This window comes from Streptomyces sp. NPDC048370 (genome assembly GCF_043200825.1).
In the GTDB taxonomy this organism is placed as follows: Bacteria; Actinomycetota; Actinomycetes; order Streptomycetales; family Streptomycetaceae; genus Streptomyces.
In genome coordinates this window covers 1-115,343 of record NZ_JBICYI010000014.1, presented here as the reverse complement: position 1 = coordinate 115,343, position 115,343 = coordinate 1, and the positions used below count along the sequence as shown (strand labels likewise).

The window sequence follows — 115,343 nt, the reverse complement described above, 5'->3', positions numbered from 1 at the left end:
AGGAGGCCGCCCGCGTCCTCGGCGCCTCCCGGTTCACCGCCTGGCGGACGGTGACGCTCCCCGCGCTCGGCCCCGCCGTCGCCGCGGCCGCGCTGATGGTGTTCCTCTTCACCGCAGGCTCCTTCGCCATCGTCCAGATCCTCGGCGGACCGGCGTACTCCACCCTGGAGACGGAGATCTACCGGCAGACGGTCGACCGCTTCGACCTGACGACGGCCGCCGTCCTCACGATCGTCCAGTTCGTCGCCGTCGGCGTCGTCCTCGCCGTGCACGCCCGGACGGTGCGGCGGCGGGAGACGGCCCTGAAGCTCGTCCCGCCCGAGCAGACCGCGCGGCGGCCCCGAGGGATCGGCGCGTGGGCGCTCTTCGCGGGCGTCCTCGTCTCGATCGTCCTGCTGCTCGTGCTGCCGCTCGCCGTGCTCGTCGAGCGGTCCTTCGCCACCCCCGACGGGTACGGCTTCGACTACTACCGGGCGCTGCAGTCCGTCGACCCCTCCGGCACCTTTCTCGTCCCGATGGTCGACACCATCGCGAACTCACTCCGGTACGCCGTCGTCGCCACCGCCCTCGCCCTCCTCGTCGGTGGACTCGCGGCGGCCGCCCTCACCCGGCGGGCGGGACGGCTGGTGCGCGGCTTCGACGCGCTGCTGATGCTGCCGCTCGGGGTGTCGGCGGTGACGGTCGGCTTCGGCTTCCTGATCACCCTGGACGAGCCGCCGTTCGACCTGCGGGCCAGCTGGATCCTCGTCCCGCTCGCGCAGGCGCTCGTCGGCGTCCCGTTCGTCGTCCGGACCATGCTGCCCGTCCTGCGGGCCGTCGACGAACGGCTGCGGGAGGCGGCGGCCGTCCTCGGCGCCTCACCGCTGCGGGCCTGGCGTGAGGTCGACCTGCCGCTGGTGCGGCGGGCGGTGCTGATCGCCGCCGGGTTCGCCTTCGCCGTCTCCCTCGGCGAGTTCGGCGCGACCGTCTTCATCGCCCGGCCCGACAACCCGACCCTGCCCGTCGCCGTCGCACGACTGCTCGGCAGGCCGGGCGAGCTCAACTACGGCCAGGCCATGGCCCTTTCGACGATTCTGATGGTGGTGTGCGCCGTGTCCCTGCTGCTCCTCGAACGGCTCCGCGCCGACCGGACCACCTCCGGGGAGTTCTGATGCTGCACATCGAGGACGCGACCGTACGGTTCGGGGCACGGGCCGTGCTCGACTCCGTGGACCTGGAGGTCGCCGACCACGAGATCGTGTGCGTGCTCGGGCCCAGCGGCAGCGGCAAGTCGACGCTGCTGCGGGCCGTCGCCGGACTCCAGGCGCTCGACGGCGGACGGGTCCGGCTGGACGACACGGACCAGACCGGGGTGCCGGTGCACCGGCGCGGGGTCGGCCTGATGTTCCAGGACCACCAGCTCTTCCCGCAGCGGGACGTCGGCGGCAACGTCGCCTTCGGGCTCCGCATGGAGGGTGTGACCAAGGCCGAACGGGACGCGCGCGTACGGGAGTTGCTGGAGCTCGTCGGACTGCCCGGGGCCGAACGGCGGGCCGTCGCCTCGCTCTCCGGCGGCGAGCAGCAGCGGGTGGCGCTCGCCCGCGCCCTCGCGCCCCGGCCCCGGCTGCTGATGCTGGACGAGCCGCTCGGGCAGCTCGACCGCCGCCTGCGGGAACGGCTCGTGGTCGAACTGCGCGCGCTCTTCCGGCGGTTGGGCACGACCGTGCTCGCCGTCACCCACGACCAGGGCGAGGCCTTCGCGCTCGCCGACCGGGTCGTCGTGATGCGCGACGGCCGGATCGCCCAGTCCGGGGCACCGCTGGAGGTCTGGCAGCGCCCGGCCTCCGCTTTCGTGGCCCGCTTCCTCGGCTTCGACAACGTGGTCCCGGGCACGGTCAGCGGCGCCGCCGCCGAGACGGCGTGGGGCAAGATCCCGGTGCCCGACGGATCGCCCCAGGGCGCGCGGGAGATCCTCGTACGCCCGGGCGGCGTACGGCTCGTCGCCCCGGCGGACGGCCTGGCCTGCACGGTCGAGGCCCGTACGTTCCGCGGTACGCACGCCACCGTCATGCTCCACCCGGCCGAGGGCCCGCCCCTGGAGGCGGAGTGCGCCCTCGGCGACGCCCCGGAGGAGGGCGCGGAGGTCGGGGTGATCTTCGCGGCGGACGAGATCGTGGTCCTCGCGGGCGACCGGAGCTGACGCCGCGTCAACAGCGGTCGCAGGGGCGGCGGGTGGCTCGCTGGAAGGAGCGGGTCGCCCGGCCGAGCGCGAGCCCGTAGAGGCAGAAGCCGCCGTACGCGACCAGGACCACCCAGGGGGCGTGGTCGGCGACGGCCGCGTCGACCGCGCCCGCCCAGGCGAGGACGCCGACCACCGCGAGGAAGACGCCGAACGGGGTGAGCGCCCCGGCCCCCGCCCACCCCAGCGCGATCAGCGGGACGCGAGGCAGGCGGCGGCCCCAGGGGCGGGTCAGCGCGAGGGCGAGGGCCATGCCGACCAGGGCGAGGGCGGCGGTGACGTCGACGCCGTGGTCGTAGAGCCAGAGCCCCAGATCGCTGGTGTACACGGGGTCGACGCCCGGCCGCCCCTCGCCGGTGTAGCCGGGGGTCACGCCCAGCGCCCAGGCCGTCTTCAGGGTCGCGTACGGGACGAGGGCCGCGACCGCGACGAGACCCGCCCGGGTGTCCGGTGGCAGACCGGACGGAGTACCGGCGCGGTCGCCGCAGTACGGGCACGTGCCGAGCGCCCTGCGGCGGTACGCGAGCGCCGCGCAGCCCCACAGGACCGCGCCGAGCACCGCCGCACCCTGGTTCGCCCATGCCGCCCAGTCGATCGCCGGCTGGTTCCGCGACAGGAAGAACAGCAGGTGCGTCGCGCTGAGGAGGAAGGCGAAACCCGAGGTCAGACAGAGGACGACGGCCGCCCACGCGGCCGGGGGCGGCCACCGGCGGCCGGGGCGGCGCGACATCGCGTACGCGAGGAGCGCGGCGGAGCCGTAAAGGCCGGCCGCCGTCGCCTCGGCGGCCGTGCCCGTGCCCTTGCCGAGCAGCGCGTAGCCGAAGGCGGGCCCGGTGAGCGCGGCGAGGGCCGCGCCGGTGGCGTACAGCACGGACCAGACGAGGGCGGCGCGCTCCGCCCAGGACGGCCAGGTGGCGAGAAGGCTCTGCGTCTTCGCGGTCATGGGACGAGCGTCCCGGCGGGCGGGCCCGCGGGGCGTCGGCCGGGGGGAGGGACGTGGTCCGCCGGATGGGGGAGGGGCGGGGGGGACGGGATGCCTACGAGGTGCGGTCCGGGGCTCCCCCGTTCCCCCGCGGCCCTCGCCCTAGCGCAGGGCGGGCGATTCGGCGGCGCGTGGCGCGGGTGACGGATCGGGTGCCGGGTCTTCCTCGGGCGGCGTCGGTGTTCCGTGGGTCTCCGGGGCGCCGAACCAGGCGACCGCCACGGCGCCCGCGACCGCCAGGGTGAAGCCGAGGACGGCCAGCCAGGCGAAGCCGGGGCGGGAGGTGTCGCCCAGCCACCACACACCGATCATCCCGGGCAGCACGGTCTCGCCAACCACGAGCGCCGCCGTCGCCCCGTTCACCGAGCCGATCTGGAGCGCGATGGTGTGCAGGTACATGCCGCCGATCCCGGCGACGAGGATCGCGTAGAGCGCCGGGTCGGTCAGGAGCGTGCCGAGGTCGAACGGGTCGACGCCGTCGAGGATCCGTACGCCCACGCCGAGCGCGCCGAAGCCGAGTCCCGAGAGCAGGCCGGCGAGGATCGCCGCCCGGGCGCCCAGGAGCCGCACGAGAACCGTGCCGCCGACCATCAGGAGCAGGGCGATGGCGAGCAGCCACCAGTGGGTGGAGGACGCGGTGTGCCCGCTGCCCTCGGGGCCCGCCGCGCTCGCGAGCAGCACCAGCGCGGAGCAGACGACACCGATCGACGTCCATTCGGCACGGGTCAGCCGGATGCCGAGCAGCCGGACGCTCAGGACCGCCGTGATCACCAGGTTCGCGCTGATGACCGTCTGGGAGAGGAACAGGGGCAGCATCCGGGCCGCGAGCGCGCCGAGGCCGAAGCCGATGAAGTCCAGGACCGTGCCGACGACGAACTCCCAGGTCATCGCCGCCTTCGCGGTCGACGACAGGCTCGGCCCGCCCCGGCCTGTGACCTGTCCGGCCGCCTCCGCCTCGCGCCGGGCGGACTTGCGCGAACCGACGGCCTGCAGCACGGAGCCCGTGCCGTAACAGACCGAGGCGGCGACGGCGGTCAGCAGTCCTATGAGCACGGAGTGGCTCCGTTCCGGGAGGTGAGGGTCGGTACGGACTGCCAGACGTGGGATCGGGGGTCGAAGTTGCCTCCCTCGGCCGAGAGGCGCGCCGGCCTGGGGTCAGATGTCGCCCTGGACGAGCGCGTGCAGATGCTCGTCGTGCCAGCCGTCCGCGTGGAGCAGCGCGCTGCGCATGGTGCCTTCGAGGGAGTATCCGGCCTTCTCCGCCACCCGGCAGGATGCCGGGTTGGCCACCGAGTGGCACAGGCGCAGGCGGTGGAGGCCGAGGTCGTCCAGGGCCCAGTCACCGAGGCGCTTCGTCGCCTCGACCACCGCACCGTCACCGCGCTGCGTGGGGAGGATCCAGTACATGATCTCGGCGCTGCCACCGGCGAGGTCGATGTCGCCCCATCCGATCAGCCCGACCGCCTCGTCACCCGGGCGGGCGATGGCCCAGATCGCGCTCAGCTCGGCCTGCCAGCGCTCGTGCATCCGCTCGATCCGTCGGCGCGCGTCGGTGGGCGTCTCGACCAGCAGCCGGTTCCAATGGCGAATCGCGGGATCCTGACCGGCGGCCAGGAGGGCGTCGGCGTCGGAGAGACGCCAGGGGCGCAGCTCCAGACCGCCGGGCAGCCGGAACGTCGGCTGCTCCATCGCGGCCATCCGGCCTGCGGGAACGACTGCGGGTATGCGCGGGGCAGAGATCATCGGCGCATCCTGCCACGGAGAGAGGGCCTAGTAGTGGAGGGTCTGGGCTGGATCGGTGAGGCGGTGGAGGGCTTCGGGGGCCTCGTCGATGGAGTCGACCAGGGCGATCCGGGCCGCCATCGGGCGCTCGGCGGCGAGGGCTTGGAGCAGGGGCCAGGCGGGCAGCCGCTCCGTCCAGTGGGACTGGTTCACCAGGACCATGGGGGTGGGCTCGCCCCGCGACTCGTAGTAGTTCGGGGTCGTGTTGTCGAAGATCTCCTGCACCGTGCCGGCCGCGCCGGGCAGGAAGATCACGCCTGAGGTGCACCGGGCGAGCAGACCGTCCTCGCGCGTGGCGTTGGCGAAGTACTTCGCGATGTGGCCCGCGAACGGGTTCGGCGGCTCGTGTCCGTAGAACCAGGTCGGGATGCCGACCGAGTCGCCGCCCTTCGGCCAGCGGGCGCGCACCTCGAAGGCGGCCCGCGCCCAGTCGGTGACGGACGGGGCGAACGAGGGTGCCTTGGCGAGGAGTTCGAGCGCCTCGTCGAGGACGTCGTCGGGGTGCGGGGCTGTGTACGCGCCGAGGTTCGCGGCCTCCATCGCGCCGGGGCCGCCGCCGGTCGCCACGGTCAGTCCTGCGCGGGCGAGCGAGCGGCCGAGGCGGGCCGCCCCGGCGTACGCGTCGGTGCCGCGGCCCATCGCGTGGCCGCCCATGACGCCCACGACCCGGGCACCGGCGAGGAGTTCGTCGAGGGCGTCGGAGATCGCGTCGTCGTGGATGGACCGGAGCATCGAGGCGAAGATGTCGCCGTCGGCCTTCGTCCGCTGGAACCAGTCGTACGCGAGGAAGTCGGGGGTCGCCTCGTACCCCCCGTACCCCTCCTCCTCGACGTGGTCGAACAGTTCGTCGGGGGAGTAGAGCCGGGCGCGGTACGGGTCGAACGGCAGATCCGGTACGGGCGGGAAGACGAGGGCTCCGTCGGCACGGACCTTGGCGGCGGCCTCGGGCTGGAGCTCGCAGCCCAGGAACACGGCGCCGGCGGTGGGGGTGGAGAGCAGCGCGAAGGTGCGGTCGGTGAGGTCGACGGACTGGAGGCGGTGGCCTTGGAGGGAGCCTCGGGCGATGACCGCGTCGAACTCGGCGGGGGTGTGGATCTCGCGTTCGTTGCGGGTCATGGGCCCAGCGTAGGGGGCCTTGGGGTGCGGGCTCCTGTCCGGGCGCCGGGTCGTGAGCGCGCCGGCTCCTGTCCAGGCGCCGAGGTCGTGGGCGCCGAGGTCGTGAGCGCGGCGGCTCCTGTCCGGGCGCCGCGCCTGTGGTGCGGGGCCGGTCGGGGCGGACGCGCCCGCCGGGGCGCCCTCGTCCCGTGTGCCCACCCGTCCCGCCCTGCGGGACGATCGCCCACACGGGAGGGTTGGCGGGGGCGGGGAGCAACGATTGCCCACGACGGCGGTGGTGGAGGGGGTGGGGGAACCCCGGGCGGAGCGGTTGCTCGCAGCGGGGGCAGCGGGCGGGCGCGCGGCCAGTGGCTCAGGCGCTCAGTGGGACCGCCGCCAGTTCGCCCACCACCCAGGTCAGTGGCAGGAACACCGCCACCAGCACCCCCGCCCGCATCAGTGCCGCCGTTCGGAGGACCGTGGGTGGGGCGCCCAGGCGGACCAGGGCCTCCGTCGTGTGGGCGCGGCACTGCTTGGACTCCAGGGCCGCCGTCAGCAGCGTCGCCGTCGTGCAGGCCATCACCAGCGCCGCGCCCAGGCCGGTCAGCGGGCCGAAGTCGCCCGCCCCGGCGTCGTACAGCGTGGCCGCCGCGACCGCGCCCGAGGCCACCGCGCACACCACGCCGAGCGGGCGCCCGATGCGGCGGGACTCGTCCATCAGGACGCGGCCGGCCAGGAGACGGGTCGCGCCCGGGCGGACCGCCTGGAGGAGGCGGCCGCACCAGTGGGTGATGCCGGGCCCCGCCATCGCGAGCCCGATCGCGGTGAGGATCCAGCCCGCGAGGACCCCCGCCGGGCTGGCTTCGAAGCGGCCCGGCAGCGGCAGCCCGCCGTCCGCACCGCCCTGCCCGGCGTACGTCTCGACGGCGAGGCCGACCGCCAGGAGCGCCACGCCCCAGGGGAGGCCCGAGGGGGCCGTCCGCTCCGCGCCCTCGGGAGCCGTCGGGGTCTTCCGGGGGCGCAGGGCCAGCGCGGCGGCCGTGGAGGCGGCCACCGGGAGGATCGCGAGGAGGGTGAGCGCGCCCGCCAGCGGGATCGGCTGACCCGCCGCGAGCAGCTCCGCCGCCGCTCCGTCGAACGGCAGGCCCGTGATGTCCCCGCGCAGGTGCAGGTAGAACAGCAGGGCGACCATCGAGCCGAGCGTGCAGGCCACGGCCGTCGAGGCCGCGGCGATCGCCGTGAGCCGGGCCGGGCCGAGACCGATCGCCGAGAGTCCGGCCCGCGGCCGGGTGCTGGGGTCCGTACGGGCCACGGCCACCGCGAAGTGCACGGTCGCGGCCAGCGGGATCATGCACCAGAGCAGTCGCAGGGTCGCGGCGGCCGACTGCTCCGGGTGGCCCACGGCGTACCCCAGCGTGCAGAGGAGCAGAAAGCCGACCCCCGCGGCCGCCGCGGCGACCAGGAGCCGCCGCAGCAGGACGAGGGGGTGGGTCCCGCGGACTAGACGGAGAGCGAGCACGCGGCGACGCCCTCCGCCCCGGTGGTCGGCGACGCGGTGCCCACCCGGCGCCCGTCGAGCAGGGCGACCGAGCGGTCGGCGAGGGCGGCCACCTCCGGGTCGTGGGTGGCGAGGAGCACGGTGATCCGGTGCGAGCGGGCGGCGGCCGTGAGCGTACGCAGCACCTGCGCGCCGTCGGCGCGGTGCAGCGAGGCGGTCGGTTCGTCGGCGAACAGGACCGACGGTGTGGTGACCAGGGCGCGGGCGATCGCGATCCGCTGGCGCTGCGACTGGGTCAGCGCGTGCGGGCGCCTGCGGGAGCAGACTCCGATGTCGAGGCGCTCCAGCCACTCCAGGGCGGAGGCCTTCGCGGCCCGGTGGGAGACCCCGCGCAGCAGGAGCGGCAGGGCCGCGTTCTCCCAGGCGGTCAGCTCCGGTACGAGGCCGGGCTCGGGGTCGATCCAGCCGAACCGGTCCCGGCGCAGCCGTTCGCGCTGGACCGGGCTCATGGTGTGCACGGGGCTGCTGTTGAACCAGACCTCGCCCTGCTGGGCGAGCGTCTGGCCGGACAGGCAGCGCATCAGCGTGGTCTTGCCGCTGCCGCGCGGGCCGACCAGGGCGAGGATCTCGCCCTCGCGCACGCCCAGGGAGACGCCGGTCAGGACGTCCGAGCCCTCCAGGGTGCAGTGCAGGGAACGCGCCCAGAGCACGTCGTTGTCCGGTGGGGCCATCGCGTACACCTCGTGTCGGATCCGATACTTGCGTTCCCCCGTCCGAGGGAACGAAGGGACGGGCCTGTCGGTCACTGGGCACCGTAAGGATTCAGATCCGTTTGTACGGACAGCACACGGCCCGGGCAGCCGCCATCCACTCGGATGGCCGCATACCCGGGCCGGGGTCACGCCGTGAGGGCGGCGTGAGGTCCTGTGCCGCGGAGGGCGGGGACGGTCAGAGCTTGGTCCACGCCTCCGTCAGCACCGAGCGCAGGATGCCTTCGATCTCGTCGAAGGTGCCCTGGTCGGCGATGAGCGGCGGGGCCAGCTGGATGACCGGGTCGCCACGGTCGTCGGCGCGGCAGTACAGGCCGTTCTCGAAGAGCGCCTTGGAGAGGAAGCCGTAGAGCACGCGCTCGGTCTCCTCGTCCGTGAAGGACTCCTTGGTGACCTTGTCCTTCACGAGCTCGATGCCGTAGAAGAAGCCGTTGCCGCGGACGTCGCCGACGATCGGGAGGTCGTGCAGCTTCTTCAGGGTGTCGAAGAAGTTGCCCTCCTGGTCGAGGACGTGCTGGTTCAGGCCTTCCTTGTCGAAGATGTCGAGGTTGGCGATGGCGACCGCCGACGACACCGGGTGGCCACCGAAGGTGTAGCCGTGCAGGAAGGTGTTGTCACCCTTGTAGAACGGCTCGGCGATGCGGTCCGAGACGATGCAGGCGCCGATCGGGGAGTAGCCCGAGGTCATGCCCTTGGCGCAGGTGATCATGTCCGGCACGTAGCCGAACTTGTCACAGGCGAACATCGTGCCGAGGCGGCCGAAGGCGCAGATCGTCTCGTCCGAGACGAGCAGCACGTCGTACTGGTCGCAGATCTCGCGGACCCGCTGGAAGTACCCGGGCGGCGGCGGGAAACAGCCACCGGCGTTCTGCACCGGCTCCAGGAAGACGGCCGCGACGGTCTCGGGGCCCTCGAAGAGGATCTGCTGCTCGATCTGGTCGGCGGCCCAGCGGCCGAAGGCCTCGGGGTCGTCGCCGTGGATCGGGGCGCGGTAGATGTTGGTGTTCGGCACCTTGTGCGCGCCGGGGACCAGCGGCTCGAAGGGGGCCTTCAGGGCCGGCAGGCCGGTGATGGACAGGGCGCCCTGCGGGGTGCCGTGGTAGGCGACCGCACGCGAGATGACCTTGTACTTCGTGTGCTTGCCCTGCAGCTTGAAGTACTGCTTGGCGAGCTTCCACGCGGTCTCGACGGCCTCGCCGCCACCGGTGGTGAAGAAGACCTTGTTGAGGTCGCCCGGGGCGTAGTCGGCCAGGCGCTCGGCCAGCTCGACGGCCTTCGGGTGGGCGTACGACCAGACGGGGAAGAACGCGAGCTCCTGGGCCTGCTTGTACGCGACCTCGGCCAGCTCCTTGCGGCCGTGCCCGGCGTTGACCACGAAGAGACCCGCGAGACCGTCGAGGTAGCGCTTGCCCTTGTCGTCGAAGATGTAGGTGCCCTCACCACGCACGATGGTGGGGACGGGGTTGTTCTCATACGACGACATGCGGGTGAAGTGCATCCACAGGTGGTCGTACGCGGTCTTGGACAGGTCCTGGGTCACGGTTATCGAGTTCCCCACATATAGGTCTGCTTCTTGAGCTTGAGGTAGACGAAGCTCTCGGTGGAGCGCACGCCGGGGAGGGTGCGGATGCGCTTGTTGATCACATCCAGCAGGTGGTCGTCGTCCTCACAGACGACCTCCACCATGAGGTCGAACGAGCCCGCGGTCATCACCACGTACTCACATTCCGACATGGCAGTCAGTGCTTCCGCCACCGGATCGAGGTCACCCTCGACGTTGATGCCGACCATCGCCTGCCGCCGGAGGCCCACCGTGAGCGGGTCGGTGACGGCCACGATCTGCATGACGCCCTGGTCGAGCAGCTTCTGGACGCGCTGCCGTACGGCTGCCTCGGACAGGCCCACGGCCTTGCCGATGGCGGCGTACGGACGGCGGCCGTCCTCCTGGAGCTGTTCGATGATCGCCAGGGAGACGGCATCGATCGTCGGGGACGAACCGGAACCGGTTCTGGAGTTCGTGCTTTGACTGGCCACGACCTCACTGTGCACCGAGACTCGTCTGTCTCGCAACCCCAGAGCGATGAAATTCGTTGTTTTCGATGCTCCATCTCACCGAATCCGAAGTTGGCGCATGCTGGACCTGTCGAAAGCGTCAGGGAAGCGATTAGGCTGGGGTGTCTCAGCAAACGGGACGCCGCACGAAGAAGTGCGACCATGAACGTGACAGGAGGGGTGGCAAAGTGACCACCGAGCTGCGCCGGCTGCGTAACTACATCAACGGTGAATTCCGGGACGCCGCCGACGGACGGACCATCGATGTGGTCAACCCGGCCACGGGCGAGGTCTTCGCCACGTCTCCGCTCTCCGGGCAGGCGGACGTCGACGCCGCCATGGACGCGGCGGCTGCCGCGTTCCCGGCCTGGCGTGACACCACGCCCGCCGAGCGCCAGAAGGTTCTGCTGAAGATCGCGGACGCCTTCGAGGAGCGCGCCGAGGAGCTGATCGCCGCCGAGGTCGAGAACACCGGCAAGCCGATCGCCCTCACGGCGAGCGAAGAGATTCCCCCGATGGTGGACCAGATCCGCTTCTTCGCGGGTGCCGCCCGCATGCTCGAAGGCCGCTCGGCCGGCGAGTACATGGAGGGCATGACCTCGATCGTCCGCCGCGAGCCCGTAGGCGTATGTGCCCAGGTCGCGCCGTGGAACTACCCGATGATGATGGCCGTGTGGAAGTTCGCCCCGGCGCTCGCCGCGGGCAACACGGTCGTCCTCAAGCCCTCGGACACGACCCCCGCGTCGACCGTCCTGATGGCGGAGATCATCGGCGCCATCGTGCCCAAGGGCGTCTTCAACGTGATCTGCGGCGACCGCGACAGCGGCCGCGCCATGGTCGAGCACCCGACGCCGGCGATGGCCTCCATCACCGGTTCGGTCCGCGCGGGCATGCAGGTCGCCGAGTCGGCGGCCAAGGACGTCAAGCGCGTCCACCTGGAGCTGGGCGGCAAGGCACCGGTCGTGGTCTTCGAGGACACCGACATCGCCAAGGCCGTCGAGGACATCTCCGCGGCGGGCTTCTTCAACGCGGGCCAGGACTGTACGGCCGCGACCCGTGTCCTCGTGCACGAGTCCATCCACGACGAGTTCGTGACGCAGCTGGCCAAGGCCGCCGCCGACACGAAGACCGGTCAGCCGGACGACGAGGACGTCTTCTTCGGCCCGCTGAACAACGCCAACCAGCTGAAGCAGGTCTCCGGCTTCATCGAGCGCCTCCCGGCCCACGCCAAGGTCGAGTCGGGCGGCCACCAGGTCGGCGACAAGGGCTACTTCTACGCCCCCACCGTCGTCTCCGGCCTCAAGCAGGACGACGAGATCATCCAGAACGAGGTCTTCGGCCCGGTCATCACGGTCCAGTCGTTCCGTGACGAGGAGCAGGCCCTGGCGTACGCCAACGGCGTCGAGTTCGCGCTCGCGTCCTCGGTCTGGACGAAGGACCACGCCCGCGCGATGCGCATGTCGAAGTCGCTCGACTTCGGCTGCGTGTGGATCAACACCCACATCCCGCTGGTCGCGGAGATGCCGCATGGTGGCTTCAAGAAGTCCGGCTACGGCAAGGACCTCTCGGCGTACGGCTTCGACGACTACACGCGCATCAAGCACGTCATGACGTCGCTCGGCTGAGCCCACCGCTCGACCGGTTGACGTACGCGGTCCTGTCGCTTCGGCGGCGGGACCGCGTCGTCGTGTCGGGGCTCGTGGCTCAGCCGCGCGTCTCGGCCTCCACCGGCAGCCAGAGCTCCGCGTCGGCCTCGGTGCCGTCCGCCGAGAGACGGATGCGGGCGATCTCGGGGCCGGGGCGACCGCGGTACGGGTTCGAGGGGAACCACTGCGTGTAGATGTCGCGCCACAGCTCCTGGATGGCCCGCGGGGCCGGTCCGGAGGTGGTGAAGACCGCCCAGGTGCCGGCCGGGACGGCCAGGACGTCCACGCCCTCCGGCGGAGCCGCGGTCGTGATCACCCCGTGGTAGTAGTCGAGTTCCGTCCCCTCGGCGCGGCTCGGGTCCAGGTCGTCGCAGACCGCGACGATGCCCTGCGGCTCCTGGTCCGACAACTCCTCCAGGCGCTCCAGCGTCCGCCTGTCGATGCCACGGACGAAGTCCATGATCGCCTGGTTCGGTCCCAGGTGCACCAGTGGAACCCGGGCCTTGGGGCCGACGACGGTGAACGCCGGCTTCTCCTTGATGCGGTGACGCATCGTGCTGTTCCCTTCGACGACGAGTCGGAAGGCCATCCGGGGCTGGGAGTTGAGCGCCGCGCCGGTGCGCCGGGCCTCGCCGGGACCGACGCCGTGCATGGCGCGGAACGCCCGGGCGAACGCCTCGCCCGAGCCGTACCCGTGGCGCACGGCGATCTCGAGCAGGGTCTCCCGCGCCGCGAGCACCTCCGCGCCCGCCAGGGTGAGCCGCCGACGCCGTACGTACTCCGACAGCGGCATGCCCGCGAGCGCGGAGAACATCCGGCGCAGGTGGTACTCCGACGTGCCCGCGATCCGCGCGAGCTCCGTCACGTCGACGGGCTGATCGTCGTCGGCCAGGTGGAGTTCGATGTGCTCCATCGCCTGGTTGAGCTTCTCCAGCACGCCCCGGTTCCTTCCTCTTGACGACCACCACGCTAGGCAGCACCCAGGGTGCCCGACCCGACATCCTGTGCCCGATGCGGTCGGGTGGGACGCACCGCACGTCGGTGGCACGGACCGCACGTCGGTGGGACGGACCGCATGTCGCCATGTGATCGACAGGGTGTCGGGGGCGTGGTCGTTCCGTCGACGGAGCGTCCATTGCTCCGCCGGGGCGCTGCCGGGATGCTGCTCGGATGAGAGCGACAGCGAGCAAGAACATGTCCCGCCGGTCCCTGCTGCGGGGGGCGGGGGGCGCGGGGGCCGTGGCGCTGCTCGCCGGGTGCGGAGTGCCGGCCGCCTATGTCGAGCCGGGGCGGCGGGCCGGACGGGACCTCTCGGCGCGGGACCGCACACTCGACTTCGCCAACTGGCCGCTCTACATCGACACCGATGACGACGACACCTCGAAGCGGCCCACGCTGGACGCCTTCTCCGAACGCACCGGGATCTCCGTCCGGTACACCGAGGAGATCAACGACAACGACGAGTTCTTCGGCAAGGTCAGCCCGGCGCTGATGAATCACCAGGAGACCGGCCGGGACCTCATCGTCATGAGCGACTGGATGGCCGCCCGGTTCGTCCGGCTCGGCTGGGTGCAGGAGATGGACCGCGCCGCGCAGCCGAACATCAGCCGGTACCTCGACCCGCAGCTGCGCTCGCCCGCCTTCGACGAGGGCCGGCTGCACACCGTGCCCTGGCAGTCCGGGATCACCGGCATCGCGTACAACCGCAAGAAGCTCGGCCGGGAGATCCGGTCGGTCAAGGACCTGTGGGACGCCGAACTGCGCGGGAAGATCACCCTGCTCTCCGGGCTCGACGAGTCCTTCGCGCTGCTCCTGCAGGGCAACGGGGTCGACGTGACGAAGTGGACCGCCGACGACTTCCACGCGGTGTGCGAGCAGACCGAGCGGCTCGTCGCCGAGCGACACATCCGCCGCTTCACCGGCAACGACTACATCAAGGACCTGTCGACCGGTGACGTGCTCGCCTGCCAGGCGTACTCGGGCGACGTCATCCAGCTCCAGGCCGACAACCCCGACATCGAGTTCGTCGTCCCCGAGGAGGGCGCCGAGCTGTGGGCCGAGTCGCTGATGATCCCCAACCTCGCGCAGCACAAGACGAACGCCGAGAAGCTGATCGACCACTACTACGAGCCCGAGGTCGCCGCCGAGCTGGCCGCCTGGGTCAACTACGTCTGCCCGGTTCCCGCCGCGCGTGACGTCCTCGCCGACTCCGACGACGAGGAGCTGGCCGCCCTCGCCGAGGACCCGCTGATCTTCCCCGACGACGAGATGCGGGGGCGGCTCGCGATCGCCCGGGACATCACGGCGGAGGAGCGGCCGGAGTTCGCGAAGAGGTGGAACGCGATCGTCGGTCTGTGACGGACCACCCGACCCCGGTTTTTGAACACGTTCATGACGGGCGTACTCTGCTGTCATGAACGAGGCGAACGGGCCCGTGGCCCTTCTTCGGCGTATCCGTGTGTGGCTGGTCGTCTTCATCGTCTGTCTGGTCCTGAGCGGGATCACCGCCTTCCCGCTCGTCACCGAACTCCGCCTGGCCGAGGACGCGTTGGCGTCCTGGGCGGCCCCGGTCGCGGAGATCTTCCCCGGGCTCCTGGAGTGGGTCGGGCGGGTCCGGGAGGGGCTCGACGCCGCCGACTCCCAGTACCCCTTCCTGCTGTACGGCACCGACTGGCTGGCCTTCGCGCACCTCGTCATCGCCGTCGCCTTCTACGGGCCCTACCGCGACCCCGTCCGCAACATCTGGGTGATCGAGTTCGGGATGATCGCCTGCGCGGGGATCATCCCGCTCGCCCTGATCTGCGGCCCGATCCGGGGCATCCCCTTCTGGTGGTCGGTCATCGACATGTCGTTCGGTGTCTTCGGCGTGATCCCGCTGCTCGTCGTACGGCGGATGATCAAGCGCCTCGAAGCGGTGCGGGCGATGCAGGCGGTGGCCGGTGCGCCGCAGCCTCAGGCCGTCGGCGGTCCGTAGGCCGCCACCATCAGGGCCAGGGCGACGCTGTTCATGTCCTGGCCCTTCGCGTCCGTGGAGTTGACGCTGTACACCAGGGTGCGCCCGCCGCCGCGGGTCGAGGCGATCGCCGCGTTGTAGCCCCAGCGGCCGCCCGTCTTCCCCCACACCTCCCGCCCGCCGAGCTTCTTCATCGAGAGCCCCACGGAGTACGCGGCGTCGGCGCCGGTCTTGAAGTCCGGCACCTCGGGGAGCGTGAACATCTCCTCCAGGAGCGGCCCGCGCACCACCCGGCCCTGGAACAGCGCCCGCGTGAACCGCTCCAGATCGGCCGTCGTGGAGATCAGGTCGCCCGCCGCCCAGCCGTCGGTGACGCCCCACACCGTCACGTCCCGCAGCCCGGTCGTGCCGTCGGCGAGCCGCATCGACTGGTAGCCGTGGTTGTGCGGGCCCTTGATCCGCGGGTCGGCGCCCGGCAGATACGTGCCGCGCAGCCCGAGCGGGCCGAGGACGCGGGCCTGGACCTGGTGCTCGTACGAGTCGCCCGTGACCCGCTCGATGAGCAGACCCGCGATCGTGTAGCCGATGTTCAGGTAGTGCTGCCGGGTCCCGGGCACGAACTCCGGCTGCTTCGCCGTCGCCGAGCGGACGACCGCGCGCGGGTCGTGGACCTCGAAGCGGTTCGCGTACCACTCCTCGACGGTCGAACCGGGGAAGTCGGCCGCCGGTATCCCGTGCGTGTGGTTCAGCAGCTGGCGGACCGTCACCGTCCCGTACCGGGCCGGGATCAGCTCCGGCAGGTACGAACGGGCCGGGCGGTCCAGGTCGAGCCGCCCCTCGCCCGCCAGCTGGAGGGCGACCGCCGCCGTGAACACCTTGGTCACCGAGCCGGCGCGGAAGCGGGCGTCCGGATCGGCAGGGCGCATCGACTCCAGGTCGTGCACGCCGGAGCTTCCTCGCCAGGTGCCCTCCCGGCCCCCGATCCGTACCAGCGCGGCCGTCGCGTCCTTCGAGGGGAGCCCCGCGATCGCCGCTTCCAGGGAGTCGTCCGAGGCCGGTGCGACGGACGGGGCTTGCGCGATGGACGGGGCTTGCGCGACGGACGGGGCCTGCGCGGCGGTCGCGGTCGCGGGGAGGGCCCCGGGTGCGGCTGCGACGCCCAGGACGAGGGTCGCGGCGAGCAGGGCGCGGGTGCGTGCGTTCATGGTCAACTCCGTTGGTGTGAGCCGTCGTTCCGTACGACTCACACCCTGCCGACCTGCGACGATCCACGGATCGCCGGAGCGGGGGATCTTCCCCCGCCCCGCTCATCCCCCGAGCGGGGGAGAGCCTGCCGTGACCAGCCCGCTCTCGTACGCGCAGATGACCGCCTGGATCCGGTCCCGCAGCCCCAGCTTCGCCAGCACGTTCCCCACGTGCGTCTTCACCGTGTGGTCGCTGACGACCAGCTCCGCCGCGATCTCCGCGTTCGAAAGACCCCGCGCGAGGAGGAGCAGCGTCTCCCGTTCACGGGCCGTCAGCGCGTCGAGCCGGGGATCGGGCCGGGGATCGGACCGCACCGCGGCCTCGCGGCGCGCCGGGCGGGTGTACTCCTCGACGAGGCGGCGCGCCACGGACGGGGCAAGGAGCGAGTCGCCCCGCGCCACCACCCGTACCGCGTGCACCAGATCGTCCCTGCGCACGTCCTTCAGGAGGAACCCGCTCGCGCCCGCGTGCAGCGCCTCGTAGACGTACGCGTCCGAGTCGAAGGTCGTCAGCATCACGCTCCGGCAGCCGCTCTCCGCGCTGATCGCCCGGCACGCCTCGATGCCGTCCAGGCGCGGCATCCGGATGTCGAGCAGTGCCACGTCGGGGGAGTGGCGGCGCACCGCCTCCACCGCCTCCGCGCCGTCGCCGGCCTCCGCGACCACCTCGATGTCCGGCTGGACGTCGAGGATCATCGAGAAACCGCTCCGGACCAGCTCCTGGTCGTCGGCCACCACCACCCGGATCGTCACCGTGCCACCCCCGTCGACACCGGTACGGGGAGTTCCACCCGTACCTCGAACCCCCGGCCGTCCGGACCCGGGCCCGTCACCGCCGTACCGCCGTGCGCGGCGGCCCGCTCGCGGATCCCGACGAGCCCGTGCCCCTCGCCGCCCGCCGGCCGCGCGCCGCGCCGGGGTCCCCGCCCGTCGTCGCTCACCACGACCTCCAGCACACCGTCCTCGTACGCGAGGCGTACGGCGGCCGTCCGCGCCCCCGCGTGCTTCACCACGTTCGTCAGCGCCTCCTGCACGATCCGGTGGACCGTCGCCCCGACGGCCACCGGAAGGGCCCGGACCCCGCCCGTCGTCCGGTACGTGACGTCGAGGCCGCTCGCCCGCACCCGCTCCACCAGGGCGGGCAGCCCGCCGAGGTCCGGCTGCGGCTCCCGGGGCGGCTCGGCGCCCTCCGTCCCGTCCCGCAGCACGCCCAGCATCCGGCGCAGCTGCTCCATCGCGTCCCGGCCCGTCGCGGAGATCGCGTCGAACGCGGCCTCCGCCCGCTCCGGAGCCGCCCGCACCGCCACCGGGCCCGCCTCCGCCTGCACGACCATCAGGCTCACCGCGTGGGAGAGGATGTCGTGCATCTCCCGTGCGATCCGGGCCCGTTCGCGCGCCGCCGCCCGCTCCGCCTCGACGCGGTGGGCCCGCTGCCGGGCGTCCGTCAGTCGGCCGAAGACGTACGCCGCCGCGAACACGAAGAGGGAGAAGGTCAGTTCGCGCGCCGAGCCGGTGTTGAGCCACACCGACACCGGCACCGCGACCACGAGCAGCAGCACGGTCGCGCGCCGCTGCCAGGGCGGCGCGAGCGCGGCGATCGTGTGGACGATGACGAGCCCGGTGTACGGGAGGGGCTGGCCCGGCCCTTCGACCGCCAGCTCGTAGAGCGTGCTGGTCGCCAGGATCGCGAGGAGGACTGCCAACGGCGCGCGCCGCCGCCAGACCAGCGGGAGCACGGTGAGCGTCGTCAGGCCGTACGCCGACCAGGTCGCCGGCGGCAGCTCGGGGGCGCGCGGCACGACGAACGGCATCGTCATCGCGGCCTGCACCAGCAGCGCGATCCCGACGTCCACGGCGAGCGGATGCGAGCCCCCGAACCGCCGGGCCCGCTCACCCAGGCCCCGTGCCCACCCCCGTATGCCCACTACGGCTTCCGGCCCACCGCGCCGAACTGCGCCACCTCGCTCGCCGGGGCGAACCGCCAGCTCGCGCAGGACACGATTCCCGGCTCCAGCAGGTCGAGACCCTCGAAGAAGGAGGCGAACTCGGCGCGCGTACGGGCCGTGATCGGCGGCGTCGCGTTCTCGTTCCAGAACGCCATCGCCGCCACGTTCCCCTCGCCGCCGAGCTCCGGCTCCAGCGTCGGGTGGGTCAGCACGAGGTACGAACCGGAGGGAACCGCGTCCATCAGCGTCCGGACGACCTTGCGGGCCTCGTCGGTGTCGAGGACGAAGTTGAGGATGCCGAGCATCATCACGGCGACCGGCCGCGACAGGTCGAGCGTGCGGCCCGCCGCCTGAAGGATCCGCTCCGGGTCCCGCGCGTCCGCGTCGACGTACTCGGTGACGCCCTCCGGGGCGCTGGTGAGCAGCGCGCGGGCGTGGGTCAGCACGATCGGGTCGTTGTCGACGTAGACGATCCGGGACTCCGGGGCGATGCGCTGGGCGACCTCGTGGGTGTTGTCGGCGGTCGGCAGACCCGTACCGACGTCCAGGAACTGACGCACCCCGGCCTCCTGCGCCAGATGCGTCACCACCCTGCCGAGGAACGCCCGGTCCGCGCGGGCGACTTCACCGATGCTCGGGTAGAAGCCGGTGACCTGGTCACCGACCGTCCGGTCCACCGGATAGTTGTCCTTGCCGCCCAACCAGTAGTTCCACACACGGGCGTTGTGCGCGATGTCGGTACGGATCCTCTCGATGCCGGTCACCTCGGAGTACCCCTTCGCAGTTCGGCGGCGAGCGCGTCCACACGGTTGGTGGTGATCGCGTCCACCCCGCGGGACAGGAGCTTACGCATGGTGTGCCGGGTGTCCGCCGTCCAGGCCGAGAGGAGGTAGCCGTCCCGGTGCACCCGCTCCGTCAGGTCCCGACTCACCACCCCGAAGCGGTAGTTGAGCCAGCGCGGTCGTACCGCGTCGAGGAGGACGGCCCGGGGCGGGGCGAGCGAGTTCCAGGTCAGCGCGATCTCGGCGGCCGGGTCGGCGGCCCGCACCTGGAGCATGGCGACCCCGCCCGCGCAGTAGTAGACGCGCTCGGCGGCGCCGCACTCGCGGACCGTACCGACGATCCGGCGGACCGAGGCCTCGTTCCCGCCGGGCAGATCGAGCATCAGCCGGTGCGGCCCGGCTGCGATCAGCGCCTCGCGCAGGGTGGGCACGCCGTCGAACGTCAGCTCACGCACCTGCGCGAGGGTGAGCGCGGAGAGCGGCCGGTCGTGGCCCCACAGCCGCTTGAGCGTGTCGTCGTGGAGGAGGACGGGGACGCCGTCCGCGGTCAGCCGTACATCGATCTCGACGGCGTCCGCGCCCGCCTCGATCGCCGAGACGATCGAGGGGACGGTGTTCTCCCGGACGCGGTACGGATTGCCGCGGTGGCCTACGACAGTGACGTGGTCCATGGGGCCATTGTCGCGGCTGGGGGCTCTCCGGCGAATCATGGCCGGGGCCGCGACGCTGATCCGCCGGCCGGCCCCTACCGCCCCGCCAGCCACTTCTCCGTGTACGCGTCGATCTCGGCGGCGATGCGGGCCTTGCCGGCCGGGTCGAGGAAGGAGGCCTCGACCGCGTTCTTGGCGAGGGCCGCGAGACCGCGCTCGTCGAGCTCCAGGAGCCGGGCGGCGACCGCGTACTCGTTGTTGAGGTCCGTACCGAACATCGGCGGGTCGTCGCTGTTGATCGTCACCAGGACGCCGGCCGCCACCATCTCCTTGATGGGGTGCTGGTCCAGGTCGGCGACCGCGCGGGTGGCGATGTTGGACGTCGGGCATACCTCCAGGGCGATCCGGTGCTCCGCCAGGTGGGCGAGGAGCGCCGGGTCCTGGACGGCGCTGGTGCCGTGGCCGATGCGCTCGGCGCGCAGGTCCCGCAGGGAGTCCCAGATCGTCTCCGGGCCGGTCGTCTCGCCCGCGTGCGGGACGGAGTGCAGACCGGCCTCGACGGCCCGGTCGAAGTACGGCTTGAACTGCGGGCGCGGCACACCGATCTCCGGGCCGCCGAGCCCGAACGACACCAGGCCCTCGGGGCGCAGGTCGACGGCGAGCCGGGCGGTCTCCTCGGCGGCCTCGAGACCGGCCTCGCCGGGGATGTCGAAGCACCAGCGCAGCACGACCCCGAGCTCGGCCTCCGCGGCCTTGCGGGCGTCCTCGATCGCGGCCATGAAGGCGTGCTCGTCGATGCCGCGGCGGGTCGAGCTGTAGGGGGTGATGGTCAGCTCGGCGTACCGGATGTTCTGCCGGGCCATGTCACGGGCGACCTCGAAGGTCAGCAGCCGGACGTCCTCCGGGGTGCGGACGAGGTCCACGACCGAGAGGTAGACCTCGATGAAGTGGGCGAAGTCGGTGAAGGTGAAGTACTCGACGAGCGCCTCGGGGTCCGTGGGGACCTTGGAGTCCGGGTGCCGCGCGGCCAGCTCGGCGACGATGCGGGGGGAGGCGGAGCCGACGTGGTGGACGTGCAGCTCGGCCTTGGGGAGCCCTGCGATGAAGGGGAGCAGATCGGTCATCGGATCATCGTAGGCCGGGCGGGTGCCGTCAGGGGGCGAGGTCGTAGCATGGCGTGACCACGATGGGGGAGGCCCATGTCTGACAACAGCGACCAGCCGCGGGGCGGGTACGACCCGGCGGACCCGTGGGCTCCGCCGAACCGCGACGGGGTGGAACTGAGCAAGCCCGCGACGCCCGCGCCCGCGCCGCAGGACCGTCCGCCGGTCCACGACCAGCCGACGATGACCGCGATGCCGACGGGGGAGGTGCCGCCGCCTCCGGTCGCTCCCGGTGGCCCGGCGACCGGCTCGTACGGCTACCCGACGCCGCCGCCGGTCGCGGCGCCCGCGCCCTCGGGCTACGGCTACCCCGGCTACCCGGGCTACGGAGCGGGCGCCGCCGCCGGCTACGGCCAGCCCGGCTGGCAGCAGGCCGCCCCGGCGAACGGCATGGGGACGGCGGCGATGGTGCTCGGCATCATCGCGGTGGCCGGCTTCTGCATGTACGGACTCGGGATCGTCCTCGGCATCCTCGCGCTGGTCTTCGGCGTCATAGCCCGCAAGAAGGTCCAGCGCGGCGAGGCGAACAACGGCGGGATGGCGACGGCGGGCATCGTGCTCGGCGCGATCGGCATCCTGGTCAGCTCGGTGTTCCTGGGCTTCATCATCTGGGCCATCACCCAGAGCGAGGACTATCAGAACGACTCGGACGACCCGTTCTCGACGAGCCTGGTGATCGAGCGCCGCTGACGCGCGGCTCCGTCACGGAAGAGGGCCCCGCGCTTTCCGGTGCGGGGCCTTTCGCGTGACCGCGCCGGGTGGCGGGGCGTGCCGGTGCGGCTGAGTGACCGGAGGTGCGGGCCTACCCGTGCCGAGGCCGCGCCGTCGGCGTGCGCGGACCGTGACGCTCAGCCGCCGCGCAGGCGCTGCCGCGCCTCCATGAGGGCGAAGCCCAGCAGGTTCAGGCCGCGCCAGCGGGACGGGTCCGTCGCGCGCGGGTCGTCGGCGGCGAGGCCGATGCCCCACACGCGGTCCAGCGGGCTCGCCTCCACCAGGACGCGATCGCCCGTGCCGATCAGGAACGCCCGCAGCGCCTCGTCCGAGGCGAACTTGTGGACGCTGCCCTCGACGACGACGGCGAAGCGCTCCCGCTCCCATACCGTCTCGTCGAAGCCGCGCACCAGCCGGCCCGCCTTCTTCGCCTCCGCGGGCGTACGGGACGACAGGGCGGCCCGCTCGGCCTCCGGGTCGCCGAAGAGCCGGGCCTTCGCCGCCATCATCCAGTGCTCCGCCGTCGCGTACCGCACGCCCTCGACCTCGAAGGGTGATTCCCACCATTGGCTGAGACAGCTCGCCGAGAGCTGCCCGTCGGGCCTCGGGCGGTGGCCCCAGAAGGGCAGGAACTTCACCCTGTCACCCTGTCTGACCTGCTGCGTCAATGTCTCTATCTGCCCCATGCATGGCAGTCTGGCAGCCGCCACGGACACTCCGTATGGAGATTTTCCATGGTCCTCGACACATGGTCGACCGATTCCGTCGCGTAACCAAAAGGCAACAACGGAATCACTTGTTGGCCCGATATCCCTCTGTCAGGATCGGCACTCAATTCGAGCTGGAACAACGGAGAGCGTCATGGGCAACCGCTTCCAGGTGACGGACCGCTTCGCGGACGGCGCACAGTACATCGGCGGGCGGCTGCGGCCCGGAACCTCGGGGGACGAGCACAGCGTCATCGATCCGGCCACGGGCGAGAGCGTGTACACGTACACCCTCGCCTCCACCGCGGACGTCGACGACGCCGTCGCCGCCGCCACCGAGGCGTTCCCCGGCTGGGCGGGGGCGACCCCCGGCGAGCGTTCCGACGCCCTGCACCGCTTCGCGGGCGTCCTCGCCGAGCGGGCCGAGGACATCGCCCGCGTCGAGTCCCTCCAGTGCGGCAAGCCGATCAAGCTGTCCACCGAGTTCGACGTCCCCGGCACCGTCGACAACACCGCCTTCTTCGCGGGCGCCGCCCGCCACCTCCAGGGGCAGTCCGCCGGTGAGTACAGCGGTGACCACACCTCGTACGTACGGCGCGAACCCATCGGTGTCGTCGGCTCCATCGCCCCCTGGAACTACCCCCTCCAGATGGCCGCCTGGAAGATCCTCCCGGCCATCGCCGCCGGCAACACCGTCGTGCTGAAGCCGGCCGAGCTCACCCCGCTCACCTCCCTGATGTTCGCCCAGGCCGCCACCGACGCCGGTATCCCCGACGGTGTCGTCAACATCGTCAACGGCGCCGGCCGCACCGCCGGCGAGCACCTCGTCGGCCACCCCGGCGTCGCCATGACCTCCTTCACCGGCTCCACCCCGGTCGGCAAGCGGGTCGCCGAGATCGCCACCTCCACCGTGAAGCGGCTCCACCTCGAACTCGGCGGCAAGGCCCCCTTCGTCGTCTTCGACGACGCCGACCTGGAGGCCGCCGCCCACGGCGCCGTCGCCGCCTCCCTCATCAACAGCGGCCAGGACTGCACCGCCGCCACCCGCGCCTACGTCCAGCGCCCGCTCTTCGACGCCTTCGTGGCCCGCGTCGCCGAACTCATGGAGACCGTCCGCCTCGGCGACCCCTTCGACCCCTCCACCGACCTCGGCCCGCTCATCAGCCACGCCCAGCGCGACCGCGTCGCCGGCTTCGTCGAGCGCGCCCGCGGCTACGCCACCGTCGTCACCGGCGGCGAGGCACCCGGCGGGGAGCTGAAGAACGGTGCGTACTATCGGCCGACGTTGATCACCGGCGCCGCGCAGGACAGCGAGGTCGTGCAGTCGGAGATCTTCGGGCCCGTCCTCGTCGCCCTGCCCTTCGACAGCGACGACGACGGCCTCCGCCTCGCCAACGACACCCCCTTCGGCCTGGCGGCCTCCGCCTGGACCCGTGACGTGTTCCGCGCCAACCGCGCCACCCGCGAGATCAAGGCGGGATGTGTCTGGGTCAACGACCACATTCCGATCATCAGCGAGATGCCGCACGGAGGCTACAAGTCCTCCGGGTTCGGAAAGGACATGTCGGCGTATTCCTTCGAGGAGTACACGCAGGTCAAGCATGTGATGTACGAAAACACCGCGGTGGTCCGCAAGGACTGGCACCGCACGATCTTCGGAGACCGGTAGTCCTCCCCAACCCCCGAGAGGCACAGCGCATGGACCAGTACGAGCCCGACAGCCTGTCCGCCGCGCAGCTCGCGGCGATGCGACGCAGTCTGACGAGCGGCCGGGGCGCCCTCACCCGCCGTTCGATGCTGCGCGCCGGAGGTGTCGGCGCGCTCACGATCGGCGGCCTCGCGTCCCTGAGCGCGTGCGGCATCCCGCCGGCCAAGCGCGAGGGCGAGGGCCCCGCGTCCACGGACTTCTCGGCCAAGGAGAAGCAGCTCAGCTTCTCCAACTGGACCGAGTACATGGACGTCAGCGAGGACGAGAAGTCCCGCCCGACCCTGGAGGCGTTCACCAAGCGCACCGGGATCAAGGTCAAGTACACCGAGGACATCAACGACAACGTCGAGTTCTTCGGCAAGATCAAGCCGCAGCTCGCGGCCGGCCAGGACACCGGCCGCGACCTGGTCTGCGTCACCGACTGGCTCGCCGCCCGCCTCATCAGGCTCGGCTGGGCGCAGAAGCTCGACGCGGCCAACCTCCCCAACGCGTACGCGAACCTGTCCACGCAGTTCCGTCGCCCCGACTGGGACCCGGGCCGCGCCTACTCGTACCCGTGGACCGGCATCTCCACCGTCATCGCCTACAACACCAAGGCGACCGGCGGGAAGAAGATCGACTCCGTCACCCAACTCCTGGACGACCCCGCGCTCAAGGGCCGGGTCGGCTTCCTCACCGAGATGCGCGACTCCGTCGGCATGACCCTGCTCGACATGGGCAAGGACCCGGGGAAGTTCACGGACGCCGAGTACGACCAGGCGATAGGCCGGCTGCAGAAGGGCGTCGACAAGAAGCAGATCCGGCGCTTCACCGGCAACGACTACACCTCCGACCTGGACAAGGGCGACCTCGCCGCCTGCCTCGCCTGGGCCGGTGACGTCATCCAGCTCCAGGCCGACAACCCGGACATCCAGTACGCGATCCCCTCGGCCGGCTACATCACCTCGAGCGACAACCTGTTGGTCCCGGCCAAGGCCCGGCACAAGGCCAACGCCGAGAAGCTCATCGACTACTACTACGAGCTCCCGGTCGCCGCCCAGCTCGCCGCGTACATCAACTACGTCTGCCCGGTCGACGGGGTGAAGGACGAGCTGGCCAAGATCGACCCCGAGCTCGCCTCCAACACGCTGATCCTCCCCGACAAGGCCATGGCCGCGAAGTCGCACGCCTTCCGCTCGCTGAGCAGCCAGGAAGAGACGGCGTACGAGGAGAAGTTCGCCAAGCTCATCGGTGCCTGAGAACCGCCGTCCACCTCTTACGAACCCTGGGATCGCAACCCATGACTGACAAGACTGCTCACACTGGCAAGAACACGGGCGGCGACGTCCGTCTCACCGGCATCAGCAAGACGTACGGCTCCTTCAACGCCGTCCACCCGCTCGACCTGACCGTCCCGCAGGGCTCGTTCTTCGCGCTCCTCGGCGCCTCCGGCTGCGGCAAGACCACCACGCTGCGGATGATCGCCGGCCTGGAGGACCCCACCACCGGCTCGGTCTTCCTCGGCGACACGGACGTCACCGCCCTCCCGCCCTACAAGCGGCCGGTCAACACCGTCTTCCAGTCCTACGCGCTCTTCCCGCACATGGACATCACCGAGAACATCGCCTTCGGTCTGCGCCGACGCGGCATCAAGTCGGTGAAGAAGCAGGTCGACGACATGCTGGAGCTCGTCCAGCTCGGCGACAAGGCCCGCCACAAGCCGCACCAGCTCTCCGGCGGCCAGCAGCAGCGCGTCGCCGTGGCCCGCGCGCTCATCAACCACCCGCAGGTCCTCCTCCTCGACGAGCCGCTCGGCGCGCTCGACCTCAAGCTGCGCCGCCAGATGCAGCTGGAGCTCAAGCGGATCCAGACCGAGGTCGGCATCACCTTCGTCCACGTCACCCACGACCAGGAGGAGGCCATGACCATGGCCGACCAGGTCGCGGTGATGAACGGCGGCCGGGTCGAGCAGCTCGGCGCCCCCGCCGACCTGTACGAGAACCCGCGGACCACCTTCGTCGCCAACTTCCTCGGCACCTCCAACCTCATCGAGGCCGAGGTCGTCGAGACCGGCGGCAGCGACCTGGTCGTGACGGCCGGCGGAGGCAAGCTCCGGCTGCCCGGCGACCGCTGTTCGGCGACCGTACGCACCGGAGGCAAGGTCCTCGTGGGTGTCCGCCCCGAGAAGATCTCGCTCGCGCACGCCGACGACGCGGGGCGGATAGCCGACGGCCGGAACAAGGTCACCGGCCGGATCGTCGACTCCTCCTTCATCGGTGTCTCCACGCAGTACGTGGTGAACAGCCCGGCGGGCGCGGAGCTGCAGGTCTACGAGCAGAACATCGAGCGCGACACCCGCCTCGTCCCCGGCGCCGAGGTCGTCCTGCACTGGAACCCCGCGCACACCTTCGGTCTCGACGCCGCCCAGGACATCGACGCCGGCGTGGAGACGGTGGAGGACGCCTCGTGAGCGCACCCACCCTCACCAAGGAGGACGCGGCGCCGGTCGAGGAACCGGTGACCCGCAAGCCCTCCACCCGCAAGCGGCTCGTCCCGTACTGGCTGCTGCTGCCCGGCATCATCTGGCTGCTCGTCTTCTTCGCGCTGCCGATGGTCTACCAGGCCTCGACCTCCGTGCAGACCGGCTCCCTGGAGAAGGGCTTCGAGGTCACCTGGCACTTCCAGACCTACTGGGACGCCTTCCAGGAGTACTGGCCGCAGTTCGTCCGCTCCCTGCTGTACGCCGGTACCGCCACGCTCCTGTGTCTGCTCCTCGGCTACCCGCTGGCGTACATGATCGCCTTCAAGGCCGGCCGCTGGCGCAACCTGGTCCTCGTCCTCGTCATCGCGCCCTTCTTCACCAGCTTCCTCATCAGGACCCTGGCCTGGAAGACGATCCTGGCCGACGACAGCCTGGTGGTCGACGCGCTCAACGTGCTGCACGTCCTCGACGTGACCAGCTGGCTCGGCTGGACCGAGGGCGACCGCGTGCTCGCCACCCCGATGGCGGTCGTCTGCGGTCTGACGTACAACTTCCTGCCCTTCATGATCCTGCCGCTCTACACCTCCCTGGAGCGGATCGACGGCCGGCTGCACGAGGCCGCGAAGGACCTGTACGCGTCCCCCGCCACCACCTTCCGCAAGGTGACGTTCCCGCTCTCCATGCCGGGCGTCGTCTCGGGCACGCTGCTCACCTTCATCCCGGCGAGCGGCGACTACGTCAACGCCGAACTCCTCGGCTCGACCGACACCAAGATGGTCGGCAACGTCATCCAGTCGCAGTTCCTGCGCGTGCTCGACTACCCGACCGCCGCCGCCCTGTCCTTCATCCTCATGGCGATCGTGCTGCTCATGGTCACCGTCTACATCCGCCGCGCGGGAACGGAGGACCTGGTCTGATGCGTTGGATCCGTCGGAACCTTGTCGTCATCGCGGGCCTGCTGACGCTCGCGTACATGATCCTGCCGAACATCGTCGTGATGGTGTTCTCGTTCAACAAGCCGAACGGGCGCTTCAACTACGCCTGGCAGCGCTTCTCGCTCGACGCCTGGAAGGACCCGTGCGGCGTCGCCGACCTGTGCGGCTCGCTGACCCTGTCGTTGCAGATCGCGGCCTGGGCCACCCTCGGCGCCACGATCCTCGGCACGATGATCGCCTTCGCGCTTGTCCGCTACCGCTTCCGGGCGCGCGGCGCGATCAACTCGCTGATCTTCCTGCCGATGGCCATGCCCGAGGTCGTCATGGCCGCCTCCCTGCTCACGCTCTTCCTCAACATGGGCGCCGAGCTGGGCTTCTGGACGGTCCTCATCGCCCACATCATGTTCTGTCTGTCGTTCGTGGTGACGGCGGTCAAGGCGCGCGTGATGTCGATGGACCCGCGCCTCGAGGAGGCCGCGCGCGACCTCTACGCGGGCCCCGTGCAGACCTTCGTACGGGTCACGCTGCCGATCGCCGCCCCCGGCATCGCCGCCGGCGCGCTGCTCGCCTTCGCGCTCTCGTTCGACGACTTCATCATCACCAACTTCAACGCGGGCTCCACCGTCACCTTCCCCATGTTCGTCTGGGGATCGGCCCAGCGCGGTACGCCCGTCCAGATCAACGTCATCGGCACGGCGATGTTCGTCATTGCTGTACTGGTGGTGGTAGCCGGACAGATCATCACGAACCGGCGCAAGAAATCAGCCGCGAGCTGAGTACACCCAGCAACACCTGAAGGAGTTGGAAACCATGGCCCCAGTCGCCATGCGTCTCGCTGCACAATCTCTCTCCGACGCCCAGCCCGTCCCCTTCTGGCTGGAAGATCCCGGCAAGCCCGGAGCCGTGCCCGCCCTCACCGGCACCGAGAAGTGCGACCTTCTCGTCGTCGGCGGCGGCTACAGCGGACTGTGGACCGCCCTCCTCGCCAAGGAGCGCGACCCCTCCCGGGATGTCGTACTGATCGAAGGGCGCGAGGTGGGCTGGGCCGCCTCGGGCCGCAACGGAGGGTTCTGCGCCGCCTCCCTCACCCACGGCTTCGGCAACGGGCTCGCCCGCTGGCCGGGCGAGCTGCCGAAGCTGGAGGAGCTCGGCGAGCGCAACCTCGACGCCATCGAGGCGGCGGTCGCCCGCCACTCCCTCGACTGCGACTTCGAGCGCACCGGCGAGATCGACGTCGCCACCGAGCCGTACCAGCTGGAGGAACTGCACGAGGTGTACGAGGAGATCGAGCGGCTCGGTCTCGCCGACGGCCTCGACCTCCTCGACGGCGACGCGGTCCGCGCGGAGGTCGACTCCCCGACCTTCCTCGGCGGCCTGTGGGACCGGCGCGGGGTCGCCATGCTCAACCCCGCCAAGCTGGCCTGGGGCCTGAAGCGGGCCTGCCAGGACCTGGGCGTACGGATCTACGAGAACACCCCGGGCCTCGACCTGGTCTCCGTCGGCGCGGGCATGGGCGTCCGCACCCCGTACGGCAGGGTCCTCGCCCGCCGGGTCGCGCTCGGCACCAACGTCTTCCCTTCGCTGGTCAAGCGCGTCCGGCACTACACCGTCCCGGTCTACGACTACGCCCTGATGACCGAGCCGCTCTCGGCCGAGCAGCTCGCCGCCGTCGGCTGGAAGAACCGCCAGGGCCTCGGGGACAGCGCCAACCAGTTCCACTACTTCCGGATCACCGCCGACAACCGGATCCTGTGGGGCGGCTACGACGCCATCTACCGCTTCGGCGGCAAGGTCAGCGCCGAGATGGACCACCGCCCGGAGACGTATCTGAAGCTCGCCGAGCACTTCTTCCGCTGCTTCCCGCAGCTGGAGGGGCTCCGCTTCAGCCACGCCTGGGGCGGCGCGATCGACACCTGCTCGCGCTTCTCGGCCTTCTTCGGCACGGCCTACCAGGGCAAGGTCGCGTACGCGGCGGGCTACACCGGCCTCGGTGTGGGCGCCACCCGCTTCGGCGCCGACGTGATGCTCGACCTGCTCGCCGGTGAGCGCACCGAGCGGACGGAGCTCGAGATGGTCCGCTCCAAGCCGCTGCCGTTCCCGCCCGAGCCGATCGCCTGGGCCGGCATCGGCCTCACCAAGTGGTCGCTCGCGCGCGCCGACGCGAACGGCGGCCGACGCAATCTGTGGCTGAAGGCCATGGACTGCGTCGGCCTGGGCTTCGACAGCTAGGGCCTTAGCCGGGGCTTTTCAGGCGCTCTGCGCCGGGGGTGGCGGGGTCACGGCGTCTGCCGTGGCCCCGCCGTGCCGTTCCCGCCCTCCCGCGAGCCCGTCCGCGCCAGCTCGCCCTCGCCCTCGGTGTCGATGTGCGGCAGGACCTTGTCCAGCCAGCGCGGGGTCCACCAGGCCCACTTCCCGATCAGGGTCATCACGGCGGGCACGAGGAGCAGCCGTACGACCGTCGCGTCGATGAGCACGCTCGCGGCGAGGCCGAGGCCCATCATCTTCACCACGATGCTGTCGTTGAGGATGAAGGCGGCGAAGACGCTCACCATGATGAGCGCCGCGCAGGTGATGACACGGGCCGTGATCTCCAGGGCGTGGGCCACGCTCGCCTTCGCGTCGCCGGTGCGCAGCCACGCCTCGTGGACGCGGGACAGCAGGAAGATCTCGTAGTCCATGCTCAGGCCGAAGACGATGGCGAACATCATCATCGGCACGTAGCTCTCGATGGGCACGTCGCCGGAGACGCCGAGCGCTGGGCCGCCCCAGCCCCACTGGAAGACGGCGACGACGACGCCGTACGAGGCGGCGATGGACAGCAGGTTGAGCACGGCGGCCTTGGCTGCGACCAGCGGGCCGCGGAAGACGACCAGGATGACGAGGAACGCCAGGGCGACGACCACCGCGATGATGAGCAGCAGCCGACTGGAGACGATGTCGAGGAAGTCGACCTGGGCTGCGGTGGTCCCCGTGACGTACGTGGCCGCGGTGGTGCCGCTGACCGCCTGCGGCAGGACGTCGTCGGCCAGGTGGTTGGTCAGCGACGTGGTCTTCTCGTCCTGCGGGGCGGCCACCGAGTAGGCCGTGGCGAGCAGGACGTCGCCGTCCGACGTCGGTGTGAGCGGGGTGATCAGGGCCGCGTCGGGAACGTCGGTGAGCGCCTTCTGCGCCTGGCTCGCGAGCGCGGAGCGGTCGGCCGCCGGGACCGAGGTCTGGTCGATCACCAGCGTCAGCGGCCCGTTGGAGCCGGGCCCGAAGGCCGTGGACATCAGGTCGAAGGCGCGCCGGTCGGTGAAGGACTTCGGGTCCGCGCCGTCGCCGATGTGCCCGAGCTGGATGGAGAAGAGGGGGATGGCGAGCACGACGAGGACGACGACGCCCGAGGTCAGGAACCACCAGGGGCGGCGCTCCACGCGCAGGGCGTAGCGGTGCCAGGTGCCGTGCGCCTCGCCGGTCGTCTCGTCGGCCTCGGCGACGGGGGCGCGCAGGTGCAGCCGGTCGATGTGGCGCCCGATGAGCCCGAGCATCGCCGGGACGAGCGTGAGGGCTCCGACGACGGCGGTTACCACGGTGGAGGTCGCGGCCAGGCCGAGCAGTCCGATGAAGCTCAGTCCGGAGACCCACAGTCCGCAGAGGGCGATGATGACGGTGCAGCCCGAGACGAGGACGGCCCGGCCGCTGGTCGCGGTCGCGAGACCGGCCGCCGTGACCGGATCCTGACCGTTCATCAGCAGCTGTCGGTGCCGGGTGATCAGGAAGAGGGCGTAGTCGATGCCGACGCCGATGCCGATCATCGTGGCCAGGGTGGGGGAGACCGTCGCGAAGGTCCACACGGAGGCGAGGAGACCGAGCGCCGCGAGACCGCAGAGGGCGGCCACCAGGGCGGTGACCAGGGGCAGTACGGCGGCGATCAGGCTGCCGAAGCCGATGATCAGGACGACGATCGCGACGGCGAACCCGATCGCCTCGCTCACCCGGTCGTCCGCCTCGGGCCGGGCCAGCTCACCCAGTGAACCGCCGTACTCGACCTGGACCCCGGCGGCGCGCAGGGGCTCCACGGCGCTGTCCACCCCGGTCAGGTAGCCGTCGCCGAGGGTGCCGGGCTGGACGTCGAAGCGGACGGTGATGTACCCGGTCTTCCCGTCGGTGGACAGCGGGCCGACGTTCGGGGTGCCCGGGGGCGGGGCGGGCGGTGTGGCGCCCTGTGCCGGCAGCGGGCTCGTGGCGTTCAGGACGTGCGGGAGCTTCTTCAGCGAGTCCACGGCGGACGAGACCTGGTCGCCGACGTCGGTGAGGGGCTTGGCGCCGTCGTAGAGCACCACTTGGGCGCTGTAGCCGCCGGCGGCGGGCTCGTGCGCCCTCAGCACGTCGAGCCCCTCCTGGGACTGGGTGCCCGGCAGCGAGTAGTTGTCGGAGTACTCGCCGCCGTACGCGTTGTTCAGCGCGATCAGGGCGCCCAGCGCCACGATCCAGGCGACGAGCACGACGACGAAGTGACGGGCCGACCACTCGCCCATCCGCCGCAGCAGCCCCTTGCCCGGCGAGGTGGGATTCGACATGGGTGCTCCCGGGGGCGAGTGCGGCGCGCGTACGAAGGCGGTACGAAGGGCGGTACCAAGGGCGATACGAAGGGCCATACGAACACGCGGCGACGGGCGGCCACGGGAGGCTGCCGAGCCGGGCGGCCGCTGTCCACCCGATCGGGCGCGCCCGAGGGGCGCTCGCGCGCCGGGTGCACGCCCTGGCGCACCCCACTTACTCGGCGTGTGACCCAGTTCACATCCAACTGGTGGCCCGAACCCGCGTAATGATCGTCACCGACCCGGCTCTCTGCGTGTGGACATCGTGTCCGCACACGGAAGGGAGGCCGTAGGCCATGACTGGTTCGGGGGCGGCCAAGACCGCGGTGGAGTGGCTGGCGTCGGTGGCACCGGATCCCGACGCCTGCCGGTGGGAGTGGGAGCGCAATCCGCTGGGTGTCGCGCTGCTCCCGGCCGGCAGGCGGTGGGACGTGCTGATCCTGCCGGGGGAGCTCGGGTATCCCACGCTCGACGTGCTGACCCGGCTCGTGGACCGCCCTGGTCCGGTCCTCGCCGACTTCGGTGAGGCGCGGATGGGCTTCTTCGTGCCTCCGGGCACGGCTTCCCGCTGGCTCGGCACGGGCGTGCGCAGCGCGGGCCGCGGCACCTGGATCGTCGTCCCCTACCCGGGTCGGACGACCGGCGGCGGGGTGCGCTGGCTGGTGACGCCGGACGGGAGCGGCACCCTCAACGACACCGCGCTCCTGGAGCTGGCGATGCACGAGGCGGCGGGCGGACTCGCGCGCGGGGAGGGCGGGGAGAGGGCGTGACCGGAGGAAGAGCGGAGGTCGTGACGGGAGAAGGGCAGGGGTCGTGACGGGAGGCCGGGCCGAGGCATGGGCCGGACGGCGAGCAGAGGTCTTGACCACTTGATTGGTCTGGACCATGCTGTGGCGCGCTCCACCTCGATTCCCCCACCCCCGGAGGCAGTTGTGGACCGCACCACAGGAACCCGAGGCACCCGACCCACCAGACGCACCAGACCGCTCGTTCTCGCCCTGGCGGGAGCGCTCGCCGCGGGCGGGCTCGTCGCCCTCACCCCCGTGGCCCAGGCCGCCGACTCCGAACTCGCGCGCAACGGCGGCTTCGAATCCGGCCTGGACGGCTGGAGTTGTACGGCGGGCAGCGGCGCCGTCGTCTCCTCACCCGTGCACGGCGGGACGAAGGCCCTGCTCGCGACCCCGGCGGGCAGCGACCAGGCCCGGTGCTCCCAGACCGTCACCGTGAAGCCGAACTCCGCCTACACGCTCAGCGGTTGGGTGCGCGGCAGCTACGTCTACCTCGGCGCCTCCGGCACCGGCACCACCGACGTCTCCACCTGGACCCAGTCCGCCCCCGACTGGCAGAAGCTCAGCACCTCCTTCACGACCGGCGCCTCGACCACCTCCGTGACCCTCTACACGCACGGCTGGTACGGCACCGGCGCCTACCACGCCGACGACCTCTCCCTCTTCGGCCCCGGCGGCGACCCCGTCCAGATACCGGCCGTCCCCACCGGCCTCGCGGCGGGCTCCCCGACCTCCACCTCCGTACCGCTCTCCTGGCCCGCGGTTCCGGGCGCCACCTCGTACAAGGTCTACCGGGGCGGAGTTCTGGTGGCGACCGTCACCGGCACCTCGTACACCGCGACCGGCCTCGCGCCCTCGACCTCGTACTCCTTCCAGGTCGCGGCCGTGAACAGCGCGGGCGAGTCGGCGAAGTCCTCGGCGGTCTCGGCGACCACGACGTCCGGCGGCGGGAACCCGGGCGGCGGCCTGCCCGCCCACGCCCTCGTCGGCTACCTCCACGCCAGCTTCGCCAACGGCTCCGGCTACACCCGGATGGCCGACGTCCCCGACTCCTGGGACGTCATCAACCTGGCCTTCGGCGAGCCGACCTCGGTGACCTCCGGCGACATCCGCTTCTCGCTCTGCCCGGCCACCGAATGCCCGAACGTGGAGTCCGTCGCGGACTTCAAGGCGGCCATCAAGGCCAAGCAGGCCGCGGGCAAGAAGGTCCTGATCTCCATCGGCGGCCAGAACGGCCAGGTCCAGCTCTCCACCACGGCCGCCCGTGACGCCTTCGTCTCCTCCGTCTCGAAGATCATCGACGAGTACGGACTCGACGGCCTGGACATCGACTTCGAGGGCCACTCCCTCTCGCTGCAGACCGGCGACACCGACTTCCGCAGCCCGACCAGCCCGGTGATCGTCAACCTGATCTCGGCGATCAAGTCCCTGAAGGCCAAGTACGGCTCCGACTTCGTCCTGACGATGGCCCCGGAGACCTTCTTCGTCCAGCTCGGCTACCAGTTCTACGGCTCCGGCCAGTGGGGCGGCCAGGACCCGCGCGCCGGCGCGTACCTCCCGGTCATCCACGCCCTGCGCGACGACCTCACCCTGCTCCACGTCCAGGACTACAACTCGGGCCCGATCATGGGCCTCGACAACCAGTACCACTCCATGGGCGGCGCGGACTTCCACATCGCCATGACCGACATGCTCCTCACCGGCTTCCCGGTCGCCGGCAACACCGACCGCGTCTTCCCGGCCCTCCGCCCCGACCAGGTCGCCATCGGCCTCCCCGCCTCCAGCCAGGCGGGCAACGGCCACACCACCCCGTCCGAGGTCAACAAGGCCCTGGACTGCCTCACGAAGAAGCAGAACTGCGGCACGTACCAGACCCACGGCACCTGGCCCGCCCTGCGCGGCCTGATGACCTGGTCGATCAACTGGGACCGCTTCAACGGCGGGGAGTTCAGCCGGAACTTCGACGCCTACAACTGGAGCTGACCCCGTCCACGGTGAAGAACGGGCCGGTCGCGCGCGTGCTCGCGCGGCCGGCCCGACGTGTGTCCTGAGGTCAGCCGACCGTCGCCGCCCGCGCCATCAGTGCGGCCCGGTGCAGGGCGCGGGTCATGGCCGGGAGGTCCGGGGCCGATCCGTCGGCGGGGGCGGCGAGGGACTCCACGAGCTCGGGTGTCAGGCGGTATTCCTCGGCGTGCGCCATCAGGGTCTCGGCGGACGTCCCGCCGTCGCGCCGGACGTGCTCGTCCAGGAGACGGAGGGCGCTGTCACGCTCGACGAAGCGGCTCATGCCGCAGTCGAGGCCGTCGTCGTCCAGGTCGTCGGGGTACGGGGCGCGCGCCCAGGCGCCGTCCTCGTACCAGTAGACGCAGCCCAGTTCGTTTCCGTCGAGGCGGTCGCGCAGCTCGTCGTGGGGGAGCCAGTCGGGGCCGCCCGCCAGCATGTCGACGGGCGGTGTGTGCCACTTGCAGGCGCTCGACTCGTCCTCGCCGAAGAGCACCCACCGGCCCTCGCCGACGCGGGAGAACGTCCACCAGGTACAGCCGCAGTCGTCGAGGTGGAGCCCCTCGTCGTCGATCCAGCAGCCGGTCCGGTACCTCGTGCTCTCCTCGGCCTCCGTGGTCGCCTCCAGGACGGCCACCAGGGCCCAGCGCGCCCACAGCACCTCGGGGGACGGCAAGTCTCCCGGAAGTCCTGGCCGTTGAATCGTCATCGCTGCTCCGGATCGTCGGTCGCCGAACGTGAAGGGCGACCGTATCGCGCGGCGATGACGGGCCAGCGCAGGAGGGGGAGGCAGAGGGCGAGCGAGGCGAGGACGTCCAGGGGCCAGTGGTAGCCGCGGAGGATCAGGCCCGTGCCGGTCAGCGTCGTCAGGACGGCCGCGACGGGGAGGAGGCGGTTCGAGACCAGGAGGGCGGCGCCGACGTAGGCCACCATCGCCGTCGCCGTGTGGCCCGACGGGTAGTAGCCGGCGGCCCAGGGCTCCAGGGGGCCGGGGCGGGCCGTCCACTCCTTCAGGGGGATGACCAGGAGCGGTACCAGCGCCATGGAGAGGCCCGCGAAGAGGGCCTGGGCGCGGCGGCCGCGCCATGCCGCGTACGCCATCGCGCAGGCCAGGACCGGGAGAGCGGCCGTCATGTTGCCGAGGTCGGCGCCGAGTTCGGAGACGTGGCGGGGGACGAGGTCGACCAGCTCGCGCGAGACGCGCTCGTCCAGGCGGGCCAAGGGGCCCTCCACCAGGACCTGCCAGGTGAGGACGGCCAGCACGACGATCGCGAGGAAGACAGCCGGACGCCCCGGAACAGGGGGGGTGGTTCCGGGGCGTCCGAGGTGATCGGGCTGCCGCGCGCCCCGGGGGGTGTGGGGCGGGCGGCCATCCGATCGGTGAGGAGTTCCGGAGCACGAGGCTCCAGTGGTGTGCGCCAGGGCGCGACCAGGGCGGGGCTGGGGAGGCTCCGACCTGTTGTCGCCCGCAGTCTCCTGCGAGCGGGGTGTTTCTCTCATCTGCAGAAACCGTACGGCAGAGAGAAGGGGACCGACAGCCGGAACTCCATCCCGCCATCGGCCCCCCACACTCTCTTCACACTGCGTATGGAACGGATCAGATCTGCCCGAACGCGTTCTCGATGATGTCGAGACCCTCGTTCAGGAGGTCGTCCCCGATGACCAGCGGCGGCAGGAAGCGGAGCACGTTGCCGTAGGTGCCACAGGTCAGGACCAGCACACCCTCGGCGTGGCAGGCCTTCGCGAGCGCGCCCGCGGCCTCCGGGTTCGGCTCCTTGGTCGCGCGGTCCTTGACCAGCTCGATGGCGATCATGGCGCCGCGGCCGCGGATGTCACCGATGGCGTCGAACTTCTCCGCCATCGCCGACAGACGGGTCTTCATGACGGACTCGATGTGCTTCGCCTTGGCGTTGAGGTCGAGCTCCTTCATGGTCTCGATGGAGCCGAGCGCGCCGGCGCAGGCCACCGGGTTGCCGCCGTAGGTGCCACCCAGGCCGCCGCCGTGCACGGAGTCCATGATCTCGGCGCGGCCGGTGACGGCGGCGAGCGGCAGACCGCCCGCGATGCCCTTGGCGGTCGTGATCAGGTCCGGGACGATGCCCTCGTCCTCGCACGCGAACCACTGGCCGGTACGGCAGAAGCCGGACTGGATCTCGTCGGCGACGAAGACGATGCCGTTGTCGTTGGCGAACTTCACGATCGCCGGCAGGAAGCCCTTGGCCGGCTCGATGAAGCCGCCCTCGCCGAGGACCGGCTCGATGATGATCGCGGCGACGTTCTCGGCGCCGATCTGCTTGGTGATGTTGTCGATCGCCTGGGCGGCGGCCTCGGGGCCGCAGTTCTCGGCGCCGGTGGGCCAGCGGTAGCCGTAGGCGACCGGCACGCGGTAGACCTCGGGCGCGAACGGACCGAAGCCCTGCTTGTACGGCATGTTCTTCGCCGTCAGCGCCATCGTGAGGTTGGTGCGGCCGTGGTAGCCGTGGTCGAAGACGACGACGGCCTGGCGCTTGGTGTACGAGCGGGCGATCTTGACCGCGTTCTCGACGGCCTCGGCACCCGAGTTGAACAGCGCGGACTTCTTGGCGTGGTCGCCCGGGGTCAGCTCGGCGAGGGCCTCGCAGACCTCGACGTAACCCTCGTACGGCGTCACCATGAAACAGGTGTGCGTGAAGTCGGCGAGCTGCGCGGCGGCGCGGCGCACGACGGCCTCGGCGGAGGCGCCGACGGAGGTCACGGCGATGCCGGAGCCGAAGTCGATCAGGCGGTTGCCGTCGACGTCCTCGATGATGCCGCCGCCGGCCTTCGCGGTGAAGACGGGCAGCACGGAGCCCACGCCGCCGGCCACGGTGTCGAGGCGGCGGGCCTGAAGCTCCTGCGACTTCGGACCGGGAATGGCGGTGACGACGCGCCGCTCCTGCGGGACAGCGTTCATGCGAGGCTCCTGGGGTGTTCTGGACGCTCTTGTGGGTTTCTTCCGCAGGCTAGGCGCGGGGGAGGGAGACGGGCATGCGCCGTTCGGGAGTGTTGAGGGGTGTGTCGTTGTCCGGTGTGGACATGGCGGCGAGGAAACCGCTCCGGGCCGGTCCACGCCCACTAGATTGACGGTGGCACAGATGCGGCGACCTGGCTGGTCAGGGGGCAGGGGTTTCATGGAGACCGAAGGCACGTACGAGTCACGCGACACCCGGGGGGGCGAGCCGCGCGACCCTCGGGGCTCGGAGCCGCGCGATCCCCGGGCAGGCGCGGTCCCGCGCCCGGCGGGCCCGCCCGTGCCGTCGGGGCCTCCGCAGCAGGCCCCTCAGGCCTCGTCGGCCTCGTCGGCACCTCAGGCTCCTCAAGCCTCGTCGGCCCCTCAGGCCTCTTCGGCCTCCCGCGGCCGCGTACCGCCGCCGCCCGCCCACGCGCCCACCCGGATCGGGGTCGCCGAGTGGCTCCGCATCCCCCGCCCCGCCGCCGCGCCCGGCATCTGGCGGCTCAACCACCGCGAACGCCCCGAGCTCGAACCCGACCTCGTGCCCGGCCGCCAACTGGTCACCGGCGCGTTCGTCGCCTACCTCTGCGGCTGGCTCCTCTGGTCGCTCCTCTGGAACGGCTATCTGGAGGGGTGGTGGATCTTCGTCGACGACTGGTGGCTGCTGCCGATGCTGTGGCTCGTCCCCGAGGAGTGGCGCACCCCCGCCAGCCCCGACTTCGCGGTCTACGTCGGCGCGACCTACCTCTGGTACGGGATCCTCCTCGCCCTCTTCGCCGTCGGCTTCGGCCGCGTCGGCAACTGGCGCGAGATCTGGCAGCGCTACGGCGTACCCATCTGGCCGCTCTTCGTACTCCTGCCGGGCGTCTGGCGCGAGATGCCCCGTACGGTCACCTGGCTCACCTGGGTCTCCAACCTCTACTACGTCCTCCTGATCGCCGCCCTCGTCGCGGCCGTCGGCCGGGCCGGAGCCTGGCCCGCCGTGCGGCGACGCTTCGGAACCGGCGGCTCCGCGGCCGCCCCGCCGCCCCCGCCCCGGCCCGAGGCCGACCCCGCCGCATGGCCGGAGCTGCGGGAAGCCGGGCTGCCCGAGGCCGCCGCCCAGCTCACCGAGGCCACCCGCCAGGGGGCCCTCGGGGACGTCGACTACGCCCGGATCCGCCGCGCCTGGCAGGGCGTACGGACCCGGCCCGAGCGCCTCGCGGCCTTCACCGAGGCCGTACGCACCCGGGGCGCCGCCGCCTGCGGCCACCCCTCGGGCCTGCGCGACCTGCCCGTCCGTACCGCCACCCACGACCTCGCCACCGGTCAGGTCCTCATCGGCACCGCCGCCGACCACCCGCGCAACCCCTACGCCCGGCGCACCACCGGCGTCGCCCTGGAGCCCGCCGTGCTCGGGACCTCGCTGCTCGCCGTCGGGCCCGCGGGCGCGGGGAAGACCGTGCGCCTGGTCCGGCCCGTCGTCGAGGCCCTCTGCCTGCAGGCCCTCGCCAACCGGGCCGCCGTCGTCGCCGTCACCGCCCAGGGCGCCGGAATCGGCCCCGACGAGGCCTTCGACGTCGTCGTCTCCGTCGGCCGGCCCGGCTCCACCCACGACCTCGACCTGTACGGCGGCGCCGACGACCCCGACGAGGCCGCCCGGATCCTCGCCGAGGCCCTCGTCGGGGACCTCGTCGCCGACAGCCGCCGGGCCGGTACCGCGCTCGCCCAGCTGATCGGCCCGTTCCGGGCCGCGTACGGCCGCTTCCCCGGCGTGCCCGAGCTGCGCGAGCTGCTCGCGGGGACGCCCGCCTCGCTCGACGCGCTGCGGGCCGCCGTCGCCGACGACCCCGCCCAGTTGCGCGAGCTCGACGCGCGGCAGCGGCAGGCGGACCGCGGCGACGAGACCGGTGTCCTGCTCGCCGAGCGCATCGCCTTCCTGGACCGGCCCGCCTTCGCCGGCTTCTTCCGCACGGACGCGGACGGGAACGACGGGAACGACGGGAACGACGGGAACGACGGGAACAGGGGTGCGGGCGGGGACGAGGGTGCGGAGCCGGAGCGTCCGCAGTTCTCCCTCCGGGCCGTCGAGCATCCGCTGCGCGTCCGTGTCGACCTGCCCGAACGCGGCCACGCCGAGGCCTCCCGGATCGTCTCCCGACTGCTGCTCGCCCAGTTCGCGGAGGCCACCCTCGCCCGCCGTGACCGCTCCCTCTTCGCCTGCCTGGTCCTCGACGACGCGACGTACACCGTCACCGGAGACTCCGTACGGGCCCTGCAGCGGCTGCGGTCCGCCAACGCGGGCGTCGTCCTCGCGCTCCGCAGCCTGGAGGACGTACCGGAGGCGCTGCGCGGGCCGCTGCTCGGGGCGGTCGGCTGCCGGATGGCGTTCGCCGGGATCGCGCCGTGGGACGGCGGACGGTTCGCCGAGACCTGGGGCACCGAATGGGTGCAGACCCGGGACGTCACCAACCGGCAGATCATCTCCGACGAGCCTCTGACCAAGGCCCTGCACTTCATGCGCCGGCTGGTGACCGGCCGGGCGGCGACGGCGGAGGCCGTGACCGTACGGGAGGTGGAGCGCGAGCGCTGGTCGGCATCGGACCTCGCGCACGCCGTCCCCGCCGGGCACGCGGTGCTCTCCCTGACCCACGTACGGGGCGAACACACCCCACCGCTCCTGGTGGACCTGCGGGGCTGAGGCGGGGGCGGCGGGCGCCGTCGGAAGTGGCGGGAAGCGGTCGGAGACGGGTCGCGGGGGCGAAGCGGAGGCGGCCCGAAGTCGACGGCGAGCCGGAGCGGGGGCTCGCGGGCCCTGGCACAATCGAGGGCGCCGCTCGGCTGAGTGGCGCCCCCTCCCCAAAGGTCCGACGGTCCCCAATGCCGCCCACCCTCGCCTCCCTCGTCCAGCACTCGGCCCTCAAGCTCACCGTCCGCGCGGGTGAGGACCGCCTCGACACCCCTGTGCGCTGGGCCCACGTCAGCGAGCTCGCCGACCCGGTCCCGTACATGGAGGGCGGCGAACTGCTGCTCACCACCGCGCTCACCCTGGACGCCGAGGACGCCGACGCGATGCGCCGCTACGTCCGGCGGCTGCTCGGCGCGGGCGTGGTGGGGCTCGGCTTCGCCATCGGCGTCAACTACGACGACATTCCGCCGACGCTCGTGGAGGCGGCACGTGCGGAGGGCCTGCCTCTGCTCGAAGTACCGCGCAGGACCCCGTTCCTGGCCATCAGCAAGGCGGTGTCGGCGGCCATCGCGGCCGACCAGTACCGGGCGGTCACGGCGGGCTTCGAGGCCCAGCGGGAGATGACCCGCGCGGCGCTCGCGGAGGGGCCCGACGCCGTCGTCGCACGGCTCGCCGCGCACGTCGACGGCTGGGCCGCGCTGTACGACACCTCCGGAACGGTCCTCGCCGCGTCCCCCGAGTGGGCGGCGCGCAGGGCCGCCCGGCTGACGCCCGACGTCGAACGGCTCCGGGAGCGGCCCGCGCCCGCGAGCGCGGTCGTCGGCGGCACGGAGGACCGGGTCGAGCTCCAGTCCCTCGGCACGGGACGGCGGGTCAGGGGCGCGCTCGCGGTCGGCACGGGCGCGCCGCTCGGGACGGCGGAACGGTACGCCGTGCACTCCGCGATCGCGCTGCTCACGCTGACCACCGAGCGGTCGCGCTCGCTGCAGGCGGCGGAGGCGCGGCTCGGCGCGGCGGTGCTGCGGATGATGCTGTCCGGCCAGCCGGACCACGCGCGGGCGGTCGCGGGCGACCTGTACGGCGGGCTCCTCGACGCCCCGTTCCGGCTGCTCATCGCCGAGCCGGCGGCGGGGGAGCGGGAGGGCGAGCCTCCGCTGCCGGAGCTGGCCGAGGCCCTGGAGTCGGCGGCGGCGCACGCGGGCGAAACGGTTCTGACGGTCCCGGAGGGCGAGGAGCGCCTGCTGGTCCTCGCCGGGGACGGCGGGGCGGTCGTCTCGGCCTGCGAGGCGTACGCGGAGCGGGACGCGGAGGAGGCCGGTGTCGTCGTCGGGCTCTCCGCCCCGGCGGGCCCGATCGCGGCGGCGGCCGCGTACAAGCAGGCCGAGCAGGCGCTCTCGGTCGCGCGGCGGCGGGGCAAGGCGCTGGTCGAGCACGAGGACCTGGCCGCGGGCTCCGTCCTGCCCCTGCTGGCCGACGACGCCGTGCGCGCCTTCGCGGACGGCATGCTGCGCGCGCTGTACGAACACGACGCGACCGGCCGAGGCGACCTGGTCGCCTCGCTGCGGGCCTGGCTCTCCCGCCACGGCCAGTGGGACGCGGCAGCCGCGGACCTGGGCGTCCACCGCCACACCCTCCGCTACCGCATGCGCCGCGTCGAAGAGATCCTGGGCCGCTCCCTGGACGACCCGGACGTACGCATGGAGCTGTGGCTCGCCTTGAAGGCAACGGGCACGGAGGACGGCAAGTAGGGGGCGGGGGTCTGGGGGCCCGGGGCGCGGAGGCCTGGGGGCGCGGGGGTGCGAAGGCCTGGGGCGCGGGGTGCGGTGGGCGGCCTCCGCGCCTGGAGGCCTGGAGGCCCGGTGGGCGGCCTCCGCGCGAGGCCGGCCGCCCGGCGGCTCCGGCTGCGGCCGTCCGGTCGCGCCCTGCGCGCCGCCTCCGGGGCGCCGCCGGCGACCCACCCCCGCACCCCAGCCCCGCACCCCAGCCCCGCACCCCACCCCGCACCCCACCCCGCACCCCTTCCGGCGGCCCCGCACCCTCATTCCCGTACCAAAAACGGCTTCCGCTGCCCGATCTCGGGCAATTTTCTTGGTCATCCGGCCCTGGATTCCCTAATCTCCTGCACATGACAAGCCCCGCCGAACCGGCAAACGAGGTCCGCTCCGTCACGCCAACCCCCGCCTCAGCGCCCACCCTCACCCCCACCCCCGGTCGGTCCGGTCGCCGGATATCCGGGGCCGTCTGGGCCGGGCTCGGGATCGTGTACGTCGTCTGGGGGTCGACCTACCTCGGGATCCGGATCGTCGTGGAGACGATGCCGCCGTTCCTCTCCGCCGGTCTCCGCTTCGTCGTCGCGGGCCTCCTCCTCGTCGCCCTGATCGCCTGGCGACAAGGCCCCTCCGCGCTCAAGGTCACCCGCGCGCAGCTCGGCTCCGCCGCCCTCGTCGGCCTCCTGCTGCTCCTCGGCGGCAACGGCCTCATCGTCCTCGCCGAGACCTCCGTCCCCTCCGGCCTCGCCGCCCTCCTCGTCGCCGTCGTCCCCGCCTGGGTCGTCGTCCTCAAGGCCGTCTTCGGGCAGCGCCCCACCGCCGGCGGCGTGGCCGGCGTCCTCCTCGGCCTCGTCGGCCTCGCCGTCCTCACCCTCCCCGGGGTCAGCGGCGACGTCCGCATCGGTGGCGTCGTCCTCGTCATCGTCGGGAGCCTCCTCTGGTCCATCGGCTCCTTCTCCTCCTCGCGCATCCCGATGCCCGCCAACCCGTTCACCGCCAGCGCGTACGAGATGGTCGCCGGCGGCCTCGGCTGCGCCGCGCTCGGCCTGATCCGGGGCGAGCAGCACGGTCTCGACCTCGCCGCGATCTCCGCCCGCTCCTGGACCGCCCTCGCCTACCTCGTCGTCTTCGGGTCCCTGATCGCCTTCACCGCGTACGCCTGGCTGCTCCAGACCGCGCCGCTCTCGCTCGTCGCCACCTACGCGTACGTCAACCCGGTCGTCGCCGTCCTCCTCGGCGCCCTCATCCTGGACGAGGCCCTCACCTGGCCCATCGCCCTCGGCGGCGCGGTGGTGGTGGCGAGCGTGTGCCTGATCGTGACGACGGAACGTCGCAGCTGAGCGGGGGTGGGGGCGGTGGTGGGGGCGTGGGCGTGAGCGGCGCGGGCTCTGAGGCGGCCCAGGCGTTCGCCCCGCAGCCCCGCCAATCCGTAAGAGTCGACCGCCCCCACCACTCCACACCGCACAAACCACCGCCCGCCCGCTTCGCCCTAACGTGTCACGAGAGCAATCGCTCGCACCCCCGATACGAAAGGGCCGGGACGCAATGACTGCCACCCACGCCTTCTGGCTCGCCGGCCGCGAGGCCACCGGCGACGCCACCTTCGACGTCACGAACTCCTATGACGGACGTCTGGTCGGCAAGGTCAGCGTGCCCACCGAGGCCCAGGTCGAGGAGGCCGTCGCCGCCGCGCACGCCGTCGTCGACGAGTTCGCCGCGTCCCCGGCGCACGTCCGCGCCGCCGCCCTCGACCACGTATCGAAGCGGCTCGCCGAGCGCACCGAGGAGATCGCCCAGCTGATCTCCGCCGAGAACGGCAAGCCCATCAAGTGGGCCCGTGGCGAGGTCGGCCGTGCCGTCTCCGTCTTCCGCTTCGCCGCCGAGGAAGCCCGCCGCTTCAACGGTGGAGAGGCCCAGCGCCTCGACACCGAGGCCGGCGGCGTCGGCCGTCTCGCGATCACCCGCCGTATCCCCAAGGGCGTCGTCCTCGGCATCGCGCCGTTCAACTTCCCGCTGAACCTCAGCGCCCACAAGGTCGCCCCGGCCATCGCCGTCGGCGCCCCGATCATCCTCAAGCCGGCCCCGGCCACCCCCATCTCCTCCCTGATCCTGGGCGAGCTGCTCGCCGAGACCGACCTCCCGGCCGGCTCCTGGTCGATCCTGACCGTGCCGAACGACCGCATGCCCGCCCTCGTGCAGGACGAGCGCCTCCCGGTCATCTCCTTCACCGGCTCGGACACCGTCGGCTACGCCATCCAGCAGTCCGTGCCGCACAAGCACTGCACCCTGGAGCTCGGTGGCAACGCCGCCGCCGTCGTCCTCGGCGACTGGGCGTCCGAGCAGGACCTGGACTGGGCGGCCGGCCGCATCGCCACCTTCTCCAACTACCAGGGCGGCCAGTCCTGCATCTCCGTGCAGCGCGTGATCGCCGACGCGTCGGTCTACGACCGGCTCGTCCCGAAGATCGTCGCGGCCGTCGAGGCCCAGGTCACCGGTGACCCGAGCGACGCCGCCACGGACGTCGGCCCGCTGGTCAACGAGGACGCCGCCAAGCGCGTCGAGTCCTGGGTCGACGAGGCCGTCAAGGGCGGCGCGAAGCTGCTCACCGGCGGCGGCCGCGAGGGCGCGACCTACGCCCCGACCGTCCTCGCCGACCTCCCGGCCGACGTCACCCTGGCCCGCGCCGAGGTCTTCGGCCCGGTCCTCACGGTCACCAAGGTCGACGGCGAGGCCGAGGCCTTCGCCGCCGTCAACGACTCGGACTTCGGCCTCCAGGCCGGCGTCTTCACCCACGACCTGCAGACCGCGTTCCGCGCCCACCGCGCGCTCGAGGTCGGCGGCGTGATCATCGGCGACGTCCCGTCCTACCGCGCCGACCAGATGCCGTACGGCGGCGCCAAGAAGTCCGGCGTCGGCCGCGAGGGCGTCAAGTACGCGATGGACGACTACACGTACGAGCGCGTCCTGGTCCTCACGGGCCTGGCGCTGTAACCCGTACGCCACACGAACCGACGGCCGGAGCCCACTGTGCGGGGGCTCCGGCCGTCTCCTTTTCCCGCATGACCGGACCACTGCGGTTCGTACCCCGGGCAGGCCGACCAGCTCTGGTGCCGCGAGCGCCGTAGGCATGCTCACGCGCGTACGTGCGTGAGCGCGGCCTCACTCGCCGAGCTGATCCTGACGCCGGCGGTCGCCCTTGTCCGAACGGCGTACCAGCTCGCCCACCGCAAGCGTCACCGCCGCCACGGCGCGCACCCAGCGAGGCCCGCCCCTCTCCGCCCACACCACGCACACGCACCCGCCGATGGCGAGCGCCAGAGCGACGAGAATCGCCGGACCGATCATGTTCCCCTCCTGGAGAGTTACGTCCCGTGATTCTCCCAGGGCGTCTTCTCGCCGTTCCCACCGCTTTCCGTACCGCCCGGAATCGGGTACCACGGACAGTAGCCACAAGGCACTCGACGAGCGGTGAGGTGAGCTCCTCATGTCCGCACCCACTCAGCGGCCCAAGGTCACGGAACGCGAGGCCCGGCAGGTCGCCGAGGCAGCGCGCGAGCAGGACTGGCGCAAACCCAGCTTCGCCAAGGAGCTGTTCCTCGGCCGTTTCCGGCTGGATCTCATCCACCCCCACCCGCTCCCCTCCGAGGAGGCCGTACGGCGTGGTGAGGCCTTCCTCGCCAAGCTGCGCGACTTCTGCGAGACGCGGATCGACGGCCGGTTGATCGAACGCGAGGCCCGCATCCCCGACGAGGTCGTCACCGGCCTCAAGGAACTCGGGGCGTTCGGTATGAAGATCGACCCGAAGTACGGCGGCCTCGGCCTCACCCAGGTGTACTACAACCGCGCCCTCGCGCTCGTCGGCTCCGCGAGCCCCGCGATCGGCGCGCTGCTCTCCGCCCATCAGTCGATCGGCGTACCGCAGCCCCTGAAGATCTTCGGTACGCAGGAGCAGCGGGACACCTATCTCCCGCGCCTCGCGACCACCGACATCTCCGCCTTCCTCCTCACCGAACCGGACGTGGGCTCCGACCCGGCCCGGCTCGCCACCACCGCCGTACCGGACGGCGACGACACCTACGTCATCGACGGCGTGAAGCTCTGGACGACCAACGGGGTCGTCGCCGACCTGCTCGTCGTGATGGCCCGGGTGCCGAAGTCCGAGGGTCACCGGGGCGGCATCACCGCCTTCGTCGTGGAGGCGGACTCGCCGGGCATCACCGTCGAGCACCGCAACGCCTTCATGGGCCTGCGCGGCCTGGAGAACGGCGTCACCCGCTTCCACGGCGTCCGGGTGCCCGCCGCGAACCGCATCGGGCCCGAGGGCGCCGGCCTCAAGATCGCCCTCACCACCCTGAACACCGGCAGGCTCTCCCTCCCGGCGATGTGCGTCGGCGCGGGGAAGTGGGCGCTGAAGATCGCCCGCGAGTGGTCGGCCGTACGGGAGCAGTGGGGCAAGCCGGTCGCCCGGCACGAGGCCGTCGGCGCGAAGATCTCCTTCATCGCGGCGACCACGTTCGCCTTGGAGGCGGTCGTCGACCTCGCCTCCCAGATGGCCGACGAGGACCGCAACGACATCCGGATCGAGGCCGCCCTCGCCAAGCTCTACGGCTCCGAGATGGGCTGCCTCATCGCCGACGAACTGGTCCAGATCCGGGGCGGACGCGGCTACGAGACGGCGGACTCGCTCGCGGCCAGGGGCGAGCGGGCGGTACCGGCGGAGCAACTCCTCCGGGACCTCCGTATCAACCGCATCTTCGAGGGCTCGACGGAGATCATGCACCTGCTGATCGCCCGCGAGGCGGTCGACGCGCACCTCGCCGTAGCGGGCGACATCATCGACCCGGACAAGTCGCTGGGCGACAAGGCGAAGGCGGGGGCGCGGGCGGGCGGCTTCTACGCACGCTGGCTGCCGAAGCTGGTAGCGGGTCCGGGCCAACTCCCCACGTCCTACACGGAGTTCGGGGCCTTGGCGACGCATCTACGGTACGTGGAGCGGACGTCGAGGAAGCTGGCGCGCTCGACGTTCTACGCGATGTCGCGGTGGCAGGGCCGGATGGAGCTCAAGCAGGCGTTCCTCGGGCGGATCGTGGACATCGGGGCGGAGCTCTTCGCGATGAGCGCGGCGTGCGTACGGGCGGAGTGGCTGCGTTCCTCGGGCGACCCGCACGGCCGCGAGGCCCACGCGCTCGCGGACGCGTTCTGCCGACAGGCGCGGCTGCGGGTGGAGGAGCTCTTCGGCCGCCTCTGGTCCAACACGGACGAAGTCGACCGGCGCGTGGTGGACGGGGTCCTTGCGGGCCGCTTCGAGTGGCTGGAGGAGGGCGTCGTGGACGCCTCGGACGACGGCCCCTGGATCGCGGACGCGACACCGGGCCCCACGCGCGAGGACAACGTCCACCGCAAGATCCCGTAGCGCCCGCCCACCGGCGCCCCGTTGCGAGCCCTCCCGCCCGGGGCCGGTGCCCGCTTCAACGGCCCCCCGGTGTGGGCAATCGTCCCGCTGGGCGGGACGGGTGGGCACACCGGGACGGCGCCTTTGCCGGGCCCAGGCTCCCCGTGCCTGCGGTGCCCACGGGTGCGGCGCCGTCGTGGGTTGTGCCCACCCGTTCCGCCATGCGGAACGCCTGCCCACAACCTCGCGGGCGAGGGGAGGGGTGGGCCCCCGGGGCTCATGCCCAAAGCCGGGGGACCTGGGGGCGCCCCCCGACAAGGGACCCGAGGCCACCGGCCACAACCTCGCGGGCGAGAGGAGGGGTGGGCACCGCCCGCAGGGCGGTTACCCACGGCCGGGTGACCCGGGGCGCCCCCCGACAAGGGCCGCGAGGCCACCTGCCCGCAGCCCGGGGGACCCGGGGGCACCGCCCCCGGACAAGGGACCCGGGGGGCACCCCGTCCCCGACGTCGCGTCCACGTCGCGGACGCTCGACACCGCCCCGCCCCGGCCCACGGCACCATGGCCCCGTGACCGTCATCGACATCCCCGGCTCCAAGTCCGTCACCGCACGCGCGCTCTTCCTCGCCGCCGCCGCCGACGGGACGACCACCCTCCTGCGGCCCCTCGTCTCCGACGACACCGAGGGCTTCACCGAAGGGCTCAAGGCCCTCGGCTACCAGGTCCGGCAGGAGCCGGACGGGAGCGCCTGGCACATCGAGGGGCGGCCCCAGGGCCCCGCCGCCACCGACGCCGACGTCTACTGCCGCGACGGCGCCACCACCGCCCGCTTCCTCCCCACCCTCGCCGCCGCGGGCGGCCACGGCACGTACCGCTTCGACGCCTCCCCCCAGATGCGCCGCCGCCCCCTCGGCCCCCTCACCACCGCCCTGCGCACCCTCGGCGTCGACCTCCGCCACCACGAGAACGAGGGCCACCACCCCCTCACCGTGCACGCCTCCGGCATCAAGGGCGGCGCGCTCACCCTCGACGCCGGCCAGTCATCCCAGTACCTGACCGCGCTCCTCATGCTGGGCCCGCTCACCGCCGACGGCCTCGCCATCACCGTCACGGACCTCGTCTCGGAGCCGTACGTCGAGATCACCCTCGCGATGATGCGCGCCTTCGGGGCGGACGTCACCGCGCGCAGCACCCACGACGGCCGTACCTACACCGTCGCCCCCACCGGTTACACCGCGACCACCTACGCCATCGAGCCCGACGCCTCCACCTCCTCCTACTTCTTCGCCGCGGCCGCCCTCGACCCCGTCCCCGGCCGCGAGGTCACCGTTCCCGGCCTCGGCACCGGCGCCCTCCAGGGCGACCTCGGCTTCGTCGACGTCCTGCGCCGGATGGGCGCCGAGGTGGAGATCACCGACACGGCCACCACCGTCCGGTCCACCGGCCGGCTGCACGGGCTCACCGTCAACATGCGTGACATCTCCGACACCATGCCGACCCTCGCCGCCCTCGCGCCCTTCGTCGAAGGACCCGTCCGCATCGAGGACGTCGCCAACACCCGCGTCAAGGAGTGCGACCGGCTCGACGCCTGCGCCGAGAACCTCCGCCGCCTCGGCATCACCGTCGCCACCGGCCACGACTGGATCGAGATCCTGCCCGGCACGCCCACCGGCCCCGTCGAGATCGCCACCCACGGGGACCACCGGATCGTCATGTCCTTCGCCGTCACCGCCCTGCGCACCCCCGGCATCACCTACGACGACCCCGGCTGCGTACGGAAGACGTTCCCGGACTTCCACGACGTCTTCGGAGCGTTCGTCGGAGCGTTCACCCGTACCCCGTGAAGGGCGCGCGGTCTTTGCGGCAAGAATGGGGGGCATGAGCGACCGCCCCTCTCCTCTCGCCGACCCGCACCTGGTCTTCGATCCCGTCGAAGGCCGGCGGGACATCGTCGTCCTCGGCTCCACCGGGTCCATCGGCACCCAGGCCATCGATCTGGTCCTGCGCAACCCCGACCGCTTCCGGGTCACCGCCCTCGCCGCCTCCGGCGGCCGGGTCGAGCTGCTCGCCGAGCAGGCCCACCGACTGCGCGTCGGGGCGGTCGCCGTCGCCCGTGAGGACAAGGCGGGCGAGCTGCGGGAGGCGCTGACGCGGCTCTACGGCCCCGGCGCCACCCTCCCCGAGATCCTCGCCGGGCCCGACGCGGCCACCCGGCTGGCCGCCTCGCCCTGCCACACGGTCCTCAACGGCATCACCGGCTCCATCGGCCTGGCGCCCACGCTCGCCGCCCTCGAAGCCGGCCGCACCCTCGCCCTCGCCAACAAGGAGTCGCTGATCGTCGGCGGCCCGCTGGTCAAGGCGGTGGCCAAGCCCGGCCAGATCATCCCGGTCGACTCCGAGCACGCCGCCCTCTTCCAGGCGCTCGCCTCCGGAACCCGCGCCGACGTCCGCAAGCTGGTCGTCACCGCCTCCGGCGGCCCCTTCCGCGGCCGTACGCGCGCGGAGCTGGCGCACGTCACCCGCGAGGACGCCCTCGCCCACCCGACCTGGGCCATGGGCCCCGTCATCACGGTCAACAGCGCGACCCTGGTGAACAAGGGCCTGGAGGTCATCGAGGCGCACCTCCTCTACGACATCCCCTTCGACCGCATCGAGGTCGTCGTCCACCCCCAGTCCTACGTCCACTCGATGGTCGAGTTCACGGACGGCTCCACCCTCGCCCAGGCCACCCCGCCGGACATGCGCGGCCCGATCGCGATCGGCATCGGCTGGCCCGAGCGGATCCCGGACGCGGCCCCCGCCTTCGACTGGACCAAGGCCTCCAGCTGGGAGTTCTTCCCGCTCGACACCGAGGCCTTCCCCTCCGTCGGCCTCGCCCGCCACGTCGGCGAACTGGGCGGCACCGCACCCGCCGTCTTCAACGCCGCCAACGAGGAGTGCGTCGAGGCGTTTCTCGCCGGAAGGCTGCCCTTCAACGGAATCATGGATACGGTCACGGCAGTCGTCACCGAGCACGGCACCCCCGACCGGGGAACCCCACTGACGGTGTCGGACGTCCTTGAAGCGGAGACCTGGGCCAGGGCCCGGGCCCGGGAACTGGCAGCACAGGCTGCGAAGGCGACCGCGGAGGCGCGCGCATGACCGTACTTCTGACGCTCCTCGGCATCGCGCTGTTCGCGCTCGGGCTGCTCGTCTCCATCGCCTGGCACGAGCTCGGCCACCTCTCCACGGCCAAGCTCTTCGGCATCCGCGTGCCCCAGTACATGGTCGGCTTCGGCCCGACGATCTGGTCGCGGAAGAAGGGCGAGACGGAGTACGGCATCAAGGCCGTCCCGGCCGGCGGCTACATCCGCATGATCGGCATGTTCCCGCCCGGCAAGGACGGCCGGATCGAGGCCCGCTCCACCTCGCCGTGGCGCGCCATGATCGAGGACGCCCGCGAGGCCTCCTTCGAGGAGCTCCAGCCCGGCGACGAGAAGCGGCTCTTCTACACGCGCAAGCCGTGGAAGCGCGTCATCGTGATGTTCGCCGGCCCGTTCATGAACCTGATCCTCGCCGTCCTGCTCTTCTTCGGCAGCGCGATGGCGGTCGGTTTCGAGACGCAGACCACCAAGGTCGCGGGCGTCACCAACTGCGTCATCGACCAGAGCGAGAAGCGCGACACCTGCAAGCCGAGCGACCGGCCCTCGCCCGCCAAGGCGGCCGGCTTGCTCCCGGGCGACCGGATCGTCGCCTTCAACGGCGAGCGCGTCACCGACTGGAACACCCTCTCCGACCGCATCCGCGCCACCACAGGGGCCGCCACGGTCACCGTCCAGCGGGACGGCAAGGAGCTGGACCTCAAGGCCACGCTCCTGGAGAACAAGGTCCTGAAGAAGGACGCGGACGGCAACGTCGTCCAGCCGCTGCAGTACGTCGCCGCCGGCTACTTGGGCTTCGAGTCCGGCCGCGAGGTCGTCCCGCTCACCTTCGGCGAGTCCGCCTCCCGGATGACCGACCAGCTCCAGGCCGGCTTCGAGTCCGTCCTCGCCCTGCCCGGCAAGGTCCCGGACCTCTGGGACGCCACCTTCGGCGACGGCGAGCGCAAGCAGGACTCACCCGTCGGCGTCGTCGGCGCGGCCCGCATCAGCGGTGAGCTGATGAGCATCGAGGCACCGGCGGAGACCCGGCTGGTCTTCTTCCTCCAGCTGCTCGTCATGTTCAACGTCTCGCTGTTCCTGTTCAACATGCTGCCGCTGCTCCCGCTCGACGGCGGTCACATCGCCGGCGCCCTGTGGGAGTCCGTACGCCGTCACACCGCGCGGATCTTCCGGCGCCCCGACCCGGGTCCGTTCGACGTGGCCAAGCTGATGCCGGCCGCGTACGTGGTGGCGGGCGTGTTCGTCTGCTTCACCCTGCTCGTCCTCGCGGCGGACATCGTCAACCCGGTGAAACTGACGTGACCCTCCGGTGGCCGGACCCCCGGGGTGTCCGGCCACCCGCCGCGGGGGCGGTAATCTCGAAGACCTGAGCCCGATGAACCACACCTTGGGGTTGTACAGCTGATGACCGCGATCTCTCTCGGTATCCCGTCCGTTCCGACCCGGCTCGCCGAGCGGCGCAAGAGCCGCCAGATCCAGGTCGGTACCGTGGCCGTCGGCGGCGACGCACCCGTCTCGGTCCAGTCCATGACGACGACCCGGACGTCCGACATCGGCGCCACGCTCCAGCAGATCGCCGAGCTGACCGCCTCCGGCTGCCAGATCGTGCGCGTCGCCTGCCCCACGCAGGACGACGCCGACGCGCTCGCGACGATCGCGAAGAAGTCGCAGATCCCCGTGATCGCCGACATCCACTTCCAGCCGAAGTACGTCTTCGCCGCCATCGACGCCGGCTGCGCGGCCGTCCGCGTCAACCCGGGCAACATCAAGCAGTTCGACGACAAGGTCAAGGAGATCGCCCACGCCGCCAAGGACGCGGGCACCCCGATCCGGATCGGCGTCAACGCCGGCTCGCTCGACGCCCGGCTGCTGAAGAAGTACGGCAAGGCCACCCCCGAGGCGCTCGTCGAGTCCGCGCTGTGGGAAGCGTCCCTCTTCGAGGAGCACGGCTTCGGCGACATCAAGATCTCGGTCAAGCACAACGACCCGGTCGTCATGGTCAACGCCTACCGCCAGCTCGCCGCCCAGTGCGACTACCCGCTGCACCTCGGCGTCACCGAGGCGGGCCCCGCCTTCCAGGGCACCATCAAGTCCGCCGTCGCCTTCGGCGCGCTGCTGTCCGAGGGCATCGGCGACACCATCCGCGTCTCGCTCTCCGCGCCGCCGGTCGAGGAGGTCAAGGTCGGCAACCAGATCCTGGAGTCGCTGAACCTCAAGCCGCGCCGCCTGGAGATCGTCTCCTGCCCGTCCTGCGGCCGCGCCCAGGTCGACGTCTACAAGCTCGCCGAAGAGGTCACCGCCGGCCTGGAGGGCATGGAGGTCCCGCTGCGCGTCGCCGTCATGGGCTGCGTCGTCAACGGCCCCGGCGAGGCCCGCGAGGCCGACCTCGGCGTCGCCTCCGGCAACGGCAAGGGCCAGATCTTCGTCAAGGGCGAGGTCATCAAGACCGTCCCCGAGTCGAAGATCGTCGAGACCCTCATCGAGGAGGCGCTGAAGATCGCCGAGCAGATGGAGAAGGACGGCGTCATGTCGGGCGAGCCGACGGTCGCCATCGGCGTCTGACGCCGGTACGCACGCAGGCGCGTATACGCACACCGCACGAGGCCCCGGCGCACCCCCGCGCCGGGGCCTCGCGGCGTCCACGGCCGCGACGGCCGCGCGGGTCGGCGGGCCGTTTCCGGGGTCCCCGCGCACACACCCGCCGCCTCCGCGACGCTCCGGGTACAGTGCGGAGAATCAAGCAGACCGCATGGTGAGGCCCCCTCGTGTTGACGCAGACCACCACCCGGGTCCTCGAACCCGCCGACCTCGGCGCCGCGCTCGCCGTCCTGGAGAGCGCCCCCGTCGAGAACGCCTTCGTGACCGCCCGCGTCCAGGCCGCCGGGCTCGACCCCTGGCGCCTCGGCGGCGAGATGTGGGGCTGGTACACCGACGGGCACCTGCGCTCGCTCTGCTACTCCGGCGCCAACCTCGTCCCCATCTGCGCCACCCCCGACGCCGTCCGCGCCTTCGCCGACCGCGCCCGCAGGACCGGCCGCCGCTGCTCCTCCATCGTCGGCCCCGCCGGGCCCACCACCCAGCTCTGGAGCCTCCTGGAGCCCAGCTGGGGCCCCGCCCGCGACGTCCGCGCCCACCAGCCGCTGATGGTCACCGAAGCGCCCTCCGCCACCGTGGAGCCCGACCCGCTCGTCCGCCGCGTCGGCAAGGACGAGATGGAACTGATCATGCCCGCGTGCGTGGCCATGTTCACCGAGGAGGTCGGCATCTCCCCGATGGCAGGCGACGGCGGACTGCTCTACCAGGCCCGCGTCGCCGAACTGGTCGGAACCGGCCGTTCCTTCGCCCGCTTCGAGGACGGCAAGGTCGTCTTCAAGGCGGAGATCGGCGCCGCCACCCGCCAGGCCTGCCAGATCCAGGGCGTCTGGGTCGCCCCCGAGCACCGCGGCCGGGGCCTCTCCGAGATCGGCATGGCCGCCGTGCTCCGCTACGCCCTCGCCGATGTCGCACCCGTCGTCAGCCTGTACGTCAACGACTACAACACCCCCGCCAGGGCCGCGTACCGCCGCGTCGGATTCCGCGAGGTCGGCGCCTTCATGAGCGTGCTCTTCTGAGCGCTTGTAAGGTGCGGCGCATGGATGACGCCGACACCCACGTCACGATCGGACCGGTCGACCTCGCCGCACGCGTCGACGACGCCCTCTCCGTACAGGCGGTCGCCTTCGGACTGAGCGAGGACGAGGTCGTCGTCCGCCGCCACATCGTGCTGCGCCATCTCCAGAACCCCGGCGCCCGCGCGTACGGCGCGACCACCGCCTCCGGCCGGCTCGTCGGCTTCGTGTACGGGATGCCCAACGACCGGAGCCACTGGTGGTCCGGCATCGTGGAGCCGTACCTCCGCGCCAACGGCACCGTGGACTGGCTCGACGACTCCTTCGTCATCACCGAACTCCACGTCCACCCCGGCCACCAGGGGCGGGGCGTCGGCCGCGAGCTGATCACCACCATCACCGACGGGTCGAAGCTGCCCCGCTCGATCCTCTCCGCCATCGACACCGAGAGCCCCGCCCGCGGCCTCTACCGCTCCCTCGGCTACGTCGACCTCGCCCGCCAGGTCCACTTCCCGAGCGCACCCCGCCCGTACGCCGTGATGGGCGCCCCGCTGCCGCTGCCACGCCGGAACTGATTTCCGCCCGCGCGGGCCGCCCGGCTAACCTCCTAGCCATCACCCAGTTTTCCGGCAGGAGTACGAGAACCATGGCCAACGCACCGGTCCAGCGCATGTCCCAGTTGATGGCGAAGACGCTGCGCGACGACCCGGCGGACGCCGAGGTCCTCAGCCACAAGCTCCTCGTCCGCGCCGGCTACGTCCGTCGTACCGCCGCCGGCATCTGGAGCTGGCTGCCCCTGGGCAAGAAGGTCCTCGCCAACGTCGAGCGCATCGTCCGCGAGGAGATGGACGGGATCGGCGCCCAGGAGGTCTCGCTGCCCTCCCTGCTGCCCCGTGAGCCCTACGAGGCCACCGGCCGCTGGGACGAGTACGGCGCCGAGCTCTTCCGCCTCCAGGACCGCAGGGGCGGCGACTACCTCCTCGGCCCGACCCACGAGGAGATCTTCACGCTCCTGGTGAAGGACCAGTGCTCGTCCTACAAGGACCTGCCCGTCATCCTGTACCAGATCGCGGCGAAGTACCGCGACGAGGCCCGCCCCCGCGCCGGCATCCTGCGCGGCCGTGAGTTCCTGATGAAGGACTCGTACTCCTTCGACACCGAGGACGAGGGCCTCGCCCAGTCCTACGCCCTGCACCGCGCCGCCTACCAGCGGATCTTCGAGCGCCTCGGCCTCGACTACCGCATCTGCGCCGCGACCGCGGGCGCGATGGGCGGCTCGAAGTCCGAGGAGTTCCTCGCCCCGGCCGAGGCCGGCGAGGACACCTTCGCCGACTGCCCGAACTGCGACTTCGCGGCGAACACCGAGGCGATCACCTACGAGCTGAAGCCGGTCGACGGCTCCGGCGTCGCGGCGGCCGAGGAGATCCCGACCCCCGACACCCCGACGATCGAGACCCTCGCCGCCTCGCTGGGCGTCGCGGCCTCCGCCACGCTGAAGAACCTCCTGGTCAAGGTCGACGGCGAGATCGTCGCCGTCGGCGTCCCCGGCGACCGCGAGGTCGACCTCGGCAAGGTCGAGGCGCACTTCGCCCCGGCCACCGTCGAGATGGTCACCGAGACGGACTTCGCCGACCGCGAGGACCTCGTCCGCGGCTACGTCGGCCCGCAGGGCCTGGAGAAGGTGAAGTACCTCGCCGACCCGCGCGTGGCGCCGGGCACGGCCTGGATCACGGGCGCCAACAAGGAGGGCATGCACGCGAAGAACGTCGTCGCGGGCCGTGACTTCGAGGTCGACGAGTACGTCGACGTCGTGGTCGTCCAGGACGGCGACCCGTGCCCCAAGTGCGGCACCGGCCTGACGCTGGACCGCGCCATCGAGATCGGCCACATCTTCCAGCTGGGCCGCAAGTACGCCGACGCCCTCAAGCTCGACGTCCTCGGCCAGAACGGCAAGCCGGTCCGCGTCACCATGGGCTCGTACGGCATCGGCGTCTCCCGCGCCGTCGCCGCGCTCGCCGAGCAGTCCGCCGACGACAAGGGCCTGTGCTGGCCGGCCGAGGTCGCCCCGGCCGATGTCCACGTGGTCGCCGCCGGCAAGGCCCTCCAGACCGAGCTGGCCCTGGAGGTCTCGGAGAAGCTGCGCGCCGCGGGCCTCCGCGTCCTGGTCGACGACCGCGCGGGCGTCTCGCCCGGCGTCAAGTTCACCGACGCGGAGCTGATCGGCGTCCCGAAGATCCTCGTCGCCGGGCGTCGCTCGGCCGAGGGCGTCCTCGAACTGAAGGACCGCCGCACGGGCGAGCGCGAGGAACTCACGGTCGACGAGGCGATCGCCCGCCTCAGCGCCTGACGCGTCCGCCGTCCGTCGTGGGCGCACGTTCCGCCGGGGCTGAACAGATGGGCACGACGGACGGCGCCCCTGCCCCGCGGAACGATCGCCCCACGACGGGAGTCGTTCCTCAGGCCGCCTCGTCCCGCGTGCCCGGGGCCGGGTCCGCCGGGGGGCCCGCAACCGTGTCGTCCGGCGGGGGCGGGAGATCCGCCAGGTCCGGGAGGTCCGTCGTCGGACGGGGCTCCGGGGCCTCCGCTTCGGCCGGGAGACTCGGCAAGGGGTCCTGGAAGGTCTCCGGCGGCGCCACCGGCACCCTCCGCTCCTCCCGCGCCGCGGCGTCCGCGGAGGGCGCCGACGCCCCCGGCGATGGCGCCGCACGCTCCAGGAACCGGAGCAGCTCCACCGGGAACGGCAGCACCAGCGTCGAGTTCTTCTCCGCCGCCACCGCGACCACCGTCTGCAACAGCCGCAGCTGCAGCGCCGCAGGCTGTTCCGACATGACCTCCGCCGCCTCCGCCAGCTTCTTCGACGCCTGGAGCTCCGCGTCCGCGTTGATCACCCGCGCCCGCCGCTCCCGGTCCGCCTCCGCCTGCCGCGCCATGGAGCGCTTCATCGTCTCCGGCAGTGAGACGTCCTTGATCTCGACCCGGTCGATCGCGACACCCCAGCCCATGGCCGGACTGTCGAGCATCAGCTCGAGACCCTGGTTGAGCTTCTCCCGGTTCGACAGCAGGTCGTCCAGATCGCTCTTGCCGATGATCGACCGCAGCGAGGTCTGCGCCATCTGCGAGACCGCGAACCGGTAGTCCTCCACCCGCACCAGCGCGTCCGCGGCGTCGACCACCTTGAAGTACACGACCGCATCGACGCGCACCGTCACGTTGTCCCGGGTGATGCCCTCCTGCGCCGGAACGGGCAGCGTCACGATCTGGAGGTTCACCTTGTGGAGGCGGTCCACGACCGGAAGGATCATCGTGAACCCCGGCTGCCGGACATCGCTCACGAGCCGGCCGAAGCGGAAGACCACGCCCCGTTCGTACTGCTTCACCACGCGCGCGGCCGCACCGATGTAGACCACGACCGCTACTCCGGTCGCCGCCGCCGCTGCCAACAGCTCCTCGACCATGACGGCCCCCTGAGCTCCGAGCCGAGCGTTACAGCAAGGTTATTCCCCTACAGCCAGCCCGCGAACTCGAGGAGCAGCTCCGCGTCCTGCCGCCGGCCCGCCGTCAGCGCCCGCGTCCCCGACTCGACCGCGCGGAACAGCGTCCAACCGCGCAGCCGCTCCCGGTCCAGCTCCAGCGAGTCCGCCAGCTTGTTGACCCGCCGACGCGCCGCGGACGCGCCCGCCGAGGCCGCCACCAGGTCCTCGACCCGGTCCCGTACCAGCCGCGCCAGGTCGTAGGCGCGCTCGCCGACCAGCGGCTCGGGCCCCACGGCCAGCCACGGCGCGCGGTCACCGGCGAGCACCTTGCCCTGCCGGAAGTTCCCGTGCAGCAGCAGCGTCTCGGGGGAGTGGGCGACCAACTCCGCGCGCGCCTCCAGCGCGGCGGCCGTCAGCGCGCCCGTCTCGGCGCCCGAGCGGTAGGGCTCCATGGCCGTCGCCTGCCGCGCCGTCCGCTCGGCCACCGACTCGAAACCGTGCCCCGCGGGCGGCTCGACCCACAGCTTGCGGACCGTGCCGGCCGCCTCCAGGAGCGCCTTCGCCTCAGGAAGGGACCGCAGCGACTGCTCCGAATGGAGCCGCTCGAGCAGCAGCGAACCGTCCTCGGGCGCCGCGAGGAGCCGCACCGCGCCCCAGCCGTCCCAGTGCGCCAGCGCGTCCCGCTCCAGATCGGGCCGCGCCGCCTCGGGGGCGATCTTCAGCGCGGCGGCGGAGCCGTCGGCCCGCCGTACGAGCACCACCAGGCTGCTGCGCCCGCCGGGGGCCATCACCCGCTCGACGTCCAGGGACGCGTGCTCCACCGCGCTCCCCGCGAGCTCGGGCAGCTTCCCTAGCCACTCGGCCGCGACAGCGTCCCCGTACGTCTCGCCGAGCGTCCGCACCAGTCGCTGCGGCGGTTCGAAACCCATGCGTGCGTTGTTCCTTCTGCAGTACGAAGCCTGGTCAGGGCCGTGAGGGCCCGCCTCACTCCCGCTCGGCGAGCCCAGGAAAGGTTACGTCGATGCCGCGCCAGCGGACGGCCCGTACCGCCGCCTCGCGCAACGCGGCGGCCGCGTCCCGCCGCAGCGGCCCCTCCGCCGCCCGCACCAGATCGGAGTAGACCCCGGCCACCCGGTCCTCCAGGACGGCGGCGAGCTGGACGGCGGCGGCCGTGTCCGGCACCGCGAACGGCAGCTCGTAGCCGGCCGCCGCCGCGACCGGTTCGCCGCCCAGGTCCCGCACGACCCGGCGCAGGCCGTCGCGCCGAGCCCGGTGCGCCTCGTACGCGGCCGTGGCCTCCGCCCGCCGCTCGGCCCCGATCCGGCCGCCGACGACCCCGTACCCGTACACCGCCGCGTGCTCGGCGGCGAGCGCGGCCCGCGCCGCCTCCAGGGCGCTCATGCCCGGCCTCCTTCGGTCAGCAGATACGCGTGCGCGGCGCCCGACGCCGCCACGGAGGCGAGCAGCCGGGCGTACTCGGGCGCCGCCCCGAGCAGCGCCGCCGCGTGCGCGTCGGCGGTCCCGCGCGCGAGGTCCGCCAGCTCCTTCAGCGCGACGGCCGGATCGGCCGGTACGGGAGGAGGGGCAGGGGTCCCCGAGGCCGTGGCCGTCGGGGTCCGCGCGTCGCCGGGATCCGCCGACCGGGTGTCCGCCGAAGGGGCGGCGTTGCCGGCCGAACCCGGAGCGCCGCCCGCCGCCTCGTCCCCCGCGAGGGCGGAGACGTGCGCCGCCACCGCCGTACGCAGCGGGGTCAGCCGCGCCGTCAGCGTCGGATGGGCGGCGAGCACCGCGTCGTAACGTTCCAGCAGGGCCCGGCTCGTCGCCGCCGAGCGGCTGCGCAGCGCCGCCTCGGCCCGCGCCGCCAGTTCGGCCGCGCTCGGCCTCCTCGGCCGCTCGGCGCCGCCCCCGGAGGTGCAGCCGGCCAGCGTCACCGCCCCGGCGGCCAGGAGCGCGCGCCTGCCTACGGTCCCCGTGCGCCCCACATTCACTCCCTCGGCCCGGATCGAAGATCACCGCAGGCGAGCGTACCCGCGGCCCCCGGGGCCGTGGACGGCAACACCCCCCGCGACCGGATACCCTTTGGTCTGACACGCGACGAAACCCACAACAGCACACGCGGCCGAGGAGTCACCCGGATGAGCACCACCCAGAGCGACAGGCTGCGAGCACTCCTCGAGCCGCTCATCGCCGCGCAGGGACTCGACCTCGAAGAGATCGAGGTGGCCTCCGTGGGACGCAAGCGGGTGCTGCGTGTGGTCGTCGACTCCGACGAAGGTGCCGATCTGGACCAGGTCGCCGATGTGAGCCGCGCGCTCTCGGAGACGCTGGACGAGACCGACGCGATGGGCGAGGGCGAGTACACCCTCGAAGTCGGCACCCCGGGCGCGGAGCGCCCGCTCACCGAGCCCCGCCACTACGTGCGCGCCACCGGCCGCCTCGCCAAGCTCCAGCTGAACGACGGCGCGGAGCTCGTCGCGCGGATCCTCGCCGTGGACGAGACCGGCGTCGACCTCGAAGTGCCGGGTGTGAAGGGGCGCAAGCCCACCGCCCGCAGGGCCGAGTTCGCGGACATCGCCAAGGCGCGTGTCGAGATCGAGTTCAACCGCAAGGACAAGAAGGAAGAGGAGGCGTAGCCGTGGACATCGACGTGAAGCTCCTGAAGGGCTTGGCACAAGAGAAGGAGATCTCCTTCGACCTGTTGGTCGAGGCGATCGAGTCGGCCCTCCTCATCGCGTACCACCGCACCCCCTCGGCCCGCCGCCACGCGCGCGTGGAGCTGAACCGGCAGACCGGTCACGTGACGGTGTGGGCCAAGGAGGACCCCTCCGAGCTGGAGGAGGGCCAGGAGCCCAAGGAGTTCGACGACACCCCGTCGGACTTCGGCCGGATCGCGGCGAGCACCGCCCGCCAGGTCATCCAGCAGCGGCTGCGGGACGCCGAGAACGACGTCACCTTCGGCGAGTACGCCCGCCGTGAGGGCGACATCGTGGCCGGCATGGTGCAGCAGGGCAAGGACCCGAAGAACGTCCTCGTCCGTCTGGACGACAAGCTGGAAGCCATCCTGCCGGTGCAGGAGCAGGTGCCGGGCGAGGAGTACACGCACGGTCTGCGCCTGCGGACGTACGTCGTCCGGGTGGCCAAGGGTGTCCGCGGTCCGTCCGTCACTCTTTCGCGTACGCACCCCAATCTGGTGAAGAAGCTGTTCGCCCTGGAGGTCCCCGAGATCGCCGACGGTTCCGTCGAGATCGCGGCGATCGCCCGTGAGGCCGGCCACCGCACCAAGATCGCCGTACGGTCCACCCGTTCGGGCCTGAACGCCAAGGGCGCCTGCATCGGCCCCATGGGCAGCCGGGTGCGCAACGTCATGGCCGAGCTGCACGGCGAGAAGATCGACATCGTCGACTGGTCGGACGACCCGGCGGACATGGTGGCCAGCGCGCTCTCCCCGGCCCGGGTCTCCAAGGTCGAGATCGTCGACCTGGCCGCCCGTTCCGCCCGGGTGACCGTGCCGGACTACCAGCTCTCGCTGGCGATCGGCAAGGAGGGGCAGAACGCCCGCCTCGCCGCCCGCCTCACCGGCTGGCGCATCGACATCCGCCCGGACACCGAGCACCCGTCCGAGGACGGGCGCGACCGGGACTGAGCGGATCGCCCCGGTGCTCATCGCTCCGGGGCGTGTCCGGATCCGAGGAACGGATCCAGCCGCCGTCACGTTGTGCGACGGCGAGATCACGACAGACGACCGTTCGATTCTTGCCCCGAACGGGTGAGGTCGTTACGGGGAGGTAGACTTAAGCGTGTCTGGCCGGACGCATGCCCGCGCGTGCCCTGAGCGAACCTGTGTGGGATGCCGGGAGCGAGCGGCCAAGAGCGATCTGCTGCGCATCGTGGCGGTCGAGGGCGCTTGCGTCCCCGATCATCGCGGTACGCTGCCCGGCCGGGGTGCGTATCTGCACCCCGCCTCGGTCTGTCTCGACCTGGCGGTCCGTCGCCGGGCGTTCCCGAGGGCCTTCAAGGTCCAGGGTCCGCTCGAAACGGCGGAAATCCGCTTTCACATCGAGCAGGCAGCACCGTAAGAAGAGAACGGCACGGATAACCGTGCGGTCAGGTACCTCGCGAGTTGGAAGTAGGTCGAGATTGCGATGAGCACTCGATGAGTACGCGATGAGTACGCCCATGAAGTAGCGACGGTCCGGCGGTAACCGGACCTAAAAGGAGCGAAGTGGCTAAGGTCCGGGTATACGAACTCGCCAAGGAGTTCGGCGTGGAGAGCAAGGTCGTCATGGCCAAGCTCCAAGAACTCGGTGAATTCGTCCGTTCGGCGTCCTCGACAATCGAGGCGCCGGTCGTGCGCAAGTTGACTGATGCGCTGCAGGGTCCCGGCGGTTCCGCCGGCAAGACCGCTGCCAAGCCTGGCGCGCCTCGTAAGGCCGCCCCCTCGAAGCCCGCGGCGCCGTCTCCGGCCGCCGCGGCACGTCCCGCTGCCCCGAAGCCCGGCGCCCCGGCCCCCAAGCCGGCCCCCGCCGCGCCTGCGGCCCCGGTCACCCCGGCGGCTCCGGCGAGCAGCACCCCCTCTCCGGCTCCGGCCGCCTCGGGCCCCCGCCCGGGCCCGAAGCCCGCGCCCAAGCCGGTCACGCCGGCTCCGGCCGCGCCCGAGTTCACCGCGCCTCCGGCGGCCCCCGCCGCCGGTCAGCGTCCCGGTGGCGCCGCTCAGGGACCCCGTCCCACCGGCGAGCGTCCCGCCCGTCCGGGTCAGGGCGCGCCGCGTCCGCAGGGCCAGGGTGCCCCGCGTCCGCAGGGCCAGGGCGCTCCGCGTCCGGGCGGTGCCCGTCCGGCCGGTCCGCGTCCGGGCAACAACCCCTTCACCTCGGGTGGCTCCACCGGAATGGCGCGCCCGCAGGCGCCCCGTCCGGGTGGCGGCGCCCCCCGTCCCGGCGGCGACCGTGCCGTTCCGGGTGCCCCGCGTCCGCAGGGCGGCCCCGGTGGCGCCCCGCGTCCCCAGGGCCAGGGCGGCGCGCGTCCCACCCCCGGTGGCATGCCGCGTCCGCAGGCTCCCCGTCCGGGCGGCGCGCCCGGCGGTAACCGTCCGAACCCCGGCATGATGCCGCAGCGTCCCGCTGCCGGCCCGCGTCCCGGTGGTGGCCCCGGCGGCGGCGGTCGTGGTCCCGGTGGCCCCGGTGGTCGTCCGGGTGGCGGCGGCGGTCGTCCGGGTGGCGGCGGCGGCTTCGCCGGCCGTCCGGCCGGTCCCGGTGGTGGCGGCGGCGGCTTCGCCGGTCGTCCCGGCGGTCCCGGTGGTGGCGGCGGCGGTCGTCCGGGTGGTCCCGGCGGCGGTGGCGGCGGCTTCGGCGGTCGTCCCGGCGGCTTCGGTGGCCGTCCCGGCGGTCCGGGTGGCCGTGGTGGCACGCAGGGCGCCTTCGGTCGTCCCGGCGGTCCCGCGCGTCGCGGTCGCAAGTCGAAGCGTCAGAGGCGCCAGGAGTACGAGGCCATGCAGGCCCCGTCGGTCGGCGGCGTGATGCTGCCTCGCGGCAACGGCGAAGCCATTCGCCTGTCGCGCGGTGCCTCCCTCACCGACTTCGCCGAGAAGATCGGCGCCAACCCGGCGTCGCTCGTCGCGGTGATGATGAACCTCGGCGAGATGGTCACGGCCACGCAGTCGGTCTCCGACGACACGCTGACGATGCTCGGCGAGGAGATGAACTACACCGTTCAGATCGTCTCGCCGGAGGAGGAGGACCGCGAGCTCCTCGAGTCCTTCGACATCGAGTTCGGCGAGGACGAGGGCGGCGAAGAGGCTCTGGTCTCCCGTCCGCCGGTCGTCACCGTCATGGGTCACGTCGACCACGGTAAGACCCGACTTCTCGACGCGATCCGCAAGACTAACGTCGTCGCGGGCGAGGCCGGTGGCATCACCCAGCACATCGGTGCCTACCAGGTCGGTACCGAGGTCAACGGCGAAGAGCGCAAGATCACCTTCATCGACACCCCGGGTCACGAGGCGTTCACCGCCATGCGTGCCCGTGGTGCGAAGTCGACCGACATCGCGATCCTCGTGGTGGCGGCCAACGACGGTGTGATGCCGCAGACGATCGAGGCGCTGAACCACGCCAAGGCGGCCGACGTGCCGATCGTGGTCGCGGTCAACAAGATCGACGTCGAGGGCGCGGACCCGACCAAGGTCCGCGGTCAGCTGACCGAGTTCGGTCTGGTGGCCGAGGAGTACGGCGGCGACACGATGTTCGTCGACATCTCCGCCAAGCAGGGTCTGAACATCGACTCGCTGCTCGAGGCCGTCGTCCTCACCGCCGACGCCTCGCTCGACCTGCGGGCCAACCCGGAGCAGGACGCGCAGGGTATTGCGATCGAGTCCCACCTCGACCGCGGTCGCGGTGCCGTCTCGACCGTCCTGGTCCAGCGCGGAACGCTGCGCATCGGCGACACCGTGGTGGTCGGCGACGCGTACGGCCGCGTCCGGGCGATGCTCGACGACAAGGGCAACAACGTCGAGGAGGCGACCCCGTCGACTCCCGTCCTGGTGCTCGGTCTCACCAACGTGCCGGGTGCCGGCGACAACCTCCTGGTTGTCGACGAGGACCGTACGGCCCGTCAGATCGCCGAGAAGCGCGCTGCGCGTGAGCGCAACGCCGCCTTCGCCAAGCGCGTCCGCCGGGTGTCCCTCGAGGACCTCGACAAGGTGCTCAAGGCCGGTCTGGTCCAGGAACTCAACCTCATCATCAAGGGCGACGCGTCCGGTGCGGTCGAGGCTCTCGAGTCCTCGCTGCTCCAGCTCGACGTCGGCGAAGAGGTCGACATCCGTGTCCTGCACCGCGGTGTCGGTGCGGTCACCGAGTCGGACATCGACCTGGCCATGGGCTCCGACGCCATCGTCATCGGCTACAACGTCCGCGCTGCGGGCCGCGCGGCGCAGATGGCGGAGCGCGAAGGCGTCGACGTCCGGTACTACTCGGTGATCTACCAGGCCATCGAGGAGATCGAGGCGGCTCTGAAGGGCCTCCTCAAGCCGGAGTACGAAGAGGTCGAGCTCGGTACGGCGGAGATCCGCGAGGTCTTCCGCTCGTCCAAGCTGGGCAACATCGCCGGTGTCCTCATCCGCTCCGGCGAGGTCAAGCGCAACACCAAGGCGCGCCTCGTCCGCGACGGCAAGGTCATCGCCGAGGACCTCACGATCCACGGTCTGCGCCGCTTCAAGGACGACGTCACCGAGATCCGCGAAGGCTTCGAGGGCGGTATCAACCTCGGAAACTTCAACGACATCAAGATCGACGACGTCATCGCGACGTACGAGATGCGCGAGAAGCCGCGCGCCTGAGTGCAGCGGTAGGTCGGGGCCGGTCGGCGGAAAGTATTCCGTCGATCGGCCCCGGCCGTTGCGTGTACGGTTCTGGTGTTCCTGCCGGGCGACGGCGTGGCAGGCCACCGAACCCGAACCGGCGGGACATCCGGCATTACATGTACGTGGGGACTCTGTCCTTCGATCTGCTCCTCGGCGATGTTCATTCGCTGAAGGAGAAACGCTCCGTCGTCCGGCCCATCGTCGCCGAGCTCCAGCGCAAGTTCTCCGTGAGCGCGGCAGAGGTGGGCGACCAGGACCTCCATCGCAGGGCCCGACTGGGGGTCGCTCTGGTCTCCGGGGACGTGGGATTCGTATCGGACGTGCTGGACCGCTGCGAGCGGCTGGTCGCGGCCAGGCCCGAGGTGGAGCTGCTGTCGGTGCGACGCAGGCTCCACACTGATGAAGACTGAACGAGCAAGGCAAAGAAGGAGAAGGACCAGTGGCCGACAACGCGCGGGCGAAGAAGCTGGCGGACCTCATCCGGGAGGTGGTCGCCGAGAAGCTGCAGCGCGGCATCAAGGACCCGCGCCTGGGTACGCACGTGACCATCACGGACACCCGCGTCACCGGTGACCTGCGGGAGGCCACGGTCTTCTACACGGTCTACGGCGACGACGAGGAGCGGGCCAGCGCGGCCGCCGGCCTGGAGAGCGCCAAGGGCATCCTCCGCTCGGCCGTGGGTGCCGCCGCGGGGACGAAGTTCACGCCGACGCTGACCTTCGTCGCGGACGCCCTCCCGGAGACCGCGAAGACGATCGAGGACCTCCTCGACAAGGCGCGGGCCTCCGACGCGGCCGTGCGCGAGGCGTCCTCCGGTGCGAAGTACGCCGGCGAGGCCGACCCGTACCGCAAGCCCGAGGACGAGGACGAAGAGGGCACCACCGCCTGATGAGCAACGCAGGGAAGACGCCCGACGGGCTTGTCATCGTCGACAAGCCGTCGGGCTTCACTTCGCACGACGTCGTGGCCAAGATGCGCGGGATCGCCAAGACCCGCCGGGTCGGCCACGCCGGCACGCTCGACCCCATGGCCACCGGCGTCCTCGTCCTCGGCGTGGAACGGGCGACCAAGCTTCTCGGTCACCTCGCGCTGACCGAGAAGGAGTACCTCGGCACGATCCGCCTCGGTCAGACGACGATCACCGACGACGCCGAGGGCGAGATCACGGCCTCCGTGGACGCGTCCGAGGTGACCCGTGAGGGGATCGACGCGGGCGTGGCGGAGCTGACCGGCGCCATCATGCAGGTGCCGTCGAAGGTCTCCGCCATCAAGATCGACGGCAAGCGGTCGTACGCGCGGGTGCGCGGCGGCGAGGAGTTCGAGATCCCGGCGCGGCCGGTCACGGTCTCGTCCTTCCAGGTGTACGACGTCCGGGAGGCCGTCGCCGAGGACGGTACGGCGGTCGTGGACCTCGTCGTCTCGGTGGTCTGCTCCTCCGGTACGTACATCCGGGCGCTCGCCCGTGACCTGGGCGCCGGGCTCGGCGTGGGCGGTCATCTGACCGCGCTGCGACGGACCCGGGTCGGCCCGTACAAGCTGGACTCGGCCCGGACGCTCGACCAGCTCCAGGAGGAGCTGACGGTCATGCCGGTCGCCGACGCGGCCTCGGCGGCGTTCCCCCGCTGGGACGTCGACGAGAAGCGGGCCCGGCTGCTGCTGAACGGCGTACGCCTGGACATGCCGTCGTATCCGGCGGGTCCGGTGGCCGTCTTCGCGCCCGACGGGCGTCTGCTGGCGCTCGTGGAGGACCAGAAGGGCAAGGCCAAGAGCCTGGCCGTCTTCGGCTGACGGTCGATCCCGGCACTCAGCGCGATCACGGTGGTATTTCGTGGGGCGGCACGCATGCGTGCCGCCCCACGTTCCCCTCCCCCAGAGGAGTGTTATCCATTCCGATCGTCATTTTCACCCCTTCGGGCAGGCGCTCGGAGTGAAACGGGGGAGCGCTGGGGGGCGCGTTCGGCCGGTGTGGTTCTCGCGGTGATCACCGCCGACCTACCGTCGACACCATGGGACGCGGGGACCTCGGCACGCTGGTACGGATCTGCGATCCGGTGGGCCGCCCACGCGGAACGGGCTTCGTGGCCGACGACCGGGGGACGGTCGTCACCAGTCACGAGGCCGTCGACGGACTCGTACGGATCCTGCTGCGCGCCCCCGGCGAACGCGACCGCGTCGCCGAGGCCGACGACATCACCCTGCCGCCAGGGACGGGCCTCGCGCTCGTCCGGGCCGAGGGGCTCGGCGTCCGCCCGCTGCCGGTCTCGGCGCGGACCGAGGTCGAGTCAGGGACGTACGTACGGATCGCCGCGCACGGCTGGCGGGAGGCGCGGGTCCTGGGCACGGCACCCGTCACGTACGCCACCGGTGGCCGGCGGCACGCCCTGGGCGGGGCGGCCTGGGAGCTGGCCATCGGCACCGAGGGCGCGGAGGCCCTGCGGCTGGGCGGACAGGCCACGGGCGGGCCCGTCGTGGATCCGGAGACCGGGGCCGTCCTCGGCGTCCTCGGAACCGCGCTGCACGGCGACCACCGCGCCGCCGGATACGCGCTGCCCCTCACGCCCGTGGGCCCGCTGGCCGAGCTCCTGAGACGCAACGCGGCGACCGCCCCCTGCTACGGGCGCGAGCTCAACCTGGCGGGCGTCCTGGAGCTCACGGCGACCGCCACGGCCACCTCGACCGCGACCTCCACCGGGGCCGCCGCCACGGCGGGGAGCTGGACGGCGTGGCCCGCGCCCGTCGAACGGGCCGACTGCGTCCGCGAGTTCGCGGCCTTCGCCGCGTCGGACGCCCGGGTCCTCGCCCTCGTCGGCGCCCCCGGCAGCGGACGCACCACCGCCCTCGCCGCCCACTGCGCCGAGCGGTCCCGGGGCGACGAACCCGCCCCCACGATCTGGCTGCGCGGGGCGGACCTGCGCGCGGAGGACACCTCGGTCGCCGACGCCGTGGACCGCGCCCTGCGCCAGGCGGGCCGGATCGTCACCGCGTCGGGCGTACGGGGAGACATGTCGACCGTGACCCCCGAGCGGGCCGCCGCGCTCGCCCACGAGGCGGGCCGGCCCCTGCTGGTCGTCCTCGACGGCCCGGAGGAGATGCCCCCCACGCTGGCCCACCGACTCCCGGCCTGGACGAAGGGCACCACGTCCTGGCTCGGCACCCACGGGACCCGCCTGATCCTCGGCTGCCGCCCGGAGTTCTGGGAGCGCGCGGTCCGCCTCCACGCACCGGAGTCCCTGCACCGTGGCGCCGGGGCACGCGGCGCCGTGCCGCTCGGCGACCTCACGGAGGACGAGGCGACGCTCGCCCGGGCGCGGTACGGCCTCGCGGCGGGCGATCTGGCCGCCGAGGACGCCCGGCACCCGCTCGTGCTGCGACTGCTCGCCGAGGTGCGGGAGGCCGTGCCCGGGGGAGCGCCCGGGAGGCCAGGGCGGGAGGAGGTCTTCGGGGCCTATCTCGACCTGATGTGCCTGCGGGTCGCCGTACGGATCGCCGCGGGAACCCGCCCCGTCCCGCGCGGAACCGCCGTGCGCAGGCTCGCCGCCCGCGTCGCCGGGCAGGTCCACGAGGCCGCCCGCCGGTGCCTCGGGCCGGGGCAGGGGGAGCTGGACCGGGGTTCCTTCGAGGAGGTCTTCCCGTGGCGGACCGGCTGGGCCTCCGCGGTCCTGACCGAGGGGCTCGTCGTCCCGGCCGGCTCCGGCTACCGCTTCGGCCACGAGGAGCTCGCCGACTGGATCCAGGGCGCCCACCTGGACGTCGACGAGGCCCTGCTCGCGCTGGTCCACCGGCGGGGCGAGGGCGCCCCGGTCCGCCTCCCCGCCCGCCCCGGCTCCCCGCACACGGTCACGGCACCGGACCCCCTCCCCGTACCGCGTCACCGGATCGGCCCCGTCGTCCAGGCCCTTCTCCTGATGGACCGCGAACACGGCCCCGACGCGCTCGGGCGCCGGCTGACCGGACTCGTCGAAGCCCTGGAGCGGCTGCGCGCGGACGGCCTCGCGAGCACCGACGCGGCCTGGTGGGCCTCCCGGCTCCTCGACCGGACCCTGCTCCGCCTCCCGGACCCCAGGCCCTACCTCCCGACGCTCCGAAACCTGGCCGACCACCTGGGCACCCACCCGACCCCCGCCCGGATCCCGGCCCCGACTCCTGCCCGGATCCCCGCCCCGACTCCCGCCGGGATTCCTGCTCCGGCGACGGACCCCGCGACGGCCGACGCGACAGTCGCCGCGACGGACCGCGACCCCGTCCCCACCCCCGACCCCGCCCCCGAACCGGCACCCGCCCCCGAACCGGCACCCGCCCCCGAACCGGCACCCGCCCCCGAACCGGCACCCGCCCCCGAACCGGCACCCGCCCCCGCCCTTGACGCTCCCGCGCTCTTCGGGCCCGCGTTCTGGGCGGCTCTGCGGGTCGGGGAGGGGGAGCGGATCGATCTGCTGCGGCGGCTCGTGCCCGCCGACCCCCCGCCCGGGAGCCACGCCGCGCCCCGGTTCCTCGATGTCGTCGCCGCGCGGCTCGTCGCCGAACCCCGGGGCGTACAGCCGCTGCTCTGCCGCTGGTTCGGCGACGGCCGTCCCCTCGGCGCCGCTCCCCACGCCACCGTCGGCACCGCCGCGCAGGCCCTGCTGCACACCCATCGCCATCTCGCCGTCGACGACCTGTGCGAGGCGCTCGTCGCCACCGCCCACCCCCTGGCCGACGGGCTGCTCGCCGCACTCGCCGAGGACGAGCCGTCCGCCGTCTGCCGGGCCGTCGACCGCTGGGCCCACGACGACGGCAGGCCCGCACGCCGCGCGGCCGCCGCCACGTACGGCGCCCTCGTCGCCGCCCACGCCACGACGAGCCCCGACCGCGAACTCCTGCGCTACGCCTCCCTCGCCCTGCTCGCCCGCCCCGCCGACGCCCCCCTGCACGGCCCCGCCCTCGGCCTCCTCGTCCGCGACCCGCACACCCGGGCCCGCCATCTGCCCCGCGCCCTGACCGACCCCCGGGTCCCCGCCGCAGCGCTCACCACCGCACTCGCCGCCCACCCCGAACCCGTCCTCGCCGCCCTCCAGGGACGGCTGTGCGGTCCCGGGGAGCCCGCCGCGGACACCCTGCGGGCGCTCGCCGAGGTGACCACCCCCGCCCTCGCCCGCCGCGCCGCGGCCCTCGTCCGCGAGTACGTCGACCGCCACCCCGACGGCGCCCGTCACGCCGCCGCCTTCGTCGACCGGCGTCTCGAAGACGGGCCCGCCGCCCGGGCCGTCCTCTTCCCCCTGGTCTGCGGCCTGATCCGGGGCCGCCCCGCCCAGGTCCGCAGCGCCCTCGCCCCGGTGCTCGCCGCGCCCGGCACCGGCGCCTCACGCCTGCTGCGTACCGAACTCCTCGACGTACTCCTCGACCACGAGCGGTACGGGGCACGGGACCTCGGCGTCCTCGACGCCCTGCTCCGGGCCGCGGCCCTCGACTGCGAACGGCGCCCCGAGGTCCGCACCCGCGAGCTCGTCCGCCGCACCGGCCTCCTCCTCGTCCGTACCCCCGAGGGCGCGACCTGCCTCGACCGACGGCTCGTCGAGCTCGCCCGCGAGGTCCCCGCGTTCGCCGCCCAACTGTCAGACTGGCTCGCCGCCGACCCCCACGACTGGGCCGTCGTCGTCGGCCCCAGCACCCGCCGTACGGTCCAGCGGCTCGGCAGTTCCATGCCGATGCGAGGCGATGGCCGTGGGCATGGCAGTCTTAGACCTGCGTAATCGGCGAACAGGCGGACGAGGAGCGGTCACAGTGCAGCGCTGGCGTGGCTTGGAGGACATCCCCCAGGACTGGGGGCGCAGCGTCGTCACCATCGGGTCCTACGACGGGGTGCACCGCGGACACCAGCTGATCATCGGGCGGGCCGTCGAACGCGCCCGTGAACTGGGCGTTCCCTCGGTCGTCGTGACCTTCGAACCGCACCCCTCCGAGGTCGTGCGGCCCGGCAGCCACCCGCCGCTGCTCGCCCCGCACCCCCGCCGCGCGGAGCTGATCGCGGAGCTGGGCGTGGACGCGGTCCTCGTCCTGCCGTTCACGGCCGAGTTCTCGCAGCTGTCCCCGGCGGACTTCATCGTGAAGGTCCTCGTCGACAAGCTGCACGCGAAGGCCGTCATCGAGGGCCCGAACTTCCGCTTCGGCCACCGCGCCGCGGGCAACGTCGACTTCCTCGCGGAGCTGGGCGCCACCTACGACTACGAGGTCGAGGTCATCGACCTGTTCGTGAGCGGTACGGCGGGCGGCGGCGACCCGTTCTCCTCCACGCTCACCCGCCGACTGGTCGCCGAGGGCGACGTGGAGGGCGCCGCCGAGATCCTCGGCCGCCCGCACCGCGTCGAGGGCATCGTCGTCCGGGGCGCGCAGCGCGGCCGCGAGCTCGGCTTCCCGACGGCCAACGTCGAGACCCTGCCGCACACCGCGATCCCGGCCGACGGCGTGTACGCCGGCTGGCTGACCGCCGCCGGGGAGCGCATGCCGGCCGCGATCTCGGTCGGTACGAACCCCCAGTTCGACGGCACCGAGCGGACCGTCGAGGCGTACGCCATCGACCGCGAGGGCCTCGACCTCTACGGCCTGCACGTGGCCGTGGACTTCCTGGCGTACGTACGCGGCATGCTCAAGTTCGACACCCTCGACGACCTCCTTGAGGCCATGGCCGGCGACGTGAAGCGCAGCCGCGAACTCACCGAGGCGTACGACCGGCAGAGCTGACGCGCCGGACCACACGCCCGGCGCGCCTCGCCCCGCCCATGCACGTCACCAGGCGACGACCAGCTCCTTCGGGCCCCTGATCAGGCCCTTGGACTGGAACACCGTCTCCTCGGCCGGGCCCGCGAGCCGCAGCTCCGGATAGCGCCGCAGCAGCGTGGAGATCATCACCTCGGACTCCATGCGGGTGAGCATCGCGCCCATGCAGTGGTGCGGCCCGTGGCCGAACGACACATGTCCTGTGCCCTCCCGGTCGAAGTCGACCTCGTGCGGGTCCTCGAAGACCGACGGGTCGCGGTTGGCGGCCAGGTAGGACGCGTACACCGCCTCGCCAGCCCGGATCAGCACCCCGCCGACCTCCACGTCCTCCGTGGCGATCCGCGGCAGCCCGACGCCGTTGCGGTGCGGGATCCACCGCAGCAGCTCGTCCACCGCCTGCGGCAGCAGCTCCGGCTCCGCCCGCAGCCTGGCCATCAGCTCCGGCCGGGTGAGCAGCAGGAACACCATGTTGGCGCTGTTGTTGCGGACCGCGTGCGCCCCGCTGATGAGGATCGCCATCGCCAGCGAGACGGCCTCGTCGAGGGAGACCCGGCCCTCGGCCAGGGCCTCCGCGAGCTCCCCGGCGAGATCCTCCTGCGGCTCGGCGCGCCGCCGGTCGAGCAGGCGGGTGATGTAGCCGTGGATCTGGGCCTTGGCCGCCCGGCTGCTCTCAGGACCCGGGCCCGAGGAGAGGATCAGGTCGGGCCAGGAGGCCAGCTCAGCGCGGTCCTCCTCCGGGATGCCGAGCAGATCGCACACCACGGACATCGGCAGCGGGCCGTGCAGATGGCGCATCAGGTCGGCGGGGCTGCCCGCCGCCTCCATCGCGTCGAGCAGCCGGTCCGTGCTCGCCTGCGCCATCGGGCGCAGCCGCTTGGCGTTGTGGCCGGTGAACGTCTTGGTCACGGCCTTGCGCAGCTGGGTGTGGTACGGCGGATCGGCGTAGTTCAGGGCGGCCTTCGAGGCGACCATGTGGCCGGTCATGCCGGTGACCATGCGGTCGAGGAGGGCCGTTCGGCTGAACCGCGGATCGGAGGTCACGGCGCGTACGTCCTCGTACCGCGTGACCAGCCACGCCTCGTTCTCGGCGGCGAACGGCAGCCGGATGCGGGCCACCGGCTCCTCGTGGAGCAGTTCGGTGAGCAGGGGGTCGAACTCCAGCGCGGGCAGGTCGTCGACCGCCCAGGTGCGGACCGGCCGGGCTGCGTCGGCCGTCGGTTCGGAGGTCATCTCGGAGGTCATGAGGAGGATGTTCCCGGTGCGGGGCGGCCGCGACACGCCGAGCGATCACTGCCCCCCGGACGGAGCAGGGCAGGGGGCGCGGCGATCACGCTCCGTATCACGTTCCGTGTCCCTCCGGCGACGCTCGCGGTTGCGGGGTACGCGTCACCGGGTGAGTGTGGCGGCAGTTCGCGGTGTACGAGAACGAAGGAGCGACTGTCGTGGTGACTCTGTGCAAACCCGCGGTGTCCGTACCCGAGTACGTGATCACGAGGGAGGAGACGCTCGCCCTCGCTCGCTCGCTGCACGCCGACCACCCCCAACTCCCGTTGGCCCTCCGGCTGATCGAGAACACCGGCGTCACGCAGCGGCACATCGTCCAGCCCATCGAGGAGACCCTGAGGCACCCCGGCTTCGAGGAGCGCAACGCGCTCTACGAGAAGGAGGCCAAGGCCCGCGTCCCGAAGGTCGTCGAGGAGGCCCTGCGCCACGGCGGGCTGCGCCCCGCCGACATCGACATGATCGTCTACGTGTCGTGCACCGGCTTCATGATGCCCTCGCTGACCGCCTGGCTGATCAACACGATGGGCTTCCCGAGCCACACCCGGCAGCTGCCGATCGCCCAGCTGGGCTGCGCGGCCGGCGGCGCGGCGATCAACCGGGCGCACGACTTCTGCGTGGCGTACCCCGACGCGAACGTCCTCATCGTGGCCTGCGAGTTCTGCTCGCTCTGCTACCAGCCCACCGATCTCGGCGTGGGGTCGCTGCTCTCCAACGGCCTGTTCGGCGACGCGGTCGCGGCGGCGGTCGTACGGGGCAGGGGCGGCACCGGGATCGCCCTGGAGCGCAACAACTCCCATCTGGTCCCGGACACCGAGGACTGGATCGCGTACAGCGTCCGGGCCACCGGCTTCCACTTCCTGCTCGACAAGCGGGTGCCGACGACGATGGAGCCACTGGCTCCGGCGCTCCGCGAGATCGCGGGCGCGCACGGCTGGGACGCCGGAGCGCTGGACTTCTACATCATCCACGCCGGCGGACCACGCATCCTCGACGATCTGAGCCGCTTCCTCGAAGTCCCGCCCGAGTCGTTCCGGTTCAGCAGGGCGACGCTCACGGAGTACGGCAACATCGCCAGCGCCGTCGTCCTGGACGCGGTGCGCAGGCTCTTCGACGCCGGCGGGCTGCCGGAGGGGGCCCGCGGGATCATCGCCGGGTTCGGGCCCGGGATCACGGCGGAGATGTGCCTGGGGCGGTGGACGACCTCGGTCGTGCCGTCCCTGGAGCCCGACCTGAACGGCCGCCGGATCGTCGGCTGCCCGACGCCGGTCCAACCGGCCCCGACGACGACCTGAACGACCTGAAGGCCTCAAGGCCTGAACGACCCGACGACCAGAACAACCTGACGACCTGACGGGCCACCGGCCACCGGCTACCGACCCCTGGCCACGGGCTACCGACCACTGGCCACGGGCCACCGGCCGCTGTCTGCCGTCGGCGCCGAGCCGCCGACCGGGTCCGCGTGGCGGGTCCGGTCGGCGGGTCCGCCACGCCCGGGCCGACTCCCCGTCCCTGTGTAGTCCGCTTCCGCAAGCCCGTTCCGCAAAGGAGACCCGCATGCCTGTCACGCCACCCTCCCTCCGCCGGGCCGTGCGCGGCCCGGCCGCGCTCACCGCACTGCTCGCCGGAGTCGCCGCCGCGTCCCTGGCGGGTGCGCCCGCCCAGGCCGCCCCGCCCCACCAGGGCAAGGTGCCCATGCACCAGTGCTGGGTCAACGGCGTCTCGGCGCCGCCGGGGGAGTTGGTCAGCGGCACCTCGGGCGACGACTACATCTTCTGCGACAGCGACCTGGACAACGTCACCGTCTGGGGCGGCTCGGGCAACGACATGATCGAGGTCCGCGGACTCGTCATCGACTCCGCGATCAGCGGCGGTGACGGCGACGACGTCATCCGCGCCAAGCACCTCGTGCCGCAGAACGGCTTCAGCATGGTCCGGGGCAACAAGGGCAACGACGTCATCAAGGTCGCCACGGTCGTCGGTGACGGCGCCAAGGGAGCCGTCGTCCACGGCGACGACGGAGACGACAAGATCACCACCGGGTCCGTCTCCGGCGCGCCGACCAAGTTCAACCGGGGCGGCGGCATCGTGACGGGCAACGACGGCGTCGACACCATCAAGGTCGGTGCGATCGACTTCTCCGGCCGGGTCCTTGGCGGCAGCGAGAACGACACCATCGAGGCGAAGTCGCTGGGAGCCGAGTCGGGCGGCCTCATCCAGTCGGGCCCGGGCGACGACTCGATCAGCGGCCCCGGCGGGAGCGTCCTGATCGTGGGCGAGCACTGGGGCACCGTCGACGCCGGTGTCGGCAAGGACGACTGCAAGGTGCAGTCGGTCTCGACGCGGACGTCGATCAGCGGCTGCGAGATCCTCCCCGCGGCCACCACGACCGGTACGGGCCAGAAGCCGGCGAACCCCACGGCCCCCAAGCCGGCCCCGGCCGACCCGGCCGCCAAGCCCGTCGCCCCCGGCCACTGACGACCGTACGACGCAGGCACCACCCGCCGGGCCCCCACGGGTCCGGCGCGGCGGCTCTCTCAGGCCCTCAGGGGCCCACCCTCAGCCCGCCACCCGTCAGCGCGCCACCTCTCAGGCCCGTACCCCGTCAGCCACCACCCACCGCCCCCGCTCCCTCCCGTACCCAGTGGCAGGCCACGTCCCGTGTGCCGCCGCCGGGGAGGACCGGGAGGTCCTCGGTGCGGCAGCGGTCCGCCACCGGGGCCGCCTCGCCCGAGGCGAGCACCTGACACCGGGCGTGGAAGCGGCAGCCGGACGGGATGCGGGCCGGGTCCGGGGGCTCGCCCGTCAGGACCACCGGCGCGCCCTCGGACTCCGGAAGGACCGACAAGAGCGCCCGGGTGTACGGATGCTGAGGATCCGTCAGTACGGACTCCACCGTGCCGGTCTCCACGATCCGCCCCAGGTACATCACCGCCACCCGGTCCGCGATGTTCCACGCGAGACCCAGGTCGTGCGTGACGACCAGGGCCGAGAGCCCCAGCTCGTCCCGGAGCCGAAGCAGCAGCGCCAGGATCTCGCCCCGTACCGACGCGTCCAGCGAGGCCACCGGCTCGTCCGCGACGATCAGCTCCGGCTGGAGCACCAGCGCGCCCGCGATGACGACGCGCTGCCGCTGACCACCCGACAGCTCGTGCGGGTATCGCAGGAAGAAACGCTCCGGCGGCCGCAGGCCGGCCCGTGCGAGCGCCTCCGCGACCGCCGCCCGCTCGTCGCCCCCGTACCCGTGGATCCGTAGCCCCTCGGCCACCGCGTCGTACACGGTGTGCCGTGGGTTCAGCGAGCCGCTCGGGTCCTGGAGGACCAACTGCGCGCGCCTGCGGTACGCCTTGAGGGCGCGGGAGCTGTACGAGAGCGGTTCACCGGCGAAGGCGACCGTGCCGGCCGTCGGCGGCACCAGACCGAGCAGCGACCGCGCCAGCGTCGTCTTGCCGCACCCCGACTCGCCGACGAGCGCCACGATCTCCCCGCGGCCGATGTCCAGGTCCACGCCGTCCACCGCGCGCGCGGCCGGCGCACCCCGCCGCCCGGGGAAGGTGACGCGCAGTCCGCTCGCCGACAGGAGCGGTGCGGTGGCCTTCGTCTCCGTCGCGACGGCAGTGGCAGCGACGAACTCCGCCGCCCCGGACTCCGCCACTCCGGACTCCGCCGCCCCGGACTCCGCCGCTCCGGACTCCGCCGCTCCGGACTCCGCCGCTCCGGACTCCGCCGGGCCCGTGCCGGTGCCCGCGCCCGACGGCGCTCCGTCCGGTGTCAACGGGTTCATGAGCCACTCCCCACATGTACGCAGGCCGCCCGGCGTCCCGCGCCCGCGTCCCGCAGTTCCTGGTCCTCGGCCCCGCAGACGTCGGCCACCGCCACCGGACAGCGCGGATGGAACGCGCACCCGCCCGGCAGGTCCGCCGGGTCCGGCGGGTCGCCCGGCAGCCCGCGTGGCGCCCGCCGGGACGCCGGGTCGCCGATCCTCGGGAAGGCCGAGGACAGCGCCCGTCCGTACGGATGCTCGGCCGCGTCGTACACCGCCCGCGCCGGGCCCTCCTCCACCACCCGCCCCGCGTACATCACCGCGAGCCGGTCACAGGTGTCCGCGAGGACCGCCAGATCGTGGCTGATCATCAGCAGACTGATGTCGTCGTCCGCCACCAGTCGCTCGATCAGCCGCAGGATCTGCGCCTGGATCATCACGTCGAGCGCCGTCGTCGGCTCGTCCGCCACGATCAGCTGCGGATCGCAGGCGAGCGCCATCGCGATCATCACGCGCTGCCGCTGCCCTCCCGACAGCTCGTGCGGATAGGCCGCCGCCCGCGCCGCAGGCAGCCCGACGTGCTCGAGGAGCTCGCCGACCCGCTTCCGCGCCGCCGCGGGCGTGGGACGCCCGTGCACCAGCAGCGGCTCCGCGATCTGGTCGCCGATCCGTCGCACCGCGTTGAGCGAGTGCATCGCGCCCTGGAAGACGATCGACGCCCCCGCCCAGCGCACCGCCCGCAGCCGCCCCCACTTCATGGTGAGGACGTCCTCGCCGTCGAGCAGGATCTGCCCCGTCAGCCGGGCCGACGGCGGCAAAAGCCGCAGCAGCGCCAGCGCCATCGTCGACTTCCCGCACCCCGACTCGCCCGCGACCCCGAGCTTCTGCCCGGCGGCCAGGGTCAGGTCGACGCCCCGTACGGCGGGGACGGCGGATGCCCCCGACCCGTACGTCACGCTCAGGTTCCGTACTTCAAGGAGGCTCATCGCCCCACCCCCAGCTTCGGGTTGAGGACGGACTCGACCGCGCGCCCGCACAGCGTGAAGGCGAGTGCGACAAGGGCGATCGCGATCCCGGGCGGGGCGAGGTACCACCAGTGGCCGGACGACACCGCGCCCGCCTCCCTGGCGTCCTGGAGCATGCCGCCCCAGGAGACCACCGTCGGATCGCCGAGGCCGAGGAAGGCCAGCGTCGCCTCGGTGAGGATCGCGGTCGAGATGCCGAGCGTGGTCTGCGCGAGGACCAGCGGCATCACGTTCGGCAGCACGTGCCGGCTCATGATGTGCCCGTGCCCGCCGCCGAGCGCCGTGGCCCGCTCGATGTACGGGCGGGACTCCACCGCGATCGTCTGGGCGCGCACGAGGCGGGCCGTGGTCGGCCAGCTGGTGACGCCGATCGCGACGATCACCGTCCACATCGAGCGGGACATCACCGTCGCGAGCACGATCGCCAGGACGAGCGTCGGCATGACGAGGAACCAGTCGGTGATCCGCATGACGACCGTCGAGAACCAGCCGCCGTAATGCCCGGCGATGATCCCGACGAGCGTGCCGATGGCGACCGAGAGCGCCGCCGCGAGCAGGCCGACGAGCAGCGAGATCCGCGCGCCCCAGATCAGCAGGCCGAGCAGCGAGCGCCCGAACTGGTCGGTCCCGAGCGGGAATTCGGCGCTCGGCGACTCCAGGGCCGTCCCCGGCGCGTTCGTCACCGACTGCACGTCCGCGCCGACGATCAGCGGCGCGGCGAGCGCGAGCAGGGCGATCAGGGCGAGCCCGGCCAGACCGTAGAGCCCGACGCGATGGGAGCGGTACTGCTTCCAGAAGCGGGACACCGTACCGCGCCGGCGTTCCCACGCGAGAGACGAGAGTGACGGAGAGGTCATCGGCCCACCCGGGGGTCGAGCAGTGGATAGAGCAGGTCGGCGATCAGGTTCATCACGATCATCGCGCCGGCGAAGACCACGAAGAGTCCCTGGACGAGCGGGAGATCGGGCACGCTGAGCGCCTGGTAGAACAGCCCGCCGAGCCCCGGCCAGGAGAACACCGTCTCCACCAGGATCGAACCGGCCGCCACATGGCCCAGGTTGATGAAGACCATGGTCACCGTCGGCAGCAGCGCGTTCGGTACGGCGTGCCGGCGCCGTACGACGTCGTCGCGCAGCCCCTTCGCCCGCGCGGTCGTCAGATAGTCGCTGCCCATCTCGTCGAGCAGCGAGGAGCGCATGACCAGCAGCGTCTGCGCGTAGCCGACCGCCACCAGGGTCACGACCGGCAGCACCATGTGGTGCGCGACGTCGAGGACGTACGCGAAGCCGGTCTCGCCCGTGCCCGACTCCATGCCACCGGTCGGGAAGAGCCCCGGGATCGGGCCGATGCCGACCGAGAAGACGATGATCAGGAGCAGTCCGAGCCAGAACGAGGGCACGGACCACAGCGTCAGCGCGACGCCGGTGTTGATCTTGTCGCCGAGGCGGCCGTGGTTCCAGGCGGATCGGGTGCCGAGCCAGAGCCCGAGCGCCGAGTAGAGCACGACGGCGACCCCGGTCAGCAGCAGCGTCGCCGGCAGCTTCTGCGCGATGAGCTCGCCGACCGGGGCGCGGAACTGGTACGAGGTGCCGAGATCGCCGCTCAGCGCCTTGGCGCAGTAGTCGGTGAACTGCTGCCACATCGGCAGGTCAAGGCCGAACTGCCGCCGCAGGGTGGCCAGCTGTTCGGCCGAGGTCGGGACGCCGTGGGTCATCGCCTTGACCGGGTCGCCGGGGATGATCCGGAACAGGAAGAAGCTGGTGACCAGCACGGCGAAGAGCGAGACGGCGGCGCCGCCCAGCTTGCCGGCCACGTATCGGAGGTACTGGAGGGTCGTACCGGTGCGGGAGGCGCCGTCCGTGGCGCGGACCGGTTCGGTCCGCGCCACGTCGGCGGGGGTGCTTGGCGTGCTTGCCGTCGTCACGTCGTCGCTCTTCGCTCGTCGCTCATCACTCGTCGGACTTCACTCGTCGCCCTTCGCCCGTCTACTCGCGGTCGTCGGCGGTGGAGCGGCGCCGCATGCCGAGGAAGATCCCGAACCCGACCACGACGACCACGGCCGCGCCGATGCCGACGATCACTCCGGTGGACGAGCCGCCGTCGGACCCGGACTCGGACCCGGCCGAGGACGCCGCGGGCGCGGCCGACCACCAGCTCCAGTAGCCGTCCTGGCCCCAGAGGTTGCCGGCGGCCTCCGGCATGGTCGTGATGGACTTGATCTGGTCCGTGCGGTACGCCTCCAGGGCGTTCGGGTAGGCCATGATGTTCATGTACCCCGTGTCGTACAGCCTGGACTGCATCCGCTTGACCAGATCCGCCCGCTTGGCGGCGTCGTACTCCACCGCCTGCTGCGCGTAGAGCGTGTCGAACTGCGGGTCGCAGATGAAGTTGTCGGTGGCGCCGGTGTCCTTCGGGGTCGCCGGCAGGGTGCCGCAGGTGTGGATCGACAGGACGTAGTCCGGGTCGGGGTTGACCGACCAGCCGTCGAAGGCCAGGTCGTAGTCGCCCTTGGTCCACGGGTCGCCGACGTTGTCGAGGCACTCGACCTTCAGCCCGATGCCGAGCTCGCCCCACCACTCCTGGAGGTACTTGCCGATCGCCTTGTCGTTCGGGTCGGTGGCGTGGCAGAGGATCCGGAAGTCCAGCGGCTTGCCGTCCTTGCCGGCCCGCTTCCCCTCGCCGTTCTTCTTGTACCCGGCCTGGTCCAGGAGCTGGGCCGCCTTGGCCGGGTCGTGGCCGAGCTTCTGCCCGGCGGCCGGCTTCCAGAAGTACGAGTCGAAGCGCGGCGGGATGTAGCCCTCGCCCTCGACGGCGTGGCCCTGGAAGACCTTGTCGACGATCGTGGTCCGGTCGACGGCGAGGAAGAGCGCCTTGCGGACGGCCGGGTCGAGCAGCGCGGGATGGCCGTTGCCGAAGGTCTTGCCGTCCTTCGAACGCGCGCCCGGGTTGGTGGCGATGGCGAAGAAGCGCCGGCCAGGAGCGTCGTTGACCTTGATGTTCTTCATGGTCTTCAGGGCGGCGGCCTGAGCGGGCGTCAGGTTCGAGACGAAGGACACCTCGCCCTTCTGCAGCGCGGCGACGGCCGCGTCACCGTCCTTGTAGTACTTGAAGACCAGCTCGTCGAACTTGGGGGCGCCCCGCCAGAAGCTCTTGTTCGGCTTCATCTTGATGTACTGGTCGACCTTGAAGTCCGTGATGACGAACGGGCCGTTGCCGACGATCGGGAACTGCTGGTCGTTGTTGAACTTCGAGAAGTCGCCGACCTTCTCCCAGACGTGCTTGGGCACGATCGGCACGTCCAGCGCCGTCATGGTGGCCTGAGGCTTCTTCAGCTCGATGACGAGGGTCTGCGGGTCGGGCGCGGTGACCTTCTTGAAGTTGGCCGTGAAGCTGCCGTTCGCGGTGGCGGCGTTCTCGTCCGTCATCATCTTGTTGAAGGTCCAGGCCGCGTCCTCGGCGGTGGCCTGCTTCCCGTCGGACCACTTCGAGTCCTTGCGGATCGTGTACGTCCAGGTCAGCTTGTCGGCCGAGGACGTCCACTCGGTCGCCAGACCCGGGATCGGCTTGGCGTCCTTCGCGTCGTAGTTCGTCAGGTACTCGTACGCCAAACGGTGGATGCTGGTCGAGACGAGCTTCTGGGCGAGGAACGGACTCAGGGAGTCGACGCTCTGCGAGACGGCGACGGTGAGGGTGGTGCCGCCGCTCTTCGCGTCACCGTCCGCCGCCTGCGCGGGCGGGGCCGTGACCTGCGGTACGGCCAGGAGCGTGGTGGCGGCGACGCCTGCGGCGAGGAGCAGCCGGGGGAGCCGTCGAGAAGCGATTCTTCGGGGGGCGGCGGGGCGGGGCGGGACCTTCGTGACCATGACCATAGGACGTACCTCGCGTCGTGGATCTTGGGCGCCAACTGGTGAAGCGAAGGTCTATCAGCGGTGGACGAGGGTCGTCAACGATGACTCAAACCCCTTGTGGGCTGCGGGAATACAAGAAGGCCCCGCACCGGGGAGCCGGTGCGGGGCCTCATTGGTCTACTCCTATGACGCCTTACTGCTGAGGGGCTGGCGGAGCCTGCGGAGGCGTCTGCGGAGCCTGCTGCGGCCAACCGGGCGGAGGCGCGGGAGCGTTCGGATCGACCGGCGCGGGCTGCGCCTGCGCCTGCGCCGGGGGCTGCTGCCAGCCCTGGGGGACACCGGGCTGGCCCGGCTGGCCGGCCTGGTCGTGCTGCGGCGGGTAGGGCTGCGGCAGCCCCGGGGCCTGCGGGTAGGGCTGGGGCTGGGGGTACGGCTGGGGCGCGTACGGCTGTCCCTGCTGCGGCGGGTACGGCTGCTGACCGGAGTCGGCCTGGCCGGGCATCGGCTGGCCCGGGGCGGCCTGCCCCGGCATCGGCTGACCGGGCATGGGCTGACCCGGCATCGGCTGCTGGGGGTACGGCTGCTGACCGGGCATGGGCTGACCGGGCATCGGCTGACCGGGCATCTGCTGGCCCGGGACCTGCTGGCCCGCGACCGGCGGGGCCATGTGTGGCGGTACGGCGCCGCCCTGGCCCACCTGGCCGGCCTGGCCCGCGTCGCCGCCCGTCCACAGCCCCTGCACCTGCTGGGCCCGGACGAAGTCCTCGGCCACCATCGCCGACAGGTGGAAGTACGCCTCGCGCGTCTTCGGCCGCATCATGTCGAGGTCGACCTCGGCGCCGGCCGACAGGTGCTCGTCGAACGGTACGACGACGACTCCCCGGCAACGCGTCTGGAAGTGCTGCACGATGTCGTCGACCTTGATCATCTTGCCGGTCTCGCGGACCCCGGAGATGACCGTGATCGAGCGCTGCACGAGCTCCGCGTACCCGTGCGCGGAGAGCCAGTCGAGCGTGGTCGACGCGCTGGAGGCACCGTCGACGGACGGCGTGGAGATGATGATCAGCTGGTCGGCGAGGTCGAGCACACCGCGCATGGCGCTGTAGAGCAGACCGGTGCCGGAGTCGGTGAGGATGATCGGGTACTGCTTGCCCAGGACGTCGATCGCCCGCCGGTAGTCCTCGTCGTTGAACGTCGTCGAGACGGCCGGGTCCACGTCGTTGGCGAGGATCTCCAGACCGGAGGGCGCCTGCGAGGTGAAGCGGCGGATGTCCATGTACGAGTGGAGGTACGGGATCGCCTGCACGAGGTCACGGATGGTGGCCCCGGTCTCGCGCCGCACCCGGCGGCCGAGCGTGCCGGCGTCGGGGTTGGCGTCGATGGCGAGGATCTTGTCCTGCCGCTCGGTGGCCAGGGTCGCGCCCAGTGCGGTGGTCGTCGTGGTCTTGCCGACACCGCCCTTGAGGGAGATGACCGCGATCCGGTAGCAGGACAGGACGGGCGTACGGATCAGGTCGAGCTTCCGCTGCCGCTCGGCCTCCTCGCGCTTGCCGCCGAGCTTGAAGCGGGCGGAGGGGCCGGGGTTCCGGCTCGACTTGGCCTTCTGCTTGTTGTTGCGCAGCAGCCGGTCGGAGGAGAGCTCGACGGCGGCGGTGTACCCGAGCGGAGCGCCCGGCACGGACCGCTCGCGCTGGTCGTGCGCGACGGGCGTGGGCCAACCGGCACCGCTGCGCGGGTCGACGGGCGTCTGCGGCGGCATCTGCCCGTCGTGCTGGGGCTGGGGCTGCGGCTGCGGCTGCGGCGCCTGCTGAGCCTGCTGCGGCACGGGCGCGGGCATGGCCGCCTGAGGAGCCTGCGGCTGCTGCGGCGCGGGCTGCGCTCCGGGGTGCGGGAAGCCGTACCCACCCTGCGGTGCAGGGGCGTCAGGCGTCTGCGGCGGGATGGGCTGCGGCAGGGCCGGGTTGGGCTGCGGGAAGCCGTACCCGCCCTGCGCCGGTGCCTGCGGCTGGGCCGGTGCCTGCGCCTGCGGGGGTACGGGAGCGGGCTGCGGCTGCGGCTGGGGGAAGCCGTAACCGGGCTGGGGCGCGGGAGCGTCGGCCGCCTGGGGCGGGATGGGCTGCGGCAGCGCCTGGCTGGGCTGCGGGAAGCCGTAACCGGGCTGGGGCGCAGGGGCGTCGGCCGCCTGGGGCGGGATCGGCTGCGGCAGGGCCTGGTTGGGCTGCGGGAATCCGTACCCGCCCTGCGGCGGCACGGGAGTCGGCTGGACCGGGGCCTGGCCCGGCTGCGGGAATCCGTACCCGCCCTGCGGTGCGGGGGCGTCAGGGGTCTGCGGCGGGATGGGCTGCGGCAGGGCCGGGTTGGGCTGGGGGAAGCCGTAACCGCCCTGCGGAGGTACGGGAGTCGGCTGGGCCGACCAGTCGGCCGGCTGCGGCACGGCGGGCTGCGGCGGCGCGGGCTGGTCGCCCGTGGGCGCCTGGGCGGGCCACTGCGGTACGGCGGGCGGAGCCGCGGGCTGGAACGACGGCGGCAGCGGCGGCAGGCCGTCGGCGCCCTGCGGGGCGCCGGGGCTCGCGGGCGGCAGCGGGGCCGGCAGGGGGGTCGGCAGTGGGGCCGGCGCCGGAGCCGCCGGGGGAGCGTCCTGCGGCTCGGCGGCGGGCGGCGCGACGGCCCCCGCGTCGACCGGCTGGGGCTCCTGGCCCGCAGGTGCGGAGTCGCTCGGCCGGGCGTCCTCGCTCGACGACGCGGCCGACTGCGGAGCCTCGTCCTCAGGGGCAGAGGCAGGGGCAGCGGGCGTGGGCAGCGCGAGCGCGTAGCCGCTGTCCGGCTGAGGGGCTTGGTCGGCAGCGGGGGCGGACGCCTCGCCGGCTTCGGCGGTCGGCTCGGCGGCGCCGCCGGGGGCCGAGCCCGTGGCCTCGCCGGACGGGTTCGCGTCGGGCGCCGCCGGGGCACCCGTCGCAGCGCGCTCGGCGATCTCCGCCATCTCGCGCCGGAGCGCGGCCGAGGAGAAGCGCATCGTCGCGCCGCTCTCCACGTCCCCACTGCCGGGCGACCCGCCGTCGGCAGACGCGGCGGAAGCGACAGGAGCGGCGGGAGCGACCGGAGCAGCGCCGGGCTGCACCGGACCAGGCTGCACCGGACCAGGCTGAACGGAGCCCGGCTGTACCGGCCCGGGCTGCACCGCACCTGGCTGCACCGGCCCCGGCTGACCAGGGGCCGTCGGCTGAACCGGCGGCGCGGGCTGAACCGGAGCCTGCGGGGTGTGCGGAGCCTGCGGAGCGGGCGGAGCCGTGGGGTTGGGCACGTTGGGTTCGAAGCCGCTGCCCGCCGGGAGCCCCGGGACGGCAACGGGCACATCGCTCGGCGGCGGCGGGGTCACGTCACCCGCACCGCTCGTTCCCCCCGCGTTCTGCGTGTACCAGGCCGGAGGGGTGTAGTCGATGGTGAACTCACCCGTCATCTCGGCGGGATCCGCGTCGGACTGATCATCGGCGGGTGGATTCCAACCCCCGTGGATCTCGTCCCGATCGCCGTTCACTTTGCCTCCTGGTGTGGTCGCGCACCCTTGTGCTGTCGTGGGCGGGCACCTCCCACCCTAAACGCCAACCGTGTCCGTCGGGCAGGCCCGACCGCCCGCACACGCCTGTCCCCTAGGTCACGTATCGCCCCCAAGTGACCTGCCCGCGCCGCAGAGTGAAATCCACAGCGTCAAGAGACGCTCCAAATCCATACAAAAACGGACGGACTTGGTGGCGCGCTCCCGGGTCAGTCCATCCGCCGCGCGCCGCCCAACAATCCGGTCTCGGCGTCCGTCGCCTGTGTCATGACGAACTGGCGGTCACCCGGGGTACACCACAGGGTCACCCCGTCGGCCAGTGTCGACAACGCCTCCGACTCCGCGCCCGGCAGCCCCATGAGCCGGCCGATCTGCGCGGCCTCGTCCGGCGAGACCCGCTGGATCCCCACGAGGGAGGACTTCTCCATCAGGCGCGGTGCCACCGGGCTCAGATACGGCAGCAGCGTCACCACCGACTGCCAGGGCCCCGACACGACCCGGCCGCGCGGCGGACGCATGCCGCAGTCCCGCACCACGACCACCGGGCTCCCGGCCGACGCGCCCTGCGGCGGGACCCGGCCGACGTCGTGCAGCGTGATGCACGGCTGACCGCCGCCCGCGGCCTGCGCGAGCGTCGTCCAGACCTGCGCCCGGCCGGTCTCCACGGCGACCCGCGCACCGGTCGCGGCCGCCCGCAACGCCATCACCTGGGCCGTCCACAGACCGCCGATGAGCGTCACGTCGTACGGAGTGGGCCGGTTGATGCCCAGGACGGCGGGCCGCCCCTCGGCGTCGACGCCGATGACCACGCCGTCGTCACCCACGGGCAGGCTCAGTGCGCCGAGCTGATCCAGCTGTACGGAGTGCCGGTCGCGGCGCGGCCCGATGAGCCCGAAGCCGAACCGGGGCCGTGCACCCCGCCCCGTACCCCGAGTGCTCCGACCGGACCGACGATTCGTCGGGGACAAGGACATCAGCGCGCACCCCCGAGCGGCAGCGAAGCCAGCATTCCCGGAACCTGTTCGCGGTCGAGCCGTACCAGGCCCGTCTTCACCCCACGCGCCGCCCGCTCCAGCTCGTGCCGTGCCGTCACCAGCTCCTCGTCGCTGCGCCCGGTGATCCGTACGTGCCCGGCCACCGTCACCTCCTGGCGGTCGCCGCCGCTCAACGTCAGGCTGAACGTCGTCGCGAGCGCGGGAAGCGAGGTCAGCAGCGCGATCAGCTGCGGCATCGACGCGCCGGGACCGCCCGCGCCCCCGAGGTGCGGCCAGCGCCCCACCCAGTACGTCGTGTGGCGGCGGTCGTCGACCCGCCAGGTCCGCGCGGTCTCCTGGGTCCGCCGGGCCTGCGCCTGGCCGCGTCCCGCCTGCGTGATCGCCATCGGGCTCGCACAGGTCGAGGTGGCGAGCGCGGCGGTCAGTTCCTGCTCCGTGAGCACGGTCGCCCGGAACCCGGCACCCGCGAGCCGGCTCGCCAACTGGTCCGCGGCCCGCACCACGCACTTCTGCGCGCCCTCCAGGCCGCCACCGCGCGCGGCGACGGCCTCCGGGCACAGCTCCGGGTCCAGCTTCAGTGCGACCCACGTCACGCGTACCGCCGGAGAGCCCGTCTGCGCCTGCAGCGGGGCGTAGTTGCGTGCGGCCATCGACTGCGCGGGCAGATGCGGGGCGGGCGCGGGCTGGGTGTGCTGCACGATCTGCGCGGACTCCAGCCGGATCCCGTCCACGTCCAGGACGTCACGGACGAGTCCGACCGGCAGCGGCCGCGCCGAGCGGTCCGGGCGCAGCGCCGTGGCCTCCGAGTCGACCCGGACGAGCACCGTGAGGAACGTACCGTCGCCGATCATCCCGACAGGACGGCGTTCCCGGTCGCTGTACGCGTACGTGCGCAGCGCCGGATCGCACTCCACGACCGGGGCGAGACCCGGTTCCGTGCCCTCGGGGACGACGAAGGAGGCCGCCCGCCGCGTACGCGCCCGCAGGGTGAGGAACGTGCCGAGCCACTCCGGCATCGAGCGGCGGTGCCGACGCACCACCGCGAGCAGGACGAGCACCGCGGCGAGGAGTCCGGCAGGGACCAGGAGCATCGGTTCGACGACCCACGCCACGAGCAGCAGAGCGGCCGCGCCCTCAATCAGTACGAGTTGTTGCAATCGGAACGATCCGAAGTGTCCCGGACGTGCCTGGAGGCGGGGCGAGACGGCCGCCGACGCGCCGGTGGTGGGGGGTGTGGCGGAACGGGAGGAGGGCCTGGCCGCCGCGGACCGCGTCCGCGTCGCGGATGCCATCATGGAGAATCCCCCCAAATTCGTCCCGATCACCCTGGCCTGCCAGGGCTTTGGCGGCCCGATCACCCTACCCGCCCCCCAGGCGCCGGGGGACAGCAGGCATAGTAGGGGGCCGGTCCGACAGCCGGAGCCCGGGTGCCACGCCCCCCGGAGGCATCGGCGAAGACTGCGCCTGACGAAAAATGGGGACTCATGGCATCACGGCGGGATGAGCTCAACGCGTACACCTTTGCGAAGAAGCGCACGGTGGCCGCATTCCTCCAACCTTCTCCCTCCGGTACGGAGGAGGGGGCGCCGAGGCCGCTGCGCGCGGTCGTGCCCGGGCTCATCGTCGGCGCGCTGGTCCTGGCCGGTTTCGGCGCCTGGGGCATGTTCAGCCCCAAGGCACCCAAGGGCTGGGACAAGCCCGGCACGAAGGTGATCGTCGGAAAGCAGTCGACCACCCGCTACGTGGTGCTCACCACCGGCAAGGGCAAGGACAGCAAGACCCTGCTGCACCCCGTCCTGAACCTCGCCTCCGCCCGGCTCCTCCTCACGCCCCAGTCCTTCTCGGTCATCCAGGTCGCCGACGAGGTGCTCGACGGCGGCAACCCGCCCCGCGGACCGATCCTCGGCATCCCGTACGCGCCGGACCGGCTCCCCTCGCCGGGCGACGCCGGCACCGCCAAGCGGTGGGCCGTGTGCGAACAGCCCGGCGGCGGCAAGGGGAGCAGCGTCCAGAAGGCCACCTTCGTCTTCGCCCAGCGCGACTTCAGCCGTACCGAGGGGGCGGGGCAGTTGAAGGACGGACAGGTCATGTACGTCAAGGGACAGAAGGGCAGCGCCCGCTACCTCATCGACCACCGCGGTACGAAGTACCTGATTCCGGGCGCGCCCGACGAGTCCGCCGGACTCACCACCGCCCTCGTCGGCCTCAACAAGCAACCGCAGCAGGTCACCGACGACTGGCTGGCCACCCTGCACACCGGCAGCCCGATCGCGTTCCCGCGGATCCCCGGCCAGGTCGGCACGGACGCCGGCGTCGGCGGCGGACTCTCCCAGACCGAGGACCGGGTCGGCATGGTCCTGCTCGCCCAGACCGGTTCCGGACCGCAGCACTACGTCGTCCTGCCCGGCAAGGTCCAGCCCGTCTCCGAGTTCACGGCCTGGCTGCTCATCAACTCCCCGCAGACCGACCCGCTCGACATGGACGGCCGGGTGAACACCGTCGACGCGGCCTCCTTCACACCGGACGCCACCACCTTCGGCACCCAGTACCGCTGGCCGTCCCGCAAGTCGGAGCAGGTCAACACCACGACCGGCGCCGGCGCCCGGGACACCGTCTGCAGCGTGCTCAACCACGTCGACGACAAGGGCGGCTCCATCCTCACCACCTGGGCCGGTACGAAGTACCCGGCCGAGATCACGGCCGGCGGCACCAGTACGTACGTCACCCCCGGCAGCGGCCTGCTCTACACCCAGGTCCAGGGCAACCAGACCAAGCCCGACGGCTCGCTCTTCCTCGTCACCGACACCGGACTGCGCTACGCGGTGCAGGCGAACGGGGACAGCGACGCCGCCCACTCCGACATCGGCGGCGGAGACCGACCCCAGCAGACGGACGGCCGCCCGGAACCGAGCGAGGCCCAGACCCGTCTCGGCTACGAGAAGGTCACGCCGGTCCTCGTCCCGATGGCGTGGTCGGAGTTCCTCTCCAAGGGGCCGAGGCTCGACACCAACAGCGCGCGCCAGCCGCAGGGTTCGTAGGGCGATGACACCGGTGGTGACACACGTGACGTACCTCAAGGCGGCCCTGCTCACGGTCACGACGCTGACGGCGGTGCTGGCGGCCCCGCAAGCGGGGGCGGCGGAAGCAACCCCTGCCGCCCCTGTGGGTCTGAACGGCAGCGGCGAGTGCACCTTCCCGATGAAGAAGCAGATCGAGGGCATCCCCTGGTCGCTCCAGCGGGTCCTCCTGGACGAGCTCTGGCAGGACACCAAGGGCAAGGGGATCCGGGTCGCGGTCATCGACACGGGGGTCGACGACGTCAACCCGCAGCTGAAGACGGCGGTCGACGCCAAGGCGGGCAAGGACTACCTCAAGCCGGACAAGGACAACCCGGGCTCGGGGGACGACAAGCGCGGCAAGACGGACGGCACCGTCGACGAGGTCGGCCACGGCACCAAGGTGGCGGGCATCATCGCCGCCCGCCCCCGCGCGGGCACCGGCTTCGTCGGGCTCGCCCCCGAGGCGACGATCATCCCGATCCGCCAGAACGACGAGAAGAACAGCGGCAAGTCCGACACGATGGCCCTGGCGATCGACCACGCCGTCGACCAGGACGCCCACGTCATCAACATCTCGCAGGACACCACGCAGCCGCTGAGCCCCGACTCCGCGATGGGCAAGGCGGTGGCCCGCGCCCTGGCGAAGGACATCGTGGTGGTCGCCTCGGCGGGCAACGACGGCATGGACGGCAAACTCAAGAACACCTACCCCGCGGCCTTCCCCGGGGTCCTCGCCGTCGCCTCCTCCGACCGCGACAACGAGCGCGCGGAGTTCTCCCAGTCGGGCACGTTCGTGGGCGTCGCGGCGCCCGGCGTCGACATGGTCTCCACCGTCCCGGGCGGCGGCCAGTGCGTCGACAACGGCACCAGCTTCTCGGCCCCGTACGTCTCAGGCGTCGCCGCGCTGCTGCGCGCCAAGCACCCCAAGTGGACCCCGGCCCAGATCGTGGCCCGCATCGAACAGACGGCGGTACGGTCGATCAACGGCCGCGACAACCACGTGGGTTGGGGCGTGGTGGACCCGGTACGGGCCCTGTCCGACGCCCCCGAACCGGCACCGACCGAACCCACCCCCGACCCGGGCCCACCCAAGCCACCTGCCCCGGAACCCGCCCACCTGGCGATGACGGAAACGTCCCAGGAACGCGCGGAGCGCCTCGGCACCTACGCCTTGGGCGTCGGCGTCGTCCTGGTGGCCGTGGTCGCGGGCACGGCGACGGTGATCAGGGACAGCCGACGACGGAGCCGAAGGGCGGCCAGGTGACCCGCGTCTCCGATACGACTTTGCAATTGGAACTGTCGTACCAAATGGCTAGAGTGGTGAACGAGTTCATGAGCCTGACGAGGGGGCACTGACGTGGAAGGGCCGGCCGGGGGCGGCAAGCAGGGGCTGGAAGTCGGAGAAGTGACTCTCCAGAGCTTCTACGCACGCATGCAGAAGCTCGTCGAGGAACTGAAGGGTTCGCCCGCCGAGCACACGAAGATCGGCGAGCAGAAGGTCACGGCCGCGTCGTACGGCACGGGCTTCACCGCCGCGACGGAACTGCACAGCGCGTACGAAAAGGTACGCACGCGACTCGAAGAACTGACGCGGACGTTCGGCGAGACGATCGAGGGCATGGGCCTCGCGGCCACGATCGCCGACAAGGGCTACACGGGCGTGGACGAGGAGGAACGCGAGCGGTACGCGGCGATCCAGAAGCGCACGCAGCAGGAGTACCGCGAACGCCAGGGCGGCGAGGGAACGGGCACCGACAAGGACAAGCCCGAGCAGCCCACCAAGGACACGGGCGGCACCGGCGATTCCGGCGGATTCAGCTAACGGGGGAGTGGCAAGACATGGCAGGAGAGTTCGAGGGGAAGTCCCTGGACGCCCTGTACGCGATGATCGCGTCCGCCAAGCCGGAGGAGATCACGACCACCGGCTCGGCGCTGGCGTCGGCGGTGCCGAAGATCCTTGAGATCGCCGCCGACCTGCGGCTCTACATCGGCCGCGTCCAGTGGGAGGGCGAGGGCGGCAACGCCTTCCGCACCTGGGGCGCGGGCATGGTCTCCGAAACCCTGGTCCTCGGCGACTTCACCAAGGTCGTCGCGGACGAGATGCAACGCGCGGGCCAGGCCCTCTCCGAGGCGAAGGCCGCCGTCCCGAAGCCGGCGGGCATGTGCTTCGCGGACCCTGAGAAGGAGAAGGCCCGCATCGAGTCGGAGACGGGCCCGAAGCTCCAGGAGGCGATCCACCAGCTGGAGCGGCTGTCGTCGTACTACGACGCGACGCGGAATCGGATGGGGGCGGAGCGGGAGCCGGAGTTCAAGCCGATCACAGCGATCCGCGGCGGGAACGAGCACCAGTACGGGACCGGAGGCGGCAGCAACGCCAGCACCTACGCCTCCTCGTCCGGCGGGGGGTCGGCGTATGGCGAGTCCTCCTCTTCCCGTACCCCCGACGCCGCGACCCCGAGCCGCACGACCCCTGACGTGTCGCTGCCTCCTGCTGCGACGAAGCGCCCGGAGAACGAGGTGAACACGAACCTCGACTCAGTGACCATCACGCCGGAGGCTCCGCCGCGTACCCCCGCGCAGCCGCCCACCGCGCCGCCGGTCACGACGGTCGGCCCCACTCCTCCGTTGCCGCCCCTCGCTCCGCCGGTCGGCCCTCAGCCGACAGCTGGTCCGCCTCGCGCCAACCCGGGACTCCCGGGCCCTGCGAACGGCGGCCTGAAGGGCCCCAGCCCCCTTGGCATCCCGCCCCGCGCAGAGGGCATCACCGGCGGCCGTCAGGTACCCGGTCGAACAGGCCTGCCCGGCCAAGGACCTCGGCTTCCGATGGGCCCTGTGATCGGCGAGGAGCGTGCCAGCCAGTACGGTCGGGGCGCGGGTGGAATGCACGGTCCTGGCGCCGGAATGCACGGTGCGCCGGGCGGTAACACGGGCGGCGCGGCGGGCCGTCGGCTGGCCATGCAGCCGGGTGGAACCGTCGGGAATCCCACCGGTTCCAGCGGGCGGGCGTTCACCCCCGGCGGCACCGGACTCGTCCGACCGACCTCGTCCGAGCGGGGCGAGGACGAGCGCCGCGCAACCCGCTCCCGCCCCGACTATCTGACCGAGGACGAGGAGACGTGGGCCCCTGGCCAGCGTCAGATCGTCCCGCCCGTCATCGACTAGGAGTCCTTCGCACATGTCCCCGCTTGCTCGTGCCTTCCGCAGCCGTGCGGTCGGCCTGCTCGGCGCCATGACCGCCGTCGTCGCGACGTGGACCGTCGCGGCGCCGGCCGCGCAGGCGGAAGACATGCGCGGGCGTCAGTGGTACTTGGACGCGATGAAGGCCGACGACCTGTGGAAGGTGGCCACGGGCAAGGGAATGACCGTCGCGGTGCTCGACACCGGGGTGGATTCCACGGTGGCGGAACTTCGCGGGCAGGTTCTGTCCGGCGCGAACTTCTACGACGCCGGTGGGGGCGATGGCCGTACGGACACGGAACGCCACGGCACGAACATGGCCATCGCCATCGCGGGCAGCGGGGCCAACGGTGGAGTGAAGGGCATTGCACCCAGCGCCAAGGTCCTGCCGGTGAAGGTGGGGGAGGGCGCCACCTTCGGCCTTGCGAAGCAAGGAGCGAAGGCAATTCGCTACGCCGTGGACAAGGGCGCGCGCGTCATCAGCATCTCCATGGGCGGCGGAGCCGACGAATCCGAGGCCCCGGAGTGGCAGGCGGCTGTGGACTACGCCCTTGGGAAGGGCACTTTGGTCTTTGCGGCATCGGGGAACTCTGGGTCCGAGACCTACCAGGACTACCCCTCATCCATCCCCGGCGTGGTAGCTGTCGGAGCTCTGGACACCAAGGGCAAGGTCGCCAATTTCTCCAGCTACGGCCCGCACCTCGCCCTCGCTGCCCCGGGCGTCGAAATCCCGGGCCTCTGCACCGCAGACAAGTCGAAGTACTGCGCCCATGAGGGCACAAGCCAAGCCACCGCCATCGCCTCCGGCACCGCCGCCCTCATCTGGTCCGCGCACCCCGACTGGACCGCCAACCAGGTCCTCCGCGTCATGATGGAGACCGCCGGCCACGTGGGCGCGGTGCCCGACAAGTACATCGGCTACGGCTCCGTCCGGCCCGCCCAGATCCTCCTGGAGGGCAAGGGCAACCCGGGCGACCCCGACGTCAACCCGCTGCTCGCCGCGCAGAAGCAGCAGCAGTCGCAGTCGCCCACACCTCAGACTTCCCCCTCTCCTGACAGCACGGGGGCAAGCGGCACCAACGGGCCGACCCAGGACTCCAAGAAGCCCGAGTCCGCGGCCCGGCCCGACGAGGGCGGGTTTCCGCTCTGGGGCATCGCCGTGAGTGCCGTCGCGGTCGTCGCCGTCATCGGCGTCGCCGTGGCGGCAGGCAGACGCAACAGGAGAGCGTAGCCACGAGCTACGCGCACAAGCACAAGCACGCGCACGAGCACCTTCCCGACAACGAGGAGCGTCACATGACCAGCCCCGCAGGTGGGTTCGGGCTTGCCGAGGATCCGGTAACCCAGGCCAAGAACAAGATCATGCAGACCGGTGAAGAGGTCTCCAAGCAGGCCCGCGAGATGGCCAACATCCTCGAAACGGTCCACGCGGGCTGGACGGGTGCGGGAGCTGCCGGCTTCAAGACGGCGCAGTCGGCCCTCAACGAGGACCACGACACCATCCGCCGGCTGCTCAACGTGCTGCTCACGGCGGTCAACGAGACCAAGAACCTGAGCGCGGCGAACGACTTCGAGGTGTTCCAGACCCTCAAGGCCAACAACTCCGCGCTGAACAACATCTGAGCCCGAGGAGAGCACGATGTCCGGCATCGACCAGAACACCAAGGTCCGGTACGAGAGCGTCCAGGAGATGGCGAACCGCCTCCGGGTCGTCTCATCGAACATCATCAAGGACCTCGAAGAGATGAACGCCGCCCTCCGGGTCGTCACCGACACCTGGGACGGTGAGGCCCACGCGGAGTACGTGATCCTCCAGGGCAAGTACAAGAAGCGCGCCACGGACATGAAGGAACGGCTCGAGCTGGTCGCCAAGCAGATCGAGCAGGGCAAGGACAGCTACCGCGGTACGGACATCAAGGCCTCGCGCCTGTTCACCGAGGGTTTCTGAACCTCCCTCGCGCCGCGCGTCGAGAAGGGGCCCGTTCCAGCCGGAACGGGCCCCTTCTCGTACGTACACAGGCAGGCGACCTACGTCAGGTCGAACTCGCCGTCCTTCGCGCCCAGGACGAACGCCGTCCATTCCGCCTCGGTGTAGCGCAGGACGGTGTCGGGGTCGAGGGAGGACCGCATCGCCACGGCTCCGCCGGGCAGATGGGCGATCTCCACGCGCTCCTCGTCGGGGCTCGTGCCGGGCGCGCCCTGCCACTCGACGTCGCTGATGTCGAGCGCGTACAGCTCGTCCTTCTCCTGCTGAGTGCCCATCAGTCTCTGCTCCTTAGTGCGGGTGGAACGTCGTCGCGGCTCAATGATCGACCCCCGACGAGCCTCGTGTCAGACGGAACCGTCAGATTCACTTCGCCTGCGCGGCGAAGGTCCGCGCCAGCTCCTGTACCTGTTCCGGCTTCAGAGCGCTCTTGTCCTCCTCGCCGACGGTCAGCAGCAGGGCCACGTCACCCTTGCCACCGGAGTCGAGCCGGACGGTCACCACGTTTCCGCCCCTGCTCGCCGCGGGCTCGCCGAACTTCGCGTCGGCGGCCTTCGCGTGGAAGGCCTTCACGTCCTCGACGGACATGCTGCCGGCGTTCTGAGCGGTGGGCAGGAGAATATTGATCGCACTGCCCGCTTCCGTACCGACGGTGTGGATCGTCAGGTCCTCGCCGCCGACGTGGTACGAGCAGGAGATGAGCCCACCCGGCTTGCCCGCGAAGGCCGACTGCGGATCCGACGTCTTCCCGCCCTCGCCGGTCGCCATCGGCTTGCCCGCCTCAGCCCCCGCCGCGCCGGCCTCGATACCCTCGCCGACCTTCGCCGCCTCGGCCGCCTTGCCCGCGTCGTACGGGATCGGGCACGCGTCCGCGCCGTCCTTGCCGACCCCCTCGGCGAGCTCGACCACCCGGTCGACACCGAGGGAGCCCCCGGCGTCCGCTCCGCCGCCGCCCCCACAGCCGACGAGCGTGGCCAGGAGAACGGCGCACGTGAGGCCGAGCGCACGGTGCTTCGACTGACTCATGACGGACTGCTTTCGGTGAGGGGCTTCACGGCCGGATCCTTCGCCAGGGGCTTGTTCTCGCAGCCCAGAACCTCCGTGGCCGCGCGGGTCATGTAGTAGAGGAACGAGAGCTGTTCGGCCTCCCGGGCCTTGTCCACGGTCTGGCCCCGGTTGACCGTGAGTGCCAGGTCCGCGCGCAGCACCGCCTTCCGCGCCGGGTCGCTCAGCTCGCCTCCCAGCACGCAGCTGACGTAGAGCCCCGAGGAGAGGTTGCCGATCTCCCCGGTGGCACCGTTCAGGTCGTAGAACGTATTGCCGCTCTGAGCGCGTTGCCTGCTCGGCTGGTCGGCCGGGGACCAGGCGAAGTCGAGGAGCACGTGGCCCTGGCTGCCCTCCGGCACGTACTTGCACACGAAGGAGGGAGAGGTCGAGTCCCTGCCCCCCTGCCATTCCCGCAGGTCCTTCTTGAACTCCCGGACGAAATTGTCGTCCGACCTGAGGACCTCCGCCGTGAAGTCGTCCGTCCGCAGCACCTCACGCAGCGACTTGCCCGCACTCGAGTCGGCGGACGGGCCGCACATTCCCTCGACCTGCGTGCCGGAATCCCCGGACGAGCAGGCGGTTGCCACGAGAGCCAGCGCCACCGCACTCGCCGCCGTCGCCGCCCCGCGCACGAGGACCCTGGCGCGCCTAGTTCCCCAGGTGGGCGGCTGCCGCACCCCGCCCGTCCTCGTATCCGCTGTTCGCGGCATCCTTCGCCGAACCGTACGCAGCACTGTGCAGATTTCCTTCCGTGTCCTTCCACCCCTGGAAGAGGTGGTTCAGACCGTCCTTGCCGGCCGAGTAGTTGTTGCTCGAATCCTTCTTCCCCTGCTCCTCCGCCGCGTCGGTGACATCCTTGACCCACTCGTACTTGACGGTGTCGACGATGGCACCGGCGGCCGAGCCGGCGAACGGGATCTCGCCGACGACGCTGTTGACGCCGTTCGCCGAGTATTCGGCGGTCGACTCGGCCCACTTGACCTTGTCGTCCTCCTTGTCGATGTAGACATCCGCGCCGATGCCGTTGAGCGCGCCCATCGCGATGCCGACATCACGCGACCGCTGGTTCCACTCGGCGCTCTCGCCGTGCTTGGCGTCACCCGTGAACGGAGGCGCGTCGGCCAGCTGCTGGGCAGAGTAGGCCCGCTCAGCCTCGTAGATCAGGGCGAAGGCCTCGGAGTCGTCGCCGACACCGCGCATGACGCGCATCAGGCTGCCCTGGCCCACGGCCATGTGCGCGTTGTCGCCCGAGCCGTAGATGGTGTCCTTGCCGCCGCTGCCGCCGTAGTTCGAGTCCTCGCCGTTGAGGATCACGTGCGTGTCGCTCACGTAGTCCGCGAGGGCGTGGCCCATCGGCTTCTGGAGATTCTTCAGGTCGTCGGGGAACTTGTCGCCGGCCATCTCGGAGTCGAGGAACCTGACGGCGTTGTGCATCACCCGCGCCTGCCCCTCCGTGTGCGGGCCCACGTCGCCGAGCTTCTCGCCCGGCGCGTGCCCCGTCGCCGCCGACTGGATCGCCGCGCCGAGGCCCGTCGCCTTGAACGGGTCCTCCATCTCGTCGACGTAGCCCGGCGCCGACATCCACGGGTCGACCCACTTGCGGTCCGTCAGCAGGTACTTCAGGTGGTCGTTCTCGTTCCCCGGAGCCTTCGGGTCGAGGAAGTACTCCGCGTCCGACGGGTCCTTGCTCATGATCTTGAGCAGGCCGTCCACCGGGTCGTGCATCAGGTTCGGGCGCTGGCCGTCGAAGTGGTGCGCCCAGATGTTCTCCTTGTCCTTCTCGACCCGGATCATGTCGTTGCCGATCTCGTTGAGGAACTCCTTGCCGTAGTCGGCGTTCCCCTGCGACATGAGCGTGACGAGGTGCTGGTACCCGTGCGAGGGCCGGAGGTTGCCCGTGATGTTGTCGTCGCCGATCTCCTTGAGACCGTCGACGAACGGCCGGTACGCGTAGCTGTTCGGGTCCTTCGTCCCCGAGGCGATCGTGTCCGCGAGGCTCGCGTTGATCGAGTTGTACAGCTTCTTGTCCGCGTCCGAGATGCCCCGCTCGTTCGCCGCCAGGTTCATCTCGTCGGCGATCTTCAGCGTGTCCTTGGCGCCAAGCGCATGCAGGTACGCCTCGCTGAAGTGCTTGTCCTTGGCGTTCTTCTCCAGGATGTCGCGGTACTGCTCCAGCTCCTTCTTCGAGGCGTCGCCGTTGCGCACCTTCTCCGAGAGGGCCAGCGCCTCCACGGCCTCCACGTCGCCCACCGGCTTGGAGTTGAAGCCCAGCGGCGCCGTGCCGTCCGCGCCCGAGGCGTTCAGGAGCGCGGTCTTGACGTCCTTGTCGAACTCCGTGACCGCGTTGACCGCGTCGTTGATCTTCTTCGTGTACGACTGCTCCACCGACCGCAGATCCGGGTCGTGCCGGATCGTGTAGGCCTCCTTGTCGGTGACCTTGCTGAAGTCGTAGCTCGCCACGCCGGACTCGGAGACCTTCATGCCCGCGTCGACCGCCTCCTTCACGGCGGTCGTCACCCGGCCCTTGAGCTCCGTGAGCGTGCTGTGGGCGTCGCGCAGCAGCGACTCCATCGCCTTCGCTTCCTTCTGCGCGGAGTCGAGCTCACTCCGGGTGATGCCGAAGTTGGTCGCGCCGATCTGCTGGGCCTGACCGGTCCACAGCGGACCGCCCGACGCGACCTTCTGGACGTCCTTCTCGTACAGGTCCTCGACCTTCTTGAACTTCTCCGCCATGGACTTCCAACCGTCGGCGGCGGTGCTCAGCTTGCCGAGGTCGGTCTGCATGATCTCTTCGTACGTCGGCATCGCGATCCCCCTACAGTCCCGAGATCTTCGACTGCGTCACGAGGCCGTTCCCCGTGACGATGTCGTTGCTCTGGAACAGCGTCGACGCGCCCCGGAGCGCGCCCTTCTCCGATTCGAGGCGTGCGTTCAGACGCTTCACCTGGCTGTCCCAGTGCTCGTGCGCCTTCTTCAGTCCGGCGGCCGTCTCCCAGCCCTTGAACGCGCCGATGGCGCTGCTGGTGGACTCGTCGGCCGCGTCGGCGGCCGTCTTCAGGTCCGGCTGGATGTGGTTCTCGATGCTGTTGGCGGCCTGCTTCTTCTTCGCGGGTGTGGTCGCGAGATCGGCGGGGCCGGTGCCGCCTCCCCCGTCCGCGGGGACCTGGTTGAGGCGCATGTCCGCCGACTGATTCGCGATCGCGGCGTTCTTGGCCTGGGCCCACTCATCGTTGAACGACATTGATTCCCCCTCGCTGGATCAGGGTGATGTTTGCAGTGCTGAAGTGTTCATGGCTGAAGTGTTCACGTCCATCGGCGACGACGTCACGGGCCGCCTCACGGTTCTCGGCGCCGGACTCGTCCCACGTCTCGTCGCATGTCCCGTTGCACGTCTCGCCGCACGTCTCGTTCCCGTCATCCCCGTCATCCCCGCCGTCCCCGCTCTCATCGCTCCGGCATCCGCCCCGTCTGCACCAGCGACGACCCGCCCCGGCGCCCCACGAAGAAGCCGCGCCCCGGCGGCATCGGCCGCGGCCGGGCGCTGCCGAGCAGGTCGCCCTCCTGCGGGTCGCCCGAGAGGACCACGCCCTGCGCGCCCAGCTCCTTGATGCGCTGCATGAACGCCTCGTACATCGAACGGGAGGCCCCCGCGCTGTTGCGCGCGATGATGAAGCGGACGCCCGTGTCCCGGGCGAAGGGCAGGTACTCCGCGAGCGCGGCCAGCGGGTTGCCGCCGCTCGTCGCCACCAGGTCGTAGTCGTCGACGACGATGAAGACCTGCGGCCCCGACCACCAGCTACGGTCCCGCAGCTGCTGCGGGGTCACGTCCTGCGGCGGCTGGCGCCGGGCGAACACGCCGGCCAGCGCCTCCATGTGCATCTGCATCGAGCTCGCCATCGGCGCGTACTCGAGCAGGTGCTCCTCCGGCAGGCTGCCGAGCAGCGCACGCCGGTAGTCGCCGACGACGAGCTTCGCCTCGTCGGGGGAGTACCGCTCCGCGATCTGCTTGGTGATCAGCCGCAGCAGGTTCGTCTTGCCGGACTCGCTCTCGCCGAAGATCAGGAAGAACGGGTCGGTGTCGAAGTTGACGAAGACGGGCTCCAGGCGCGTCTCGTCGATGCCGATCGCGATGCCGTGCTGCGGGAACTCGAAGCCCTTCGGCAGCTGGTCGGCCGGCAGCTTGTGCGGCAGCAGCCGGACGGCCGGCGCCACAGGACCCGTCCAGGAGCCCCGTACGGCCGCGACGAAGTTCTCCGTCCCCGACGACAGGTCGACCGACGAGCCGGAGCCGTCGATCCGCGGCAGCGCCGCCATGAAGTGCAGCTTCTCCGGCACCTGGCCGCGGCCGGGCACCCCCGTCGGGACGTTCGCCGCCACCTTCCGGTCGAACTCGGAGTCCATCACGTCACCCAGACGCAGCTCCAGACGGCTCAGCATCTGGTCCTTGATCGCCGCCCGCACCTCCATGTACCGGGCGGCGGTGATGACGACGTGGATGCCGTAGCCGAGACCGCGCGCCGCGATGTCGGAGACGATCCCCTCCAACATGTCGTACTCGTTCCGGAAACCGCCCCAGCCGTCGATGACCAGGAACACGTCGCCCCAGGCCTCGCCCGGCAGTTCACCCGCGGCGCGCTTGCGCCGGTAGGTGGCGATCGAGTCGATCGAGTGCGAGCGGAAGAACTCCTCGCGCCGGTTCAGTACGCCGAGCACCTCCGCGACCGTACGGCGCACCCGCTCCGGGTCGAGCCGCGACGCGACCCCGCCGACGTGCGGCAGTTCGGCGAGCGACGACAGACCGCCGCCACCGAAGTCCAGCGCGTAGAACTGCACCTCGGCCGGCGTGTGGGTGAGGGCGAACGACGAGATCAGCGTCCGCATCAGCGTCGACTTGCCCGACTGCGGACCGCCGACCACCATCATGTGGCCCGCCGCGCCGGAGAAGTCCCGGTACAGCACCTCGCGCCGCTGCTCGAAGGGCTTGTCGATCAGACCGAGCGGCACCGTCAGGCCGCCGGGCCGCGTGTACTCGGTCGCCGTCAGACCCCGGAGCGGGGTCGGCGCGAGCCCAGGAAGCAGCTGGTCGAGCGAGGGCGCCTGGTCCAGCGGCGGCAGCCACACCTGGTGCGCGGGCACGCCCTGCCCCTCGAGACGGCGCACGATCACATCGAGGACGGTGTCCGCGAGCGCGTCGTCCTCCTCCTCGCGCCGCGCCGCCAGGTACGCAGGGTCGGGCGCCGCGTAGACCACCGGCACCGGCGTCGCCGTGAAGACCGCCGGCCGCCGCTCGATCGGCAGCTGCCCCGCCTCCAGGCGCGGCCCGCCCGTCCGGTACGTCCCCGAGACGTACGCGGCCTTGAACCGGGTCATCTCGTCCGTACCGAACTTCAGATAGCCCGAACCCGGCACCGACGGCAGGTGGTACGCGTCCGGCACACCGATCGCCGTACGCGACTCGGCCGCCGAGAACGTCCGCAGACCGACCCGGTACGAGAGGTACGTGTCGAGGCCCCGGAGCTTGCCCTCCTCGAGGCGCTGCGAGGCCAGCAGCAGATGCACACCCAGCGAACGGCCGATCCGGCCGATCTGGATGAACATGTCGATGAAGTCCGGCTTCGCCGTCAGGAGTTCCGAGAACTCGTCGATGACCAGGACGAGCGAGGCCAGCGGCTCCAGCGGGGCACCGGCCGCCCGCGCCTTCTCGTAGTCGTGGATGTTGGCGTAGTTGCCGGCCGAACGCAGCAGCTCCTGCCTGCGCTGCAGCTCACCGCGGATCGCGTCGCCCATGCGGTCGACGAGGGTGAGGTCGTCGGACAGGTTGGTGATCACGGCCGCCACGTGCGGCATCTGGGACATGCCCGCGAACGTCGCACCACCCTTGAAGTCCGCGAGGACGAAGTTCAGCGTCTCCGAGGAGTGCGTCACCGCCAGACCGAGGACGAGCGTGCGCAGCAGCTCCGACTTTCCGGAACCGGTCGCACCGACGCACAGCCCGTGCGGCCCCATGCCCTCCTGCGCCGCCTCCTTGAGGTCGAGCATGACCGGCTGGCCGTCCTCGCCGACACCGATCGGCACGCGCAGCCGCTCGGCGACCGACCGCGGCCGCCAGGTCCGCGCGACATCCACCGACGCCGCGTCGCCCAGGTTCAGCAGATCCGTGAAGTCCAGATTGGCGAGCAGCGGCTCGTCGTTGTCGCCGCCGCCCATCCGCAGCGGCGCCAGCTGCCGCGCCAGCGCCTCGGCGGCCGGCAGCGAGATCCCGTCCGGCACACCCTCGTACGCGAAGCCCCCACCCGACTCCAGGCGCAGCCGCCCCGGCCGCACGATCACCGAGAGGCCGCCGCGCGGCTCGTCCAGCTCACCGTGGACCACCTCGACGATGGTCACGCCCTGCAGACCCTCCGGCGCCGCGAAGAGCGAGTCCGGCGGCACCATCCCGCCGTCGAGGACCACCACGACGTGCGGCTGGTCGAGGACCGGCTGGCTGTCCCGGCTGAACCGGGGCCGCCCGTCGAGCCGCGAGCGGACCAGCGACTCCAGCTCACCGAGGTCGTCGCCGAACAGCCGCCGCGTGCCCGCCCCGTCGACCTGGCCCGGCACCTGCGCGTGCGGCAGCCACTTCGTCCAGTCCCAGCGCTCCTGCGCACCCCGGGCCGCGACCACCGCGAGCATCAGGTCGTCGGGGGAGTGCAGCGTCACCAGCTGGGAGACCAGAGCGCGCGCCGCGGCCTGGGCCGACTCCGGCTCACCCGAGACCGTCACGTGGTAGAACGCCCGCATCGAGACGGCCATCGGCAGCCCGTCCAACGAGCCGTGCACGGCCAGGAACTGCTGCATCGCACCCGCGCACAACGGCTCCAGCTCGTCCACCGGCGCGGTGTCAGGCGCCGTCAGCGGCGTCGACAACTGCTGGGAGCCGAGACCGATCCGTACCTGCGCGAAGTCGCTGTCGCCCACCCGGCGTTCCCACACCCGCGAGCCCTCGGCCACCACGGACCACAGCTGCTCGGGGGAAGGGTGCAGATACAGCTGAGCGTCCCGCTGCTTGCGCGCCGTGCGCCGGACCGTGCGCCGGGTCTGCGCGAGGTATTTGAGGTAGTCGCGCCGGACATCCGCCATTTGCCCCTGCGTACCCTTGCGGAACCGCACGAGCTGCGCGATGACCATGCCGACCGTCGAGACGAGCATCAGGATGCCCATGATGCGCATGAACGGATGGGCGCCAGGCATGAAGAAGAACACCACCGACGAGCCCATGCCGAGCATCGGCAGGAGCTGCATCAGCATGCCCTCCTGCTGCCCCCGAGGCAGCTCCGGAGGAGCCTCCAGGACCAGTTCCTCACTGGGTACTTCAGGAGGAAGGGACCTCGGCGGGCGTTTGACGACGATCTGGCTCACCGGCGCATCAATCCCTCGTTACGGGCGGACTTCCCGCGGGAGTTCCGCACCGGCGCCCCTGCGCGACGGCCTCCCCCACGAGACCGCGATCCTACTTGCAGGCACTCGGGCCCGTCCCCGGTAGGGTGGCGCGCGCACCGTGCGCAACCGCGAATCAGGGGGTCCAGACACGTGAGTACGACCGCAGCGACCGGCTTCTGCCGCGTCACCGTCGTGGCGCCGGACAGCCGTATCGACGTCGCACTCCCCGAGGACATCGCGGTCGCCGACGTCTACCCGGAGATCCTGCGGCTCACCGGTCAGACCCAGGCACCCGGCACCCCCACCGGCTACCACCTGGTCCGCCGCGACGGCACGGTCCTCGACGGCGCCCGCACCCTGGTCGCCCAGCGGGTCCTCGACGGCGAGGTCCTCTCGCTGCGCCCCTTCGCCCAGTCGCTGCCGCCCGCCGTCTACGACGACGTCTCCGACGCCGTCGCCTCGGCCGTCACCCGTGACCGCCACCTGTGGAGCGACGACCTGCTGCGCGGCGCCGGACTCGTCGGCGGTGTGCTCCTGCTCGTCCTGATGGGCTTCGTGCTCTGGTTCGCCGACCCGGTACGCCACGACATGCACAGCCTCCCCGGTGTCGTCGCCGGCGCCATGGGCGTCCTGCTCACCGCCTTCGCGGGCGTGCGGGCCCGGGTGTACGCCGACCGGGCCACCGCCATCGCCCTCGGCCTCGGCGCCCTGCCCCTGCTGCTCATCGCGGGCTCCGGCATCGTCGCCCCCGACGCAGGCCACGGCCCCGGCCGCCTCCAGTTCCTGCTCGGCTGCGTGACCGTCCTGGTCGCCTCCGTCACCCTCGTCGCGCTCACCCCCAGCGGCGACGCCCCCTTCGTCGCGGCCACCTTCCTGGCCACCGTCGGCACCCTCGCGACCTTCCTGGCGATCGTCGCCGAGGCCTCCGCCACGGAGACCGCCGCCGTCTGCGCCCCCGTCGCCGTCGGCCTCGTCGCCTTCCTGCCCGGCCTCTCGGCCCGCTTCGCCCGGCTGCCCATCGGCTACGCCTCCCCGCGCAGCGCCGCCGACGACGACTTCCACGCCGAGCCCGGCCGCGCCGCCGAAGAGGCCCAGGCCGTCGACGGCGAGCGCATCGCGCTCCAGGCCCGCCGCGGCCACGAGATGCTCCTCGGCCTCGTCGGCGGCTGCGCGGCCGTCGTCGTCGGCTCCGCGGCCGTCCTCGGCTTCGCCGGCAACGTCTGGGGCCAGCTCCTCGCCCTCGCCGCCGGCCTCGCGATGCTGCTGCGCGCCCGGCTCTTCCGCTACACCTCGCAGGTCACCTGCGTCCTCGTCGCCGGTATCGCCGCGATCGCGCTGCTGATCCTCGGCCTCTCCCTGAACCCGCCGGCCGACCTGGTCAAGGACCTGCTGATCCACGGCGACCGCGGCGGCCTGGACATCCGTACGATCTGGCTCACCGCCACGGTCGCCGCCGGCGCCGCCCTGGTCACCGCCATCGGGCTGATCATCCCGAGGAAGGGGCTCTCACCCTTCTGGGGCCGCCTCCTCGACCTGACCGAGGGATTCGTCCTGCTCTCCCTGGTCCCGCTCTGCCTCGCGGTCCTGGACGTCTTCATGGCGGCCCGCTCCCTCACCAGTAAATAAGGGCACTCCGGTCACCTGGTACGCTGTGTGACGGCCGTTTGTGTACGCGCTCCCGGATGCACCGGAATCTCCGGACTTCTCTGGAAGCTGCGCTCATCGGACCTTCGCCTCCGAGTCACGGAAGCTCCCCTGAGAACGAGACCAGGGGCACTCGTGGGCGCACGAACAAACATAGGAGTACGCATGTCGCTCGACGCCGCTACGAAGAAGCAGATCTTCGCCGAGTTCGGCCAGAAGGAGGGCGACACCGGCTCCCCCGAGGTCCAGGTCGCGATGCTCTCCCGCCGCATCTCGGACCTGACCGAGCACCTCAAGCAGCACAAGCACGACCACCACTCCCGCCGTGGTCTGCTGATCCTGGTCGGCCAGCGTCGCCGCCTGCTGCAGTACCTGGCCAAGAAGGACATCCAGCGCTTCCGTGCCCTGGTCGACCGCCTCGGCATCCGCCGCGGTGCGGCCGGCGGTGCGAAGTAAGTATGCCGTGAAGGGAGCGGTTCCCACTTTTAGGGGGCCGCTCCCTTTGCTGTACGTGCGCGATGTACCGACCGGCACTTAGTCTGGTCGCACAACGCCACATCACGAGCGAGGAGCCGCCGGCACGCCGCCGGTCCTCGGTAGTGGCCCCCGGACCCCACAATCCCCGGGTGCTTCGATCGAAGACCGGCCCGCATCCGAAGGCGCGCTTCTCCTCCACCACCGTCCCCGGCCACACGGGCCGACGGACGAAAAGACGAACACGTAGGAGAAACCGCTAGTGGAGAACGAGACCCACTACGCCGAGGCCGTCATCGACAACGGCTCCTTCGGCACCCGCACCATCCGCTTCGAGACGGGCCGCCTGGCCAAGCAGGCCGCCGGCTCCGCCGTCGCGTACCTGGACGACGACACGATGGTCCTCTCCGCGACCACCGCGTCGAAGAAGCCCAAGGACCAGCTCGACTTCTTCCCCCTCACGGTGGACGTCGAGGAGCGGATGTACGCGGCCGGCAAGATCCCCGGCTCCTTCTTCCGCCGGGAAGGCCGCCCCTCCGAGGACGCCGTCCTCACCTGTCGCCTGATCGACCGCCCGCTGCGCCCCTCCTTCAAGAAGGGCCTGCGCAACGAGATCCAGATCGTCGAGACGATCATGGCGCTCAACCCCGACCACCTCTACGACGTGGTCGCCATCAACGCCGCCTCCTGCTCCACGCAGCTGGCCGGCCTGCCCTTCTCCGGCCCGATCGGCGGCACCCGTGTCGCCCTGATCAACGGCCAGTGGGTCGCGTTCCCGACGCACACCGAGCTCGAGGACGCCGTCTTCGACATGGTCGTCGCCGGTCGCGTCCTGGAGGACGGCGACGTCGCGATCATGATGGTCGAGGCCGAGGCCACCGAGCGCACGATCGAGCTCGTCAAGGGCGGCGCCGAGGCGCCGACCGAGGAGGTCGTCGCCGCCGGTCTCGAGGCCGCGAAGCCCTTCATCAAGGTCCTCTGCAAGGCCCAGTCGGACCTCGCCGCCAAGGCCGCCAAGCCCACCGGCGAGTTCCCGGTCTTCCTCGACTACCAGGACGACGTCCTGGAGGCGCTCACCGCCGCCGTCAGGAACGACCTCGCGCAGGCGCTCACCATCGCCGGCAAGCAGGAGCGCGAGACCGAGCTCGACCGCGTCAAGGAGCTCGCCGCCGAGAAGCTCCTCCCGGCCTTCGAGGGCCGCGAGAAGGAGATCTCCGGCGCGTACCGTGCGCTGACCAAGAAGCTGGTCCGCGAGCGCATCATCAAGGACAAGGTCCGCATCGACGGCCGCGGCATCACGGACATCCGTACGCTCGCCGCCGAGGTCGAGGCCATCCCGCGCGTGCACGGCTCGGCGCTCTTCGAGCGTGGCGAGACCCAGATCCTGGGCGTCACCACCCTCAACATGCTCCGCATGGAGCAGCAGCTGGACACCCTTTCCCCGGTGACCCGCAAGCGCTACATGCACAACTACAACTTCCCGCCGTACTCCGTCGGTGAGACCGGCCGCGTGGGCTCGCCCAAGCGCCGCGAGATCGGCCACGGAGCGCTCGCCGAGCGCGCCATCGTGCCGGTGCTGCCGACGCGCGAGGAGTTCCCGTACGCGATCCGTCAGGTGTCCGAGGCCCTCGGCTCCAACGGCTCGACGTCCATGGGCTCGGTCTGCGCCTCCACCATGTCGCTGCTGAACGCCGGTGTGCCGCTCAAGGCCCCCGTCGCCGGTATCGCCATGGGTCTGATCTCCGAGGAGATCGACGGCAAGACCCACTACGTCGCCCTCACCGACATCCTCGGTGCGGAGGACGCCTTCGGCGACATGGACTTCAAGGTCGCCGGTACGAAGACCTTCGTCACCGCGCTCCAGCTCGACACCAAGCTCGACGGCATCCCCGCCTCGGTCCTGGCCGCCGCGCTGAAGCAGGCCCGTGACGCGCGTCTGCACATCCTTGACGTGATGAACGAGGCGATCGACGTTCCGGACGAGATGTCCCCGAACGCGCCGCGCATCATCACCGTCAAGATCCCGGTGGACAAGATCGGTGAGGTCATCGGCCCCAAGGGCAAGATGATCAACCAGATCCAGGAGGACACCGGCGCCGACATCACGATCGAGGACGACGGCACCATCTACATCGGTGCCGCCCAGGGCTCGCAGGCCGAGGCCGCCCGCGCCACGATCAACGGCATCGCCAACCCGACCATGCCGGAGGTCGGCGAGCGCTACCTGGGTACGGTCGTCAAGACCACCACCTTCGGTGCCTTCGTCTCCCTGATGCCCGGCAAGGACGGTCTGCTGCACATCTCGCAGATCCGCAAGCTCGCCGGTGGCAAGCGCGTGGAGAACGTCGAGGACGTGCTCGCGGTCGGCGCCAAGGTCCAGGTCGAGATCGCCGAGATCGACCAGCGCGGCAAGCTCTCCCTCGTGCCCGTCATGGCGGACGAGGACGCTGCCGCGGAGGACGCGAAGGACGACACCGACCAGTGACGTCCCGTAGTTCCGTGACGACGGCCCGCCCCTCTTCGGAGGGGCGGGCCGTCGCCCGTACCCAAACGCTTCTCCCGGGCAGGGACGGCATCGGCACGGTCCGCCGCACCACCCTCCCCGGCGGCCTGCGGATCGTCACCGAGACCCTGCCCTCCGTGCGCTCCGCCACCTTCGGCATCTGGGCGCACGTCGGCTCCCGCGACGAGACGCCCACGCTCAACGGCGCCACGCACTACCTGGAGCACCTCCTCTTCAAGGGCACGAAGCGACGCAGCGCCCTCGACATCTCCTCCGCGCTCGACGCGGTCGGCGGCGAGATGAACGCCTTCACGGCGAAGGAGTTCACCTGCTACTACGCGCGGGTCCTCGACACCGACCTGCCGCTGGCGATCGACGTGGTCTGCGACATGCTGACCGGCTCGCTCATCCTCGACGAGGACGTCGACGCCGAGCGCGGCGTCATCCTCGAAGAGATCGCGATGACCGAGGACGACCCGGGCGACGTCGTGCACGACCTGTTCGCGCACACCATGTTCGGCGACACCCCGCTGGGCCGCCCGGTCCTCGGCACCGTCGACACCATCAACGCGCTCGACCGGGGCCGGATCGCCCGCTTCTACAAGAAGCACTACGACCCGACCCACCTGGTCGTCGCCGCCGCGGGCAACATCGACCACGCCACCGTCGTACGCCAGGTCCGCCGCGCCTTCGAGAAGGCCGGCGCCCTCTCCCGTACGGACGCGACCCCCGTCGCCCCGCGCGACGGCCGGCGCGTGATCCGCACCGCGGGCGCCGTCGAGGTCCTCGGCCGCAAGACCGAGCAGGCCCACGTGGTCCTCGGCATGCCGGGCCTCGCCCGCACCGACGAGCGCCGCTGGGCCCTCGGCGTGATGAACACGGCCCTCGGCGGCGGCATGTCCTCCCGCCTCTTCCAGGAGGTCCGCGAGAAGCGCGGCCTGGCCTACAGCGTGTACTCGTACACCTCGGGCTTCGCCGACTGCGGCCTCTTCGGGGTGTACGCGGGCTGCCGCCCCAGCCAGGTCCACGACGTGCTGAAGATCTGCCGCGACGAGCTCGACAAGGTGGCCTCCGACGGGCTCACCGACGACGAGATCGCCCGCGCCATCGGCCAGCTCTCCGGCTCGACCGTCCTCGGCCTGGAGGACACCGGCGCGCTGATGAACCGCATCGGCAAGAGCGAGCTCTGCTGGGGCACCCAGATGTCGGTCGACGACATGCTCGCCCGGATCGCGTCCGTCACCCCGGACGACGTCCGCGAGGTCGCTCGTGATCTGCTCGGACAGCGCCCTTCGCTGTCCGTCATAGGGCCGCTGAAGGACAAGCAGGCGGCACGCCTGCACGAATCCGTCTCCTAGAGAGAGTTCAGAGAGCAATGAGCAAGCTGCGCGTGGCGGTCCTCGGAGCCCAGGGCCGTATCGGCTCCGAGGCGGTACGGGCCGTCGAGGCCGCCGAGGACATGGAACTGGTCGCGGCGCTCGGCCGCGGCGACAAGCTGGAGACGCTCGCGGACGCGGGCGCCCAGGTCGCGGTCGAGCTGACCACCCCGGCCTCGGTCATGGACAACCTCGACTACTGCGTGAGCCACGGCATCCACGCGGTCGTCGGTACGACCGGCTGGACCGAGGAGCGCCTCGCGCAGCTGAACACCTGGCTCGCCGCCTCCCCGCGGACGGGCGTCCTGATCGCCCCGAACTTCTCCATCGGCGCCGTGCTGACCATGAAGTTCGCCCAGATCGCGGCCCCCTACTTCGAGTCCGTCGAGGTCGTGGAGCTGCATCACCCGCACAAGGTCGACGCCCCCAGCGGCACCGCCACCCGTACCGCCCAGCTGATCGCCGCCGCACGCCGCGAGGCCGGCCTCGGCGCCCAGCCGGACGCGACGGAGACGGCCCTGGACGGCGCCCGTGGCGCGGACGTCGACGGCGTCCGGGTGCACGCGGTGCGCCTCGCGGGCCTCCTGGCCCACCAGGAGGTCCTGCTCGGCGGCGAGGGCGAGACCCTGACCGTCCGTCACGACTCGCTGCACCACTCCAGCTTCATGCCGGGCATCCTCCTGGGCGCCCGCCGTGTCGTCACCACCCCGGGCCTCACCTTCGGCCTGGAGCACTTCATGGACCTGGGCTGAGGCGGACGGGCCATGGGTGGAAAGATCACGTACGTCTTCCTCGCCACCGTCCTCGTCCTCGTCTTCGGCGTGGTGGCGATGGAGGGCGTGCTGCTCGTCCTGACCGGCGAACCGGCCGCCATGGGCATGGGCGCGGTGGCGTTCCTGCTGCCCTGCGTGGGCGGCTGGTTCCTCTGGAAGAACACCGCCTTCGCACGGAACGCGCAGCGGCTCGCCCGTGAGCTGGAGGCCGAAGGCGGCTTGCCGGTGGACGAGTTGAAGCGCACGGTCGGCGGCCGGATCGACCGGGACTCGGCCGACGAGGTGTTCGCGAGGCGACGCGCCGAGACCGAGGACTCACCGGAGGACTGGCGCTGCTGGTTCCGGCTCGCGGTCGCCTATCACGACGCCCGCGACACCCCGCGCGCCCGCAAGGCGATGCAGCGCGCGATCGCGCTCCACGCGGGCCGCACGGTCAGCGCGTAGCGGCGGCCGGTACGGCGACGCCGTACTCGGCGTTCCACGCCTCGACCGTGTCGGCCGCGCGGTCGAACGCCTCGATGCGGGAGAGGAAGTCGGCGTTGTGGTCGGTGAGCAGAGTGATCTGCTCACCACCCCGCTGTACGAGGATCAGCGCCTGGCCCTGCACCGTGCGGGGCAGCCCCAGCCACCGCACCGGCTGCTGGACCGTGCGCGCGTGCGCCACCCGGGCCCAGGTCACGGTGGACGTGGAGAAGAAGCCGACCCGGCGCACGCCGTGCCGGCTCACCCACGTGCCCACACGCAGCATCCGCAGCGCGGAGAGGATGACGAGCACCGCCAGACCGAACGTGACGGCCGCACCGCTCACCGCCCCGGCGGCGGTGATGATCACCGCGGCGAACAGCACGAACGACGCGAGCAGCAGCGCGAGCGCCGCCGCGCCCACGCGCCAGGGGCCGGGGCGGTAGGGCCGACGCCACTGGTCGTGGTCGTCGAACGGCAGCGCGACGTCGTCGGTCGCGTCAAAAGCGCGGTCGGCCGTCAGAAAAGGCAGGGGCACGACTGATCCTCACTCACAAGCACGCTCGAAGGGGCTGTGCCCGGTGAGGCTACCCAGGTGGTCTCGACCGGGCCACCTCAGGGGGGCCGAACTGCTCAGCGGCCGTCGGAGGCCTCGGACTGCTGCCGCTGCCCCTCGGCCCCACCCGACTGCATGGACGGCATCCCGAAGAGCAACGAGCCGACGAGACCGGCCACGACGGTCAGCCCGACCAGCGTACGGCCCACGAGCTCGGAGACACTGAGGCGCTCCCTTGGCGGCGGAGTGACGTTACTGCGGAAGCGGTCGGCCTCCGCGACGAACGCGAACGGGACGTCCTCACGCCGGCGGAACATCAGGGTCACTCTCCTAGGAGCTCGTGCGATGGGGGTCACAGTGAAAGACGAGCAAAGTCATCATTCGGTGCCCGATTTCCCCGAATTGGCCAAAGAATGTGGTCCGGGTGGGTGTGGACGTCCGCTGTCAGTGGCTCCCCGTAGAGTGGGCGCCGCCCGAGCGACGCACTTTGGAAGGACCCCGCCGGTGAGCGACACCCCCGCAGCAGATCTCAAGCCCAGCTTCCGCAGCGATGTGACGGTCGAGCTGGTGAAGCACAGCGCCGCCGACTCGGACGTGCTGTGGGCCGCCCGTGTCTCCACGGCGGGGGAGCAGTCGCTCGACGAGCTGCAGAAGGACCCTGAGCGGTCCAAGGGGCTCATCAACTACCTGATGCGGGACCGCCACGGCAGCCCCTTCGAGCACAACTCGATGACCTTCTTCATCAGCGCCCCGATCTTCGTGTTCCGTGAGTTCATGCGGCACCGCGTCGGCTGGTCGTACAACGAGGAATCGGGTCGCTACAGGGAGCTGGAGCCGGTCTTCTACGTCCCCGACGCCTCCCGGAAGCTCGTCCAGGAGGGCCGCCCCGGCAAGTACGTCTTCGTCGAGGGCACCGAGGCCCAGCAGGAGCTGACCGGCCGCGTCATGGAGGACTCGTACGTCCAGGCGTACGCGGCGTACCAGGAGATGCTCGCCGCCGGCGTCGCCCGCGAGGTCGCCCGCTCGGTCCTGCCCGTCGGCCTCTTCTCCTCGATGTACGCCACGTGCAACGCACGCTCGCTGATGCACTTCCTCGGTCTGCGCACCCAGCACGAGCTGGCCAAGGTGCCGTCGTTCCCGCAGCGGGAGATCGAGATGGTCGGCGAGAAGATGGAGCAGCACTGGGCCGAGCTCATGCCGCTGACCCACGCGGCCTTCAACAAGAACGGCCGTGTGGCCCCATAAAGCACAGATGTACGACCACGTCGCGCGAAGTGTCCGTATTGCGACGTTTCACGAAGTTCATCTAGGCTGATCAAACGGACCCGGCACTGCTTGAACCCCCGAGCAGGCAGTGCCGGGCTCCTTTCACACGTCCCCCCGAGGGGGCACCGGGCGATGAGCAGCGAGTAGCGTGTTACCCATGGCTCCGATCTCCACTCCGCAGACCCCCTTCGGGCGGGTCCTCACCGCCATGGTCACGCCGCTCACGGCTGACGGCGCACTCGACCTCGACGGTGCCCAGCGACTCGCCGCCCATCTGGTGGACGCAGGCAACGACGGCCTCGTCATCAACGGCACCACCGGCGAGTCCCCGACCACCAGCGACGCGGAGAAATCGGAGCTGGTACGGGCGGTACTGGAGGCGGTCGGCGACCGCGCCCACGTCGTCGCCGGCATCGGCACCAACGACACCCACCACTCCATCGAGCTCGCCCGCACGGCCGAACGCGACGGCGCGCACGGCCTGCTCGCCGTCACGCCGTACTACAACAAGCCCCCGCAGGAGGGCCTGTACCGGCACTTCTCGGCCATCGCCGACGCCACCGAGCTCCCGGTGATGCTCTACGACATCCCCGGCCGCAGCGGCGTCCCGATCGACACCGAGACGATCGTCCGGCTCGCCGAGCACCCCCGGATCGTCGCCAACAAGGACGCCAAGGGCGACCTCGGCCGCGCGAGCTGGGCCATCGCCCGCTCGGGCCTCGCCTGGTACTCCGGCGACGACATGCTCAACCTGCCGCTGCTCTCCGTGGGCGCCTGCGGCTTCGTCTCCGTCGTCGGCCACGTCGTGACCCCCGAGCTCCGCGCCCTCCTCGACGCCCACCTGAACGGTGAGGTCCAGAAGGCCACCGAGATCCACCAGCGGCTCCTGCCGATCTACACCGGCATGTTCCGCACCCAGGGCGTCATGACCACCAAGGCCGCCCTCGCCCTCCAGGGCCTCCCGGCCGGCCCGCTGCGGCTGCCGCTCGTGGAGCTCTCGCCCGACGAGACGGCCCAGCTCAAGATCGATCTCGCCGCCGGCGGGGTATGTATCTGAGTACAGACTTCACAACTGAATATCCGATCGGAAAACGATCGACCGACAACAGCAAGTGCACGAATGTCATGCGCGCCACGTGCCCAAGCGGTACGTGGCGTGTGTGGTGAGGAGAGTCTTTTGAGTCATCCGCATCCTGAACTCGGCGCCCCGCCGAAGCTGGCCAAGGGCGGCCTGCGCGTCATCCCGCTCGGCGGGCTCGGTGAGATCGGCCGCAACATGACGGTCTTCGAGTTCGACGGCCGTCTGCTCATCGTCGACTGCGGCGTCCTCTTCCCCGAGGAGGAGCAGCCCGGCGTCGACCTGATCCTGCCCGACTTCACCGTCATCAAGGACCGCCTCGACCAGGTCGACGGCATCGTGCTCACGCACGGCCACGAGGACCACATCGGCGCCGTCCCGTACCTGCTCCGGCTGAAGCCGGACATCCCGCTCATCGGCTCCAAGCTGACCCTCGCCCTGATCGAGGCGAAGCTCCAGGAGCACCGGATCCGCCCCTACACCCTTGAGGTGAAGGAGGGCGACCGCGAGGCGCTCGGCCCGTTCGACTGCGAGTTCATCGCGGTCAACCACTCCATCCCGGACGCGCTCGCGGTCGCCATCCGCACCCCCGCGGGCATGGCCGTCGCGACCGGCGACTTCAAGATGGACCAGCTGCCGCTGGACGGTCGGCTCACGGACCTGCACGCCTTCGCGCGGCTCAGCGAGGAGGGCATCGACCTCCTGCTGTCCGACTCGACGAACGCCGAGGTCCCGGGCTTCGTCCCGCCGGAGAAGGACATCTCGAACGTCCTGCGGACCGTCTTCGCGAACGCCCAGAAGCGCATCATCGTGGCCAGCTTCGCCAGCCACGTGCACCGCATCCAGCAGATCCTCGACGCGGCGCACGAGTACGGCCGCCGCGTGGCCTTCGTCGGCCGCTCGATGGTCCGCAACATGGGCATCGCCCGCGACCTGGGCTACCTCCGCGTCCCGGCCGGCCTGGTCGTCGACGTGAAGACCCTCGACGACCTCCCGGACGACGAGGTCGTGCTGGTCTGTACGGGCTCCCAGGGCGAGCCGATGGCCGCCCTGTCCCGGATGGCCAACCGCGACCACCAGATCCGGATCGTCCAGGGCGACACCGTGATCCTGGCGTCCTCGCTCATCCCGGGCAACGAGAACGCGGTCTACCGCGTGATCAACGGCCTGACCCGCTGGGGTGCCAACGTCGTCCACAAGGGCAACGCCAAGGTCCACGTCTCGGGCCACGCCTCGGCCGGCGAGCTGCTGTACTTCTACAACATCTGCCGCCCGAAGAACCTGATGCCGGTCCACGGCGAATGGCGCCACCTGCGCGCCAACGCCGAGCTCGGCGCGATGACGGGTATCCCCAAGGACCACATCGTCATCGCCGAGGACGGCGTCGTCGTCGACCTGATCGACGGCAAGGCCCGCATCACCGGCAAGGTCCAGGCGGGATACGTGTACGTGGACGGCCTCTCGGTCGGCGACGTCACCGAGGCCCACCTGAAGGACCGCCGCATCCTCGGCGACGAGGGCATCATCTCGGTCTTCGTGGTGGTGGACTCCTCGACCGGCAAGATCGTGGGCGGCCCGAACATCCACGCCCGCGGCTCCGGCATCGAGGACTCGGCGTTCGACGCCGTGATCCCGAAGGTCGAGCAGGCTCTGAACAAGTCGTTCCAGGACGGCGTGGTCGAGCCGCACCAGCTCCAGCAGCTGATCCGCCGCTCGGTCGGCAAGTGGGTCTCCGACACCTACCGCCGGCGCCCGATGATCCTCCCGGTCGTCGTGGAGGTCTGAGCACCGGCAGGCCCACGGGCCTGACCAGCGCCAACTGAGAGCGGGGGGGGGGGGGGGGGGGGGGGGGGGGGGGGGGGGGGGCGGGGGGCCGGGGGGGGGGGCCCCCCGCCCCGGGGGGGGGGGGCCCCGGGGCCCCCCCCCCCCCCCGCGCGGGGGGGGGCACCTTTTGTCCCCCCCCCCCCCCCCGCTCCAGTACGTTTACGTCTCCGCCAACAAGGGAAGCCCGGCACACTCGTGTGCCTGAACGGCCGACCGGACGGGGCGGGGAATTCGACTCCAGAACTTCTGATAAAGTCGGATCAACGCCGGAAAGCGGATCGGGAAAACCGAGAAGCCGGAAAGCACCGAGGAAATCGGATCGGAAAGATCTGATAGAGTCGGAAACGAAAGACCGAAGGGAAAAGCCCGGAGGAAAGCCCGAGAGGGTGAGTACGAAGGAAGCGTCCGTTCCTTGAGAACTCAACAGCGTGCCAAAAAT

Annotated in this window: 95 protein-coding genes (1 of these 95 running past the window's edge); 53 read left to right on the top strand and 42 right to left on the bottom strand. The window is 71.7% G+C overall.

What is annotated here, in order from left to right; all coding sequences use genetic code 11:
- Window positions 1-1,151, top strand: partial view of an ABC transporter permease gene (locus tag ACGFYP_RS27140; protein WP_393498874.1) — the 3' portion only. It extends 466 nt beyond the left edge of the window; only the last 1,151 of its 1,617 coding nucleotides appear in the window; its start codon lies off the left edge, out of view; the stop codon is at window positions 1,149-1,151.
- Window positions 1,151-2,179 (top strand): ABC transporter ATP-binding protein, encoded by a 1,029-nt coding sequence (locus tag ACGFYP_RS27135; protein WP_393498667.1) that lies wholly within the window; start codon window positions 1,151-1,153, stop codon window positions 2,177-2,179. The genes ACGFYP_RS27140 and ACGFYP_RS27135 overlap by 1 nt, the downstream gene beginning before the upstream one ends.
- 7 nt (window positions 2,180-2,186) lie before the next feature.
- Here ACGFYP_RS27135 and ACGFYP_RS27130 read toward each other — a convergent pair whose 3' ends face one another.
- The 8 genes from ACGFYP_RS27130 to ACGFYP_RS27095 form a co-directional block, all read right to left on the bottom strand.
- Window positions 2,187-3,161, bottom strand: coding sequence for a hypothetical protein (locus ACGFYP_RS27130; protein WP_393498664.1), 975 nt, complete (start codon window positions 3,159-3,161; stop codon window positions 2,187-2,189).
- 141 nt (window positions 3,162-3,302) lie between these two features.
- Window positions 3,303-4,253, bottom strand: coding sequence for a hypothetical protein (locus tag ACGFYP_RS27125; RefSeq protein WP_393498661.1), 951 nt, complete (start codon window positions 4,251-4,253; stop codon window positions 3,303-3,305).
- A gap of 102 nt (window positions 4,254-4,355) precedes the next feature.
- Window positions 4,356-4,943: a GNAT family N-acetyltransferase gene (locus ACGFYP_RS27120; protein WP_393498658.1), complete on the bottom strand. Its 588-nt coding sequence runs from the start codon at window positions 4,941-4,943 to the stop codon at window positions 4,356-4,358.
- Window positions 4,944-4,970: 27 nt separating this feature from the next.
- Window positions 4,971-6,098: an LOG family protein gene (locus tag ACGFYP_RS27115; protein WP_393498654.1), complete on the bottom strand. Its 1,128-nt coding sequence runs from the start codon at window positions 6,096-6,098 to the stop codon at window positions 4,971-4,973.
- A gap of 352 nt (window positions 6,099-6,450) precedes the next feature.
- Complete coding sequence (locus ACGFYP_RS27110; RefSeq protein ID WP_393498651.1) at window positions 6,451-7,596, bottom strand: hypothetical protein; 1,146 nt, start codon at window positions 7,594-7,596, stop codon at window positions 6,451-6,453.
- Window positions 7,578-8,306 (bottom strand): ATP-binding cassette domain-containing protein, encoded by a 729-nt coding sequence (locus tag ACGFYP_RS27105; protein ID WP_361958909.1) that lies wholly within the window; start codon window positions 8,304-8,306, stop codon window positions 7,578-7,580. The genes ACGFYP_RS27110 and ACGFYP_RS27105 overlap by 19 nt, the downstream gene beginning before the upstream one ends.
- A 217-nt stretch (window positions 8,307-8,523) precedes the next feature.
- Window positions 8,524-9,903, bottom strand: coding sequence for an aspartate aminotransferase family protein (locus ACGFYP_RS27100; RefSeq protein ID WP_361958906.1), 1,380 nt, complete (start codon window positions 9,901-9,903; stop codon window positions 8,524-8,526).
- Window positions 9,888-10,394 carry an Lrp/AsnC family transcriptional regulator gene (locus ACGFYP_RS27095; protein ID WP_385151154.1) on the bottom strand — a complete coding sequence of 169 codons (507 nt, stop codon included), beginning with the start codon at window positions 10,392-10,394 and terminating at the stop codon, window positions 9,888-9,890. Before ACGFYP_RS27095 ends, ACGFYP_RS27100 begins: the two co-directional genes overlap by 16 nt.
- A gap of 191 nt (window positions 10,395-10,585) precedes the next feature.
- Here ACGFYP_RS27095 and ACGFYP_RS27090 point away from each other — a divergent pair, with 191 nt between their 5' ends.
- The gene (locus ACGFYP_RS27090) at window positions 10,586-12,022 is read left to right on the top strand and encodes a gamma-aminobutyraldehyde dehydrogenase (protein ID WP_393498645.1); all 1,437 of its coding nucleotides are present in this window, start codon (window positions 10,586-10,588) and stop codon (window positions 12,020-12,022) included.
- A gap of 79 nt (window positions 12,023-12,101) precedes the next feature.
- On the opposite strand, the gene ACGFYP_RS27085 is transcribed toward ACGFYP_RS27090, so the two are convergent.
- Window positions 12,102-12,980, bottom strand: coding sequence for a GyrI-like domain-containing protein (locus tag ACGFYP_RS27085; protein ID WP_393498642.1), 879 nt, complete (start codon window positions 12,978-12,980; stop codon window positions 12,102-12,104).
- Window positions 12,981-13,237: 257 nt separating this feature from the next.
- Here ACGFYP_RS27085 and ACGFYP_RS27080 point away from each other — a divergent pair, with 257 nt between their 5' ends.
- Window positions 13,238-14,401 carry a spermidine/putrescine ABC transporter substrate-binding protein gene (locus ACGFYP_RS27080; RefSeq protein WP_393498871.1) on the top strand — a complete coding sequence of 388 codons (1,164 nt, stop codon included), beginning with the start codon at window positions 13,238-13,240 and terminating at the stop codon, window positions 14,399-14,401.
- A 55-nt stretch (window positions 14,402-14,456) separates the two neighbouring features.
- Complete coding sequence (locus tag ACGFYP_RS27075; RefSeq protein WP_393498639.1) at window positions 14,457-15,017, top strand: hypothetical protein; 561 nt, start codon at window positions 14,457-14,459, stop codon at window positions 15,015-15,017.
- Here ACGFYP_RS27075 and ACGFYP_RS27070 read toward each other — a convergent pair.
- The 6 genes from ACGFYP_RS27070 to ACGFYP_RS27045 all read right to left on the bottom strand — a co-directional run bounded on the left by ACGFYP_RS27070 (window position 14,996) and on the right by ACGFYP_RS27045 (window position 20,742).
- Window positions 14,996-16,201, bottom strand: a complete 1,206-nt coding sequence (locus ACGFYP_RS27070; protein WP_393498636.1) for a serine hydrolase domain-containing protein — start codon at window positions 16,199-16,201, stop codon at window positions 14,996-14,998. The genes ACGFYP_RS27075 and ACGFYP_RS27070 overlap by 22 nt on opposite strands.
- Window positions 16,202-16,303: 102 nt before the next feature.
- Window positions 16,304-16,993: a response regulator gene (locus ACGFYP_RS27065; protein WP_393498633.1), complete on the bottom strand. Its 690-nt coding sequence runs from the start codon at window positions 16,991-16,993 to the stop codon at window positions 16,304-16,306.
- A complete protein-coding gene (locus tag ACGFYP_RS27060; RefSeq protein ID WP_393498868.1) occupies window positions 16,990-18,057 on the bottom strand; it encodes a sensor histidine kinase in 1,068 nt (355 codons plus the stop codon). The genes ACGFYP_RS27065 and ACGFYP_RS27060 overlap by 4 nt, the downstream gene beginning before the upstream one ends.
- A gap of 107 nt (window positions 18,058-18,164) precedes the next feature.
- The gene (locus ACGFYP_RS27055) at window positions 18,165-18,950 is read right to left on the bottom strand and encodes an SAM-dependent methyltransferase (protein ID WP_393498630.1); all 786 of its coding nucleotides are present in this window, start codon (window positions 18,948-18,950) and stop codon (window positions 18,165-18,167) included.
- The gene (locus tag ACGFYP_RS27050) at window positions 18,947-19,639 is read right to left on the bottom strand and encodes a glycerophosphodiester phosphodiesterase (protein ID WP_393498627.1); all 693 of its coding nucleotides are present in this window, start codon (window positions 19,637-19,639) and stop codon (window positions 18,947-18,949) included. Before ACGFYP_RS27050 ends, ACGFYP_RS27055 begins: the two co-directional genes overlap by 4 nt.
- A gap of 74 nt (window positions 19,640-19,713) precedes the next feature.
- Entirely contained in the window at window positions 19,714-20,742 is a 1,029-nt protein-coding gene (locus ACGFYP_RS27045; RefSeq protein WP_393498624.1) for an adenosine deaminase, read from the bottom strand.
- 75 nt (window positions 20,743-20,817) lie between these two features.
- Here ACGFYP_RS27045 and ACGFYP_RS27040 point away from each other — a divergent pair, with 75 nt between their 5' ends.
- The gene (locus tag ACGFYP_RS27040) at window positions 20,818-21,471 is read left to right on the top strand and encodes a DUF4190 domain-containing protein (RefSeq protein WP_393498621.1); all 654 of its coding nucleotides are present in this window, start codon (window positions 20,818-20,820) and stop codon (window positions 21,469-21,471) included.
- A 158-nt stretch (window positions 21,472-21,629) separates the two neighbouring features.
- Here the strand turns inward: ACGFYP_RS27040 and ACGFYP_RS27035 are convergent, their stop codons facing one another.
- Window positions 21,630-22,178 carry an NADAR family protein gene (locus ACGFYP_RS27035; protein WP_393498619.1) on the bottom strand — a complete coding sequence of 183 codons (549 nt, stop codon included), beginning with the start codon at window positions 22,176-22,178 and terminating at the stop codon, window positions 21,630-21,632.
- Window positions 22,179-22,353: 175 nt separating this feature from the next.
- Here ACGFYP_RS27035 and ACGFYP_RS27030 point away from each other — a divergent pair, with 175 nt between their 5' ends.
- Genes ACGFYP_RS27030 through ACGFYP_RS27005 form a run of 6 tightly spaced genes read left to right on the top strand, consistent with a single transcriptional unit; the run spans window position 22,354 to window position 29,532 of the window.
- On the top strand, window positions 22,354-23,868 hold the full coding sequence (locus ACGFYP_RS27030; RefSeq protein WP_393498616.1) for a gamma-aminobutyraldehyde dehydrogenase: 1,515 nt from the start codon (window positions 22,354-22,356) through the stop codon (window positions 23,866-23,868).
- A gap of 29 nt (window positions 23,869-23,897) precedes the next feature.
- On the top strand, window positions 23,898-25,145 hold the full coding sequence (locus ACGFYP_RS27025) for a PotD/PotF family extracellular solute-binding protein (protein WP_393498613.1): 1,248 nt from the start codon (window positions 23,898-23,900) through the stop codon (window positions 25,143-25,145).
- A 41-nt stretch (window positions 25,146-25,186) separates the two neighbouring features.
- The gene (locus tag ACGFYP_RS27020) at window positions 25,187-26,356 is read left to right on the top strand and encodes an ABC transporter ATP-binding protein (protein ID WP_393498610.1); all 1,170 of its coding nucleotides are present in this window, start codon (window positions 25,187-25,189) and stop codon (window positions 26,354-26,356) included.
- The gene (locus ACGFYP_RS27015) at window positions 26,353-27,285 is read left to right on the top strand and encodes an ABC transporter permease (protein WP_393498607.1); all 933 of its coding nucleotides are present in this window, start codon (window positions 26,353-26,355) and stop codon (window positions 27,283-27,285) included. Before ACGFYP_RS27020 ends, ACGFYP_RS27015 begins: the two co-directional genes overlap by 4 nt.
- On the top strand, window positions 27,285-28,079 hold the full coding sequence (locus ACGFYP_RS27010) for an ABC transporter permease (RefSeq protein ID WP_361958857.1): 795 nt from the start codon (window positions 27,285-27,287) through the stop codon (window positions 28,077-28,079). The genes ACGFYP_RS27015 and ACGFYP_RS27010 overlap by 1 nt, the downstream gene beginning before the upstream one ends.
- Before the next feature lie 34 nt (window positions 28,080-28,113).
- On the top strand, window positions 28,114-29,532 hold the full coding sequence (locus tag ACGFYP_RS27005; RefSeq protein WP_393498602.1) for an NAD(P)/FAD-dependent oxidoreductase: 1,419 nt from the start codon (window positions 28,114-28,116) through the stop codon (window positions 29,530-29,532).
- A gap of 47 nt (window positions 29,533-29,579) precedes the next feature.
- On the opposite strand, the gene ACGFYP_RS27000 is transcribed toward ACGFYP_RS27005, so the two are convergent.
- A complete protein-coding gene (locus ACGFYP_RS27000; protein WP_393498599.1) occupies window positions 29,580-31,862 on the bottom strand; it encodes an MMPL family transporter in 2,283 nt (760 codons plus the stop codon).
- 317 nt (window positions 31,863-32,179) lie between these two features.
- Here ACGFYP_RS27000 and ACGFYP_RS26995 point away from each other — a divergent pair, with 317 nt between their 5' ends.
- Both ACGFYP_RS26995 and ACGFYP_RS26990 read left to right on the top strand, forming a co-directional pair.
- Window positions 32,180-32,653 (top strand): hypothetical protein, encoded by a 474-nt coding sequence (locus ACGFYP_RS26995; protein WP_393498596.1) that lies wholly within the window; start codon window positions 32,180-32,182, stop codon window positions 32,651-32,653.
- A gap of 162 nt (window positions 32,654-32,815) precedes the next feature.
- Complete coding sequence (locus tag ACGFYP_RS26990; RefSeq protein WP_393498592.1) at window positions 32,816-34,654, top strand: chitinase; 1,839 nt, start codon at window positions 32,816-32,818, stop codon at window positions 34,652-34,654.
- Between the two features lie 70 nt (window positions 34,655-34,724).
- Here ACGFYP_RS26990 and ACGFYP_RS26985 read toward each other — a convergent pair whose 3' ends face one another.
- The 3 genes from ACGFYP_RS26985 to gabT all read right to left on the bottom strand — a co-directional run bounded on the left by ACGFYP_RS26985 (window position 34,725) and on the right by gabT (window position 37,604).
- Window positions 34,725-35,348 (bottom strand): hypothetical protein, encoded by a 624-nt coding sequence (locus ACGFYP_RS26985; RefSeq protein WP_393498589.1) that lies wholly within the window; start codon window positions 35,346-35,348, stop codon window positions 34,725-34,727.
- Window positions 35,349-35,377: 29 nt separating this feature from the next.
- Window positions 35,378-35,935, bottom strand: coding sequence for a phosphatase PAP2 family protein (locus tag ACGFYP_RS26980; RefSeq protein WP_393498586.1), 558 nt, complete (start codon window positions 35,933-35,935; stop codon window positions 35,378-35,380).
- Between the two features lie 334 nt (window positions 35,936-36,269).
- Window positions 36,270-37,604, bottom strand: coding sequence for a 4-aminobutyrate--2-oxoglutarate transaminase (gene gabT, locus ACGFYP_RS26975; RefSeq protein ID WP_393498583.1), 1,335 nt, complete (start codon window positions 37,602-37,604; stop codon window positions 36,270-36,272).
- A 217-nt stretch (window positions 37,605-37,821) separates the two neighbouring features.
- On the opposite strand from gabT, the gene ACGFYP_RS26970 reads away from it, so the two are divergent.
- The 4 genes from ACGFYP_RS26970 (at window position 37,822) to ACGFYP_RS26955 (ending at window position 45,071) form a co-directional block, all read left to right on the top strand.
- Window positions 37,822-40,323 carry an ATP/GTP-binding protein gene (locus ACGFYP_RS26970; protein ID WP_393498580.1) on the top strand — a complete coding sequence of 834 codons (2,502 nt, stop codon included), beginning with the start codon at window positions 37,822-37,824 and terminating at the stop codon, window positions 40,321-40,323.
- Window positions 40,324-40,502: 179 nt separating this feature from the next.
- A complete protein-coding gene (locus ACGFYP_RS26965) occupies window positions 40,503-42,059 on the top strand; it encodes a PucR family transcriptional regulator (protein ID WP_393498577.1) in 1,557 nt (518 codons plus the stop codon).
- A gap of 377 nt (window positions 42,060-42,436) precedes the next feature.
- Complete coding sequence (locus ACGFYP_RS26960) at window positions 42,437-43,420, top strand: EamA family transporter (protein ID WP_393498574.1); 984 nt, start codon at window positions 42,437-42,439, stop codon at window positions 43,418-43,420.
- A 205-nt stretch (window positions 43,421-43,625) separates the two neighbouring features.
- Window positions 43,626-45,071 carry an aldehyde dehydrogenase family protein gene (locus ACGFYP_RS26955; protein WP_361958827.1) on the top strand — a complete coding sequence of 482 codons (1,446 nt, stop codon included), beginning with the start codon at window positions 43,626-43,628 and terminating at the stop codon, window positions 45,069-45,071.
- Between the two features lie 168 nt (window positions 45,072-45,239).
- On the opposite strand, the gene ACGFYP_RS26950 is transcribed toward ACGFYP_RS26955, so the two are convergent.
- Window positions 45,240-45,425 carry a hypothetical protein gene (locus tag ACGFYP_RS26950; protein ID WP_393498570.1) on the bottom strand — a complete coding sequence of 62 codons (186 nt, stop codon included), beginning with the start codon at window positions 45,423-45,425 and terminating at the stop codon, window positions 45,240-45,242.
- Window positions 45,426-45,564: 139 nt separating this feature from the next.
- Here ACGFYP_RS26950 and ACGFYP_RS26945 point away from each other — a divergent pair, with 139 nt between their 5' ends.
- The 8 genes from ACGFYP_RS26945 to ACGFYP_RS26910 all read left to right on the top strand — a co-directional run bounded on the left by ACGFYP_RS26945 (window position 45,565) and on the right by ACGFYP_RS26910 (window position 56,567).
- Complete coding sequence (locus tag ACGFYP_RS26945; RefSeq protein WP_393498567.1) at window positions 45,565-47,493, top strand: acyl-CoA dehydrogenase family protein; 1,929 nt, start codon at window positions 45,565-45,567, stop codon at window positions 47,491-47,493.
- Window positions 47,494-48,041: 548 nt separating this feature from the next.
- Window positions 48,042-49,316, top strand: coding sequence for a 3-phosphoshikimate 1-carboxyvinyltransferase (gene aroA / locus ACGFYP_RS26940; RefSeq protein WP_393498564.1), 1,275 nt, complete (start codon window positions 48,042-48,044; stop codon window positions 49,314-49,316).
- 34 nt (window positions 49,317-49,350) lie between these two features.
- Window positions 49,351-50,613 carry a 1-deoxy-D-xylulose-5-phosphate reductoisomerase gene (gene dxr / locus ACGFYP_RS26935; RefSeq protein WP_361958815.1) on the top strand — a complete coding sequence of 421 codons (1,263 nt, stop codon included), beginning with the start codon at window positions 49,351-49,353 and terminating at the stop codon, window positions 50,611-50,613.
- Window positions 50,610-51,914 (top strand): M50 family metallopeptidase, encoded by a 1,305-nt coding sequence (locus tag ACGFYP_RS26930; RefSeq protein ID WP_393498560.1) that lies wholly within the window; start codon window positions 50,610-50,612, stop codon window positions 51,912-51,914. The genes dxr and ACGFYP_RS26930 overlap by 4 nt, the downstream gene beginning before the upstream one ends.
- Window positions 51,915-52,016: 102 nt before the next feature.
- Window positions 52,017-53,174, top strand: a complete 1,158-nt coding sequence (gene ispG, locus ACGFYP_RS26925) for a flavodoxin-dependent (E)-4-hydroxy-3-methylbut-2-enyl-diphosphate synthase (protein ID WP_361958809.1) — start codon at window positions 52,017-52,019, stop codon at window positions 53,172-53,174.
- A 203-nt stretch (window positions 53,175-53,377) separates the two neighbouring features.
- Window positions 53,378-54,223, top strand: coding sequence for a GNAT family N-acetyltransferase (locus ACGFYP_RS26920; RefSeq protein ID WP_393498557.1), 846 nt, complete (start codon window positions 53,378-53,380; stop codon window positions 54,221-54,223).
- A 20-nt stretch (window positions 54,224-54,243) separates the two neighbouring features.
- Complete coding sequence (locus tag ACGFYP_RS26915) at window positions 54,244-54,795, top strand: GNAT family N-acetyltransferase (RefSeq protein WP_393498555.1); 552 nt, start codon at window positions 54,244-54,246, stop codon at window positions 54,793-54,795.
- Window positions 54,796-54,866: 71 nt separating this feature from the next.
- Window positions 54,867-56,567, top strand: a complete 1,701-nt coding sequence (locus ACGFYP_RS26910; protein WP_393498552.1) for a proline--tRNA ligase — start codon at window positions 54,867-54,869, stop codon at window positions 56,565-56,567.
- A 109-nt stretch (window positions 56,568-56,676) separates the two neighbouring features.
- Here ACGFYP_RS26910 and ACGFYP_RS26905 read toward each other — a convergent pair whose 3' ends face one another.
- Genes ACGFYP_RS26905 through ACGFYP_RS26890 form a run of 4 tightly spaced genes read right to left on the bottom strand, consistent with a single transcriptional unit; the run spans window position 56,677 to window position 59,675 of the window.
- Window positions 56,677-57,675: a slipin family protein gene (locus tag ACGFYP_RS26905; protein WP_393498549.1), complete on the bottom strand. Its 999-nt coding sequence runs from the start codon at window positions 57,673-57,675 to the stop codon at window positions 56,677-56,679.
- 47 nt (window positions 57,676-57,722) lie between these two features.
- Window positions 57,723-58,622 carry an aminoglycoside phosphotransferase family protein gene (locus tag ACGFYP_RS26900; RefSeq protein ID WP_393498546.1) on the bottom strand — a complete coding sequence of 300 codons (900 nt, stop codon included), beginning with the start codon at window positions 58,620-58,622 and terminating at the stop codon, window positions 57,723-57,725.
- Window positions 58,623-58,677: 55 nt separating this feature from the next.
- Complete coding sequence (locus ACGFYP_RS26895) at window positions 58,678-59,094, bottom strand: ferritin-like domain-containing protein (protein WP_393498543.1); 417 nt, start codon at window positions 59,092-59,094, stop codon at window positions 58,678-58,680.
- Window positions 59,091-59,675 carry a hypothetical protein gene (locus tag ACGFYP_RS26890; protein WP_393498540.1) on the bottom strand — a complete coding sequence of 195 codons (585 nt, stop codon included), beginning with the start codon at window positions 59,673-59,675 and terminating at the stop codon, window positions 59,091-59,093. Before ACGFYP_RS26890 ends, ACGFYP_RS26895 begins: the two co-directional genes overlap by 4 nt.
- Before the next feature lie 153 nt (window positions 59,676-59,828).
- Between ACGFYP_RS26890 and rimP the strand changes: the two genes are divergently transcribed.
- The 9 genes from rimP (at window position 59,829) to ACGFYP_RS26845 (ending at window position 71,761) form a co-directional block, all read left to right on the top strand.
- The gene (rimP, locus tag ACGFYP_RS26885; protein WP_361967968.1) at window positions 59,829-60,326 is read left to right on the top strand and encodes a ribosome maturation factor RimP; all 498 of its coding nucleotides are present in this window, start codon (window positions 59,829-59,831) and stop codon (window positions 60,324-60,326) included.
- 2 nt (window positions 60,327-60,328) lie between these two features.
- The gene (gene nusA, locus ACGFYP_RS26880) at window positions 60,329-61,336 is read left to right on the top strand and encodes a transcription termination factor NusA (protein WP_361967966.1); all 1,008 of its coding nucleotides are present in this window, start codon (window positions 60,329-60,331) and stop codon (window positions 61,334-61,336) included.
- Between the two features lie 154 nt (window positions 61,337-61,490).
- On the top strand, window positions 61,491-61,769 hold the full coding sequence (locus tag ACGFYP_RS26875; RefSeq protein WP_361967964.1) for a YlxR family protein: 279 nt from the start codon (window positions 61,491-61,493) through the stop codon (window positions 61,767-61,769).
- 146 nt (window positions 61,770-61,915) lie between these two features.
- Window positions 61,916-65,020: a translation initiation factor IF-2 gene (infB, locus tag ACGFYP_RS26870; protein ID WP_393498534.1), complete on the top strand. Its 3,105-nt coding sequence runs from the start codon at window positions 61,916-61,918 to the stop codon at window positions 65,018-65,020.
- 140 nt (window positions 65,021-65,160) lie between these two features.
- Complete coding sequence (locus tag ACGFYP_RS26865) at window positions 65,161-65,454, top strand: DUF503 domain-containing protein (protein WP_361967960.1); 294 nt, start codon at window positions 65,161-65,163, stop codon at window positions 65,452-65,454.
- Between the two features lie 29 nt (window positions 65,455-65,483).
- Window positions 65,484-65,933 carry a 30S ribosome-binding factor RbfA gene (gene rbfA / locus ACGFYP_RS26860; RefSeq protein WP_361603499.1) on the top strand — a complete coding sequence of 150 codons (450 nt, stop codon included), beginning with the start codon at window positions 65,484-65,486 and terminating at the stop codon, window positions 65,931-65,933.
- Window positions 65,933-66,832 (top strand): tRNA pseudouridine(55) synthase TruB, encoded by a 900-nt coding sequence (gene truB / locus ACGFYP_RS26855; RefSeq protein WP_393498529.1) that lies wholly within the window; start codon window positions 65,933-65,935, stop codon window positions 66,830-66,832. Before rbfA ends, truB begins: the two co-directional genes overlap by 1 nt.
- 218 nt (window positions 66,833-67,050) lie before the next feature.
- Window positions 67,051-70,773: a trypsin-like peptidase domain-containing protein gene (locus tag ACGFYP_RS26850; RefSeq protein ID WP_393498527.1), complete on the top strand. Its 3,723-nt coding sequence runs from the start codon at window positions 67,051-67,053 to the stop codon at window positions 70,771-70,773.
- A gap of 31 nt (window positions 70,774-70,804) precedes the next feature.
- Window positions 70,805-71,761, top strand: coding sequence for a bifunctional riboflavin kinase/FAD synthetase (locus tag ACGFYP_RS26845; RefSeq protein WP_393498524.1), 957 nt, complete (start codon window positions 70,805-70,807; stop codon window positions 71,759-71,761).
- A 45-nt stretch (window positions 71,762-71,806) separates the two neighbouring features.
- Here the strand turns inward: ACGFYP_RS26845 and ACGFYP_RS26840 are convergent, their stop codons facing one another.
- Window positions 71,807-73,039, bottom strand: a complete 1,233-nt coding sequence (locus ACGFYP_RS26840; RefSeq protein ID WP_393498520.1) for a cytochrome P450 — start codon at window positions 73,037-73,039, stop codon at window positions 71,807-71,809.
- 200 nt (window positions 73,040-73,239) lie between these two features.
- Between ACGFYP_RS26840 and ACGFYP_RS26835 the strand changes: the two genes are divergently transcribed.
- Both ACGFYP_RS26835 and ACGFYP_RS26830 read left to right on the top strand, forming a co-directional pair.
- The gene (locus tag ACGFYP_RS26835; RefSeq protein ID WP_393498516.1) at window positions 73,240-74,373 is read left to right on the top strand and encodes a type III polyketide synthase; all 1,134 of its coding nucleotides are present in this window, start codon (window positions 73,240-73,242) and stop codon (window positions 74,371-74,373) included.
- A gap of 262 nt (window positions 74,374-74,635) precedes the next feature.
- Window positions 74,636-75,556, top strand: coding sequence for a hypothetical protein (locus ACGFYP_RS26830; RefSeq protein ID WP_393498513.1), 921 nt, complete (start codon window positions 74,636-74,638; stop codon window positions 75,554-75,556).
- 127 nt (window positions 75,557-75,683) lie between these two features.
- On the opposite strand, the gene ACGFYP_RS26825 is transcribed toward ACGFYP_RS26830, so the two are convergent.
- The 8 genes from ACGFYP_RS26825 to eccE form a co-directional block, all read right to left on the bottom strand.
- Window positions 75,684-76,862 carry an oligopeptide/dipeptide ABC transporter ATP-binding protein gene (locus tag ACGFYP_RS26825; RefSeq protein WP_393498510.1) on the bottom strand — a complete coding sequence of 393 codons (1,179 nt, stop codon included), beginning with the start codon at window positions 76,860-76,862 and terminating at the stop codon, window positions 75,684-75,686.
- Window positions 76,859-77,827, bottom strand: coding sequence for an ABC transporter ATP-binding protein (locus tag ACGFYP_RS26820; protein ID WP_393498507.1), 969 nt, complete (start codon window positions 77,825-77,827; stop codon window positions 76,859-76,861). The genes ACGFYP_RS26825 and ACGFYP_RS26820 overlap by 4 nt, the downstream gene beginning before the upstream one ends.
- Window positions 77,824-78,723, bottom strand: coding sequence for an ABC transporter permease (locus tag ACGFYP_RS26815; protein WP_393498504.1), 900 nt, complete (start codon window positions 78,721-78,723; stop codon window positions 77,824-77,826). The genes ACGFYP_RS26820 and ACGFYP_RS26815 overlap by 4 nt, the downstream gene beginning before the upstream one ends.
- A complete protein-coding gene (locus tag ACGFYP_RS26810) occupies window positions 78,720-79,790 on the bottom strand; it encodes an ABC transporter permease (RefSeq protein WP_361967940.1) in 1,071 nt (356 codons plus the stop codon). The genes ACGFYP_RS26815 and ACGFYP_RS26810 overlap by 4 nt, the downstream gene beginning before the upstream one ends.
- 61 nt (window positions 79,791-79,851) lie before the next feature.
- A complete protein-coding gene (locus tag ACGFYP_RS26805; protein ID WP_393498866.1) occupies window positions 79,852-81,729 on the bottom strand; it encodes an ABC transporter substrate-binding protein in 1,878 nt (625 codons plus the stop codon).
- 178 nt (window positions 81,730-81,907) lie between these two features.
- Complete coding sequence (locus tag ACGFYP_RS26800; RefSeq protein WP_393498500.1) at window positions 81,908-85,249, bottom strand: SCO5717 family growth-regulating ATPase; 3,342 nt, start codon at window positions 85,247-85,249, stop codon at window positions 81,908-81,910.
- Between the two features lie 227 nt (window positions 85,250-85,476).
- The gene (locus ACGFYP_RS26795) at window positions 85,477-86,241 is read right to left on the bottom strand and encodes a hypothetical protein (protein ID WP_393498497.1); all 765 of its coding nucleotides are present in this window, start codon (window positions 86,239-86,241) and stop codon (window positions 85,477-85,479) included.
- Entirely contained in the window at window positions 86,241-87,554 is a 1,314-nt protein-coding gene (gene eccE / locus ACGFYP_RS26790; protein ID WP_393498863.1) for a type VII secretion protein EccE, read from the bottom strand. The genes ACGFYP_RS26795 and eccE overlap by 1 nt, the downstream gene beginning before the upstream one ends.
- 192 nt (window positions 87,555-87,746) lie before the next feature.
- Here eccE and eccB point away from each other — a divergent pair, with 192 nt between their 5' ends.
- The 7 genes from eccB (at window position 87,747) to ACGFYP_RS26755 (ending at window position 94,446) form a co-directional block, all read left to right on the top strand.
- Entirely contained in the window at window positions 87,747-89,300 is a 1,554-nt protein-coding gene (gene eccB, locus ACGFYP_RS26785) for a type VII secretion protein EccB (protein WP_393498494.1), read from the top strand.
- Between the two features lie 4 nt (window positions 89,301-89,304).
- Window positions 89,305-90,585 (top strand): type VII secretion-associated serine protease mycosin, encoded by a 1,281-nt coding sequence (gene mycP, locus ACGFYP_RS26780; RefSeq protein WP_393498491.1) that lies wholly within the window; start codon window positions 89,305-89,307, stop codon window positions 90,583-90,585.
- A 141-nt stretch (window positions 90,586-90,726) separates the two neighbouring features.
- Window positions 90,727-91,143: a hypothetical protein gene (locus ACGFYP_RS26775; protein ID WP_393498488.1), complete on the top strand. Its 417-nt coding sequence runs from the start codon at window positions 90,727-90,729 to the stop codon at window positions 91,141-91,143.
- 17 nt (window positions 91,144-91,160) lie between these two features.
- A complete protein-coding gene (locus tag ACGFYP_RS26770; RefSeq protein WP_393498485.1) occupies window positions 91,161-92,483 on the top strand; it encodes a hypothetical protein in 1,323 nt (440 codons plus the stop codon).
- A 67-nt stretch (window positions 92,484-92,550) separates the two neighbouring features.
- Window positions 92,551-93,729: a S8 family serine peptidase gene (locus ACGFYP_RS26765; protein WP_393498482.1), complete on the top strand. Its 1,179-nt coding sequence runs from the start codon at window positions 92,551-92,553 to the stop codon at window positions 93,727-93,729.
- Between the two features lie 65 nt (window positions 93,730-93,794).
- The gene (locus tag ACGFYP_RS26760; RefSeq protein WP_393498480.1) at window positions 93,795-94,121 is read left to right on the top strand and encodes a WXG100 family type VII secretion target; all 327 of its coding nucleotides are present in this window, start codon (window positions 93,795-93,797) and stop codon (window positions 94,119-94,121) included.
- 16 nt (window positions 94,122-94,137) lie between these two features.
- Window positions 94,138-94,446: a WXG100 family type VII secretion target gene (locus tag ACGFYP_RS26755; protein WP_392092035.1), complete on the top strand. Its 309-nt coding sequence runs from the start codon at window positions 94,138-94,140 to the stop codon at window positions 94,444-94,446.
- Window positions 94,447-94,526: 80 nt separating this feature from the next.
- Here ACGFYP_RS26755 and ACGFYP_RS26750 read toward each other — a convergent pair whose 3' ends face one another.
- From ACGFYP_RS26750 to eccCa, 6 genes are all read right to left on the bottom strand, one after another.
- Window positions 94,527-94,760: a DUF397 domain-containing protein gene (locus ACGFYP_RS26750; protein ID WP_362426872.1), complete on the bottom strand. Its 234-nt coding sequence runs from the start codon at window positions 94,758-94,760 to the stop codon at window positions 94,527-94,529.
- A gap of 88 nt (window positions 94,761-94,848) precedes the next feature.
- Window positions 94,849-95,508 (bottom strand): hypothetical protein, encoded by a 660-nt coding sequence (locus tag ACGFYP_RS26745; RefSeq protein WP_393498475.1) that lies wholly within the window; start codon window positions 95,506-95,508, stop codon window positions 94,849-94,851.
- Entirely contained in the window at window positions 95,505-96,116 is a 612-nt protein-coding gene (locus tag ACGFYP_RS26740) for a hypothetical protein (protein ID WP_393498472.1), read from the bottom strand. Before ACGFYP_RS26740 ends, ACGFYP_RS26745 begins: the two co-directional genes overlap by 4 nt.
- A gap of 61 nt (window positions 96,117-96,177) precedes the next feature.
- On the bottom strand, window positions 96,178-98,334 hold the full coding sequence (locus tag ACGFYP_RS26735; RefSeq protein WP_393498469.1) for a hypothetical protein: 2,157 nt from the start codon (window positions 98,332-98,334) through the stop codon (window positions 96,178-96,180).
- A gap of 10 nt (window positions 98,335-98,344) precedes the next feature.
- Window positions 98,345-98,770 (bottom strand): hypothetical protein, encoded by a 426-nt coding sequence (locus ACGFYP_RS26730; RefSeq protein WP_393498466.1) that lies wholly within the window; start codon window positions 98,768-98,770, stop codon window positions 98,345-98,347.
- Between the two features lie 203 nt (window positions 98,771-98,973).
- Window positions 98,974-102,927, bottom strand: a complete 3,954-nt coding sequence (gene eccCa / locus ACGFYP_RS26725) for a type VII secretion protein EccCa (RefSeq protein ID WP_393498463.1) — start codon at window positions 102,925-102,927, stop codon at window positions 98,974-98,976.
- A 171-nt stretch (window positions 102,928-103,098) separates the two neighbouring features.
- Between eccCa and eccD the strand changes: the two genes are divergently transcribed.
- From eccD to ACGFYP_RS26695, 6 genes are all read left to right on the top strand, one after another.
- Window positions 103,099-104,574, top strand: a complete 1,476-nt coding sequence (gene eccD, locus ACGFYP_RS26720; protein ID WP_393498459.1) for a type VII secretion integral membrane protein EccD — start codon at window positions 103,099-103,101, stop codon at window positions 104,572-104,574.
- 183 nt (window positions 104,575-104,757) lie between these two features.
- Complete coding sequence (rpsO, locus tag ACGFYP_RS26715) at window positions 104,758-105,048, top strand: 30S ribosomal protein S15 (RefSeq protein ID WP_147979976.1); 291 nt, start codon at window positions 104,758-104,760, stop codon at window positions 105,046-105,048.
- 280 nt (window positions 105,049-105,328) lie between these two features.
- The gene (locus tag ACGFYP_RS26710; protein ID WP_393498454.1) at window positions 105,329-107,551 is read left to right on the top strand and encodes a polyribonucleotide nucleotidyltransferase; all 2,223 of its coding nucleotides are present in this window, start codon (window positions 105,329-105,331) and stop codon (window positions 107,549-107,551) included.
- On the top strand, window positions 107,548-108,927 hold the full coding sequence (locus ACGFYP_RS26705; protein ID WP_361967903.1) for a pitrilysin family protein: 1,380 nt from the start codon (window positions 107,548-107,550) through the stop codon (window positions 108,925-108,927). The genes ACGFYP_RS26710 and ACGFYP_RS26705 overlap by 4 nt, the downstream gene beginning before the upstream one ends.
- Before the next feature lie 17 nt (window positions 108,928-108,944).
- Entirely contained in the window at window positions 108,945-109,697 is a 753-nt protein-coding gene (gene dapB, locus ACGFYP_RS26700; RefSeq protein ID WP_393498449.1) for a 4-hydroxy-tetrahydrodipicolinate reductase, read from the top strand.
- A 12-nt stretch (window positions 109,698-109,709) separates the two neighbouring features.
- The gene (locus tag ACGFYP_RS26695) at window positions 109,710-110,162 is read left to right on the top strand and encodes a hypothetical protein (RefSeq protein WP_393498447.1); all 453 of its coding nucleotides are present in this window, start codon (window positions 109,710-109,712) and stop codon (window positions 110,160-110,162) included.
- Here the strand turns inward: ACGFYP_RS26695 and ACGFYP_RS26690 are convergent.
- Window positions 110,152-110,718 (bottom strand): hypothetical protein, encoded by a 567-nt coding sequence (locus ACGFYP_RS26690; protein WP_393498444.1) that lies wholly within the window; start codon window positions 110,716-110,718, stop codon window positions 110,152-110,154. The genes ACGFYP_RS26695 and ACGFYP_RS26690 overlap by 11 nt on opposite strands.
- Window positions 110,719-110,813: 95 nt before the next feature.
- A complete protein-coding gene (locus ACGFYP_RS26685; RefSeq protein ID WP_361967895.1) occupies window positions 110,814-111,053 on the bottom strand; it encodes a hypothetical protein in 240 nt (79 codons plus the stop codon).
- Window positions 111,054-111,240: 187 nt separating this feature from the next.
- Between ACGFYP_RS26685 and thyX the strand changes: the two genes are divergently transcribed.
- From thyX to ACGFYP_RS26670, 3 genes are all read left to right on the top strand, one after another.
- Window positions 111,241-111,981, top strand: a complete 741-nt coding sequence (thyX, locus tag ACGFYP_RS26680) for an FAD-dependent thymidylate synthase (protein ID WP_361967893.1) — start codon at window positions 111,241-111,243, stop codon at window positions 111,979-111,981.
- A 178-nt stretch (window positions 111,982-112,159) separates the two neighbouring features.
- Window positions 112,160-113,059 carry a 4-hydroxy-tetrahydrodipicolinate synthase gene (dapA, locus tag ACGFYP_RS26675; protein ID WP_393498440.1) on the top strand — a complete coding sequence of 300 codons (900 nt, stop codon included), beginning with the start codon at window positions 112,160-112,162 and terminating at the stop codon, window positions 113,057-113,059.
- Window positions 113,060-113,179: 120 nt separating this feature from the next.
- On the top strand, window positions 113,180-114,865 hold the full coding sequence (locus ACGFYP_RS26670; protein WP_393498437.1) for a ribonuclease J: 1,686 nt from the start codon (window positions 113,180-113,182) through the stop codon (window positions 114,863-114,865).
- The last annotated feature ends 478 nt before the right edge of the window (window positions 114,866-115,343 follow it).

Bases quoted from the DNA above. Each gene is read 5' to 3' on its own strand.
- ACGFYP_RS26745 (WP_393498475.1), bottom strand. From the start codon at position 95,508: ATGAGTCAGTCGAAGCACCGTGCGCTCGGCCTCACGTGCGCCGTTCTC.
- ACGFYP_RS27010 (WP_361958857.1), top strand. From the start codon at position 27,285: ATGCGTTGGATCCGTCGGAACCTTGTCGTCATCGCGGGCCTGCTGACG.
- ACGFYP_RS27070 (WP_393498636.1), bottom strand. From the start codon at position 16,201: ATGAACGCACGCACCCGCGCCCTGCTCGCCGCGACCCTCGTCCTGGGC.
- ACGFYP_RS26965 (WP_393498577.1), top strand. From the start codon at position 40,503: ATGCCGCCCACCCTCGCCTCCCTCGTCCAGCACTCGGCCCTCAAGCTC.
- ACGFYP_RS27050 (WP_393498627.1), bottom strand. From the start codon at position 19,639: ATGGACCACGTCACTGTCGTAGGCCACCGCGGCAATCCGTACCGCGTC.
- ACGFYP_RS26850 (WP_393498527.1), top strand. From the start codon at position 67,051: ATGGGACGCGGGGACCTCGGCACGCTGGTACGGATCTGCGATCCGGTG.
- ACGFYP_RS26970 (WP_393498580.1), top strand. From the start codon at position 37,822: ATGGAGACCGAAGGCACGTACGAGTCACGCGACACCCGGGGGGGCGAG.
- ACGFYP_RS26815 (WP_393498504.1), bottom strand. From the start codon at position 78,723: ATGACCTCTCCGTCACTCTCGTCTCTCGCGTGGGAACGCCGGCGCGGT.
- ACGFYP_RS26770 (WP_393498485.1), top strand. From the start codon at position 91,161: ATGGCAGGAGAGTTCGAGGGGAAGTCCCTGGACGCCCTGTACGCGATG.
- ACGFYP_RS26735 (WP_393498469.1), bottom strand. From the start codon at position 98,334: ATGCCGACGTACGAAGAGATCATGCAGACCGACCTCGGCAAGCTGAGC.
- ACGFYP_RS26760 (WP_393498480.1), top strand. From the start codon at position 93,795: ATGACCAGCCCCGCAGGTGGGTTCGGGCTTGCCGAGGATCCGGTAACC.
- ACGFYP_RS26945 (WP_393498567.1), top strand. From the start codon at position 45,565: ATGTCCGCACCCACTCAGCGGCCCAAGGTCACGGAACGCGAGGCCCGG.
- ACGFYP_RS26795 (WP_393498497.1), bottom strand. From the start codon at position 86,241: ATGTCCTTGTCCCCGACGAATCGTCGGTCCGGTCGGAGCACTCGGGGT.
- dxr (WP_361958815.1), top strand. From the start codon at position 49,351: ATGAGCGACCGCCCCTCTCCTCTCGCCGACCCGCACCTGGTCTTCGAT.
- ACGFYP_RS27060 (WP_393498868.1), bottom strand. From the start codon at position 18,057: ATGACGATGCCGTTCGTCGTGCCGCGCGCCCCCGAGCTGCCGCCGGCG.
- ACGFYP_RS26950 (WP_393498570.1), bottom strand. From the start codon at position 45,425: ATGATCGGTCCGGCGATTCTCGTCGCTCTGGCGCTCGCCATCGGCGGG.
- ACGFYP_RS27120 (WP_393498658.1), bottom strand. From the start codon at position 4,943: ATGATCTCTGCCCCGCGCATACCCGCAGTCGTTCCCGCAGGCCGGATG.
- ACGFYP_RS26765 (WP_393498482.1), top strand. From the start codon at position 92,551: ATGACCGCCGTCGTCGCGACGTGGACCGTCGCGGCGCCGGCCGCGCAG.
- dapB (WP_393498449.1), top strand. From the start codon at position 108,945: ATGAGCAAGCTGCGCGTGGCGGTCCTCGGAGCCCAGGGCCGTATCGGC.
- ACGFYP_RS26900 (WP_393498546.1), bottom strand. From the start codon at position 58,622: ATGGGTTTCGAACCGCCGCAGCGACTGGTGCGGACGCTCGGCGAGACG.
- ACGFYP_RS26830 (WP_393498513.1), top strand. From the start codon at position 74,636: ATGCCTGTCACGCCACCCTCCCTCCGCCGGGCCGTGCGCGGCCCGGCC.
- ACGFYP_RS27080 (WP_393498871.1), top strand. From the start codon at position 13,238: ATGTCCCGCCGGTCCCTGCTGCGGGGGGCGGGGGGCGCGGGGGCCGTG.
- eccE (WP_393498863.1), bottom strand. From the start codon at position 87,554: ATGGCATCCGCGACGCGGACGCGGTCCGCGGCGGCCAGGCCCTCCTCC.
- ACGFYP_RS26685 (WP_361967895.1), bottom strand. From the start codon at position 111,053: ATGTTCCGCCGGCGTGAGGACGTCCCGTTCGCGTTCGTCGCGGAGGCC.
- ACGFYP_RS27105 (WP_361958909.1), bottom strand. From the start codon at position 8,306: ATGGCCCCACCGGACAACGACGTGCTCTGGGCGCGTTCCCTGCACTGC.
- ACGFYP_RS27005 (WP_393498602.1), top strand. From the start codon at position 28,114: ATGGCCCCAGTCGCCATGCGTCTCGCTGCACAATCTCTCTCCGACGCC.
- ACGFYP_RS26805 (WP_393498866.1), bottom strand. From the start codon at position 81,729: ATGGTCACGAAGGTCCCGCCCCGCCCCGCCGCCCCCCGAAGAATCGCT.
- ACGFYP_RS26995 (WP_393498596.1), top strand. From the start codon at position 32,180: ATGACTGGTTCGGGGGCGGCCAAGACCGCGGTGGAGTGGCTGGCGTCG.
- ispG (WP_361958809.1), top strand. From the start codon at position 52,017: ATGACCGCGATCTCTCTCGGTATCCCGTCCGTTCCGACCCGGCTCGCC.
- mycP (WP_393498491.1), top strand. From the start codon at position 89,305: ATGACACCGGTGGTGACACACGTGACGTACCTCAAGGCGGCCCTGCTC.
- ACGFYP_RS27040 (WP_393498621.1), top strand. From the start codon at position 20,818: ATGTCTGACAACAGCGACCAGCCGCGGGGCGGGTACGACCCGGCGGAC.
- ACGFYP_RS26730 (WP_393498466.1), bottom strand. From the start codon at position 98,770: ATGTCGTTCAACGATGAGTGGGCCCAGGCCAAGAACGCCGCGATCGCG.
- ACGFYP_RS27135 (WP_393498667.1), top strand. From the start codon at position 1,151: ATGCTGCACATCGAGGACGCGACCGTACGGTTCGGGGCACGGGCCGTG.
- ACGFYP_RS26930 (WP_393498560.1), top strand. From the start codon at position 50,610: ATGACCGTACTTCTGACGCTCCTCGGCATCGCGCTGTTCGCGCTCGGG.
- truB (WP_393498529.1), top strand. From the start codon at position 65,933: ATGAGCAACGCAGGGAAGACGCCCGACGGGCTTGTCATCGTCGACAAG.
- eccB (WP_393498494.1), top strand. From the start codon at position 87,747: ATGGCATCACGGCGGGATGAGCTCAACGCGTACACCTTTGCGAAGAAG.
- ACGFYP_RS27020 (WP_393498610.1), top strand. From the start codon at position 25,187: ATGACTGACAAGACTGCTCACACTGGCAAGAACACGGGCGGCGACGTC.
- ACGFYP_RS26825 (WP_393498510.1), bottom strand. From the start codon at position 76,862: ATGAACCCGTTGACACCGGACGGAGCGCCGTCGGGCGCGGGCACCGGC.
- ACGFYP_RS27075 (WP_393498639.1), top strand. From the start codon at position 14,457: ATGAACGAGGCGAACGGGCCCGTGGCCCTTCTTCGGCGTATCCGTGTG.
- rpsO (WP_147979976.1), top strand. From the start codon at position 104,758: ATGTCGCTCGACGCCGCTACGAAGAAGCAGATCTTCGCCGAGTTCGGC.
- ACGFYP_RS26905 (WP_393498549.1), bottom strand. From the start codon at position 57,675: ATGGTCGAGGAGCTGTTGGCAGCGGCGGCGGCGACCGGAGTAGCGGTC.
- ACGFYP_RS27030 (WP_393498616.1), top strand. From the start codon at position 22,354: ATGGGCAACCGCTTCCAGGTGACGGACCGCTTCGCGGACGGCGCACAG.
- ACGFYP_RS26750 (WP_362426872.1), bottom strand. From the start codon at position 94,760: ATGGGCACTCAGCAGGAGAAGGACGAGCTGTACGCGCTCGACATCAGC.
- ACGFYP_RS26915 (WP_393498555.1), top strand. From the start codon at position 54,244: ATGGATGACGCCGACACCCACGTCACGATCGGACCGGTCGACCTCGCC.
- ACGFYP_RS26755 (WP_392092035.1), top strand. From the start codon at position 94,138: ATGTCCGGCATCGACCAGAACACCAAGGTCCGGTACGAGAGCGTCCAG.
- ACGFYP_RS26955 (WP_361958827.1), top strand. From the start codon at position 43,626: ATGACTGCCACCCACGCCTTCTGGCTCGCCGGCCGCGAGGCCACCGGC.
- ACGFYP_RS27000 (WP_393498599.1), bottom strand. From the start codon at position 31,862: ATGTCGAATCCCACCTCGCCGGGCAAGGGGCTGCTGCGGCGGATGGGC.
- gabT (WP_393498583.1), bottom strand. From the start codon at position 37,604: ATGAACGCTGTCCCGCAGGAGCGGCGCGTCGTCACCGCCATTCCCGGT.
- rimP (WP_361967968.1), top strand. From the start codon at position 59,829: ATGAGCACCACCCAGAGCGACAGGCTGCGAGCACTCCTCGAGCCGCTC.
- ACGFYP_RS26960 (WP_393498574.1), top strand. From the start codon at position 42,437: ATGACAAGCCCCGCCGAACCGGCAAACGAGGTCCGCTCCGTCACGCCA.
- ACGFYP_RS27130 (WP_393498664.1), bottom strand. From the start codon at position 3,161: ATGACCGCGAAGACGCAGAGCCTTCTCGCCACCTGGCCGTCCTGGGCG.
- ACGFYP_RS27115 (WP_393498654.1), bottom strand. From the start codon at position 6,098: ATGACCCGCAACGAACGCGAGATCCACACCCCCGCCGAGTTCGACGCG.
- ACGFYP_RS27045 (WP_393498624.1), bottom strand. From the start codon at position 20,742: ATGACCGATCTGCTCCCCTTCATCGCAGGGCTCCCCAAGGCCGAGCTG.
- ACGFYP_RS26840 (WP_393498520.1), bottom strand. From the start codon at position 73,039: ATGACCTCCGAGATGACCTCCGAACCGACGGCCGACGCAGCCCGGCCG.
- ACGFYP_RS26895 (WP_393498543.1), bottom strand. From the start codon at position 59,094: ATGAGCGCCCTGGAGGCGGCGCGGGCCGCGCTCGCCGCCGAGCACGCG.
- ACGFYP_RS26910 (WP_393498552.1), top strand. From the start codon at position 54,867: ATGGCCAACGCACCGGTCCAGCGCATGTCCCAGTTGATGGCGAAGACG.
- ACGFYP_RS26820 (WP_393498507.1), bottom strand. From the start codon at position 77,827: ATGAGCCTCCTTGAAGTACGGAACCTGAGCGTGACGTACGGGTCGGGG.
- ACGFYP_RS26865 (WP_361967960.1), top strand. From the start codon at position 65,161: ATGTACGTGGGGACTCTGTCCTTCGATCTGCTCCTCGGCGATGTTCAT.
- dapA (WP_393498440.1), top strand. From the start codon at position 112,160: ATGGCTCCGATCTCCACTCCGCAGACCCCCTTCGGGCGGGTCCTCACC.
- ACGFYP_RS26695 (WP_393498447.1), top strand. From the start codon at position 109,710: ATGGGTGGAAAGATCACGTACGTCTTCCTCGCCACCGTCCTCGTCCTC.
- ACGFYP_RS27035 (WP_393498619.1), bottom strand. From the start codon at position 22,178: ATGGGGCAGATAGAGACATTGACGCAGCAGGTCAGACAGGGTGACAGG.
- ACGFYP_RS27025 (WP_393498613.1), top strand. From the start codon at position 23,898: ATGGACCAGTACGAGCCCGACAGCCTGTCCGCCGCGCAGCTCGCGGCG.